The sequence below is a fragment of the Aquirufa sp. Wall-65K1 genome (assembly GCF_054558475.1).
Window position 1 is genome coordinate 57,672 of sequence record NZ_JBPXKD010000003.1, and the last position, 115,343, is coordinate 173,014.

At 38.2% G+C, this 115,343-nt stretch carries 105 protein-coding genes (2 of these 105 cut by a window edge); 63 read left to right on the forward strand and 42 right to left on the reverse strand.

All coding sequences use genetic code 11. The features are described 5' to 3' along the window. From ACST15_RS05545 to ACST15_RS05560, 4 genes are all read left to right on the forward strand, one after another. A protein-coding gene (locus ACST15_RS05545; RefSeq protein ID WP_459453697.1) for an aldo/keto reductase crosses the window boundary here: on the forward strand, nucleotides 1-477 show its 3' portion. The gene continues 372 nt to the left of window position 1, outside the view; only the last 477 of its 849 coding nucleotides appear in the window; the start codon falls outside the window, past its left edge; its stop codon occupies nucleotides 475-477. Nucleotides 478-555: 78 nt separating this feature from the next. Then, nucleotides 556-1,017: a (2Fe-2S)-binding protein gene (locus ACST15_RS05550; RefSeq protein WP_459453999.1), complete on the forward strand. Its 462-nt coding sequence runs from the start codon at nucleotides 556-558 to the stop codon at nucleotides 1,015-1,017. Nucleotide 1,018: 1 nt separating this feature from the next. Then, nucleotides 1,019-3,253, forward strand: a complete 2,235-nt coding sequence (locus tag ACST15_RS05555) for a xanthine dehydrogenase family protein molybdopterin-binding subunit (protein ID WP_459453698.1) — start codon at nucleotides 1,019-1,021, stop codon at nucleotides 3,251-3,253. 116 nt (nucleotides 3,254-3,369) lie between these two features. After that, entirely contained in the window at nucleotides 3,370-4,290 is a 921-nt protein-coding gene (locus ACST15_RS05560; protein WP_459453699.1) for an alpha/beta hydrolase fold domain-containing protein, read from the forward strand. Here ACST15_RS05560 and ACST15_RS05565 read toward each other — a convergent pair. Further along, nucleotides 4,287-5,048 carry a hypothetical protein gene (locus ACST15_RS05565; RefSeq protein ID WP_459453700.1) on the reverse strand — a complete coding sequence of 254 codons (762 nt, stop codon included), beginning with the start codon at nucleotides 5,046-5,048 and terminating at the stop codon, nucleotides 4,287-4,289. The two genes, ACST15_RS05560 and ACST15_RS05565, sit on opposite strands and share 4 nt — an antisense overlap. A 61-nt stretch (nucleotides 5,049-5,109) precedes the next feature. Continuing rightward, on the reverse strand, nucleotides 5,110-5,868 hold the full coding sequence (locus ACST15_RS05570) for a hypothetical protein (protein ID WP_459453701.1): 759 nt from the start codon (nucleotides 5,866-5,868) through the stop codon (nucleotides 5,110-5,112). 89 nt (nucleotides 5,869-5,957) lie between these two features. Between ACST15_RS05570 and ACST15_RS05575 the strand changes: the two genes are divergently transcribed. Continuing rightward, a complete protein-coding gene (locus tag ACST15_RS05575; RefSeq protein WP_459453702.1) occupies nucleotides 5,958-6,893 on the forward strand; it encodes a helix-turn-helix domain-containing protein in 936 nt (311 codons plus the stop codon). A gap of 12 nt (nucleotides 6,894-6,905) precedes the next feature. On the opposite strand, the gene ACST15_RS05580 is transcribed toward ACST15_RS05575, so the two are convergent. Continuing rightward, nucleotides 6,906-7,544: a YdeI/OmpD-associated family protein gene (locus ACST15_RS05580; RefSeq protein WP_459453703.1), complete on the reverse strand. Its 639-nt coding sequence runs from the start codon at nucleotides 7,542-7,544 to the stop codon at nucleotides 6,906-6,908. Between the two features lie 92 nt (nucleotides 7,545-7,636). After that, nucleotides 7,637-9,700, reverse strand: coding sequence for a glycoside hydrolase family 3 protein (locus ACST15_RS05585; RefSeq protein WP_459453704.1), 2,064 nt, complete (start codon nucleotides 9,698-9,700; stop codon nucleotides 7,637-7,639). Between the two features lie 179 nt (nucleotides 9,701-9,879). On the opposite strand from ACST15_RS05585, the gene ACST15_RS05590 reads away from it, so the two are divergent. Next, nucleotides 9,880-10,872: an amidohydrolase family protein gene (locus ACST15_RS05590; RefSeq protein WP_459453705.1), complete on the forward strand. Its 993-nt coding sequence runs from the start codon at nucleotides 9,880-9,882 to the stop codon at nucleotides 10,870-10,872. A 63-nt stretch (nucleotides 10,873-10,935) separates the two neighbouring features. On the opposite strand, the gene ACST15_RS05595 is transcribed toward ACST15_RS05590, so the two are convergent. Together ACST15_RS05595 and ACST15_RS05600 are read right to left on the reverse strand one after the other, a co-directional pair. Then, nucleotides 10,936-12,180 carry a hypothetical protein gene (locus ACST15_RS05595; protein ID WP_459453706.1) on the reverse strand — a complete coding sequence of 415 codons (1,245 nt, stop codon included), beginning with the start codon at nucleotides 12,178-12,180 and terminating at the stop codon, nucleotides 10,936-10,938. 185 nt (nucleotides 12,181-12,365) lie between these two features. Continuing rightward, nucleotides 12,366-13,478, reverse strand: a complete 1,113-nt coding sequence (locus ACST15_RS05600) for an MBL fold metallo-hydrolase (RefSeq protein ID WP_459453707.1) — start codon at nucleotides 13,476-13,478, stop codon at nucleotides 12,366-12,368. A gap of 120 nt (nucleotides 13,479-13,598) precedes the next feature. On the opposite strand from ACST15_RS05600, the gene ACST15_RS05605 reads away from it, so the two are divergent. Next, a complete protein-coding gene (locus ACST15_RS05605; protein ID WP_459453708.1) occupies nucleotides 13,599-14,234 on the forward strand; it encodes a peptidoglycan DD-metalloendopeptidase family protein in 636 nt (211 codons plus the stop codon). On the opposite strand, the gene ACST15_RS05610 is transcribed toward ACST15_RS05605, so the two are convergent. Then, on the reverse strand, nucleotides 14,221-14,628 hold the full coding sequence (locus tag ACST15_RS05610; RefSeq protein ID WP_459453709.1) for a DUF1801 domain-containing protein: 408 nt from the start codon (nucleotides 14,626-14,628) through the stop codon (nucleotides 14,221-14,223). The genes ACST15_RS05605 and ACST15_RS05610 overlap by 14 nt on opposite strands. Before the next feature lie 116 nt (nucleotides 14,629-14,744). Between ACST15_RS05610 and ACST15_RS05615 the strand changes: the two genes are divergently transcribed. The 6 genes from ACST15_RS05615 (at nucleotide 14,745) to ACST15_RS05640 (ending at nucleotide 19,731) form a co-directional block, all read left to right on the forward strand. Next, nucleotides 14,745-16,166 carry an adenosine deaminase gene (locus ACST15_RS05615; protein WP_459453710.1) on the forward strand — a complete coding sequence of 474 codons (1,422 nt, stop codon included), beginning with the start codon at nucleotides 14,745-14,747 and terminating at the stop codon, nucleotides 16,164-16,166. 47 nt (nucleotides 16,167-16,213) lie between these two features. Next, nucleotides 16,214-17,221 (forward strand): outer membrane beta-barrel protein, encoded by a 1,008-nt coding sequence (locus tag ACST15_RS05620; protein WP_459453711.1) that lies wholly within the window; start codon nucleotides 16,214-16,216, stop codon nucleotides 17,219-17,221. A 257-nt stretch (nucleotides 17,222-17,478) separates the two neighbouring features. Further along, nucleotides 17,479-18,597: a DUF1624 domain-containing protein gene (locus ACST15_RS05625; protein WP_459453712.1), complete on the forward strand. Its 1,119-nt coding sequence runs from the start codon at nucleotides 17,479-17,481 to the stop codon at nucleotides 18,595-18,597. An 84-nt stretch (nucleotides 18,598-18,681) separates the two neighbouring features. Beyond that, nucleotides 18,682-18,891 carry a toxin-antitoxin system YwqK family antitoxin gene (locus ACST15_RS05630; RefSeq protein ID WP_459453713.1) on the forward strand — a complete coding sequence of 70 codons (210 nt, stop codon included), beginning with the start codon at nucleotides 18,682-18,684 and terminating at the stop codon, nucleotides 18,889-18,891. 118 nt (nucleotides 18,892-19,009) lie between these two features. After that, nucleotides 19,010-19,522 (forward strand): DUF2975 domain-containing protein, encoded by a 513-nt coding sequence (locus ACST15_RS05635; RefSeq protein ID WP_459453714.1) that lies wholly within the window; start codon nucleotides 19,010-19,012, stop codon nucleotides 19,520-19,522. 2 nt (nucleotides 19,523-19,524) lie between these two features. Then, nucleotides 19,525-19,731 (forward strand): helix-turn-helix domain-containing protein, encoded by a 207-nt coding sequence (locus tag ACST15_RS05640; RefSeq protein ID WP_459453715.1) that lies wholly within the window; start codon nucleotides 19,525-19,527, stop codon nucleotides 19,729-19,731. Nucleotides 19,732-19,776: 45 nt separating this feature from the next. On the opposite strand, the gene ACST15_RS05645 is transcribed toward ACST15_RS05640, so the two are convergent. The 3 genes from ACST15_RS05645 to ACST15_RS05655 are packed head-to-tail and all read right to left on the reverse strand — an operon-like array spanning nucleotide 19,777 to nucleotide 24,095. Next, the gene (locus tag ACST15_RS05645; protein WP_459453716.1) at nucleotides 19,777-21,162 is read right to left on the reverse strand and encodes a TolC family protein; all 1,386 of its coding nucleotides are present in this window, start codon (nucleotides 21,160-21,162) and stop codon (nucleotides 19,777-19,779) included. Continuing rightward, the gene (locus tag ACST15_RS05650) at nucleotides 21,152-22,465 is read right to left on the reverse strand and encodes an HlyD family secretion protein (RefSeq protein WP_459453717.1); all 1,314 of its coding nucleotides are present in this window, start codon (nucleotides 22,463-22,465) and stop codon (nucleotides 21,152-21,154) included. Before ACST15_RS05650 ends, ACST15_RS05645 begins: the two co-directional genes overlap by 11 nt. 1 nt (nucleotide 22,466) lies before the next feature. Next, entirely contained in the window at nucleotides 22,467-24,095 is a 1,629-nt protein-coding gene (locus ACST15_RS05655) for a peptidase domain-containing ABC transporter (protein ID WP_459453718.1), read from the reverse strand. A 127-nt stretch (nucleotides 24,096-24,222) separates the two neighbouring features. On the opposite strand from ACST15_RS05655, the gene ACST15_RS05660 reads away from it, so the two are divergent. Beyond that, nucleotides 24,223-24,903 (forward strand): TetR/AcrR family transcriptional regulator, encoded by a 681-nt coding sequence (locus ACST15_RS05660; RefSeq protein ID WP_459453719.1) that lies wholly within the window; start codon nucleotides 24,223-24,225, stop codon nucleotides 24,901-24,903. A gap of 13 nt (nucleotides 24,904-24,916) precedes the next feature. Here ACST15_RS05660 and ACST15_RS05665 read toward each other — a convergent pair whose 3' ends face one another. Further along, the gene (locus tag ACST15_RS05665; RefSeq protein WP_459453720.1) at nucleotides 24,917-26,119 is read right to left on the reverse strand and encodes a multidrug effflux MFS transporter; all 1,203 of its coding nucleotides are present in this window, start codon (nucleotides 26,117-26,119) and stop codon (nucleotides 24,917-24,919) included. A gap of 182 nt (nucleotides 26,120-26,301) precedes the next feature. Between ACST15_RS05665 and ACST15_RS05670 the strand changes: the two genes are divergently transcribed. The 5 genes from ACST15_RS05670 (at nucleotide 26,302) to ACST15_RS05690 (ending at nucleotide 30,370) form a co-directional block, all read left to right on the forward strand. After that, a complete protein-coding gene (locus ACST15_RS05670) occupies nucleotides 26,302-27,177 on the forward strand; it encodes a DMT family transporter (RefSeq protein WP_459453721.1) in 876 nt (291 codons plus the stop codon). 37 nt (nucleotides 27,178-27,214) lie between these two features. Beyond that, nucleotides 27,215-27,802: a TMEM175 family protein gene (locus ACST15_RS05675; RefSeq protein ID WP_459453722.1), complete on the forward strand. Its 588-nt coding sequence runs from the start codon at nucleotides 27,215-27,217 to the stop codon at nucleotides 27,800-27,802. A 108-nt stretch (nucleotides 27,803-27,910) separates the two neighbouring features. After that, nucleotides 27,911-28,837, forward strand: coding sequence for an MBL fold metallo-hydrolase (locus tag ACST15_RS05680; RefSeq protein WP_459453723.1), 927 nt, complete (start codon nucleotides 27,911-27,913; stop codon nucleotides 28,835-28,837). A 14-nt stretch (nucleotides 28,838-28,851) separates the two neighbouring features. Next, the gene (locus tag ACST15_RS05685; protein ID WP_459453724.1) at nucleotides 28,852-29,388 is read left to right on the forward strand and encodes a DUF2911 domain-containing protein; all 537 of its coding nucleotides are present in this window, start codon (nucleotides 28,852-28,854) and stop codon (nucleotides 29,386-29,388) included. 118 nt (nucleotides 29,389-29,506) lie between these two features. Beyond that, entirely contained in the window at nucleotides 29,507-30,370 is an 864-nt protein-coding gene (locus ACST15_RS05690; RefSeq protein WP_459453725.1) for a ChaN family lipoprotein, read from the forward strand. Between the two features lie 6 nt (nucleotides 30,371-30,376). On the opposite strand, the gene ACST15_RS05695 is transcribed toward ACST15_RS05690, so the two are convergent. Together ACST15_RS05695 and ACST15_RS05700 are read right to left on the reverse strand one after the other, a co-directional pair. Further along, the gene (locus ACST15_RS05695) at nucleotides 30,377-31,162 is read right to left on the reverse strand and encodes a PhzF family phenazine biosynthesis protein (RefSeq protein WP_459453726.1); all 786 of its coding nucleotides are present in this window, start codon (nucleotides 31,160-31,162) and stop codon (nucleotides 30,377-30,379) included. A gap of 121 nt (nucleotides 31,163-31,283) precedes the next feature. Continuing rightward, the gene (locus ACST15_RS05700) at nucleotides 31,284-32,894 is read right to left on the reverse strand and encodes a carboxylesterase/lipase family protein (protein ID WP_459453727.1); all 1,611 of its coding nucleotides are present in this window, start codon (nucleotides 32,892-32,894) and stop codon (nucleotides 31,284-31,286) included. A 196-nt stretch (nucleotides 32,895-33,090) separates the two neighbouring features. Between ACST15_RS05700 and ACST15_RS05705 the strand changes: the two genes are divergently transcribed. From ACST15_RS05705 to ACST15_RS05760, 12 genes are all read left to right on the forward strand, one after another. Beyond that, nucleotides 33,091-33,810, forward strand: a complete 720-nt coding sequence (locus ACST15_RS05705; protein WP_459453728.1) for an NUDIX hydrolase — start codon at nucleotides 33,091-33,093, stop codon at nucleotides 33,808-33,810. Nucleotides 33,811-33,888: 78 nt separating this feature from the next. After that, nucleotides 33,889-34,440 (forward strand): pyridoxamine 5'-phosphate oxidase family protein, encoded by a 552-nt coding sequence (locus ACST15_RS05710; RefSeq protein ID WP_459453729.1) that lies wholly within the window; start codon nucleotides 33,889-33,891, stop codon nucleotides 34,438-34,440. Nucleotides 34,441-34,442: 2 nt separating this feature from the next. Further along, a complete protein-coding gene (locus tag ACST15_RS05715; RefSeq protein WP_459453730.1) occupies nucleotides 34,443-34,901 on the forward strand; it encodes a hypothetical protein in 459 nt (152 codons plus the stop codon). Nucleotides 34,902-34,956: 55 nt separating this feature from the next. Then, the gene (locus ACST15_RS05720; RefSeq protein WP_459453731.1) at nucleotides 34,957-36,624 is read left to right on the forward strand and encodes a PQQ-dependent sugar dehydrogenase; all 1,668 of its coding nucleotides are present in this window, start codon (nucleotides 34,957-34,959) and stop codon (nucleotides 36,622-36,624) included. Between the two features lie 55 nt (nucleotides 36,625-36,679). Further along, entirely contained in the window at nucleotides 36,680-36,979 is a 300-nt protein-coding gene (locus ACST15_RS05725) for a rhodanese-like domain-containing protein (RefSeq protein ID WP_459453732.1), read from the forward strand. Between the two features lie 143 nt (nucleotides 36,980-37,122). Further along, nucleotides 37,123-37,536, forward strand: coding sequence for an OsmC family protein (locus ACST15_RS05730; protein ID WP_459453733.1), 414 nt, complete (start codon nucleotides 37,123-37,125; stop codon nucleotides 37,534-37,536). 137 nt (nucleotides 37,537-37,673) lie between these two features. Further along, nucleotides 37,674-38,831: a Gfo/Idh/MocA family protein gene (locus tag ACST15_RS05735; protein ID WP_459453734.1), complete on the forward strand. Its 1,158-nt coding sequence runs from the start codon at nucleotides 37,674-37,676 to the stop codon at nucleotides 38,829-38,831. Then, on the forward strand, nucleotides 38,831-40,207 hold the full coding sequence (locus ACST15_RS05740; protein WP_459454000.1) for a Gfo/Idh/MocA family protein: 1,377 nt from the start codon (nucleotides 38,831-38,833) through the stop codon (nucleotides 40,205-40,207). The genes ACST15_RS05735 and ACST15_RS05740 overlap by 1 nt, the downstream gene beginning before the upstream one ends. A 165-nt stretch (nucleotides 40,208-40,372) precedes the next feature. Further along, nucleotides 40,373-40,744 carry a BlaI/MecI/CopY family transcriptional regulator gene (locus ACST15_RS05745; protein ID WP_459453735.1) on the forward strand — a complete coding sequence of 124 codons (372 nt, stop codon included), beginning with the start codon at nucleotides 40,373-40,375 and terminating at the stop codon, nucleotides 40,742-40,744. Then, complete coding sequence (locus ACST15_RS05750) at nucleotides 40,734-42,323, forward strand: TonB family protein (RefSeq protein ID WP_459453736.1); 1,590 nt, start codon at nucleotides 40,734-40,736, stop codon at nucleotides 42,321-42,323. Before ACST15_RS05745 ends, ACST15_RS05750 begins: the two co-directional genes overlap by 11 nt. Nucleotides 42,324-42,976: 653 nt before the next feature. Continuing rightward, nucleotides 42,977-44,161 carry a pyridoxal phosphate-dependent aminotransferase gene (locus ACST15_RS05755; RefSeq protein ID WP_459453737.1) on the forward strand — a complete coding sequence of 395 codons (1,185 nt, stop codon included), beginning with the start codon at nucleotides 42,977-42,979 and terminating at the stop codon, nucleotides 44,159-44,161. 10 nt (nucleotides 44,162-44,171) lie between these two features. Then, nucleotides 44,172-45,287: an AEC family transporter gene (locus ACST15_RS05760; protein WP_459453738.1), complete on the forward strand. Its 1,116-nt coding sequence runs from the start codon at nucleotides 44,172-44,174 to the stop codon at nucleotides 45,285-45,287. Between the two features lie 9 nt (nucleotides 45,288-45,296). On the opposite strand, the gene yiaK is transcribed toward ACST15_RS05760, so the two are convergent. Next, entirely contained in the window at nucleotides 45,297-46,325 is a 1,029-nt protein-coding gene (yiaK, locus tag ACST15_RS05765) for a 3-dehydro-L-gulonate 2-dehydrogenase (RefSeq protein ID WP_459453739.1), read from the reverse strand. A gap of 712 nt (nucleotides 46,326-47,037) precedes the next feature. Between yiaK and ACST15_RS05770 the strand changes: the two genes are divergently transcribed. Together ACST15_RS05770 and ACST15_RS05775 are read left to right on the forward strand one after the other, a co-directional pair. Continuing rightward, on the forward strand, nucleotides 47,038-50,655 hold the full coding sequence (locus ACST15_RS05770; protein ID WP_459453740.1) for a family 78 glycoside hydrolase catalytic domain: 3,618 nt from the start codon (nucleotides 47,038-47,040) through the stop codon (nucleotides 50,653-50,655). Between the two features lie 123 nt (nucleotides 50,656-50,778). Then, a complete protein-coding gene (locus ACST15_RS05775; RefSeq protein ID WP_459453741.1) occupies nucleotides 50,779-51,195 on the forward strand; it encodes an SRPBCC domain-containing protein in 417 nt (138 codons plus the stop codon). Between the two features lie 55 nt (nucleotides 51,196-51,250). Here the strand turns inward: ACST15_RS05775 and ACST15_RS05780 are convergent, their stop codons facing one another. From ACST15_RS05780 to ACST15_RS05795, 4 genes are all read right to left on the reverse strand, one after another. Beyond that, nucleotides 51,251-51,781 carry a DinB family protein gene (locus ACST15_RS05780; protein ID WP_459453742.1) on the reverse strand — a complete coding sequence of 177 codons (531 nt, stop codon included), beginning with the start codon at nucleotides 51,779-51,781 and terminating at the stop codon, nucleotides 51,251-51,253. 142 nt (nucleotides 51,782-51,923) lie between these two features. After that, nucleotides 51,924-52,847 (reverse strand): Abi family protein, encoded by a 924-nt coding sequence (locus ACST15_RS05785; protein WP_459453743.1) that lies wholly within the window; start codon nucleotides 52,845-52,847, stop codon nucleotides 51,924-51,926. Nucleotides 52,848-53,156: 309 nt separating this feature from the next. Further along, nucleotides 53,157-55,343, reverse strand: a complete 2,187-nt coding sequence (locus tag ACST15_RS05790; protein WP_459453744.1) for a DNA/RNA helicase domain-containing protein — start codon at nucleotides 55,341-55,343, stop codon at nucleotides 53,157-53,159. Beyond that, nucleotides 55,340-55,669 carry a nucleotide pyrophosphohydrolase gene (locus tag ACST15_RS05795; protein WP_459453745.1) on the reverse strand — a complete coding sequence of 110 codons (330 nt, stop codon included), beginning with the start codon at nucleotides 55,667-55,669 and terminating at the stop codon, nucleotides 55,340-55,342. Before ACST15_RS05795 ends, ACST15_RS05790 begins: the two co-directional genes overlap by 4 nt. A gap of 298 nt (nucleotides 55,670-55,967) precedes the next feature. Between ACST15_RS05795 and ACST15_RS05800 the strand changes: the two genes are divergently transcribed. Both ACST15_RS05800 and ACST15_RS05805 read left to right on the forward strand, forming a co-directional pair. Continuing rightward, on the forward strand, nucleotides 55,968-58,061 hold the full coding sequence (locus ACST15_RS05800) for an outer membrane protein assembly factor BamB family protein (protein WP_459453746.1): 2,094 nt from the start codon (nucleotides 55,968-55,970) through the stop codon (nucleotides 58,059-58,061). Nucleotides 58,062-58,065: 4 nt separating this feature from the next. Then, nucleotides 58,066-58,500 carry a GNAT family N-acetyltransferase gene (locus ACST15_RS05805; RefSeq protein WP_459453747.1) on the forward strand — a complete coding sequence of 145 codons (435 nt, stop codon included), beginning with the start codon at nucleotides 58,066-58,068 and terminating at the stop codon, nucleotides 58,498-58,500. A 1-nt stretch (nucleotide 58,501) separates the two neighbouring features. On the opposite strand, the gene ACST15_RS05810 is transcribed toward ACST15_RS05805, so the two are convergent. The 4 genes from ACST15_RS05810 to ACST15_RS05825 all read right to left on the reverse strand — a co-directional run bounded on the left by ACST15_RS05810 (nucleotide 58,502) and on the right by ACST15_RS05825 (nucleotide 64,842). Then, nucleotides 58,502-61,360: a PVC-type heme-binding CxxCH protein gene (locus tag ACST15_RS05810; protein ID WP_459453748.1), complete on the reverse strand. Its 2,859-nt coding sequence runs from the start codon at nucleotides 61,358-61,360 to the stop codon at nucleotides 58,502-58,504. Nucleotides 61,361-61,378: 18 nt separating this feature from the next. After that, on the reverse strand, nucleotides 61,379-62,014 hold the full coding sequence (locus ACST15_RS05815) for a 3-keto-disaccharide hydrolase (RefSeq protein ID WP_459453749.1): 636 nt from the start codon (nucleotides 62,012-62,014) through the stop codon (nucleotides 61,379-61,381). Nucleotides 62,015-62,180: 166 nt separating this feature from the next. Continuing rightward, nucleotides 62,181-63,671, reverse strand: a complete 1,491-nt coding sequence (locus ACST15_RS05820) for a DUF1593 domain-containing protein (protein ID WP_459453750.1) — start codon at nucleotides 63,669-63,671, stop codon at nucleotides 62,181-62,183. Between the two features lie 106 nt (nucleotides 63,672-63,777). Continuing rightward, nucleotides 63,778-64,842: a DUF3500 domain-containing protein gene (locus ACST15_RS05825; protein WP_459453751.1), complete on the reverse strand. Its 1,065-nt coding sequence runs from the start codon at nucleotides 64,840-64,842 to the stop codon at nucleotides 63,778-63,780. Between the two features lie 109 nt (nucleotides 64,843-64,951). Here ACST15_RS05825 and ACST15_RS05830 point away from each other — a divergent pair, with 109 nt between their 5' ends. The 4 genes from ACST15_RS05830 to ACST15_RS05845 all read left to right on the forward strand — a co-directional run bounded on the left by ACST15_RS05830 (nucleotide 64,952) and on the right by ACST15_RS05845 (nucleotide 66,627). Further along, a complete protein-coding gene (locus ACST15_RS05830; RefSeq protein WP_459453752.1) occupies nucleotides 64,952-65,404 on the forward strand; it encodes a DinB family protein in 453 nt (150 codons plus the stop codon). Next, the gene (locus ACST15_RS05835; protein ID WP_459453753.1) at nucleotides 65,404-65,868 is read left to right on the forward strand and encodes a GNAT family N-acetyltransferase; all 465 of its coding nucleotides are present in this window, start codon (nucleotides 65,404-65,406) and stop codon (nucleotides 65,866-65,868) included. The genes ACST15_RS05830 and ACST15_RS05835 overlap by 1 nt, the downstream gene beginning before the upstream one ends. 95 nt (nucleotides 65,869-65,963) lie before the next feature. Then, nucleotides 65,964-66,164 (forward strand): hypothetical protein, encoded by a 201-nt coding sequence (locus ACST15_RS05840; protein WP_459453754.1) that lies wholly within the window; start codon nucleotides 65,964-65,966, stop codon nucleotides 66,162-66,164. A gap of 226 nt (nucleotides 66,165-66,390) precedes the next feature. Further along, nucleotides 66,391-66,627 (forward strand): hypothetical protein, encoded by a 237-nt coding sequence (locus ACST15_RS05845; protein ID WP_459453755.1) that lies wholly within the window; start codon nucleotides 66,391-66,393, stop codon nucleotides 66,625-66,627. An 18-nt stretch (nucleotides 66,628-66,645) separates the two neighbouring features. On the opposite strand, the gene ACST15_RS05850 is transcribed toward ACST15_RS05845, so the two are convergent. Then, on the reverse strand, nucleotides 66,646-67,041 hold the full coding sequence (locus ACST15_RS05850) for a hypothetical protein (protein WP_459453756.1): 396 nt from the start codon (nucleotides 67,039-67,041) through the stop codon (nucleotides 66,646-66,648). A gap of 16 nt (nucleotides 67,042-67,057) precedes the next feature. After that, nucleotides 67,058-68,026: a glycoside hydrolase family 43 protein gene (locus tag ACST15_RS05855; protein ID WP_459453757.1), complete on the reverse strand. Its 969-nt coding sequence runs from the start codon at nucleotides 68,024-68,026 to the stop codon at nucleotides 67,058-67,060. A gap of 70 nt (nucleotides 68,027-68,096) precedes the next feature. Between ACST15_RS05855 and ACST15_RS05860 the strand changes: the two genes are divergently transcribed. From ACST15_RS05860 to ACST15_RS05875, 4 genes are all read left to right on the forward strand, one after another. Beyond that, entirely contained in the window at nucleotides 68,097-69,356 is a 1,260-nt protein-coding gene (locus ACST15_RS05860; protein ID WP_459453758.1) for a YeiH family protein, read from the forward strand. 30 nt (nucleotides 69,357-69,386) lie between these two features. Next, nucleotides 69,387-69,839, forward strand: coding sequence for a nuclear transport factor 2 family protein (locus ACST15_RS05865; protein WP_459453759.1), 453 nt, complete (start codon nucleotides 69,387-69,389; stop codon nucleotides 69,837-69,839). 133 nt (nucleotides 69,840-69,972) lie between these two features. Next, nucleotides 69,973-70,971, forward strand: a complete 999-nt coding sequence (locus ACST15_RS05870; RefSeq protein ID WP_459453760.1) for a ThuA domain-containing protein — start codon at nucleotides 69,973-69,975, stop codon at nucleotides 70,969-70,971. A gap of 7 nt (nucleotides 70,972-70,978) precedes the next feature. Continuing rightward, nucleotides 70,979-71,857 carry an alpha/beta hydrolase gene (locus ACST15_RS05875; RefSeq protein ID WP_459453761.1) on the forward strand — a complete coding sequence of 293 codons (879 nt, stop codon included), beginning with the start codon at nucleotides 70,979-70,981 and terminating at the stop codon, nucleotides 71,855-71,857. Here ACST15_RS05875 and ACST15_RS05880 read toward each other — a convergent pair. Continuing rightward, nucleotides 71,854-72,882, reverse strand: coding sequence for a LacI family DNA-binding transcriptional regulator (locus ACST15_RS05880; protein WP_459454001.1), 1,029 nt, complete (start codon nucleotides 72,880-72,882; stop codon nucleotides 71,854-71,856). The two genes, ACST15_RS05875 and ACST15_RS05880, sit on opposite strands and share 4 nt — an antisense overlap. Before the next feature lie 344 nt (nucleotides 72,883-73,226). Here ACST15_RS05880 and uxuA point away from each other — a divergent pair, with 344 nt between their 5' ends. From uxuA to ACST15_RS05895, 3 genes are read left to right on the forward strand one after another with little or no spacing between them, the layout of a single operon-like run. After that, nucleotides 73,227-74,408 (forward strand): mannonate dehydratase, encoded by a 1,182-nt coding sequence (uxuA, locus tag ACST15_RS05885; RefSeq protein WP_459453762.1) that lies wholly within the window; start codon nucleotides 73,227-73,229, stop codon nucleotides 74,406-74,408. Nucleotides 74,409-74,422: 14 nt separating this feature from the next. After that, a complete protein-coding gene (locus tag ACST15_RS05890) occupies nucleotides 74,423-75,181 on the forward strand; it encodes an SDR family NAD(P)-dependent oxidoreductase (protein WP_459453763.1) in 759 nt (252 codons plus the stop codon). Then, nucleotides 75,181-76,464: an MFS transporter gene (locus tag ACST15_RS05895; RefSeq protein ID WP_459453764.1), complete on the forward strand. Its 1,284-nt coding sequence runs from the start codon at nucleotides 75,181-75,183 to the stop codon at nucleotides 76,462-76,464. The genes ACST15_RS05890 and ACST15_RS05895 overlap by 1 nt, the downstream gene beginning before the upstream one ends. Nucleotides 76,465-76,618: 154 nt before the next feature. Here ACST15_RS05895 and ACST15_RS05900 read toward each other — a convergent pair whose 3' ends face one another. The 3 genes from ACST15_RS05900 to ACST15_RS05910 all read right to left on the reverse strand — a co-directional run bounded on the left by ACST15_RS05900 (nucleotide 76,619) and on the right by ACST15_RS05910 (nucleotide 79,650). Further along, complete coding sequence (locus tag ACST15_RS05900; RefSeq protein WP_459453765.1) at nucleotides 76,619-78,154, reverse strand: vanadium-dependent haloperoxidase; 1,536 nt, start codon at nucleotides 78,152-78,154, stop codon at nucleotides 76,619-76,621. A 13-nt stretch (nucleotides 78,155-78,167) separates the two neighbouring features. Beyond that, nucleotides 78,168-79,055, reverse strand: a complete 888-nt coding sequence (locus ACST15_RS05905; RefSeq protein ID WP_459453766.1) for a hypothetical protein — start codon at nucleotides 79,053-79,055, stop codon at nucleotides 78,168-78,170. Nucleotides 79,056-79,128: 73 nt separating this feature from the next. After that, on the reverse strand, nucleotides 79,129-79,650 hold the full coding sequence (locus tag ACST15_RS05910; protein WP_459453767.1) for a hypothetical protein: 522 nt from the start codon (nucleotides 79,648-79,650) through the stop codon (nucleotides 79,129-79,131). A 154-nt stretch (nucleotides 79,651-79,804) separates the two neighbouring features. Here ACST15_RS05910 and ACST15_RS05915 point away from each other — a divergent pair, with 154 nt between their 5' ends. The 4 genes from ACST15_RS05915 to ACST15_RS05930 are packed head-to-tail and all read left to right on the forward strand — an operon-like array spanning nucleotide 79,805 to nucleotide 82,817. Continuing rightward, nucleotides 79,805-80,137, forward strand: a complete 333-nt coding sequence (locus tag ACST15_RS05915; protein ID WP_459453768.1) for an ArsR/SmtB family transcription factor — start codon at nucleotides 79,805-79,807, stop codon at nucleotides 80,135-80,137. Nucleotides 80,138-80,190: 53 nt separating this feature from the next. Continuing rightward, nucleotides 80,191-81,036, forward strand: a complete 846-nt coding sequence (locus ACST15_RS05920) for an arsenite methyltransferase (protein ID WP_459453769.1) — start codon at nucleotides 80,191-80,193, stop codon at nucleotides 81,034-81,036. A gap of 12 nt (nucleotides 81,037-81,048) precedes the next feature. Continuing rightward, nucleotides 81,049-81,507, forward strand: a complete 459-nt coding sequence (locus ACST15_RS05925; protein WP_459453770.1) for a DinB family protein — start codon at nucleotides 81,049-81,051, stop codon at nucleotides 81,505-81,507. A gap of 5 nt (nucleotides 81,508-81,512) precedes the next feature. Next, nucleotides 81,513-82,817, forward strand: coding sequence for an MFS transporter (locus tag ACST15_RS05930; RefSeq protein ID WP_459453771.1), 1,305 nt, complete (start codon nucleotides 81,513-81,515; stop codon nucleotides 82,815-82,817). An 11-nt stretch (nucleotides 82,818-82,828) separates the two neighbouring features. On the opposite strand, the gene ACST15_RS05935 is transcribed toward ACST15_RS05930, so the two are convergent. The 4 genes from ACST15_RS05935 to ACST15_RS05950 all read right to left on the reverse strand — a co-directional run bounded on the left by ACST15_RS05935 (nucleotide 82,829) and on the right by ACST15_RS05950 (nucleotide 91,101). Continuing rightward, entirely contained in the window at nucleotides 82,829-84,445 is a 1,617-nt protein-coding gene (locus tag ACST15_RS05935; protein ID WP_459453772.1) for a hypothetical protein, read from the reverse strand. 361 nt (nucleotides 84,446-84,806) lie between these two features. Continuing rightward, on the reverse strand, nucleotides 84,807-85,703 hold the full coding sequence (locus ACST15_RS05940; RefSeq protein ID WP_459453773.1) for a glycoside hydrolase family protein: 897 nt from the start codon (nucleotides 85,701-85,703) through the stop codon (nucleotides 84,807-84,809). A 305-nt stretch (nucleotides 85,704-86,008) separates the two neighbouring features. Continuing rightward, nucleotides 86,009-87,778 carry a RagB/SusD family nutrient uptake outer membrane protein gene (locus ACST15_RS05945; protein WP_459453774.1) on the reverse strand — a complete coding sequence of 590 codons (1,770 nt, stop codon included), beginning with the start codon at nucleotides 87,776-87,778 and terminating at the stop codon, nucleotides 86,009-86,011. 62 nt (nucleotides 87,779-87,840) lie between these two features. After that, nucleotides 87,841-91,101 carry a SusC/RagA family TonB-linked outer membrane protein gene (locus ACST15_RS05950; RefSeq protein WP_459453775.1) on the reverse strand — a complete coding sequence of 1,087 codons (3,261 nt, stop codon included), beginning with the start codon at nucleotides 91,099-91,101 and terminating at the stop codon, nucleotides 87,841-87,843. 327 nt (nucleotides 91,102-91,428) lie between these two features. Here ACST15_RS05950 and ACST15_RS05955 point away from each other — a divergent pair, with 327 nt between their 5' ends. Both ACST15_RS05955 and ACST15_RS05960 read left to right on the forward strand, forming a co-directional pair. Then, entirely contained in the window at nucleotides 91,429-92,313 is an 885-nt protein-coding gene (locus tag ACST15_RS05955) for a pirin family protein (RefSeq protein WP_459453776.1), read from the forward strand. A 3-nt stretch (nucleotides 92,314-92,316) separates the two neighbouring features. Continuing rightward, a complete protein-coding gene (locus ACST15_RS05960; RefSeq protein ID WP_459453777.1) occupies nucleotides 92,317-92,712 on the forward strand; it encodes an OsmC family protein in 396 nt (131 codons plus the stop codon). Here ACST15_RS05960 and ACST15_RS05965 read toward each other — a convergent pair. After that, nucleotides 92,709-93,740 (reverse strand): exo-alpha-sialidase, encoded by a 1,032-nt coding sequence (locus ACST15_RS05965; RefSeq protein WP_459453778.1) that lies wholly within the window; start codon nucleotides 93,738-93,740, stop codon nucleotides 92,709-92,711. The genes ACST15_RS05960 and ACST15_RS05965 overlap by 4 nt on opposite strands. A 124-nt stretch (nucleotides 93,741-93,864) precedes the next feature. On the opposite strand from ACST15_RS05965, the gene ACST15_RS05970 reads away from it, so the two are divergent. The 3 genes from ACST15_RS05970 to ACST15_RS05980 are packed head-to-tail and all read left to right on the forward strand — an operon-like array spanning nucleotide 93,865 to nucleotide 96,920. Further along, a complete protein-coding gene (locus ACST15_RS05970; protein WP_459453779.1) occupies nucleotides 93,865-95,151 on the forward strand; it encodes a M20/M25/M40 family metallo-hydrolase in 1,287 nt (428 codons plus the stop codon). Nucleotides 95,152-95,175: 24 nt separating this feature from the next. Next, nucleotides 95,176-95,886, forward strand: coding sequence for a 6-phosphogluconolactonase (locus ACST15_RS05975; protein ID WP_459453780.1), 711 nt, complete (start codon nucleotides 95,176-95,178; stop codon nucleotides 95,884-95,886). A 53-nt stretch (nucleotides 95,887-95,939) separates the two neighbouring features. Beyond that, complete coding sequence (locus ACST15_RS05980) at nucleotides 95,940-96,920, forward strand: sterol desaturase family protein (RefSeq protein WP_459453781.1); 981 nt, start codon at nucleotides 95,940-95,942, stop codon at nucleotides 96,918-96,920. A gap of 12 nt (nucleotides 96,921-96,932) precedes the next feature. Here the strand turns inward: ACST15_RS05980 and ACST15_RS05985 are convergent, their stop codons facing one another. From ACST15_RS05985 to ACST15_RS06000, 4 genes are all read right to left on the reverse strand, one after another. Then, entirely contained in the window at nucleotides 96,933-97,439 is a 507-nt protein-coding gene (locus ACST15_RS05985) for a hypothetical protein (RefSeq protein WP_459453782.1), read from the reverse strand. 57 nt (nucleotides 97,440-97,496) lie between these two features. After that, nucleotides 97,497-99,308 (reverse strand): glycoside hydrolase family 2 protein, encoded by a 1,812-nt coding sequence (locus tag ACST15_RS05990; RefSeq protein ID WP_459453783.1) that lies wholly within the window; start codon nucleotides 99,306-99,308, stop codon nucleotides 97,497-97,499. 78 nt (nucleotides 99,309-99,386) lie between these two features. Next, nucleotides 99,387-100,616: an AraC family transcriptional regulator gene (locus tag ACST15_RS05995; protein WP_459453784.1), complete on the reverse strand. Its 1,230-nt coding sequence runs from the start codon at nucleotides 100,614-100,616 to the stop codon at nucleotides 99,387-99,389. Nucleotides 100,617-101,258: 642 nt separating this feature from the next. After that, nucleotides 101,259-102,782 carry a sulfatase family protein gene (locus ACST15_RS06000; protein ID WP_459453785.1) on the reverse strand — a complete coding sequence of 508 codons (1,524 nt, stop codon included), beginning with the start codon at nucleotides 102,780-102,782 and terminating at the stop codon, nucleotides 101,259-101,261. A 164-nt stretch (nucleotides 102,783-102,946) separates the two neighbouring features. Between ACST15_RS06000 and ACST15_RS06005 the strand changes: the two genes are divergently transcribed. The 4 genes from ACST15_RS06005 to ACST15_RS06020 all read left to right on the forward strand — a co-directional run bounded on the left by ACST15_RS06005 (nucleotide 102,947) and on the right by ACST15_RS06020 (nucleotide 107,001). Further along, the gene (locus ACST15_RS06005; protein WP_459453786.1) at nucleotides 102,947-103,828 is read left to right on the forward strand and encodes a sugar phosphate isomerase/epimerase family protein; all 882 of its coding nucleotides are present in this window, start codon (nucleotides 102,947-102,949) and stop codon (nucleotides 103,826-103,828) included. 98 nt (nucleotides 103,829-103,926) lie between these two features. Further along, complete coding sequence (locus tag ACST15_RS06010) at nucleotides 103,927-104,433, forward strand: gluconate 2-dehydrogenase subunit 3 family protein (protein ID WP_459453787.1); 507 nt, start codon at nucleotides 103,927-103,929, stop codon at nucleotides 104,431-104,433. A gap of 3 nt (nucleotides 104,434-104,436) precedes the next feature. Beyond that, nucleotides 104,437-106,140: a GMC oxidoreductase gene (locus ACST15_RS06015; RefSeq protein ID WP_459453788.1), complete on the forward strand. Its 1,704-nt coding sequence runs from the start codon at nucleotides 104,437-104,439 to the stop codon at nucleotides 106,138-106,140. Nucleotides 106,141-106,152: 12 nt separating this feature from the next. Then, complete coding sequence (locus ACST15_RS06020; RefSeq protein ID WP_459453789.1) at nucleotides 106,153-107,001, forward strand: sugar phosphate isomerase/epimerase family protein; 849 nt, start codon at nucleotides 106,153-106,155, stop codon at nucleotides 106,999-107,001. A 29-nt stretch (nucleotides 107,002-107,030) separates the two neighbouring features. Here the strand turns inward: ACST15_RS06020 and ACST15_RS06025 are convergent, their stop codons facing one another. Further along, nucleotides 107,031-109,460: a TonB-dependent receptor gene (locus ACST15_RS06025; protein ID WP_459453790.1), complete on the reverse strand. Its 2,430-nt coding sequence runs from the start codon at nucleotides 109,458-109,460 to the stop codon at nucleotides 107,031-107,033. Nucleotides 109,461-109,635: 175 nt separating this feature from the next. Here ACST15_RS06025 and ACST15_RS06030 point away from each other — a divergent pair, with 175 nt between their 5' ends. After that, nucleotides 109,636-110,370: an LOG family protein gene (locus ACST15_RS06030; protein ID WP_459453791.1), complete on the forward strand. Its 735-nt coding sequence runs from the start codon at nucleotides 109,636-109,638 to the stop codon at nucleotides 110,368-110,370. A gap of 130 nt (nucleotides 110,371-110,500) precedes the next feature. Continuing rightward, nucleotides 110,501-112,288: a hypothetical protein gene (locus ACST15_RS06035; RefSeq protein WP_459453792.1), complete on the forward strand. Its 1,788-nt coding sequence runs from the start codon at nucleotides 110,501-110,503 to the stop codon at nucleotides 112,286-112,288. On the opposite strand, the gene ACST15_RS06040 is transcribed toward ACST15_RS06035, so the two are convergent. Further along, a complete protein-coding gene (locus ACST15_RS06040; RefSeq protein WP_459453793.1) occupies nucleotides 112,285-112,653 on the reverse strand; it encodes a hypothetical protein in 369 nt (122 codons plus the stop codon). The two genes, ACST15_RS06035 and ACST15_RS06040, sit on opposite strands and share 4 nt — an antisense overlap. A 131-nt stretch (nucleotides 112,654-112,784) precedes the next feature. Between ACST15_RS06040 and ACST15_RS06045 the strand changes: the two genes are divergently transcribed. Together ACST15_RS06045 and ACST15_RS06050 are read left to right on the forward strand one after the other, a co-directional pair. After that, nucleotides 112,785-113,669 carry a patatin-like phospholipase family protein gene (locus ACST15_RS06045; protein WP_459453794.1) on the forward strand — a complete coding sequence of 295 codons (885 nt, stop codon included), beginning with the start codon at nucleotides 112,785-112,787 and terminating at the stop codon, nucleotides 113,667-113,669. Nucleotides 113,670-113,679: 10 nt separating this feature from the next. After that, nucleotides 113,680-114,060, forward strand: a complete 381-nt coding sequence (locus ACST15_RS06050; protein WP_459453795.1) for a hypothetical protein — start codon at nucleotides 113,680-113,682, stop codon at nucleotides 114,058-114,060. A 12-nt stretch (nucleotides 114,061-114,072) separates the two neighbouring features. On the opposite strand, the gene ACST15_RS06055 is transcribed toward ACST15_RS06050, so the two are convergent. The 3 genes in view from ACST15_RS06055 to ACST15_RS06065 are tightly spaced (at most 28 nt apart) and all read right to left on the reverse strand, a layout consistent with a single transcriptional unit that may run on beyond the window. Further along, nucleotides 114,073-114,396 carry a hypothetical protein gene (locus ACST15_RS06055; protein ID WP_459453796.1) on the reverse strand — a complete coding sequence of 108 codons (324 nt, stop codon included), beginning with the start codon at nucleotides 114,394-114,396 and terminating at the stop codon, nucleotides 114,073-114,075. A 23-nt stretch (nucleotides 114,397-114,419) separates the two neighbouring features. Then, nucleotides 114,420-114,950, reverse strand: a complete 531-nt coding sequence (locus ACST15_RS06060; protein WP_459453797.1) for a YceI family protein — start codon at nucleotides 114,948-114,950, stop codon at nucleotides 114,420-114,422. A 28-nt stretch (nucleotides 114,951-114,978) separates the two neighbouring features. Further along, nucleotides 114,979-115,343, reverse strand: the 3' portion of a protein-coding gene (locus tag ACST15_RS06065; RefSeq protein ID WP_459453798.1) for a pirin family protein. Its footprint extends 355 nt past the window's final position; the window shows 365 of its 720 coding nt (coding positions 356-720); its start codon lies beyond the right edge, outside the window — the gene reads right to left on this strand; its stop codon occupies nucleotides 114,979-114,981.

A 115,343-nucleotide genomic window follows, 5' to 3' on the forward strand; every position in this document is an offset into this window, starting at 1 on the left:
CAAGAGGGTCGTATTCGTGCCATAGGAGTTAGTAATTTCCAGCCTGATCGAATCGTGGATTTGATGAATCATACCGACATTCTTCCCGCGGTAAATCAAGTAGAAACCCATCCGTTTCAGCAACAAATAGCTAACCAGCAGTTTTTAAAAGAGCAAGAAATACAGATAGAATCATGGGGCCCTTTTGCGGAAGGCAAAAATGGAATGTTTGAAAATCCATTGTTAATGTCCATAGCTCAAGCCCACAATAAATCCATAGCTCAAATTATTCTTCGTTGGTTGATTCAACGCGGCATTGTAGCTATACCTAAAACCATTCAAAAAAGTCGAATGCAAGAGAATTTCCAAGTCTTTGATTTCCATTTGACGGATGGGGAGATGGAAATGGTGCAGACATTGGATACGCAAAAGAGCAGCTTTTTTAACCACCGAGATCCTGCCATGGTTAAGTGGCTAGGAACCAGAAGTATAGATTAATTTAATTGTTTGATTATTATAATTTATTCGAAGACCAATTGAATACATTTGTAAACTTGATAAAAATACCAAGCTATGATAAAGAAATTCACCGTACGAATTAACAAAAAATCTCATACCGTTGAGGTAGATGAAAACATGCCTCTATTGTGGGTATTAAGAGATATTTTGGACATGAAAGGTACCAAGTATGGATGCGGGGTAGGATCCTGCGGAGCTTGCACCGTTCATTTAAATGGGATTGCAGTTCGTTCCTGCCAATTGCCGATTTCTTCTTTAGCAAACCAACAAATCACTACGATTGAGGGCTTAGCTGAAAAGGGAGATCATCCTGTTCAAAAAGCCTGGTTAGACCTGGATGTGGCACAATGTGGCTATTGCCAGTCTGGACAAATCATGAGTGCTGCCGCCTTATTGAAAAATACACCTCGTCCTACAGAAGAAGATATCGATAATTTTATGTCGGGAAATATTTGTCGCTGTGGAACCTATACCCGTATTAAAAAAGCCATTCAATTAGCCGCTTCGAACACGAAATAACATGAAAAAGACAGATTCAAATTACAGCAGACGCTCGTTTTTAAAGGTCTCTTCTCTTTCAGGAGGGGGATTTATGTTGGGGATTTCCTGGTTTGCTAGCGCTAAACCCGTAGAAACATTAGCCGAATTAGGCGCAGAACCTATTTGGCAAGAGCTGACCAGTTATATCAAAATCACACCTGATAATGTGATTAAAATTTTCTCTCCCAATCCGGAGTTTGGTCAGAATGTCATGACCTCCTTACCCATGTTGGTTGCGGAGGAATTGGATGTTGATTTTAAAGCTATTGTGGTAGAACAAGCTAGCTATAATCCTGCACTTTTCAACCGTCAATTTACTGGTGGAAGTCAGTCGATCCGTTCTGCCTGGAAGTTATTGCGAACAGCCGGTGCATCGGCTAGACAAATGTTATTAACGGCAGCGAGTCAAGCATGGAATGTTCCAGTTGCCGAATTGACGACTTCTAAAGGACAAGTAAAGCATGCCGCTAGTGGGAAATCTGCTACTTATGGTTCATTCGCTAGCGCAGCTTCTAAATTACCTGTGCCAAAAGATATTGTTTTAAAAGCCAATAAAGGATTTAGGTTATTAGGTACTCCACAGAAAAATGTTGAGGGAAGTAAGATTGTCCATGGTAAGCCCTTGTTTGGCATGGATTACAAGGAGGAAGGTATGCTAATTGCCATGACGGAACGTCCTCCAGCATTTGGTATGCGTTTGAAATCGTTTGATGCAACAGCTGCCAAGAAAATGCCAGGCATTGTGGATGTATTTACCATTCAAGTGTACGAGCCAACACAAAAATTGGCCATGTTTGACACGCGTTCATTTAATGAGGTAATCGCTGTTGTTGGTAAGAGCACTTGGGATGTTATGAATGCCCGAAAAAGGTTAAATGTTGTTTGGGAAAATGCTCCAGATACCAAGGAAATAATGAATAATCGGGAGACGGTTGTTCCTGGTGGATTGGAAAGTACGAGCAAACACTATGCGGATATGTTGGCTATGGATAAAAAGCCAGGTCGTGTGGAGCGAAAAGATGGAGAGCCTGAAAAAGCATTTGAAGCAGCTAAACATATCATTGAAAGAACCTATACTGCTCCGTTTTTGGCCCATAATATCATGGAGCCCACCAATACCTTTGCGCATTTCCAAGGAAATAAAGTGAGATTTGTAGCACCGATACAAGGTCCAGATTTTATTGCTAATACCATTGCTACGCGTTTGGGTATTCCCAAGGAAAATATTGAGATTCAATTAGCCCGTATGGGAGGAGGCTTTGGTCGCCGGGCCTATGGTCACTATATGGTGGAGGCGGCCTTAATTTCCAAGCAAGCTAATGCACCTGTAAAATTGGTCTATAGCCGCGAGGATGATGTGAGTGGAGGTATTTATCGTCCAACTTACCAATTAACCTATCGGGCTGCTTTTGATGAAAACAAGCGATTAACCGCGATGCATATTAAAGGTGGAGGTATTCCAGAGTCACCCTTACATGCCAACCGTTTTCCTGCAGGAGCTATCGACAATTATGTGGCTGAAAGCTGGTCTATTCCATCGAACATTACGGTGGGAGCATTCCGTGCTCCCCGCTCCAATTTCAATGCCGCAGCTGAGCAATCTTTTTTAGATGAAATAGCAGAATACATGGGTAAGGACCCTATTGCTTTCCGATTGGAATTATTGAAAAGGGCTAAGGAATCGCCAGTAGGTAAAAACAATGATTATGATGCGTCTAGATATATGGGCGTATTGGAATTAGTTAGGGATAAATCGGGATGGGGTAAGCCTGAGAATGCCAACAAAAAGCGAGGCGTTTCGGCATATTTCTGTCATAATTCCTATGCAGCACAGGTGATTGATTTGCATGTGAAGGATGGCCAGGTAATCGTAGATCAAGTTACTTCTGCGGTGGATTGTGGGGTGGTAGTGAATCCAGAAGGAGCAAAGAATATGGCAGAGGGAGCGGCGATAGACGGGATTGGAAATGCCTTATTTGGCAATTTGACCTTTACAGAAGGAAGCACAAATCAAAAGAACTTTGATACGTATCGTATGATTCGTCATAATGAAGCACCGAAGAAAATCGATGTGCATTTTGTGGCGAATGAAATAGATCCGACCGGTTTAGGAGAGCCGCCATTCCCACCGATTTTTGGTGCGATGGCCAATGCAATATATCAGGCTACGGGGAAGCGTTTATACAAGCAACCTTTTGGAAATCAAATAGCTTAGTTTCTTTAAATAGAAAGCCCATCCTTGTAAATGGATGGACTTTTTTTTGATATTCTGGTTTTAAAAATGCTTATTGGTAGTTCAATGCACGTTGATTAATTATTTTGTAATACATCATGATGAAATTAATTCCTAAGAAATTGACCAATTGGGGCTTTTGCCTCCTTCTTCTTTTGCAGGCGAATTCGCTATTGTCCCAAGCAAGCAATCCTGTTCTCAAGCTTTTTCCTGCAGGAACTGTCCTTCATGCGAACATTCCCTTTGCTCAGGATACCTTGAAAAAGCATTTATTGGATATTTATTTGCCTGCTAATACGACTGGAAAACTTCCTTTGGTAGTTTTCATACATGGTGGAGGCTGGTTAGTTAATGATAAATATGCCGATATGGGCTATATGGGAAATACGCTAACTGCCATGATCAATCAGGGCTTTGCAGTGGCATCCATTGATTATCGCTGGGCGAGTCAAGCTATTTTTCCCGCTCAAATACAAGATTGTAACCAAGCATTAATTTACCTAGTTGAGCAGGCGGATAAATACCACATAGATAAAAACAAAATCGCCATCATGGGATTTTCTGCCGGGGGGCATCTTGCTTCCTTGCTTGGACTTGCAAATAATAACCAGGTAGGGGCTTTTTTTATGAACGGGAAAGCCCAAAAATTCAATATTAAGGCAGTCGTAGACTTTTATGGCCCTTCTGATTTAACAAGTCTTGAAAGTAGTGATGATCCAAAAGCACCCGAAGCTATTTTATTAGGGGCCGTTCCGGTGGACCGACCCGACCTAGCCAAGAAGGCCAGTCCGGTTAGCTATGTAGATCGACAGGATCCTCCTTTTTTAATTATCCATGGAGAAAAAGACAAGAGTGTAAATAACAAACAATCTAAGCTATTAAGCGGATGGTTGAGTACCGTTGGCGTAAAAAACGAACTGATTATTGTTAAAGATGCGCCTCATTTTGGGCGCATGTATGATACAGAAGATTTAAAAACCAAAGTGCTTCAATTCTTGGTAGGAACCTTAAAGCCTTAGTTGATTCTTCTGAATTTGTGGTTGAAGTTATAATTTAACCCGACACTCCAAAGCAAGTCATCTCCAGGCAGTGCAGAACGCAGTTTTTTGCTAAACATGGTCGTCAAAGTCATCGGACTTTTTTTCTTGGAAATAACCAATGCCCCGCTGACATAGGTGCCATCTAGGTCATCCATTTTTAAGTAAAAAAACTGAGGGATAATGGTTGCTTCCCAATCTTTGTACCACGTAAGATGGGAGAAAATACTTTTTAAGGATAGAAAGGTGGTGCTTTGTGTCACATCTTTGGTAAGTCCCACAGAGCCTAAATAATTAAAGCCTAAGGAAATATTTTTATGAACCGATAATAAGGGAGTGGCTTCCCAAGCAAAGAAGCGTTGAGCTTTTAAATAGGAGGTATTTACTCCATTAACATTGGCTTCTTCACTTCGAAAAACAAAGGCAGGGTGAGCCCCTACGCTCATGTTGAATTTTTTTTGCTGGATAGCTTTATATCTCCACCATAATACAAAAGCCCATGGTTTCCCGTCCATGGCAAAGCGCAACATAGGATCAAAACTTAATCTTCCTTTGCCTAGTGATAAGTCGAATAATAAGGCAGGTTTTCCTAATGAAAACGAAGGAATCAATGAAACACCATTATTGGTAGCGGTGATTTGTCCTGCAAAAAAAGAGGGTGTTTGTGTACTGTCTTTTTGAGCGTATAAGTGGTTAGCACTTGCTAGTATACATAGCAAAAGTGTGGTTTTAAATTTCATGAGGATTGATTAACAGAGCTGCAAAGGTCTGAAATTTTTTATTGAAATGAAATTTATGGGCCTATTTTAGCCCTTTTAATGGATAAACGAGCTTAATATTCCATAAGAATGGCTTGGATCCTTCTATCTTGGATTCAAAAGTTTTATTCATAGTGGATTTAAATATGATAGGAAAATCGTGAATGGATAAGCTAATTTCAGAGGTTAAATAGTAACCAGAATTGCCATCAATATTTAAATAATAGATTTGGGGTGTTATACTTAAATGGGTTTTATTACTGAGTTTTATCTGGTTAATTTCAGTATACAAGGTGAGAAAATCTAAGGCATTTAGTGTTCCTGGATCAAGGCTATGAGACCTTAGATAATAAACTCCCATGGTAAGATGTTGGGACACTTGATACCTAGGAAACATTTCTAATACCAAGTATCGATCCGTTTTTTGAATGTTTATCGAATCATTTAGGTTTGGAATTCGGGAGTTTACAAAATTTAGGCCTAAATGAGTACCTACATTCATTTTAAATTTTGATTGTTTAGGGCTTAAATTATATCGAAACCAAAATAAAGAATACCAAGGTTTGGCTTCCCAAGAAAAAGCTAATTCTGGATCAAAACTGAATCGTCCTTTGGAAATGGACATATTAAAAATAGAAGCAGGTTTTTCTAAGGAAAATGAAGGAACTATGGATATTCCATTATTTGTAATACTTATAGAACCATTGATTTGAGTCGGGTATTTGGGGCTTATTTCTTGCGACAAGGAATTTATAGCAAGTAATAAGCTGGGAATAAAAACGTAAATACTGAGGCGTTTCATGTAATTTTAATAATTAAAATGTAAAGTTAGGCAGTTATAGATAGCCTTTTTGTATACATTTTACCGAAGTACTTACCATTTTTTAGGACATGTTACATAATCAACAAAAGAAAGATAATGTGATCAAGAACATGGATTCTGTTGATTCATTTAATGCTTACAATGAGCATGCAACAGTGAATCCTTGGATCAGCATCATTGATTTTTCTAAATCTGTTCCAAAGTGTCGAGAATGGATACGCATGGGTTTTTATTGTATCATGCTCAAGGACATTCATTGCGGAGATTTAAAATATGGTATTAGTCAATATGACTATGAAGCAGGGACATTGTTGTTTTTCGCCCCTCATCAAATTTATAAAGTGGATAAAGTAGGAAGCTTAGCCACTCCTCAAGGCTTATGCTTAGCATTCGATGAAGAATTGATTAAAGGAACCTCGCTCCAGAAACAAATACATACCTATTCATTCTTTTCTTATGAGCATAATGAAGCATTACATTTGGAAGAAGAAGAGCGAAAAAATATTCAAGAGATACTTAAAAAAATTAATGGTGAAATTAGCCCAGAATTGGATGCGTTAAATAAGAAATTAATAGTTACCCATATCGAATTGCTATTGGATTATTGTAGTAGATATTACCAGCGGCAATTTATTAATAGGGAACCCATGCATCAGCTTATTTCATCCAGGTATGTTGAATTAATTCGTGAATATATAAATCAAACTAAATCAGGCGATTATGGACTTCCTAGTGTAAGTTATTTTGCGGATAAATTACATTTATCTACTAATTATTTGGGAGATATTATAAAGAAAGAAACGCAACAAACGCCAATTGAAATTCTGCATCAATTATTGATGGATCAAGCAAAGGAATTATTACATGATTTCGAAAAAAATATAAGTGAAATTTCACACCAATTAGGGTTCACTTATTCGCAGCATTTTACTCGCTTTTTTAAGAAAAAAATGGGTCAAACTCCGAATGAGTATAGGATGAAGTTGAATCAAAAGATTATTTGATTGAGCAAATGCTTACTTCAATTGTTTATGTGATCCATCACATGAGGGCATTCTTTGAGAAAGTCCACATATGCAATCATTGAGTCCTTTTCCACTTAAAATACGTTTCATGTTTTTTTCGATTCTCGTCAAGCGAGTGGCCGATTGTTTGGCTTCCGAAAAATGAAGGAGGTAGGCTCTTTGCCTGCCGGGCGTTAAACTTTTAAAAGCAATTTTGAAAGCTTCATTTTCCTCCATGACGGCCTCCAGTTCCTCGGGCACCGCATATTCATCCAAGGTTTTTAACATGACTTTAGCTCCAGTTTTTTCTACCTCGATGGCCTCTAAAATATAGGCTTTTAGGAGGTCCTCCTGGCTTAGGATTTCATCCAGATGCCGAAATCGAATCTGTCGACTCGACTGCGTATGTTCTCCCGGTTTACTAAATACCTTGGCGGGATCTTGTAAAAGAGCCCCTTTAAAAAACATGATGGCAAAGTAGTCTTTGAATCCTTGAAGTATAACAATATTGGATTTTTCAAAAGTATAACAAGGCGAACCCCATTTCAAATCCTCTTCCAAACCCATATCCAATATGAGGCTTCTGAGCACACTCAATTCACTTTGCCATTGGGCTAATTTTACCAGAAAGGCATCTACTTTGGGATTCATGGAATCACATTTTTTTAAAATTAAAAGAAATTGATAAAATGTCCCCTTTTTGCCTTTTTAAATTGATAAGTTATTCAGCCAAAATCAACGGTTTATTTATAGGTTAAGCCATGTCCAAATGGGAATAAACCATAATTTGGACCTTCCATATAACCGGGAACATCAGACTTATTTTCCTCCACCGCTTTCATGTTGATCGGCGTCGTGAATGGCATTTTTCCGCTTGGCTTGAATTTACCTGTTACGATATCCAATAATGCTTCTTGAGTAGTTCCAAAGGTGGCAATAATGGACTTTGTTTTCCCTTTATCAATTTCCTCAATCACCCAAGGATTGGTATAATTGATCGCTACGATGGTAGGTTTGCTTTGGATTAACTCAATGACATGATTCACATCAATGCGATTAGCAGATAATCTCAAATCAATTTTAGTGCCTTGAGAACTGAACAATCCTCCGCCATTTGGAATGAGCCAAACTAAGATGACATCTGCCTCTTCTTTGCTTGAAACAAATTCTACATCAGGGTAATTGGGTTTAGCTACTTTGATGAAATCCGTATTTCGTCCTGTGTTGAAATATGTTTCAAAAAACACCTTAGTCTTCTTTTTAATGGGTAGAACTTGCTCGTCATTGCGAAGTAGGACGATGGACTTACGAAGGGCAATGTTGGCTAAATCCGTGGAGGCTTTATTTCCTATAATTTTGCTCGCTTCTTCCACGGAAACGTAAGGATTTTCAAACAAACCTAATTCAAATTTTTCCTTTAATAATTTAGCTACTGACTGATTAATTCGATCCTCGGAAATCATTCCTTTTTTAACGGTTTCCAATAAAGTACCAGGGTCAGCAGCACCAGAAAATATATCCACTCCTGCTTGAAGGGCTTTTTGATAACGCTCTGGAATAGTCAAGTTTTCTACTCCCCAAGGCATCATTTCAATGGGACCGGTGTCTGAGTTGATGATACCAGTAAAGCCTAATTTCTTTTGAAGTAAATCATTAATCATGGCCTTATTGAAGGAAAAGCCCACTTCTTCAAATTCCTTTCCCTTAGGAGCGGAATAATAGGGCATAATCGCCGAGGTACCTGCTGCTATGGCTGCCTTAAATGGTTTTAAATGAAAATCAAACATGCCTCCTGGATAATGGGCAAACTTTCCCCAATCAAAATGGGAATCTTGTCCATCCACTTGTGGCCCACCTCCTGGGAAGTGTTTCGTTGTCATGGCCACGGAATTGGCGCCTATTTTTTTCCCTTGAAAACCAAGGATGATTTCTTGAATCATCCGTGAAGTCAAATCCGCATCTTCACCAAAGGTTCCTTCTACGCGTTGCCACCTAGGCTCAGTCGCTAAGTCAGCCATGTACATATAGCCTTTTCTTAATCCAACGGCTCTCCATTCTTGTGAGGCAATTTCAGCAAATTGGCGTGTTAGGCTAAAATCCCGCATGGCTGCTAGTCCCAATTCTCCTGGCCATTTAGAAAAGGCCGTAACCCCCACGCTTAATCCTACGGAAGCATCGGTTGTTACATGATTTCTAGGATTGGATGCAACGATGGCTGGGATCCCCAGTCGCGTGTCTTCACACAATGCCTGAAGATTATTAGACCATTTTGCCATAATCTCCGGTGATGCATTAGCTCTTAATATGAAATGGCGTAAATGAAATTGGCGCACTCCTTTCGTAGTTCCTGCTGAGGCCATGTTAGGTGCACTTAGAGGTTTTCTAGTAAACATGTTCGTATTTTGAACTAGGTCTTCCTCATTGAAACCATCATTTATCGGCGTTGCCTTGCCTGAGGCAGGAGCTGCTCCAAAAACGTTGTCGCCTCCCATGCGCGTGGTGGATATCAACATGAAACCTACTTTTTCTTCCAAGGTCATTTGGGATACCAAATCCTTAATTCTTTCCGAAATAGGCAAACGCCAGTCTTCATAACGATCTAGCTTTTTGTTTTTATTCAGGTCTTTAAACTTTAAGTTTTGGACCTGAAGTATTTCGACCTTTCGGCTACCGAGATTTGCTTGAGTAGAATTTTGCTGAGCCAGTATGTTGGAAAAAGACAAAATAGCTAATAAGCCAAAAAGAATAGGTTTTTTATGGGAAAGTGGGGTCATATGATTGGGGCTATATTCTTTAAAAGCATTCATGGATGCTTTTCTAATGTTCTTTCTAAAAAATATAGGTTTATTGAGTGGTAAAAGCTACAAATAAAGCCAGAAAGGCTTACGAAATTTCTATAGGATGCTTATATTGTAGCATAAAGATACAATAAAAGGCTTTTGTAAATTTTATTAGAAGAAAAATACAATATTTATCTCCAGAACGCATGAAAAAAACACTATTATTCGCAGGTTTTCTGTTTTTGTTAATGGCTCAACTGAGTTTGGGACAAAGTAAGGCTGAGAAGCATTTACCGATCATTGACGTACATGTACATGCCATGAAAGTCAATCCCAATTTTGCTTCTGACATGTCGCCTTGGTTTTTAAGTAATATGCCAGGCACAGATCCTAATGAACCAACTCCCAAGTTCTTGAATGCAGAAGGTGCCATCATGTTAAAAGCAGCAAAATCCGATCAAGAATTTCAAGAGGAGTTAATGAAGACCATGAAACGGTTAAACATGACCATTGTGGCATCAGGAGACCCTCAAGTGATTCGCAATTGGAAAAAGGCTGCTGCTCCGGATCGAGTAATTCCTTCCATTGGCTTTAATTCTGCCAATGGGATCTCCGTGCAGGCATTTGAGGATTCTTTGAAAACCGGATTTTATAAAGTTGTGGGTGAAGTGGGTTTGCAATACCAAGGATTATCGCCTAGTGATCCGTCGGTCGATAAATATTTTGAAGTTGCGGAGCGATTAAATGTTCCAGTAGCTATTCACATGGGCACTGGTGGAAATGGCATGGCTAATTTAACATCACCCAAATACCGGGCATCTTTGGGGAACCCTTTGTTGTTGGAGGATTTATTAGCTCGCCATCCAAAATTAAAAGTTTGGGTAATGCATGCCGGCTATCCGATGATCGACGAAATGGTAGCTTTGATGGGAGCTAATTCCCATGTGTATGTCGATTTAGCCGGGTTAATTTGGAGTTATCCTTTGGAAGAAATTCACCTGTATTTGAGAAGATTGGTACAAGCGGGTTTTGGAAAGAGAATCATGTATGGCACAGATTTGATGGTGTGGCCAAAATTGTTGGAGACGTCCATTGGAGTAATTGAAAATGCCAATTACCTTTCATTTGATCAAAAAAGAGACATCTTATTCAATAATGCGGTTCGTTTTTTCCGTTTAGATCCAGCTAAATATCAATAAGCACCAGAATCATGTTGATAAAAAAAGGCCTTCATTTATAGAATTGAAGGCCTTTTTTATGTTTTATTTAAACTGAAATAGTAAGGGGAAAACAAAGCAAACGATTGCTGCCCAGATCACATAAATTGGCAAATATTCCGCGATACTTTTGGCTACTTGATTAAGGTCAGATTTTCCTTGGCTAGCTTTAAATAGGGATTTGGCCACTAAAAGTAGATGAATAAATATCAATAAATTACTCCCTAAGACCGCAATTCGGTTGGGTGTAATTCCCCATTCTATGATGCGGAAACTAATAGCAGAAAGCGCAATTCCATTTACGATAATGGTTAAAGCTGAAAGACCCAATAAAAGCAACGTGGTTTTTGGGCCAGTTTCATGCTTTTCTGCCTCTGCTACTGAAAAAAGAATCAATGCCATGACGCCAATTAAAAGACCATTGAATATTAATAAAAACTCCCGATTTGTGTATGGGTCTTTGCCCGTGTATAGCATGGCAATCAAATAAATGAAAAGGAACACAAATACCACAGGGGTAAAGATTTTGGCAATAACGGGAGAAACATTTTTGACTAAAGTGGGGTTCTTTTGAATTAAAAAATTACCTAAAATAGGAGTACATGAAAGGCCACTAACAATCACATATTTTCCATAAATTTCTTTAATATCCAAGCCAATAATTTCAAATAAACCCAAGGAGATTGCTGTAAATAATCCTCCAGATAAAAGAATGATGGCACACATTACCAGTAAATCACCATGCATCCGTAAAAATTCGATTCTTTTGGAGTAATTAGATAAGTCTCCGCCTAAATAAGCATATGCCCAGATAGACCAGCCGATCAAAGGTAAATGAAGGCAGGCCAACAAAATGGAATCAGAGTGAGTGCTTGTGGGAAGTAGGTTGATGTAAATTACGGCCAAACAGCCAATACCTAATGGCAGAAGGAATTTAGAAAAAGCTAATTGCTCTTTCCAAATGAAATAAAAGCTTAAAACAGGAAAAACGACAAAAGATATATTTCTTTGGAAAAAGACATCCTGATTGAAGCCAAAGAATTGTGGTATTTGTGAGATAAGGGAAGCCAAAACAAATAAAGCTCCTATAAAAAGCAATTCGTTTCTGTCGCCTAAACCAATGCCTTCTTGTTTAAAATTTAAGCGCTGATTCCAAAATTGAACACTGGGTTCTTTGGAATATTCAGGAAAAACCAGGTTAAATTCTCTTTTAAAAGCAGCAGTATTTTCTCGGTAGAGGCTTTCTAGTTTTTCCGGATTGTTTAGATTTTGGATGATTTCGCTTTTCATGGTTTTAGAAGAAATGGGCTAAAAATTGCTTACAAAACGATTTTACTCGTGTATTTATTTCTTATAGAACACTTGGCGGTTTTATATCCACCTAAAGACTTACAAGCAATAACCGAATTCTTTGACCTATAATGAATGATTTTTTGCTCAATGGCTCATTTTTGGGAGTAAGCGGTTTCATAGGCTTATACAATCCCTTCCCACCAATTGTAAAATGTCGATTGATTATCCTTTAGGTCTACCAGTTCGCCAATTTTAGGAGTAATTACAGGAATATCTTGTTTTTTACTGTTTTCCCATAAGCGTTTTAAGGGTTCATCCCAAGGATGCACACTTAATTTAAATTTGGAATTATGTCCTGCAAAAATCTTTTTGGCATTTAATTCCTTGGCTGCGATGAAAATTTCTTCGGGCATTAAATGAATGTATTTCCAAGCTAAATTGTATTGGCCCTGTTCTATCAAGGCTAGGTCAAATGGTCCATATTTTTCGCCTATGTTTTTAAAGTGATGGTCATAACCACTATCTCCACCCAAGAATAGGTTGTGATGAGGGGTTTTTAAAACAAAAGACAGCCAAAGTGTTTTGTTTCTTTGTATCCCTCTACCTGAAAAATGTCTTGCTGGAGTGGCCGTTAATTTCCAATCTTTTTCTAATTCAATGGACTCATTCCAATCCAATTCCTCTATGATATCGGGAGAATAGCCCCAATGCTCTAGATGAGCTCCCACTCCCAAACCACAGATCACTCGCTTAACTTTTCCTTTTAATTTCAGAATCGTTTCATAGTCGAGATGGTCATAATGATCATGTGAAATAAGTAAATAATCTATATCGGGTAAGCTTTCTGCAGTATAGGGATCGGTTCCTTTAAATGAGGCATTTAACCAGGAAAAGGGAGCAGCATAACCACTTAAAACAGGGTCAATCAACAAGGTTTTGCCTTCTATTTGAAATAAATAAGAAGAGTGTCCGAACCAAATCATATAGTCGGTGCTAGGACTAATTTTGGTGAAATCAGTTTTTACCGTAGGCAATGCCACGCTAGGTTTAGTGCGGATGTTTTTACTGGTCATCACGCGCCACATGGAGCCTATTTTATTATTCTCCTCTGCAAATGTGGGCGTGTAAGATAGATTTTGAAATTCTCCATTTTTAAAATGAGGAGAGTTTTTAATCCGCTCCAGTCTTTTCCCTTTGGGGTTTGCACCCAAAACAGCTTTATTGAAGGCAATCCAAGAACCCAGCGAGATACTTGTTAATATTCCTAGAAAGCCTAGCATACGTCTTCTTTTCATAATTTAGTGGGCAATTTAATGTTTTTGTCTAATCTTTAAGCAAATTTCATTTTCCATGGGATGGATCATCAATTTTGTTTAAGGCTGTGGTTAAGCCATTCCATACTTATTTAGTGAACTATGATTTCTACCTTATTTGTTCCCCCGCTTTCGAATGCTAACACCCAAATCTTAGATTTAAGTGCACAAAATCCTATTTTTAATGCCGATGTATATCAAAATATTGGCCGATTTTGTCAGTTCATTCGGGAATCATTGGGAACGAACAAATATGGTTTAGGGGGTTATTTAGAGCATCGAAGGATGTATGAATCGCACGATTATTTTGCAACAGACCAACAAGACTTTCGAAATATTCATTTAGGCATTGACATTTGGGCGGAGGCAGGTACAGAAGTCTTTGCTCCCATGGATGGTATAGTACATAGTTTTCAAGTGAATGAAGGCTCAGGAAACTATGGGCCCACCGTGATTGTAGCGCATCAAATCCAGGGAGAACTTATCTACAGTTTGTACGGCCATTTGGCTACTCAAGATTTGGAAGGCTTGGTTTTGGGCCAAACTATTCAGCAAGGTCAATTGATTGGGCATTTGGGAAATTCATCTGAAAATGGTGGATGGCCCCCTCATTTACATTTTCAATTGATTCGAGATTTGCAAGGATTTGTTGGGGATTACCCAGGGGTTTGTTCACGTAGAGATATGGATTTTTATGCTCAAAATTGTCCTAATCCAGAACTTTTTAGGTTGGATTAATTTTCGTTTGTATTCTTTCTAACAAACCTCTTCTTTTGACGATATTCTTATAATCCCATTGTATGGTTTTGGCTTTTTGAAGCCATCTCCGTAAGTCTTCTTGGGGAATTTCTTCGAGGGTATTGAAATAAATTCCAGCGGCTTTAAACTTGCCTATCCCCTCTAAAGAATTTTCTTCAAAAGACTGCCCACTCCAGAATAGCAATTGAATCCCCCTTTTGAGTGAGCTATAGCCCACCACCGGATTATCCTGGATAAACCAGACGGGTATCGCATGCCAAATTTTACAAGTGGCCTCGGGCAATTCTTCCGAAATATATTGAGCCAAAAAGTTCCCAATTTTTGCTTCTTGGGGCGAAAGGGACTGATTAAATGCTTGTATGGCAGGGTTCATGGATTTAAATTATGTTTTAGGAATTATTCTTTTAGAGGTGTTTCTAGTTCAAATGTATTCAATTACCCGTAATTTTAAAGAGCCCTTTGAATCAACAAGTACCTTTATACTAATTCATGAAATACATTTTAGCCCTCATCTTTAACATACTTATTCCTGTTAGTCTTTTGGGGCAGGAGCAAAAAGCTGCACAATATTTGCAGAAAATTAGAAATAATGAGGCTCAGTTGACGGCTTTTATGGCCCAAATGCCCAAAGGAGGAGATTTGCATCATCATTTTAGTGGCTCTATTTACGCGGAACCCCTTTTGGAAAAAGCCATTAAATTGGATTACTACCTTCATACTGAAACGATGGCTGTGGCTAAGGATCAAGCGGGCCAAAAGAATTGGAAACGATTTTCTGAACTTGCCTCGGAGGGTCGATTGGAAGGGATTAAAAATGAGATTTTAAGGCGCTGGTCCGTAAAGGATTTTTATACAGGGTTTTATCCTTCTGATCAATTGTTTTTTGAGTCTTTTGATAAATTTTTACCGGCTCTACATGAAGAATATGCGCCTGGCATGGTGGAGTTAAAGAATCGGGCTATAGCCGAAAATGTGAGCTACCTTGAAACCATGTTTACTCCCGTTTATTCCAAGGTAAATATTCAAGATTTAACAGCTTATGATGCTGAATTACGTCAATTGATGCATCAGTCAGACCAACAAGCCGTTTTGAATTTACTGGAAAATATTTATTCGAAGTTGATGCAAAAGGAGTCGATGAATCAGGCGGTAATTTGGAATAATTCTTTCATTCAACATCTTCATGATAGCTTGAAAATTGACGATGAAAGATTTAGCATGCGGTATCAAAAGTATGTATTGAGATTCAAAAATCCCGTTGATTTATTTAAGGACATCGTCATTAGCTTTATGTCGGCTAACCAAAGTGATTTAGTGGTGGGGGTGAATATGGTGGCTCCTGAACATGGTGAAAATTCCATGAAGGATTATCGTTTACACATGTTGATGTTTCAGTTTTGTCACCAGAAATTTCCTCGAGTGAAATATTCTTTACACGCCGGGGAATTAGCCATGGGCCAAGTGGCCCCAGAAAATTTGACTTGGCATATTGATGAGGCTATTCATACAGCAAAAGCTAATCGAATTGGTCATGGCGTGGATATGCCTTATGAAAAGCATAGTTATGAGCTTTTGAGGTACATGAGTCACCAGAAAATTCCGGTTGAAGTGAACCTTGTTTCTAACCGATTTATTTTACAAATCAAGGGCGATAAGCATCCCATTAAATTGTACCACGATTTTAAGGTTCCGATGGTAATTAGTACGGACGATGCCGGTGTCCTTCGGACTAGTTTAACTGAGCAGTTTGTATTATTGGCTAAGTCCTATCCATTTTTTACCTATGCCAATATAAAGCAATTGGTATATAATAGTTTGGACTATAGTTTTATTAAAGAAGCGGCCATCAAACAGAAATTACGTCAAGATTTAGATCGAAGATTTAAGGAGTTTGAGGCAAAAATCCCTTGAAAACGGGCGTTTAAAAAATTGATTTTTCCTGCACCTGAATAAGAATTATGGGAAGCCTAGAAAATCTAGTGAATAAAATTTTACTTTTTATCTTCTTTACCTTTCCGCTTTTGGGTCAGCAAGATTCAACTACTAAATCTATTCTTGGATTTTACGCTTATGCAGAAGGATATTATTTGGTAGATCCAATTCAAAAAACAGCTCATGAAAAAGAGCCCATTTTTTTTAATCATGCCCATGCTAATCAGTGGGATTTAAATCTAGGAATCCTAGGAATTTCCCTAAAAAAGGGACCATTTAATGCCCAGATTTCAGGTATGTTAGGTTCATATGCCAGACGAAATTTAGCGAATGAACCTACGTTTTGGAGGAATGTTTTTGAAATGAATATTTCCTATCAATTAGCTAAAAATTGGTCCATCATGGCGGGTGTATTTCCGTCGCATTTAGGTTATGAATCTGTAAAAAATTCGGATAATTGGACTCTTTCTCGAAGTTTTATTGCAGAAAACTCTCCCTACTATGAGTCTGGAATAAGTATTAATTTTAAACCCAATGCTTCATGGTCTTACACGCTTCTTGGCTTAAGAGGATGGCAGCGTATTCATGAGTTAAGACCAGCCATTGGCACTCAAATTATATATACTTCAGCTAATTCTTGGATCTGGAATTCAAGTGGATTTATAGGAAATGAAGGTAATGGAACCCGCTTATTTCATGATTTTTATGTGGTTGTGCCCTTATCAAAAAAAATCAAGGCTGTCCTTATATCAGACTTAGGTTATCAACATGCATTTTGGCACGGAGAAGCTTTGATGGTGCAAGCCAAGCTAAGTGAAACATGGAAATTAGCAGGTAGACTGGAGCAATTTTCAGACCCCAATGCGATTATTTTAGCGCCAGAATCCAAATTTCAATCGGCTTCTATCAATACCGACTTTAGGCTTTTTCCTAAAATGATGCTTCGGGCGGAATGGAGGATTTATCAATCCTCAAACAATTCATTAAACATCAATTCTCCCGAATATATTTTCAGTGTCGTATTAGGCAAATAAATACCCTAAAATTATTTTAGATAAATGAAATGTTGGGGAGTAGGCATTGGCCTATTCCCTCAAAAAACAATATTTAGTGGAATTGTATATTCAAATACTGGAGCTATTTTATGTATTTTATTTTTAATTTAGGGAATATTGAGGATCTTGAAATGGCAAAGAATGAGTTCCCTTAATTAAGCATTTAAAGACTAAGAATTATTTACTGCCTTAAATGGATTATCTGGGTTGGACTATGATTAAAAAGTACATGTAACATGGTAAAAAGAGTAGAATCCATCGATTTTTTAAGGGGTATGGTAGTGATTCTCATGTTACTAGATCATGTGAGGGATTTGTTTCATATCCATGCTATTGATCAATCTCCCACGGATTTGGCTGTAACCAGTCCTTCTATTTTTTATACTCGTATCATCACCCATTTATGCGCCCCAATTTTTGTATTTCTAGCCGGAAGTTCAGCTTATTTGGTCTATCAAAGAACGGAAGATAAAGGGCAATTTCGGCTACGTATGATCCGCCGTGGGCTAGGTTTAATTTTGTTGGATTTAACGGTTGTTAATTTTGGATTGTTTGTTGATATTCATTTTGGACTAATACTCATTGACGTGTTAAGTGCCATAGGGTTTTCCATGGTGATCATCGGACTGGTTCATGGTTTTTCAACCAGGCAAATTTTAGGTTTGGCTATTGGTATTATCTTAATTCAGCAAGCCCTTTTGTTACTTCAACCTTCGTGGCTTCAGGCGCTTTCATTTTTAATTAGTCCCAATGCCTTTCCATTGCCTAATGGAACCCTTCTAGTTGTAGGTTATCCGCCGCTAGCTTGGTTAGGTATATGTTTATTGGGTTTTTCACTAGGGTATTATTTTAAGGAGAAATCGGATAAGGATTTTTGGCAAATGGGGCTAGTCTTTTTAACCGTATTTTTGGCGGTTCGATTCCTAAATTTAGGAGGAGATTCTCCGGCTTTAACTGATGGGACATGGGTCAAACAAGGGATGTCATTTTTCAATGTTTCCAAATATCCACCAAGCTTGAGCTTTACCGCCTTAACCTTAGGCATCATGTGTTTGTTGGTAAATTTACGTTCGGTTTTAGGGAAGAAATTAGTTGAAATTATTTCAAGTTTTGGACGAGTACCGCTATTCTTTTTTGTTAGCCACTGGTTTGTCCTCCACCTCCTTTTGTTTATTTTCATTTTTAATCAAGGCTTTCAGTGGGCTGATTTGGCATTCGGCTTTCAATTAAGTAGACCTAAAGCTTTTGTTGGATTGAGTCTTTCAGAAGTCTATATCATTTGGCTTTTAGTGGCATTATTCTATTATCCCATTTGTCGGTATTACTACCAATGGCAAGTGAAGAATAGAAATTAATGAGGTTATTTTTTAGGTCAATATTCTCCTTCATGAGGGAAGACCTATGGGCATGCTTTAACTAAGATTTAAACCGTACTAATTATGGAGGAAAAATATGAGCTTTTTCATCGAGATGGATCACTTTGGGCAAAGGGCCAGCATATCCAAGGTATTTATACGGGGTATTGGGAATGGTATCGAAAAGACGGTACCATTTTGCGCTCGGGTTTTTTCAATCAAGGTAAACAAACGGGCGAGTGGACTACCTATGATAAGGAAGGAAAGGTATATAAAGTGACGCATAAAAAATAAGGTTCTTGTTTAATAGCCATCCTTATCATCAATAAAAATTTATTGAAAATTATTATAAATTTATTGTTTATCAATAAATATTGTTTAAAATTTGCAAAACAATTTAAACAACAAATTAATGAAAACGAAAACACAGAGTATTTTAACCGTCATGAATGTGCTTTCTTGGGTCGCATTCATAGGCCTAATGATTAAATGTGGGGCTATACTTTTCACTTTTGCCCTGAGTCTATTCAATGAAATAGTCGCCAAAGATCTTTACGAAGGATGGAATTTGTATGAGCTTAAAAAATCGAGTTTAGTGGATTATAGCTTGGTGATTGCCTTGACAGCTGGCCTTTTGGCCATAAAGGCCTATGTAGCTCATTTGGTCATTAAAACCTTATCAAAAATTAATTTGTCCAATCCATTTCAATGGGAAGTCGCAAATTTGATGGAAAAAATAAGCATTATGATTTTGACTCTTTGGCTTTTATCTCTTGGCTCTTATGCTTATCAAGAGTATTTAGAGCTACCCAATTTAGAATGGAATGGAGGGGAAACACTTTTTTTGGCGGGGGTGATCTTTATTTTTGCCCAAATCTTTAAAAAAGGAATTGAGATACAATCAGAAAACGATTTAACTGTATAGATATGCCTATTGTTGTAAATCTAGATGTCATGATGGCAAAAAGAAAAATGTCTTTAAATGAACTATCCGAAAAGGTCGATTTAACCTTATCCAATTTATCCATATTAAAGACAGGGAAGGCTAAAGCCATTCGATTTAGCACTTTGGAGGCCTTATGTGAGGCTTTAGAGTGTCAACCGGCTGACATCCTAGCTTATCAAGCATCTTAGGGGAAAGAAGAGACAAAAGGCAAGTCGGTTTCTTGCCTTTTTTATTTAAATCAAAAGGCCGGCACTTGCTTGTAAGGCATAGACGGTTTTAAATAAATAGGCCTTTAGGTCCAATAATTTCTCAGCAGCCTCTAAGGCCTTTATCTCTCGGCTGTTGATTAAAAACAAGGATGATTCCCCTTGAGAAAATTTAGATTCTTCTGCCTTGGTTAAAGCTTGGTAACTGGTAACAGCTTTTTCCTGGGTTTGTATCTGTTTCTTAAGATTCTGAAATTGATTGAAATAGCTGTTTATTTTGATTTGGATCTGCTGTTTTTTCTGTGATAGTTGGATGGTCGTTTCCTCCACCTTCAACTTGGCGGTTTGGTATTCTCCTCTTCCAGATGAAAGCCGCAAAGGAAGTTCAAACTTGATTCCATATTGGTAATTATTAGCAAATAATGCACCAGCATTGGAGGAATATTTATCCTTCATGAGGTGATTGTATTGAAGGTCAATTTTGGGTAATAAACTTTGAAACTTTAATTTTTTCTCCACGTTAAGCCCTTCAATTTTGAAAAGATAGGCTTGTATTTCAGGATGAAAGGAATCAACTTTTTGTAAAATAGAATTCAGGTCTAAATCAAAATTAGAAAATAGACTAAAATCTCCCCATACTTCGGCTGGGCTTACGTCTTTTGTTAAGATGTTAGGCGTATTATTTTCTTGCCAGAGAAAGGCTGAAAGCTGAAGCGTCGAATTTTCATATTCTACCATTTTGGCTAGGTTTTGATTGTCCATGTACATGAACTGTGTGCTGGCCTCCAAGGTATCCACAGCGGGTCTATCACCTAATTCTACACTTCTTCTGACAAAATCTACTCGTTTTCTAGCCGCCTCTAAGTTTTGGTTCGTAATTCGTAGGGCTTGATAACATTTTAACCAATGCCAATAGGCTTCCATGGCTTCTAAAAACAATTGATTCAAAACGACCCTTTGTTCGGCAAAGGCCATTTTATTCATCAATTTGGCTTGTTGCAAGGCGGCTCTTCTTTTATCCATCAAGAGGTTTTTAGCCACAGGAATTTGAATTCCAATGTAGCTAGTTTGCCCCATGGTTTGGCTAATATCTAAACGATTTCCTTGTAAGTTTTCTACTCCCGCATTAAGCTCAATTCCATACCAAGTAGGAATACTAAGTTCCGGGGCATTGTATTGGTAATAACTGGCACCATCCAAGGTTTTACTCGCAATATAATGCCTTAAAATAGGATCAAACGCACCTCTTGACGCTAGAATTTGAGCATCAGATTTACGGATATCAATCTGGGCTTGACGTGCCACTGGATGATATTTTTCTACAATTTTTAAAAAGGCTTCTGGATGCAAGGTTTTGTTTTGCGCCCAAGACAAATTGGCCAGTAATAAAAACCAAATTATATTACTTTTCATAGGCAGTATTTTTATCTTGTTTAGCATGGTAGAAATCAGGAGGGAAGCCATTGATATTTCTCCATAATTCATACCAAAGAGGTACATCGTTTAACAAAATAATACCCTTAACTCCTGCACCAATTTTTATCTGCTTGGGCCATTTTTTAAAACGGGCGTCCTCTTGAACTATGACCCTAAAAAGGCCGTTTTCATTGATGGCATTTTCTACTACCAAAATCTTACCAGCGAAGGTACCAAAACTTTGCTCAGGCCATCCTCCAGAGAAAATAATGGCCGGGAAGCCATCGAATATGAATCTGATGGATTGCCCAGGAGAAATGAGGGGCAAATCCACAGGCCTAACAAATACTTCTACGGCATAATTTTCATTTTGAGGAACAATACTCAAAAGTTCTTCACCCTCTTTGATGATTTCCCCAATACCCGTTTTTTTACCCTGTACTATTTGGCCACTTTGAGGGGCTAAAATGTAGTACATGCCATTTCTAATGGAATAATTGGTGACTTGGTTAGCCAGCTTAGCTACTTCCCCTTTATTGGTTTCTATTTGTCCTAAACTTTGTAACCTTTCACTGTCTGCTTTATTGATTTTTTCATCGTATTCTTGATCCACACTTTTCAGTTCTATTTGTGTGTTATTGATTTCTTGAATAGTCTGATTTACCTTATTTTCAGACATGATTTTTTTGGCTAAAGCATTTTGTGCTGAAACGTTTCTTTGTTGGTATTGAGTCTGTGAAATCAAACCTTCTTTATACATCTGCTGATAACGGTCCAATTGATCTTTCGCCAAGTTTTGCTCATTGGTACTCGCTACTAATTCAGCTCTTTCGGCATTGATTTTTTGCTGAAGTTGAATCAACTTATTCGCTAGCTGACTTTTCTTTAATGTTTTTGATTGTTTTAAATTAGCTATTTGTGCTTCCGTGGCTTTTACTTTTTGGATGTAGTATTCCAATGACCCTTTTTTCGCGTTTAATTGGTCTTGGGTTCGACCAATTAAATTAGGATCTAAGTAATCATCCTTGATCTCACTTATTCTAACTAGGGTGTCTCCTGGTTGAACGATGTCTCCTTCTTTTACCCACCAATTCGTTATTTTACCGGCTATCGGGCTATAAATTTTTTGAGGCTTTTGTTCTTGGTATAGGCTGGTAATGTTTCCTTTGGTTTGAATATTTTGAGTCCATGGAAGAAAGATAATACCCAGGCTAATTAATAAAAGCCCGATAATCCAAAAGCGTATTTCGGTACTTTTGCCTTGCTGATAGATTAATTTGAATGACTTAAAATTTTCCATGTTATAAGTTGATTTGTTGATCAGTGGCACTTACATAATCTGGGTCATTCGACACGATGATGGTTGTGGCTTGATTCGCCGGGTTGATCAAATAGCTTTTCAAGCGTTCGGCACTAGGAAGATCTAGCCCACTCCATGGTTCTTCCAAAAGAAGTAAATTTTTGGAACCACAAATAGCCCGAAGTAATAATATTTTTCTGATGATGGTTTGGGGCGTTTTTTTGCCTATTGGCTCTATTTGATGGTCAAATCCTTTCGGGAAATGGGAGATAAAATTCTCAAAACCTAACTTTTGAGCAGTTTCCATTATGACTTTGGGACTTATCTCTTCTTGTCCTAGGCTGATATTTTCCCAAACGGTTCCTCCAAAAATTTCTTGGCCATGTAATAAAACACCTGTATGTTTTCTTAAACTGGCTAAACTATAATTTTGAAGAGGGATGTGGTTGATTAAAATAGACCCTTTAAAACTCTGGTAATTTCCTGTCAGTAATCTTAAAAACATGGATTTACCAGCGCCTTCTTCTCCCAACACAGCCACTTTTTCGCCTGCTTTAATGTGCAAAGAAAGGTTTTCAAAAATAGGACTACCTGATGGGAATTGGAAAGACAATTGGTTAATTTCTATTTGTATCCCTTGCGCAACATTTAGCTCAAGTTCACCAGAAGATTCCATGGGGCTTTCTACCACGCTAGCCAATTTCTCTAAGCCTGTAATCACATCATAAGCACTGTCTAGACTAGTGATCAATTTTTCAACGGCACCTATTACCATCAAAATCACAATTTCTGCAGCAATGAATTCACCTAAGTTGATTTGTTGATTAATTAATAAATAGGCACCTAAGGAAAGGGTTAAAATGGTCAAAACGACTTTAAATGTGACTAAGGTTTTATACTGAAATAATAATACATGAAAGTGCTTAGTTCTTGCTAACAGATATTGACTCACATTATTATCTGTTCTATCGATATTTAAGTTAGAGCCCTGGCTGAATTTAAAAGACTTGACAGTTCGAGCGATTTCACTAAAGAAATTAGCTACGCCATATTTATAATTAGATTCCTCTATGCTGGTTGCAATACCCACTTGACTAGTTCCGTACAATATAAAAACTAACGTGAGTAATAAGGCTATACTAAATACGATGAAAAATGGATGGTATAAAGACAATAAAATCGTTCCAAAAAGAATCTGTACACTCGCCATAGGAATGTCTAGCAAAATCTTTGCGAATCCTTTTTGAATATTGACAATGTCAAAGAACCTAGATACTTTTTCTGGGATGAAGTATTGGTCATTTTTCATCAAATCCATTTTGGGGATTTTAACTGCAAAGTCATACGAATATTGAGTGAATATTTTTTGTTGCAATGCCTCAATAATCTTCATTTGATTGATTTGGAGCAGACCTACTAAAAATACACCCAATACGATTAAAAAGATTAAAATGTAGATGGAGGTAACCATGGTGGCACCCATTACCAGACCTATGATGGACTGTACACCCAAGGGAAGACTTAAATTCACTAAACCACTTACTATTGAAAACAAATAAATGGATGTGATCTCTTTTTTATGATCACCGACCAGTTTGCTTATTCGATCAATGGGTTGTTTTTTCATCATACATGCTTATTTCTCAGACAAAATTAAAACACTTTTTTAAATAATAGTAATACTATTACGAATAAAATTAAAAAATGTTTTGAGATAGTATTTCTATCATTTATGTTTGTAAAATATTTCTAAGGGCATGGACTATTCATTAAGCTTTAAGGTCAATGATAAAATCTACTTGCGAGATCCAGAAAGTACTGAACTGGGGAAGCAAATAGTGAAACATTCCATAGATTTAATTTTTCAATTGGGTTTTGAACATTTTACGTTTAAAAAACTCGCGGTTGAAATGAATACGACCGAGGCGACCATCTATCGTTACTTTGAAAATAAGCATCGCCTCCTTCTTTATATTCTAAATTGGTATTGGTCTTACATGGAATATTTGGTGGTAATCCAGCTAGAACCTATACAAAATTCAAAATCTAAGTTAGAAAAATTAGTTGAGCTTCTAACGCGTGCTTTGCCCGAGAGTATTGGTCAGACGGATTATAACAAGAATTATTTACATCAAATAGTGGTCTCAGAGAGCAGCAAGGTGTATTTGGTTAAAGAAGTTAAGGAAATCAATCAACATGAGGTTTTTAAACCTTACAAGGATTTATGTGAGCGTATTTCTAGTTTGATACAAACCTATGACTCAAATTATTTATATCCTCACTCTTTGAGTAGTACCTTGATAGAGACCTCTCATTCTCAATTATTCTTTAGTATGTATTTGCCAAAATTGACGGATTGTCAAAACGAGAATAAGCAAATATTTGTAGAAAAATACCTCAAGGATTTACTTTTTACTTTGCTTAAGAGTACTCATTAATACCGTCAATAGCTTAGGCTTGAACAGGCTGAAAGTATTTTTTCCCCAGTACAAATAAAATAAAATTGGCAGATAAGGCGCAAAAGACCATGATGATAGCCATGGTAAAAGGAGTACCATCAAAAAGTAACCCTAGTAAGGTTGCGCAGATAGATCCCCAGGCCATTTGCATAGCCCCCATCATGGCAGAGGCCGCACCAGCCCCTTCATGGAAAGGTTGTAAAGCCAGACTGATGATATTCGGAAATACTAAACCCTGACAAGCCAAAATCAAGAAAAGAAGTAGGATATTGATTTGAATATTAATCAATCCAAATTTAGATAATAGGGCAAGGGTAATCCCCAATATTAACTGAAGGGGTAAAACAAAAGAAAGAACTTGTTGGCTACTGAAACGTTTTAATATCCAGTGGTTAAACTGACTAGCACCAATAATCCCAGATGCCACCATGGCAAATATCCAACCAAATTGCTTTTCATCAGCATGGTAAAAATTCAAAAAAGTAAGGGGGGCACCTGAAACAAAGGTAAAGATACAACCGGAGCCTATGGCCCCTGAAATAGCGAAAGTTAAAAACTGTTTTTCAGGTAAAAGTGCCACGTAGGAGGTTAAAATACTTCCCAATTTAAATGGCCCTTTCGGGTGTTTATTGATTTTTTCTGGTAACCAACTTTTGATCAAGAAAATGATGAAAAGCGTAATAATTCCCAACAATACAAAGATGATGTTCCAGTTAGTAATTGTTAAAAGCAAACTACCTAAGGAAGGAGCTAAGATGGGAGAAACCCCCAGAATTAGCATCATCAAGGAAAGAATTTTAGGTCTTTCGGCTTCTTTAAATGTTTCTCGAATGATGGCGTTAGGGGCAACCATTCCAATACTTCCACCAATGGCCTGAAAAAAGCGCCAAATGATGAGTTGTTCCACGGTGAAGGAGAATGCTGAGCCGAATGAACTGATGACGTAAATACTTAGTCCAATGTATAGGACATTTTTTCTGCCATAATGGTCTAGAAGGGGCCCATTGACTAATTGCCCTAGACAAATACCAAAAAAGAAGCTAGATAAGGTATAGCCCATTTGTTCTTGAGAACAATGCAAGGCTGCCGCCATATTTTTAAAGGCAGGCAAATACATATCAATGGATAAGGGCCCTATCGCAGATAGTATTCCGAGAATTAATATAATTTTGGTCCGATTTGACTTTTTTGACATGTAGTGTAGGTATTTTTTATCTAGAAAAGGGACGCAAAATTAATCCCAAAATATGGTTTTCAATAGTTTATTTTAAAAGAAGATTTCTTTTCTTTGTTAGCAAGGCAAGAAATGCCATTTTTTTAATCAATTTTATCTAATGCGATTATGGCATTTCCCTACCAGCCCCTCAGCTAGATTCCATGAAAAATGTCGCTTTTGGCCTTTTATTTGCTATGTTGTGGTCATCTGCGGCAGTGGCCACAAAAATGGGAATTCTTTCGGTTCATCCCTTTATTTTAGCCAATGTTCGCTTAGTTTTTGCAGGTATTTTTATTTTGTTTATCTCTTATTTCTTTCGGCCCCAACATCGGATAAAACCGAGCTGGAAAGAGCTGAGGCAATTATCCTTTTTTGGCTTATTTAATTCCACCATTTACCTAGGAGCCTTTGTCATGGCTATTAAATTCCTAAGTCCGGGGATTGGTAGTTTGGCCACCGCTACAAATCCTATATTCATTACTATTCTTTCGGCTCTTTTGTTACAAAGAAAACCTCAAGTAAAAGAAATGGGAAGTTTAGTACTAGGCTTAGCCGGAATTTTGATTGCATCTTATCCCCAATTACAAGTAGAGCCGGCCGTATGGAAGGGTTTGGTGATTTTAATTGGTGGTATTATCACCGTTTCTGCGGCTACGGTTTATTATGTTCGAACAGATTGGAAGTTAAATTCATTGGTTATTAATGGTTGGCAGGTTTTATTGGGGGGAATTTTCATGTTGCCATTTACTACCAGTTTTGCTTCATTTCAGGAGGCAAATTTTGATCTACGCTTTTTGTTTGCAGTAAGTTGGTTAATCATTCCAGTGTCTATTATAGCCTTATGGTTATGGTTTTATTTGATTGATCAAGACCCCATTTCAGCCTCATTATGGATTTTTCTTTGTCCCCTATTTGGCTACTTTTATGCCTATCTATTTAGTGGCGAAACTATTACCATTTACACGCTTATAGGAACGGTTATTGTAATTGTGGCTTTGTATGTAGGTAAAAAACAAATGCCCAGTTCGTCAGATTAGTTCAAATTTTTTATACCTTTCCAAAAATTGTATTCCTGTGACTACCAATCGTTTAGAAGCCTTTAGTGATGGGGTATTAGCCATCATCATTACCATCATGGTTTTGGAATTAAAAGTTCCTCATGGAGCAAGTTTTGAGGCATTGGAGCCCTTAATGCCTAAATTTCTTTCCTACCTGTTTAGTTTTATTTATGTGGGGATTTATTGGAATAATCACCATCATATGTTTCAAGCCATAGAACGGGTTAATGGGAAAGTTTTATTAGCCAATTTGGCATTATTATTTTGGTTATCTCTATTGCCATTTGTTACGGGATGGATGGGAGAAAACGACTTTGCGAAAAATACAGTAGCCTTATATGGTTTTGTTTTATTGATGTGTGCTTTAGCCTTTTTAGTATTGGAAAAACTAGCCATTAAACATGAAGGACATGAGTCGACCATCGGTCAAGCACTAACTGACCGATGGAAGGAGAGAATTTCTACGGGTGGATATTTTTCCGGTATAATAATTGCCTTTTTTTATCCCATGGTAAGCTTATTGATATTTTATGGGATTGCCATTTTATGGATTATTCCTGATTCAAGAATTGAACAGGCATTAAATAAAACTCCCGAAAATTGATTAATTCCCATAAAATAGGGGGATTTCGTGAGATTACTTTATGTTTTGGTCTCAAAAATTAAAGCCATTGGTATTACTCAATTACATTTGAATTTAAACGTAATAGAAATGATAAAACGTCGACAGTTTATTCAAGGCTCTGCCAATACCTTGTTGCTTTCATGTCTTCTAGGGTCAAAATCATCCCTATTTGCACAGTCATCTTTATATCAAGGTCCAGCTTTTACCTGGAAAGATTTACGTGGGGGTATTTCTCTTTTTAGTGAAAGAGGGGGTACCATAGCGGTATTGAAAACTAAGGATGGATATGCAGTAGTCGACACACAGTTTCCTGACCAATCCCAACATGTTATCGATGAGTTGAAAAAACAATCCGATCAGAAAATTCAGCTATTGATGAATACCCATCATCATGGGGATCATACCAGTGGGAATATTGCTTTTAAAGGAATAGTTAATCGAGTGGTGGCTCATGAGAACTCATTGAAAAACCAAATAGCCGCCGCCGCACGCGCGAAAACAGAGGACAAACAATATTATCCTACCGAAACCTTTCAAGATACCTGGACAGCTAAAATCGGTAAAGAAAGAATTAGGGCTCATTATTTTGGGCCGGCACATACTAACGGAGATGTGGCCATTCATTTTGAGCATGCCAATGTTGTCCATTTAGGTGATTTATTCGGCAATAAGCGGTATCCTATCATCGATCGCAGTGCTGGAGCTAGTGTGGCTAATTGGATTCATGTGAATGATAAAATTCAAAAGCAGTTTGATAAGGACACCATTTTTACTTACGGTCATGCCTTTAACCCAACGGAAATTACCTGCAAAAAAGAGGATTTACTGACTTTAACCGATTATTTAGAAAAATTAATTATTCATGTATCTGCCGAAATTAAAAGCGGTAAAACAAAAGAGGAAGTCATGAAGTTAAGCGCGGTAAATGGAGTTCAAGGAATGAACGGAGATTTCTTAAAGAATAATTTCCAAATGGCTTATGAAGAATTAACAGAAAAAAATACTAAACAATAAACACCCATAATCGTATGAAAATCAACACATTTTTAAAGCCTATTTTAGCTGTATGCTGTCTTTTGATGGTGACAAGTAGTTCATTTGGACAAGATGCACCACGTCCACCACAAAGCCCTAAAGTAACGGTAACTGGAACTATTGGAAAAGCCAATGTTTCGGTTGTCTATAGCAGCCCATCTGTAAAAGGAAGAAAAATTTGGGGAGAATTAGTGCCATTTGGTAAAGTTTGGAGAGCAGGGGCTAATTCAGCCACAATCATTGAAACCGATGCAGATTTGAACATTGCTGGAAATACCTTAGCAAAGGGTAAATACAGTATTTATATGTTGCCAAGTGAAGGTGATTGGCAAGTGATTTTCAGTACAGAAGTAGGTCAGTGGGGCATCAAAAGAGGAGGCGAAACAACCAGAAATCCAGAAAAAGATGCCTTTACGATTACTGTCAAAACAAGTAAATCTGATTTTAAAGAAGCCTTGGAATATAAGCTAGTTCCTGCTGGACTTACTTTTGGATGGGAAAATGTAAGCCTATTAATTCCAATAAAATAAATTTACACCGTAGTTCTACCCAGAAGCGGCCATTTTTGGCCGCTTTTTATTTTTATAGTAGTCTCGTATTTTGATGTGCAAATTTTTTCTAATTTGAAGAAAATCAACAGCTAAAGAAATGATGAATTTGACAAGGCGAATCTGCTTATTGCTAATACTACTTTTTCCTGCCGGCCTTTTCGCACAAGATAAACCTGCTTACCGCTTATTTAATGCCCAAGGAAAGGAAGTTTCCTATCAGAAAATGATCAAGCATTTACAAAAACAAAACGTAGTGCTCATTGGGGAATTACATAATAATCCCATCAGTCATTGGTTAGAACTAGAGATTGTTCAATCCTGTTTTTTACAGAGAAAAATCATATTAGGAGCTGAGATGTTTGAACAAGATAATCAAGGGGCATTGTCGGCCTATCTAGCTGGAAAAATTTCAGCCAAGGGTTTAGATTCTAGCGCCAGACTTTGGAAAAATTATAAGACAGATTATGCTCCCTTAGTAAATTTTGCTAAAGAAAATCAAGTCCAATTTATTGCGACAAATGTGCCCAGAAAGCATGCTAGTATGGTCTCTAAGGGCGGTTTCGAATCTTTAAATGCCTTAAGTGAAGAGGAAAAATCTTGGATAGCTCCTTTGCCCATTCCCTACGATAGCCAATTACCAGGCTATCAAAAAATGATGACAATGATGGCAGGACATGCCACCCCCAATATGCCTAAAGCTCAAGCCTTGAAAGACGCCACGATGGCTCATTTTATTTTGAAAAACTGGTCAGAACCTCAGCTATTTATTCATGTCAATGGCTCCTACCATTCAGAGAATTATGAAGGAATTTCATGGTATTTAAGGTTAGCTAAACCAGAAATTAAGATAGCCACGATAGCCACAGTTAGTCAAAAAGATATTAAAAAACTGAGCCCCGAAAACAGTCAAATTGCGGATTATATTATTTGTGTAGTGGAGGATATGACATCTACCTATTAGTGGCTTTTAGACAAAAATTTCGCCCTGTAAATACAAAACGCAAGTCCCACTTATTTTCACCCGGTCACCTAGGAGTTCACAGGCTAAATCACCTCCTCGAGGGGAAAGTTGCTTGGCTTTCAGTTGGGTTTTATTTTTTTGTTTTGCCCAATATGGCATCAGGGTGGTATGCGCTGAACCAGTAACAGGATCTTCATTGATCCCTGATTGTGGCCCAAAAAATCTAGAAACGAAATCGACTTCATTCCCAGGTGCGGTGATGATAATCCCGCGGGCAGGTAATTTGGCGATTTTAAGAAAATCAGGTTTCATCTTCGCTATTTGATCCTCGTTTTCATAGACAAATAGAAAATCAGTTTTGCCCCTGAAAACTTCCTTGGTGGTGATATCCAATCCTTTAAACTCATTCCAATCAAAATCAATTTGTTGGATGTCATCTGCAGGGAAATTCAAGGTTAGCAAGTCGCCATTTCTTTCAACACTTAAATCCCCACTTCGAGGTGAAAAAAACACGATTTCATCAGAAACGATGCCTAAGTGATGATATAATACAAATGCTGCAGCCAGGGTGGCATGACCACATAAATCCACCTCTACACTGGGAGTAAACCATCGGATGTCAAATTTATCCCCATTCTTAACGATAAAGGCGGTTTCTGCTAAATTATTTTCTGCCGCAATTTTTTGCATTAAGTCCGAATCCAACCATTGATCTAAAGGGCAAATGGCGGCAGGGTTTCCTGCAAACAATTGATTCGTGAATGCATCTACTTGGTATAAGGGTAATTTCATGGATGTACATTTAATCCCGTAAAATTATGGATCTATGGGAGATTAATATACCCACTCATCCCATTTTAGTAAACAAAAAAGCCCCGACTTTTGTCGAGGCTTTTTGCTAGGTAGAAACGGCTTAATTCGTTTTTACTAATTCAAATAATTCTTTGTCCATTTGAGGTTTAACGACACATGAATTATCAAAGTGCATGGTTGAGGTATTTGATGTATTGTAGGTAGGCCATGTAGGCAATCCTTTGTGATTTGGATTTCCTAAACGAGCGAAATTAATCCAAGCTTGACTCATTTTATCGGCTAATGCGTAGGCTTCTTTAGTACCTCCTGTCATCTCTTCACAACGAGCGATGTTATTAAAACAGAAAGGAAGTTCAACGCAGTGAATGGCCTTGTATTTTCCATCAAAAACGGGAGATTGCCAGGTGAATAAATACATATACACGGGAGCTCCACCAGCCACTGCAGATTTAATGTTGGCTTGGTCTACTGCACCAGGTCTGAACCTAGTGTCTACGTCCATTAAATCAGTTGGTTTGGTATCAGCAGGATAAGCTTTCTTCACAGCAGCTTTATATGCTTCTGCCTTTGCACCATAGGTTTTTTGAAGGTATGCTTCTACTTCCGCCATGGAAGCATCATGACTTATACCTGAAAAAAGGGTTGGCATAAATTCATTTTTCACTGTTCCAATCAGCAAAGGGACTTGTTTGGATAATTCCATAGCTTCTGCTGACATGGGCTGATAAGGTAATAAATTGGCATCGATACTCGGACCCCAGCTCAAGCCAAATCCACCCACAACTTTTCCTGCTGCTTTTAATTTAGCAGAAACCGCTTGCAAGGCTTTTTGACCTGCTGCAGCTAAGGCAGGGAAAGGAACTTTTTGTAAACTATCTACCTTAGACTCATCGATATGTAAGGCATTTAATACTTCCTTGGTGATGGCTTGGGTTACCGACTTATCCTGCATATTGGTGGTAAAGGCACCACTTTGATTGATGGCTTTATGGAATAAACCTTTGGCAGATGGCATGGCCATTAGGGTATTTACTTTTGCCCCGCCACCAGATTGTCCAAATATGGTCACATTTGATGGATCGCCACCAAATTGACTGATATTTGCTTTTACCCATTCCAGAGCAACTTTCATGTCCAAAACAGAATTATTGGCGGAGGTTTTATATTTATCCCCGTAAGCGGATAAATCTAAATACCCCAAAATGTTTAATCGGTGATTGATTGACACCACAACTACATCGCCTTTTTTCGCTAAATTTTCCCCATCATATGAAGGTAATTCTTGTGAAGATCCTGAAGTAAATCCACCTCCATGTATCCAGAATAATACCGGTCTTTTCTTACCGTCATTGATACCCGGAGTCCAAACATTAACACGCATGCAGTCTTCATTGGGGTAACCCCAAGAGTGATTGTAAACAAATTCGGATTCATCAGCTACTTGGGTCGTTGGCGTCAATAAATAAGCAACAGGGCCATAGCTGGTGGAACTGCGTACCCCATTCCATGGCTTGGGTTTATGAGCTGTCTCAAATCTACCCGCCTCCGCATAAGGAATTCCTTTGTAGGTATAAATACCCCCATGCACATAACCGCGTACTTTACCGGCATCTGTTGATACTACGGCTACATTTTGCCCCGTAGTTACCTGAGCTTGTAGTGACATGCCCGCTAATAGGAATAGGCCTACTAATAAACTAGCTTTTTTCATTTTTGTATATTTTAAATTTTAGAGAATTTCAACTTTAAATCATCTTGACACGCTATTTTCTCTTTGTATCAATTTGATAATTTAGCCAAATGTAATAAAATATTTTGATTTTCTATTTTTTAGAAAATCACTTTGATAAAAACATTTTCTTCTTAAAATTTGTCAATAAATTAGTGTTGAAATAAATCAAAATTCTTTGAAATCCACCAAACATATTGCTCAACTGACCTTGGATTGTGTCATTTTTGGCTTTCATCACAAGAAACTCAAGCTTATTTTAAGCAAACTCAAGTTAGCGGAGGAAATATATGCCCTGCCAGGAGGTTTTATTTTACAAGAAGAAGACATAGAAGATGCGGCAAAAAGAATATTATTTGAAAGAACAAGCATCCAAGATGTGTATTTGGAGGAATTTGGAACTTTTGGTCGGGTTAATCGTATGTCTGATGAAGAATTCCAACTCTTTTCTGGTTTAGCCAAAGAGCTATATCCTGATGTAGAACCTCCGGTTAACGAGGAAAATAAAAAAATGCGCATCATTAGTATTGGGTATTATGCCTTGGTTGATTTTGAAAAAGTGATACCCAAAAAAATTGATTTAGATGAAAGTGTTGGCTGGTATGATATCAATGAATTGCCAAAATTGATTTTTGATCATCAAGAAATGGTTCAAAAAGGATTGAAAGTGCTTCAAGAAAACTTAGATAAAAAATTACTTTTCAATAACCTATTACCCGAGACCTTCACCTTGAAGAACATTCAAGAATTATATGAAACGGTGTATGGAAAGGCATTTCCTGCCAATAACTTTCAGAAAAAAATGTTGGATTTACAGATATTGGAGCGGCTTGACAAAAAATTTACGGGAGCTAAGAGTAAAGCACCATATTTATATCGTTTGAAATCCAATAAGTAAGCTTGGTGGAAACAGTGATAAACGCTTAGTTTGAGCACCGGATTTAATCTTATATTTGTTTCAAATAATACCAATCACATGGGCAAATTTTATGATTCCATTTCAGAAGCTCATCGCGAGTTTATCGAAAAACAACATCTTTTTTTTGTAGGCACTGCACCGCTTCAAGGAGACGGTCGGGTAAATGTTTCACCTAAAGGATTAGAAGCATTTCGGGTGATTGATGAGCATACCGTTGCTTATATGGACATCATTAGTTCGGGTAACGAAACCTCTGCGCATACCCTAGAAAATGGGCGAATAACCTTCATGTTTTGTTCCTTCGATAAAACCCCCAACATTTTACGTTTATATGGAAAGGGCTTTACCGTTTTGCCAAATTCGGCCCTTTGGGAGCAGTATGCGCCCTATTTTACTATTTTTCCAAGTACCCGACAAATTATTGTAGGGAAGATTGATTTGGTTCAGACCTCTTGTGGGTATGGAGTACCCCTGTACGAATACCAAGGAGAAAGAGATATACACTTTACCTGGGCGAATCAAATGGGTCCGGAAAAACTAAAAGAATATATGTTGGAGAAAAACCTGAAAAGCCTAGATGGTTTACCTACTGATTTAAGTCGTCATTAGCCATGTTAGATCCTTTATTTAAAAAACTTGCCTATAAAAACCAGGCTGAACTTTTAGTTTTGAGCGCGCCAGAGGCTTTTCATAAAGTGTTAAAAAATGTACCTGAAGAGACCGTTTTACTCCATTCCTTGGATCAGGTAAAACAAGTGAATTATGCCTTGGTTTTTGTAAGTTCCAGGGCGGAAATCCAATCCTTTGTCAAGGCTTGTCAAGGCAAAATTTCTGGAGATGTGGTTTTATGGATGTGTTATCCCAAAGGAAGCTCTAAAAAATACAGCTGCGATTTTAATCGAGATCAAGGTTGGGAACCCATGGGAGAGATTGGATTTGAGCCAGTTAGTCAAGTGTCTATAGACGAAGATTGGAGTGCCTTACGATTTAGGAATGTGCATTTCATCAAAAGCTTAAAAAGAAACCCTGACCACATTCTCTCGAAAGAAGGAAAGACAAGGATACAGTAATTTAGGGGATTTCTTTTCTTTGCATGGAAAAGCCTCCTTTGGCCATATTTGACCTATGAAAATTTTTACATTACCCTTAGCTATTTTTCTATTCGTTTTTTCCATCTCCATTACGGTTCATTCTCAAAATCTTAGTCGAGGAGCCCAAGTATTCGATCAAAATTGTGCCAATTGCCACAACTTTAAAGAAGATGGTATTGGCCCACAGTTGGGAGGCTTAAAAGGAATTGTAGACAAAAAATATTTATTGGAATTTATTAAAAACCCGAAAGCATTGATCGACGCGAACGTCGCAAGGGCTCAAGACAAGTACAAGAAATTCAAATCCTATATGCCGGGATTTAGCCACTTGGATCCCCAAGATCTTCAAGATGTGATAGCCTATATTTTGGAGAAACCAAGGCCCAAGAATTTGGGCCATAAAGCTAGTTTAGGATTAGAAAATCCGATACCAGAAGGCATTCCATTTTCAGGCGAAAAGCTAACGATTAAAAAGATTTTAAAGTTTCCTTATATCCATACGCCCCAGTTGAATACACGGATTAATAAAATGAGTTTTCATCCCATCACTCAAGAACGTGTTATTTCTGATTTACAGGGGAAGATTTATTTATTGGATTCCCAAAACCAGTTGACAGAATTTTTGGACATGGTCAAACATTTTCCTCATTTTACCAATAAACCAGGCATGGCAACGGGTTTAGGGAGTTTTGCATTTCACCCCTTATTCGCTCAGAATAAGCTTTTTTATACGACCCATTCTGAGCCTGAAGTTAAGGGTATTTCTGATTTCACTTATGGAGATAGTCTTCGGGTTAAATTACAATGGATTATTACGGAATGGACTTTAGATGATCCAAATGCAAAGGTGTTAAGTGGTAAATCCAGGGAAGTGATGCGCGTTAATGTGATTGACCAGATCCATGGTATGCAAGAAATATGCTTTAATCCTTATGCCAAAATGGGGGACCCTGATTTTGGATTACTTTACATAGGATTAGGCGATGGTGGGGCTTTGGAGCAAAGGAGAGGTTTTATTCCTAATAATAGTGAACATGCTTGGGGTAAAGTCTTGCGCATTGACCCATTGGGAAGAAATAGTCAAAATGGCAAATACGGGATACCCGCATCCAATCCCTGCGTAGGAAAAAAAGGATTGGACGAGGTTTTTGCTCAGGGTTTCCGAAACCCGAATCGAATTTCTTGGTTAAAAGATGGACGAGTGATAGTGTCCAATATAGGCCAAAGAAACATTGAATCTTTGTATTTGTTGAAAGCGGGCAAAAACTATGGATGGCCATTAAGGGAAGGTACCTTTGCCATTGATTCTACGCTCAGCACAAATACGGTATTTCCACTCCCAAAAAATGATGCTAAGATGGGATATACCTATCCGATAGCTCAGTTTGACCACGATGAAGGTAACGCCATCATGGGTGGATTTGAGTATACCGGAAAAGCAGTACCTAGTCTTCAAGGCAAATATATTTTTGGTGAAATTGTTCGGGGAAGAATATTTTATATACCTATTTCAGAAATCAAAGTAGGAAGCCAAGCTCGGATTCGAGAATTTCACCTTCAAATGGATGGCAAGCCAGTTACCTGGAAAGACTTGATTCAAGGTAATAAAGTTGATTTGAGACTGGGTCAAGACGCTCAAGGAGAAATTTATATCATAACCAAAACGGATGGTATGTTATACCAAATTGTCTCTTCCAAGTGATAAACATCACGGCAGTTTATTCTTGAAATTCATTCCTTTGCGGAAAAATTAATACATGATACCATCAATCTCAATTGATCAATTCAAAGAAAAATTGAAACATCAAGAATCGCTATTGCTTTTGGATATTCGAAGCAAAGCAGAATTTGATGCTCGACATATTCCTAATGCCATGCATGTGCCAGGGGAAGACCTTCCTCAAGGCTTACCTCCAAATGCGAATCAATCACTTTTGGTGACTATTTGCGGTAAAGGAGGAGGCAGGTCTGAACAGGCTGCTGAAAAATTAATTTCATTGGGATTTCAGGCTAAATTTCTAGAAGGAGGAACCAAGGAATGGTTTGAAAAAAGCTGATTAGATTAAAATCATTCATCTGAACTTCCTGCCAATTTAACTTTCGTTGATTTCCTTAAATTAGCTGAGTTAACATGGATTATTGTAAGAGAAATAGAGTAATATTGGAAAATATTGATTGTCTCAAAACTAAATAAAAAGTCATGATAAGAAAAGCAAATGCCGTTTGGCAAGGAACAGGGAAAGAAGGTAAAGGAGTACTTACTACCCAAAGTGGGGTATTAAACCATACCCAGTATTCTTTCAATACGAGATTTGAAGATGGAATTGGAACTAACCCAGAGGAGTTAGTGGCGGCAGCGCATGCGGGTTGTTTTGCCATGAAATTAAGTTTTAATTTAACGGGAGCAGGATTCCCCCCAAAGGTATTGGATGTACAAGGAGAAATTAACATGGAAGAAGGGTCTATCATAGAATCTCGATTGATACTAAAAGCTACTGTGCCGGGTATTGACCAAGATACTTTTTTAGCACAAGTAAAAGATGCGGAGGCTAATTGCCCCATCTCTAAATTATTAAAAACCAGGATTGTGGTGGACTCAACATTGACTGTTTAATCCAAGGTCATCTAGATATTAAGGCTTACTTAGGTAAGCCTTTTTCTTTTTCCATTGATTAAAAAAAGGGTTGTTTTCAGTAAGAAAACAAATATTATTACTTTTAGAATTAGTATCACAAAACTGGAATATACCCCATGAAAGAAAATGCTTCTAACCGTAGGAAATTTTTGCAAGATGCCAGCCTGTTATCAGGTCTAGCTTTTATGCCATCGATGCATGGCCCCATCAAAGATGGCACGTCCTTGTTTGTTCCTAAAGTTCAAGAAAAGATTATTGCACCACGTTTAAAATTTGGTGTTATTGGAATCAATCACGGGCATATATATACCATGGCTAATTCCATTATTCGTGGAGGAGGGGAATTTGTATCTTATTATGCCAAGGAACCTGAGTTAATCAAAGATTTTGCCAAGAAATACCCGACTGCTAAACTGGTAAAAAGTGAAGCTGCCATCTTGGAAGATCCATCTATACAGTTGGTTTTAAGTTCTATTACACCAGTAGAAAGAGCACCATTGGGCATTCGCGTAATGAAAGCGGGTAAGGATTATATGGTGGATAAGCCGGGTATCACCACCTTAGAACAATTAGCAGAAGTGCGTAAAGTTCAAAAGGAAACGAAGAGAATTTACTCCATTTCTTATTCTGAGCGTTTTGAAAACAAAGCGACCGAAAAGGCTAGTCAATTAGCACAAACAGGAATTATCGGAAAGGTTGTTCAGACCTTAGGAACAGGGCCTCACCGTATGAGTATTCCATCTAGGCCTTCCTGGTTTTTTGATAAGAAATACTATGGAGGCATCATTACAGACATTGGCTCGCATCAAGTAGATCAATTTTTACATTTCACAAAATCTACCCAAGGGCAGGTTGTGGCTTCTCAGGTTGCCAATCACAAATACCCTCAATATCCAAATTTTGAAGATTTTGGAGATTTGATGTTGCGTGGAAATGGAGGTTCGGGATACATTCGGGTGGATTGGTTTACCCCAGATGGGTTAAATACTTGGGGAGATGGTCGATTGACGATTTTGGGAACTGATGGATATATGGAGGTTCGTAAAAATACGGATATAGCTTCTCCACATGGAACAGGAAGTCATTTATATTTAGTGACCAACAAAGAAACTTTGTACATTGATTGTAAAAATGTGGAACTTCCACATGGAGAACTTTTGGTTAATGACGTGTTAAATAGAACCGAAACAGCTATGACACAAGACCATTGTTTCTTAGCAACGGAATTGGCACTTATAGCACAAAAACAAGCTACTAAAATATCGGCTAAATGATGAAAAGGAGAAAATTTATCAATAACATTGCCCTAGGGGCTGTTGGCACTTTAGGGTTCCCAAGCATTGTACCTGCTCATGTATTGGGCGGAAAAGATGCTCCAAGTAACAAAATAAACATTGGTCAAATAGGTTGCGGACGTATTGCTCGTACCCATGATTTACCTAGTACATGGAGGTATGAGAAAGCCAGAATCATGGCTGTTTGCGATGTAGATCGGAATCGTACGGTAGACACTAAAAAATTGGTGGAAGAATACTATACGAAGAAGACCGGGCAAAGCAATTATATCGACGTGAAGATGTATGACGATTACCGTGAAATGTTATTGAATAAAGACATTGATGCGGTGATGATTAGTACGCCTGACTTTTGGCATGCACAACCTGCCATGGAAGCAGCTTTAGCAGGCAAAGATATTTATTTACAAAAACCCACTTCTTTGACCATAAAAGAAGGACGTCAATTAGCAGATGTCATTAAAAAAACGGGTAGAATTTTGCAGGTGGGTACTCAGCAACGTTCCACTAGTCAGTTTAGACGCGCTGCTGAATTGGTAAGAAACGGTCGAATTGGAAAGTTACATACCGTTAAAGTGGGTCTACCGGGTGACCCAAGTGGTCCTGTGGTTCAAGCCATGCCAGTGCCGAAAGGCTTTAATTATGACATGTGGTTAGGCTCGACACCTTATATCCCTTATACCGAATTAAGTGTTCATCCACAAGTGGGGTATGACAGACCTGGCTGGTTACGTATGGAACAGTTTGGCGCAGGTATGATTACGGGTTGGGGACAGCACCATTATGATTCTGCGGCTTGGGGTATGGATACGGAATTAACAGGCCCCGTGTCTGTTCAAGCCGTAGCCGAGTTTCCTAAATCAGGAGTTTGGGACGTTCACGGAGACTTTATGGCAAAGGCAGAATATGCTAATGGCGTGACCATGTATACGAGTGGAGGATTTCCAAATGGTATCCGATACGAAGGTACCGAAGGCTGGATTTTTGTTTCCAGAGGAGATTATTCCGCCACACCAACTGACCCAACCTCAAAAGTTAGGGCAAAGGCCATTGATGCTTCCAATCCTGCCATTTTAGAATCTGTCATTGGAGAGAAAGAAATACATTTATATCACTCAGATGAGCAGCATGGCAACTGGCTTGATTGTATTGAAAGTAGAAAAGAGCCTATCTCTCCAATCGAAATAGGTCACAGGGCTTGTACGGTTTGTTTAATTACTCACGTAGCCATGAAATTACCTCGTAAATTGAATTGGGATCCTAAAAAAGAACAGTTTATCAATGACGCGGAGGCTAATCGTTTCTTGAGTCGTGCACAAAGAGCACCGTATGGAACGGATCGTATCAAGTTTTAATAAATTAGGTTTATAAGTTTATTGATTAAATAAAAACGCCCCTGAAATTCAGGGGCGTTTTTTATTTAGCTTCATTTCGACAACAAATTTTAACTAAAAAAATAGTTATAAATATTTTGTAACTAAAAAATTAGTTATACTTTTGGTCCAACAAAAGGAAGCACTATGAAAAAATTAACTCAAGCAGAAGAGCAAATCATGCAGGTAATATGGACCTTACCAGAAGGAGGGTTTCTCAAGGATATTATTGAGAATTTACCAGAGCCAAAGCCGCATTCCAATACGATTGCCACACTTTTAAAAATTTTGGTAGAAAAGGATTTTGTGGGTATTAGTAATCCTAATCGGAACAACCTCTATTTTGCCAAGGTCAGTAAGCAAGAATATTCTGGTCAGCGCATAGCTGGTTTGGCAGAATCCTTTTTCGAAGGTTCTTATACCAATGTGGTGTCATTTCTTGTCGACAAAAAACAGATGTCCATTGAAGATTTGGAATTGTTACTTAGCCAATTAAAATCTAAAAGCAATGATGAATAATGCCTTATTAATCTATTTGTTAAAAAGTAGCCTACTATCGGGGATTTTCTATGGCTATTATGTTTTGGTTTTGCGAAATAATCGATTCCATACATACAATCGATTTTATCTATTGGCTAGCCTATTTTTGAGCTTATTAATTCCATGCTTTCAATTCCCTCTTTTTTCGGTTGATGAGTCGGAAGTGGCAGGAGCAGGACAAGCCATATATTTACTTTCTGCCACTGCTTCAGCCACTCCTGAGCGGTTTTCTTGGTTGAATTTACCTTGGCTGGATTATGGAATAGGCTTTATTTATTTGGTTTCAATATCACTATTTAGTTTTTTTATTTACCAAGTTTATCGAATATTTCAAATGAAGCGAAGGAATTCCAGTATGCTCATGGATGGATTTCACTTCATTGAGACTGAAGAAGACGATGCTCCTTTTTCATTTTTACATTGGCTCTTTTGGAAGAAATCCATTTCAATTTCTGATCCCAATGGTCAGGCCATATTTAAACATGAGCTTAGCCATATTCAGCAAAAGCATACCCTAGATCGGGTTATTTGTCAAATCATCACATCGCTTTTTTGGGTCAATCCTTTTTATTGGCTCATACATAAAGAATTGCAAAACATACATGAATTCATTGCTGACCAAGAGGCCGTTGGCAGTGATAATGTGGATGCCTTTGCCCAAATGATTTTACAATCACATTACGGAAATCACTTTTTAAACCCTGGACATTCATTTTATTATTCATCCATTAAAAGAAGAATTATCATGTTAACAACATCCAAAAATACGCCATATGAATACCTGAGAAAGGTATTGGCATTACCCTTAGCTTTACTAGCAATTTTAATATTCTCCATTCAGGTAACTGCGCAAGAGAAGGCAGAAAACAAAAAAGTGGTAAAAATTATCACTTCAGCCGATGGGAATGCTCCTATCAAAATCAATAAAAACAAAAATGTCACTAAAAGGGATTTACCTCCTCCTCCACAACCGCCTTTGGGCATAAAATTTGTTCCAGCAGCTCCGCCTTCTCCACCGATGAATGCCAAAGGAACCCCTGCTGTTCCTCCAGCACCTCCTGTTCAAGCATTGTATGTGGTAGATGGTAAAATAGAAAGGGCCTTAGTATTGAATCAAATCAATCCGAATGATATCCAATCCATTAATGTTTTGAAAGGAAATTCAGCCTTGGAAAAATATGGATCAGATGGCAATCATGGGATAATTGAAATTACGACTAAGAAAAATGGTAATTCATTGAATATTCATGCTATTATTGAGGAGCCGGCATCATTTCCAGGTGGGGCAGAAGCATTTCAATCATATCTCCAAGCTAATCTTAAATACCCTGAGGAAGCAAAAAAAGCAAATATTTCCGGTAAGGCTTATGTACAATTTGCGGTATCAGCCGATGGACTTATCTCAGAAATTAAGGTATTAAGATCTCCAGGATATGGTCTAGCGGAAGAAGCTGCTCGGATAATACAGCAGTCAGGCAAGTGGATTCCAGCGAAAACCAATGATGCCAATATAGCCTCCAAAATAGTTCAACCTATTACTTTTTCACTAGGGAAATAATAGACAAAGTGATTTCCAGCATTTGTAATAGCCGGTGATTTTCATCAGGCTATTACCTGTTTATGCTCATTCATTAACCTATAATTTTAGCAGATTCGACTACTAGTAACTACCCTAGATGTAGTGCCATTGAATGGGAATAATACCATAAATGGTAATTTTTTAAAAATCTTATTTTTACTTATTTTTCAAGTATTTTAGTAAAATAGCTAATTTATAAAACCTATTTTTTCGATAAATTCAATTTTATAGTAAAAAACTATTGATTTTGTTATCTAATATTTAAATCATCAACCTGATTAATTTTTATATTTTTTAGGCCATTTTTTACATTTATTGCCCAAAAATTGAAATTTTTTAATGTTTTTTCAGGTATTTTTTTAAAAATTGAGTGAAAGTTGTGGTATATTTCAATAATCCTGCTACATTTCAACATGTTTCATCAATAAATACAATTTATGCGCCCTTTACTGGTCATATTGGGCGTATTTATATTCATCTCAGAATCGATATTTTCGAGGGTCGTTTCAAAGAGTTTATGAATATAGTCTTAAAAGCTGCTTTGCTGACATAGGATTAAATTGTTATGTAAGATGAATCGCTCTGAATTGAGCTTATACTGGTAATCTTGCATTTATATAAAATCATTCATTATGAAAACGTTCTTAAGCAGAAGAAATGCCTTGAAGTCTGGACTAGTAGCCATGGGTGGAATGGCTATTGCCCCTCATCTAAGTTTGGGAGCATTTGCGACTAAATCATTTCCATTAGATTCCGAGAATCGATTGTATTACAGCCCATTATTGCGGGAGCATTTTATGGATGAAAGACCTAATGTGCCTGCCATGATAGCCCGATTGAATGCAAACGAAAATCCCTACGGGCCACCTGAAAGCGCAAGAAAAGCAGTAGCAAATTCTGTATCTGGAGGAAACCGTTATTCGTGGAAAGAATTGGCCACTTTGGTGGACATGCTAGCAGCTAAAGAAGGTCTGACCAAAGAACACATCATGATGGGACCAGGCTCCTCCGATTTATTGGAAAAGGTGGCCATTGTTTTATTTGCTAAAGGGGGAAATATCGTTTCAGCGGATCCGACCTACATGTCGCTAATCCGAGTTGCCGAAGCTGTCGGCGCTACTTGGAAAGCAATTCCATGTAAAGCTGATTGGACCCATGATTTAAAAGCTATGGAAGCCGCTATCGATTCCAATACTAAAATGGTGTATATCTGTAATCCCAATAATCCCGTTGGTTCGGTTATGGACGCCAAGGAATTAATGGACTTTTGTTCTAGGGTATCTGCCAAAGTTCCTGTCTTCATTGATGAAGCTTATTTAGAACTGGCAGAGGGAAAGACCGAGAGTATGGTTTCCTTGTTGGGCCAAAAGAAAAATGTCATCATAGCCAGAACATTTTCAAAAATCATGGGAATGGCAGGTTTACGCGTAGGCTATGCTGTTGCGCAACCTGAATTTCTAAGTAAAATAGAAAAAATAACCCGTGGAGGGATGGGCATTTGTCATACTTCGGTATTGGGAGCCATCGCTAGTTTACAGGATAAGGAGTTTCAAGCCATGACGAAGCGTCTCAATACGCAATGCAAAAATTATTTATATCAAGAGCTTAGTACCTTGGGCTATAATTATATTCCTTCCTTTACCAATTTTGTGATCTTCCCTATTAAAATGGATGGTAAGACTTTCTTGACCAAAATGGCGAGTAAAGGAGTGATGGTTCGGTCATTTGATATCTTGAATAAACCATATTGTCGCGTCAGTATAGGAACCATGGCCGAAATGGAGTATTTCGTCACATCTTTGAAAGAACTCGCTTAAATTTTTTGGTATGGTTGATGCTATTGAAAAGACCTTGACGCTGATTTTCCTCATCGGATTAGGTATAGCCTTGCGTCGGAGAATCAAAAACAAATCAGAAATTCAGGGCTTAAAAGAAGTCATACTTTCTGTGGCACTACCTGCTACGGTATTTATTGCTTTGATGGGCATCAAGATGAGTGCCAGCTTGCTGATCTATCCTATAATCTTGGTTTGTTTTAATTTTTTCATCTTTTTCACAGCGCCCTATTTTTTAGTTTTTTTCGGTATCGCCAAAAGTACACCAGCGAGTCGTACCTTAACCATGTTGCTTCCTTCTTTAGCACCAGGACTTTCCAGCTTTCCCTTTATTTCGGAATTTTTAGGCGGAGAACCTTTGGCCTTGGCGGCTATGGCGGATGTAGGAAATAAGTTCTTTGCGCTCAACTTTTTGTACTATATTTCATTGAAAATGCACATGGCAATTAAGCAAGAGGGGACCATAGGGAATAAAAAAGGTATGAAGGATTTTTTATGGAGCCTAATTAAAGAGCCCATCAATGTGGTTATGTTAATGGCGATTGTGTTTTTGTCGATGGGCTTCCATATGAGCACATTACCTGTTATTGTTCAAGAGATTTTTTCACGTGCCAGTACTTTGATGGGCCCCTTGGTCTTGATTTATATCGGAATGGCAGTGGAATTGAAAGAGGGGAAAGAGATTAAAATGATACTCTCCATCTTATTTTTCCGAGCGGGAATTAGTTTACTTTTCAGTTTATTGATCATTTTGGTTTGGGGAATCAATGACCCCAACATGATTTTATTATCGGTGGTGGTGCCCTTGAGCGCCTGTAGCTTTTGGCCTTTTGCCCATATTTCGGCGATTTATCATAAGGAGGAATCTAGTGAAATACCGGATTACAGAAAAACTTTTGATGCTAATTTAGCCTTATTGACCCTAGCCATCTCGCTACCATTGTCCACTATTTTGGTGATTGGAATTTTAGCTTCTGGTCAAACTTTTGCTCAAACGAGTAATCTAGGACTGCTTTCATTAACCTTGCTGGGGGTCAGCATTATTCCTAACCTGAAAGCATTCAAAAAAGTAAGGTCAAGCTGGCGCAACTTTAAACAAGCCCACTAAATTTAGGCCTTAGGGAGTTTTCCCTTGACTAAATCCTAGCACTTTATTCCAAACCCCTTCATCCACTGGAATTCCTAATTCCATATTTTCAAGTCTCGTTTTTAGGGATCTTTCTCCTGGGTAATTCACTTCGCCTCCCTCTGAAACGGGAGTGGAATTTCGTAATTGAGCAATAGTATGTTCTAAGGCCTGATCCAAAAAGGCTTGATCATTTATTTTAAGTGGATCAATGGCAATAAATACTTGAGAGCAACCCCCACAGGCTCCCTTACCAACCAAGTCGATGTCTGCAGTAGTCCTACCTTTGGAAAGAATAGCTGAAAATAAATCGAGCATTACCGCTAAACCAGAACCTTTCCAATAACCTGTAGGTAAAATTCGGCGAGTAGCTTCAATGGGGGCTGGATCATCTGTCAGATTTCCATCGTGGTCAAAGCCACCCGGGAATGGGAGTTTTTCGTTTTTTAAGCGGGTGGTTTCTAATTTTCCATAGGAATATTGGGACATCGCCATGTCAAATACAACATGCCCTTCTTTTCTTGGAATGGCCATAATGAAGGGATTGTTACCTATACCTCCAGAAGTGGCGCCCCAAGCTGGCATGCATGATTCAGTATTGGTCCAACAAATGGCCATAAAACCTTTCTCGGCTGCTTGCCAGCCATAAGATCCCCCTCGCATCCAATGGGTGGTATTGTTTAAGGCCACCAGTCCTAATCCATATTGTTTGGCTATGTCCATCGCACGATCCATGGCGAATATGGAGTTGGTAATGCCTATACCCATATTTCCATTGTATATTTCAATGGAGCCTAAGTTTACCTCCAAGCTAGGTTCTGCATGAACATCTACCCAGCCTTTTGAGACAAAATCTAAAAATCGTTCTACTCGGTTTAAACCATGAGAATATACGCCATCTCGACTCGTTTCGGTATGCGTTTTGGCACAAATTATCGCCTTTTCTTCAGGTAAACCAGCTATAACAAATGCTCTTTTAATGGTAGAGAACATGTCATTAAATGAAATTCTTTTCATCATACATAGTTTGAGAAATAAAGATATGGAAAGAATTTGGCTTAAGCACTTGACGGTGGCTTCGAGAGCCTCAGCCACCTCTTTGTTCCAACTAGAATCTTCATTTATCTACAACATTCATATGTATTTTGAGTCGTCTTACATGCAGTTTATAACAAAAAAATGGTGGCTTCGAGAACCTCAGCCACCATCAGAGCCAACCTTAAATCTCATTATCGTTAAAATTAGAACGATCGAACAAACAAACAATCTCGGTGGCTGAGGTACTCGAAGCCACCTCTTTGTTCCAACTAGAATCTTCATTTATCTTCAACATTCATATGTATTTTGAGTCGTCTTACATGTAGTTTATAACAAAAAAATGGTGGCTTCGAGAACCTCAGCCACCATCTGAGCCAACCTAAAATCTCATTATCGTTAAAATTAGAACGATCGAACAAACAAACAATCTCGGTGGCTGGGCTCTCAAATACCAACTCAAGCAATCTCGGTGGCTGAGGCACTCGAAGCCACCTTCTAAAGAGGCTCTAGTATTTGTAATTATAGTTGGCAGAGTTTTTCAAAGCTAGGTGGCTGAGCCACTCGAAGCCACCGTGATTCTGGAACTATCCTTATAACTCTAAGGATAATTTTATCGCTTAAATTAAGTCTTTCATCGAATTAAGTATTACAACTCATGTAAAGACATCATATTTATGTAAAATATCCCAAAGTGATGAAAAAACATTTATTCTACGTACTGTTCAGTGTAATAAGTATTTGTAACCTTCAGGCTCAACATTCCATTCAACAACTGAAGGTGGAATATCAAACACAGCCAATTGGTTTGGATGAACAACATCCTCGGTTTTCTTGGCAAATGCAAAGCCAAGATAAATCTCGTGGAAACCAACAAACCGCCTACCGTATTACGGTTCAAGATTCCAAAAAACAAGTTGTTTGGGATAGTAAAAAAGTAAATTCATCTATATCCCTTGGGATTAATTATGAAGGCTTAGCCTTACAAGCAAGTCAAAAATATCAATGGACTGTTCAGGTTTGGAACCAACAAAATAAAGTAAGCTCCGCTTCTTCCTGGTTTGAAACGGGCCTATTAAACCCCAAGGCCTCCGCATGGAGCGGGGCTGAGTGGATAGGAGAAAACGACCTCCCGCTGTATTCCCATTATTTATCCATGTACAAAATCCAATTTGGTATCCAATTGGATGAAGCTTCCAAATCGACCAAAGCTTCCTTTGTTTTTGGAGCCAATGATCCACGCCTCCAAAATAGAAACTTGAACATTATGGATGTGGCTAATGTTCCAAATGCTTCTTACATCCAACTAGAATTGGATATCAACCGTGTTTCTGAATCAGATTCTGGGCTGGCCCAATTAAATGTTTATCGGGTAGGTTATGACAAAAAGGACAATCCCAGTAAGGTTTTTGCCAGTTTTAAAATTGCTAAAACCCTCATTTCTCCTACGAATAAATACCAGAAACATACCATTTTTGCTCAATGTAATTTCGGCGTTTTCGACTTTTACCTTGATCAAGTGGATCCTGCTCATAAAATTAATGGAGCTCCAGCTGGAGCCGCTGCTGCCCCCAGAGGAGGACAATCTGGGCTTAATCTAAACCCTGTGGGAAGAGGAAACAATTTCATCAGTTTCCCGATGTTATCCGATATTGGATTTCAAGTACCCGCTAATCAAAAAGCCATGTTTTCAGGCGTCTTGATTAAAAACTTCCGTTTCCCAAGTAATACCTTATTTGATGCTGCTGAAAATCCTAGTCTTTTCAGCCATACGTCTATTCAATGGGATGGGAAACAATTTCAAATAGCAGCAGCTGCTGAGAATGTACTCGTTTGTGCTAATCCGAGTAGATTTGCCGCTCCTATGCTAAGGACTCAATTCGCCAGTTTACCCAATAAAACCATCAAACAAGCGCGTGTTTATTCTACCGCTCGGGGGATTTATGAATTGTATTTGAATGGGGAGCGTGTCGGAAAAGACTTTTTTAACCCAGGTTTGACCCAATACAATAAAACCCATTTGTATCAGACCTATGATGTAACCAAACTACTTAAATCAGGAGAAAATGCATGGGGTGCCTGGTTAAGTGAAGGCTGGTGGAGTGGAAATATTACCTTTAGCGGAGATAGTTGGAATTTCTTCGGTGATCGTCAATCCCTGCTGGCCAAATTGGTGATTCAGTATACCGATGGTACTGAACAAATCATTACGACTAATCCTGATACATGGACTTATACCAACGATGGGCCCATTCGTTATGGTAGTTTCTTCCAAGGAGAAGTGTATGATGCTAGAAAAGAAGCAGCCATTTCCGGTTGGTCTACTCCTGCATTCCAAGCCAAGAACTGGAAACCTGCCGTCAAAATTCCCTTAGAAGGTACTGCTTATGTGGGTGATGTACCCAATGCCTTGAATTACAGTGGTATGAAGTTGGTAGGTCAGTTAGACGATGCCGTTCAAGTGAGAAAAGTGATGCAAGCCAAGGCGATGCATGAGCCAAGAAAAGGGGTATATGTCTATGATATGGGTCAAAATATGGTGGGATTCCCCAAAATATTTATTCCAAATGGCAAAGCGGGACAAACGGTTACCTTACGTTTTGCCGAAGTCCTTTACCCTGATTTAGCTGAGTATGCTTCGCAAAAAGGAATGATCATGTTGGAAAATATCCGTGCTGCTTTAGCCCAAGATATTTATATATTGAAAGGTGGCGATGAATACATTCAACCACGTTTTACCTTTCATGGATATCGTTACCTTGAAATTACGGGTTTAGATTCAGCCCCTGCCTTAAGTCAAGTGGCAGGCTTAGTTCTTTCTTCGATTCAAGATATAGGATCCTACTATGAAAGCTCAGATCCACTGGTAAATAAATTATGGCAAAACATTACCTGGTCTATGCGTGGAAACTTCCTTTCTATTCCGACCGATACCCCTGCTAGAAACGAGCGAATGGGTTGGAGTGGAGACATCAATGTTTTCTCAAAAACGGCAAGCTACATGGCTCCAGTGAATAATTTCATGCGCCGTCACTTATTGGCGATGAGGGATGTTCAACGGGCAGATGGTCGATTTACCGACGTGGCTCCTATGGGAGGAGGCTTTGGTGGAACGCTTTGGGGAAGTGCCGGAATCATCATTCCTTGGGAGACTTATCAGCAATATGGGGACAAAAATATGCTGCTAGAGCATTATGATGCCATGAAGCGCTATGTGGCATTTCTAGAAACAAAAGTAGATCCCGCCAACGGAATTTTAAATGAAGGTCCCTTGGGCGATTGGCTAAGTCCGGAAAACAACAAAAATGACAATACGCTTTTCTGGATGACGTATCAGGCATATAACTTGAAAATTATGTCGCAGGTGGCCAACATTTTGGGCAATAAAACGGATGAAAGTGCTTACCTAAGTCAGTACGAAAACAAAAAGAAATTAATCAATTCCATTTACATTGATCCCAATACACATAGAACAGTAAAATCAGGAGTAAGAGCAGCGCGCATGGGCCCTCCGGGAGCAGCACCTGCAGCGCCTGCTACACCGCCAGTTTCGGATAAAGGACAATTGATGGATACGCAGGCTTCTTATGCCATTCCTTTGGCATTGGGAGTTATTGATGAAATTAATAAACCTTTCATCGTAAAACACCTGGTTGAAACAGTTCAGAGATCCAATAAAGATGATGAAGGCGTAGCGCGCCCGCCATACTCATTGATGACTGGATTTATTGGAACAGCCTCCATTGCCGATGCGCTTTCGAATAACCAGAAACATGAGGAGGCTTATGGCTTATTAACCCAAAAGACCTATCCATCTTGGTTGTATTCAGTAGCGAATGGCGCTACCACGATTTGGGAGAGATTAAACTCCTATACCATTGAAAATGGATTTGGAGGAAATAATAGTATGAACTCATTTAACCATTACTCCTTTGGGGCGGTTGCCGCATGGATGTACCAGACATCTTTAGGAATTCAACGCGATGTAGCTTCACCAGGATTTAAGCACTTCATGTTACAGCCTAGCCCAGATGTATCAGGTAAAATCAATTTTGCCAAAGGCTATGTAGAAACCATGTATGGCAAAGTCACGAGCGAATGGAAAAAGGAAGGAAAAATCATCACCTATAAATTTACCGTACCAGCCAATACCACGGCTCACTTAAAGCTTCTAGCTAGTTCAGCCAAGGTCACAGAAAGCGGTCAAGATATAACCAAATCCAAAGGAATTTCCGATATTCAACAGCAAGGAGATTACATGGAGATGGAATTAAATTCAGGTTCATACGAATTCAAGGTTTTTCCGCTTAAGTAAAAATACCCCGCCATTAATGATACAAAGGCGGTTCGAAAGAATCGCCTTTATTTTTTTAATTTTATGAGAGCTCATGTAAGAATCCAATTGATTAATATATTCACGAAACAGTAATTCAAAATAATGACACAAATACACGTCTCTGCCCGAATAAAAGCATCTATCCAACAAGTATGGGATTGTTGGACCCAAGCGGAACATATACAACATTGGAATTTTGCTAGCGATGATTGGCATTGTCCGCAAGCCTCCATTACACTTGAAGTTGGAAAAGAATTTCACTATACCATGGCAGCTAAAGATGGCTCATTCAGCTTTGATTTTTGGGGGACATTTTCTCGGATAGAGCCCTTAAAATACCTTGAAATGACTTTAGGCGATGCTCGTCAAGTGAGTGTCCACTTTATTGTTGAGGGAGATAGCGTAATCGTTAATGAATCTTTTGATCCTGAAAATCAAAATCCGGAAGATATGCAAAAAATGGGTTGGCAAATGATTTTGGATAATTTCAAAAAATATGTGGAGCAGCTACCTGCATAAAATAAGAAAGGCAACCAATGAGGTTGCCTTTTCTATGAGTAGCCAAATGGTTTGACTAGAATAATTTCTCTTGTGGAGGTTTAGCTCCGGCCAAACGGATATACACGGTAGTTTGACCTCTGTGATGGGCCTGATGCTCCAAGCATTTAGCGATAGCTTCTTCTTTGGTCATATCGAATCTTCCGAACATTTTAACGGATTCAGCCATTTGAGCAGCGGTCATTTTTTTAACCGAATTAATGACAAAATCATAGCCATCCATCACCAATTTGGTCACATTAGCCTTTGATTTGTCGGTCGCTTTTTCCGAAGCACCCATAGCAATCGGACTTTTTTCCCCAGATGCAGCCGAAGCAAAACTGTAATTGGCATCAGTTAAGTGTAGCATTTGTTCCGCAAAAGAACGCATTTCAGGAGTGGGTTTTAGGGCATAACCAGATTCTGGCATAGCATCTAAATATTCTTTGGTATAGGCTTTAGATCTTTCCCAATCTTTGACCATAGCATCGACAGATGATTGTGCAAAGGACATTTGAAAAAGTCCAAGTGCAAATAGGAGTGACAAGAATAAACGAGAACGTTTCATGATATTTTAGGTTGGTTGAATCATCAATATTCCAATAAAGAAGTCAAATTTCAAAGGAATTGGGGGGAATATTATGGGGGGGGATTTGGGGATATAGTTTATACCGTTATTCTATAGAGCCAAATGATTTTATAGCTAGTGGTTATTTCCATAGCCCTTGATTTTGCCAATTGTTTAAAAAACCTAATTTGTAGATTGGAATACTGGGATTATTTACAAATAGAGCTAAGATTTTATTTTTAATTTGATGATTTGGGGTTATTTCATTGCATAAATAAACCATTGTACTAATGATTAAAAATGGTTTCTTTGTCTGAATGGAGGAAATTGGTTTGTCAAGCCAAATAGAAAGTGGGTTATTTAAATTTGCGATTGGTACTTTTACCATATTTCTACTCCAGAGTCTAGAATGATGGGCTATGATATTTCTAATATATGTAATGGCCTCTAACCAACTTGATAATTCGTTATGTAGGTTCAGCCCCATTTCGTTAGCTATTTTTGCTTTTTCTGGCAACTGATGTTTTAAATTCTTATATAGCTTCGATAAAACTCCCATAGAGGCTACTTCCATTATTTTCCAAGCATCTGCATCTTGGTTAGGAAATCTTAGCTTGTGGTCCTTTATAAAAATTTCTTGACTTCTAAACAATTCTTTTTTGAGCTCTAGGATAGTATTTTGATAAATACTTATGCTTTTATTAGTGGGTAAAGGTGTAGATTCAAATAAATTTGAATCCAAATACCATAAACCACCATGTGCCATGGATAAGTGGTAAATCATTTTGGTGCGTAATGCAATTTCAATTCGCTCAATGGCATCAAAAAGAATCAATCGTAAGTGTCTATCAAATGTATATCTATCTAGAATGTCTTCAAAAAATGTATTGGGTTTAAAGGTGTGCAGATTAAAGTCGGTCTGCATATCCCACCAATAACCCTTGAGGCGATAATAGCTAATATTTTCTAAAAAATGGTGTGCAGATGGTTCGTCTTTGAATAGCATTCCTCGCTGTTTGAGCGAGGCAATTTGGTCTGCTATGGAGTATGGAGCTTTATTTGCCATAGCTATAAAAAAAGAATGACCCGCTAGCAGATCTTACGGTATGCTGAACGGGTACTGTTGATACAAAAGTACGTCTATTTTTGAAATTCCTACACTTTTTCAAAATGATTTTTCTAATTGATTTTAATTAAGAAGCAAATCAATTCAAATTAAGCTTTTTTATTGGGTTTAGTTTTTACTCATGTATATTAATCAACTAATTGATATTTTTTCACAATATCTTGTATCATCTGAAAAAGGGTCCGAATTTAAACGAAAATCCGAACCCCCTATTTTCTAGTTATACAGTTAATGGGATCGTGTCTTTTTCTATAAAACACATTCAAATATTCCAATAACTTTTAATTGACTCAACTCATCAGGTTCAATGACAATATCATTGTAATTTGAATCATATGATAGGGGTTTCAAAATAATAGCCTCATGACTCCATTGGGCACCATTTATTTTCTTTTTACTTCTATATTCTTTAATGGTATAGCGAGAACCAAAATCAGGGTCCTGAATATCTGTAATTTCAACTAAAACGATTTGTCCATTTCGAGAGCCACCTGAATACTTTCTAAACAAGCAAATTGAACCATTTGGAATAACCTTATTCATCGATTCTCCGATAACTGTGCATGCAAATAAATCAGTAGATGGTTTATATCTAGTTGGAATTTCCACCCATTCGCAATCCGATACTGTTTGCAATTCACTAAAATTTCCAGCCGCTACTTTTAAATCATATATTGGAACTGAATTTTGATAAGGTATTACCTTAGATTTTGGAAGTATTAAAGTAGGTTTTTCAGGCTTAAACTTTGTAATATGTTTTGAGAGATACTCTCTCAAATTTTTATCACAAACATATACATAGGTGCCTTTAATGCCTCTTAGCATAACTGTTTTGTAAATATTTATAATAAAGGATTTTAAGTCTTGAACATTAGTAATACCAATACTACCATTTCTATCAAAATAATTTTCCTTTAAAATGACAATCTCATTTTTTCCCTTGTCATATGTAATTTCATTTCCGAAAATTATTCCTGCATAATTTAGATCATAGGCTTGTGTTGTATGAATACACCCTACCTCATTAATTGCATTCGGGGAATTTATCCAATCATCTGCAACACTATTCCATTGTAATTCTTCCCCTTCAATTTTTATGTCATATAACGACTTGTCATTTTTAGAAATCCATGGCCATGAAAACCCTGCTATCAATCGAGATAACCCATTCTCCGATTCTCTTAGTTTTATTTGTGATACTAAATCTGAAATAGAGTCGAATAGAACAAATTCATATTCTTTGGAATTGAAAATTTCAGATTGAGTAGGCATAGAGCAATTCAGAATGTTATCAATGTATTTTACATAATCATTACCTCCTTTTACTCGAAATTGGGATTTTAAGGATTCTACTTTTGTATCCTTTTTAAGCTTCATTAAATCAAAATCTCTCTTTTTGACATCTGAAGGTTTTATGGATTGATTTTCATCATAGAATAAAATGGATTTATTAGACTGTAATTGAATCCAATCAAGCTCACTACAGGTGTACCTGTCGAGATTCAACTTTTCACATACCACATCAAATGCTCCGAAATAGGCTCCCAAATTAACGCGTCTTCTAAGGCGATGAGATTCATCAACAACTACTATGTCATATTTTTCCTTTACAATTTCTGCAGGTCCGATAACCATATTTGGGTTTAAACCTTTGATATTTTTAAATACTTTTTTCAGCGTATTTCTGAAAGAAGACATTGGCACGACTAATGCCATTTTAGGGTTGGAATATTTGTTTTTTAAATTTTTGATTAGTTCTACAAATTCGGTCTCATCTTCGCCGAATTCTTTGAAATTAAAATCTTCATTATTGGTATTTAGTAATTTGAATAAAAATATCGCTAGTATGGTTTTACCTGTCCCAGCTCCGCCTTCAACAATAAAATTCTTATACTCATCATTCAGCAAGTTATTTAATATGAATAACAAGCCACTTCTTTGCTCAGAAGTTAAAGTTTTGTAAGGAGAGTATTTGAATAAGTCTGAGTTGTCTATGTAATCAATGGAATGTTTTGAAACCCCTTCGGCCCTTAATTTGTCCCAAATCGATTTGAAAATATCCCAATAAACTTCTTTCTTTTGATAATAATTATGATTTGCTAAGCCACCATTTCCATTAATTAATTTATACTGACCATCTCCAGAAATATATTTAATAAGATTAGATTCAATATCAAGAGTTGCAGATTTATTGAATTTTTCACTAGTGATTAAATGAACTGAGGAAAGTTTATTTTTGGCATTACTTTTCAAGTGGCTAGTCATTCGAGCATATGTATCAGTTGTTTCGCCAACATATGCTTCTTTTATTGCCCCATCACTGAGAATATAAACAATTGGCCAAAAATCTTTAGCATAATGAAGATTTTGAAACTCATTAAATAAGTTTGAATTGAAATCATATCGCTTTACTTCAAAAACGTTATTCAAACTCATAACTCTGTATATTTTTTAGCTGTACCTTTTGCTTTATTTACGGGATATTTTTCTCCATTTGTTTTGATTTTTTCTAAAACAATATCCTTAACGTCAAAGCCATATTTTTCAGCTAGTAAAAAGGCAAATGAAAAAATATCAGCAAGTTCTTCTTTTACTTTATCAGAATTTGCATCCTCTGCTTTCTTCCAAAGAAATAATTCTAAAAGTTCAGACGATTCAATGCTTATTGCTAAAGCTAAATCCTTTGGATTATGAAATTGCTCCCAATCTCTTTCATTTCTGAACTTTAAAAGTGCTTGTATAATTTCTTCGCTTTCTTTCATAAAATAGTTAGTATATGCATTGTCAAGGTAATTTTATATTTGCTATTTCAGCAATAAAGGTTTCACAAATTTTACAATGATAAATAATGGCTGTTGAAATAGATTTAATGTGTAGTATTTTTTGAAGATAGAAAATTGAAAGGATAAATAGAAGTTCCTTGTTTAGTTTAAATGCAAGATGAGTCTATGTAAAAAGGAATACTTCAATTTCTCCATTAGCACAAAAGGCAATATAAATCCTCAACCCATCCTATTCATTTTCCCCCCGAAACCCTTACATTTGACAAATTCAATTCCAATGAAAACCTGGCTGTTTATTTTGGGGATTTGTTTGCTAGGCTTGATGCTAGGATTTACTGCTTGGCAAAACAAGGTCAATATAGATTGGCCCTCTTACCATGGAGCGAATGATCGCAACCACTTTTCCCCTTTAAAACAGATAAATCCATCCAATGTACATCGATTAAGTCTGGCTTGGGAATACGATGCAGGTGGAGCAGATACCTCCACAAATAGCACGCAAATGCAGTGCAACCCCATCATCATCAAAGGCATTATGTACGGCGTTTCTGCCAACACCCAAGCTTTTGCGCTTGATGCTAAATCAGGCGTGGAACTTTGGAAAACCCATATTCAAGTTAAAACCAATAGCACCACCAGTCGAGGTGTCAGCTATTGGAGCCAAGGCAAAAAATCACGGATCTTTTTTGGATATGGCCAGTATTTATTTGCCTTGGATGCTAAATCGGGTAAGCCAATTCCTAGTTTTGGTGAAGGGGGTAAAGTGAATTTATTATCAGGAATTCAACGCGAGGGCTCTGATGAATATGTATCTCTCAATACCCCTGTGACTATTTTTAAAAATTTAGTCATCGTAGGGACGCGGGTTTCAGAATCTGCTACGGCACTTTTGGGGGATATCAGAGCTTATGATGTCATTTCTGGAAAATTAGTTTGGACCTTTCATACCATTCCAAGACCCGGTCAATATGGATATACCACTTGGGAGAAATATAATTATCAAAATCTAGGGGGAGCCAACAGCTGGATGGGCATGGCATTGGATGAAAAAAGGGGAATCGTTTACGCCCCCACCGGTTCGGCGGCCTTTGATTTTTACGGAGGAAATAGAAAAGGAGACAATTTATTTGCCAATTGCTTGATTGCCCTCGATGCCACAACAGGCAAAAGGTTATGGCATTATCAGACGGTTCACCATGATATTTGGGATCGAGATATACCTGCGCCTCCCAATTTATTTTCCTTGACCATTCAAGGGCAAAAGAAGGATGTCGTTTCCGTTTTAAGTAAGCAGGGTTTTATGTTTGTCTTTGACCGTGTGACAGGCAAGCCCATTTATCCCATAGTAGAAACTCCTTTTCCTGCCTCCGATATTCCCGGGGAAGTAGCCGCTAAAACGCAACCGATCCCCACTTGGCCAGAGCCATTTACGCGTCAAAGCTTTTTTGAAAAAGATATTAATCCTTGGGCATCCAATTCAGATGAAATCAAAAAGGAATTGGCTTTAGCCAAATCTGGACATGCTTATATTCCCGTGGGTAAAGAAAAAACGATCTTTTTCCCAGGAACCGATGGCGGCGCTCAATGGGGTGGGGCGGCAGTTGACGAGCAGTACGTGATGTACATTCCTGCCAAAGAAAATCCAGTTTACAGTGCTTTAATTCCTAACCCTAAAAGCCTCAAATTAACTAAGGCTGGAAGTATTTATCAACAACAGTGCATGAGCTGTCATGGAGAAAATAGACAAGGAAATGAAGATGGTTCCATTCCTGCTTTGCTCGATCTAGATAAAAAATACACCCTTAAAACCTACCTTCAATTATTGAATCAAGGTAGAGGTAGAATGCCCTCTTTTCAACATATAAGTCTCGAACAAAAGGAGGCAATTTGGGCCTATTTACATGGGGATAATGTGGAAGTAAAAGCCTCTAACCTTTTATCTGTTTCAGATTATTTGATGACGGGCTATAACCGCTGGTTTGATTCCAAAGGTTATCCGGTCAGTCGACCACCTTGGGGCACCTTGACTGCCATGAATATGCATACAGGTAAGAAAATTTGGCAAGTTCCTTTGGGGGAATATCCCGAATTAATGGCTCAAGGAATTCCTAGAACGGGTACTGATAATTATGGGGGTCCGGCGGTAACAGCAGGGGGTTTGGTGTTTATCGCTGCCACTAAAGATGAATATTTCAGGGCTTTCAATCGTAAAACGGGCGAGGAATTATGGAGATATAAATTGCCTGCGGCTGGATATGCTTCTCCTTCGGTTTATTCTGTAGATGGCAAGCAATATGTGGTCATCGCTTGTGGAGGAGGCAAGTTGAAAACCAAGTCGGGCGACCACTACCTCGCTTTTTCACTAAATTAGTTTCATGCAAATTCAAGAAATTCCGATCCAACAAGTTTTAGTGATTCGCCAGGAAGTCATGTGGCCAGATAAAGACCTGGATTTTGTTAAGCTAGCAGGTGATGAAACGGCTATGCACTTGGGCTTAATTGATGAAGGTCAATTGAAATCCGTTATTTCCCTTTTCCAGGAGAATCAATCCCTCCAATTCCGGAAATTTGCCACGCTTGTTTCAGAACAAGGCAAAGGCTATGGGTCCCTTTTATTGAAGCATGTGTTTGAACAATTTAGTCAAGCAGATGTAAAAAAAATTTGGTGCAACGCCCGAGTTTCCAAGGTCCAGTTTTATGAAAAATTTGGCATGAAAATAGTGGGCGAAGCATTCCTGAAAAATGGGATTGAATACGTGAAAATGGAGAGAAGGATGTCCCACATTTCTTCCGAATCCAGTCCCATGTAGGCTATTTTTGACTCAATACTTTGTCCAATAACATAGTGATTTCATGGTTCTCATGGGAATGCCCTAATTTGGATTGTAATTCCTTCAATGAGTTCATCGCTTCATCCGATTTCAAGGCAGCCACTCGTTGAATGGTATATTGTAAAAATTTAGGCATTTTCGCTTTGACACCTAATTGAATAGCACGTTTGACATCCAAAGTTGCCAATGGTTCGGCAGCATACCAAAGCATTAAAGGTAAATTATGATCTGTTTTATCTTCGCTTTTTTGTACCAAGGCATCCAATACATTCCAACGCTGAGCGGGTTCCAAACGTAACAAGGCAGAAACTAAATACAATCTAACCTGTGCCGATTTATCTGTACGTGCCAAGGCCTCAAATTGGCCTAAAATACTAGCTGAGACTTGTTTCTTTTCCGCAACCAATTGAATAGCCCAACTTCGTACATTTTCATCCGGATTCGTTAATAATTGAGCAACATCTTTTTCGGTCAGACCCTGAGTAACATGTAGTGTCCAGAGTGCTCTCAATTTTCTAGTCACATCTGGGTTTTTATCGATGATGTTTTTGAGGGCCTCATGAACTTTCGGATTTGCGCCCCTTTCTTGCAAGATGGTTCTAGCCTGTCTAACATACCATTCATTGGCATGAAGCTGGTAATTCACCAAATCCATGTCAGAGGCTTTATGTAAATCCACTTGTACCCATTTGTCGTTTTCATGCGTGATTTTAAAAATTCTACCCATCGTTTTATCGTGTACATCTGGGTTAGAACTGTGGCATTGGTTTTTATCGTACCAGTCAATGGCAAATACTGAACCGCTTGGATCATATTTAAAATTGAGCCATTGTGACCATGAGTCGTTCATGACAATAAAGTCTTTTTTGTGAGAAGCTGAATAGCCTGAACCTTGCCGGTTTAACTGATCTACATTCAATCTCGAACCATTGATATTGTTCATGAAGATGTTATTTCGGTATTCTTTAGGCCAAGAATTTCCTCCCAAATAAATCATAGCCCCTGCATGAGCATGGCCACCTCCTGCGGAAGCTGATCTAAAATTGCCTGCATGCGGCCCACGATCTCCTACATAGTGGCGGTGATCAGCGATGGTTTTAATATCCTCATAGGTGTAAGGATTAAAATGTTTTCCCGCTTGTCGTTCGTAGCGTGCCCCTTGGATGATGTGGAACATGTGCGGAATCACACAAACCGTTATAAAAGGATGCCCAAACTCATTGAAGTCGATTCCCCAAGGATTACTCGTTCCTTCAGCAAAGACTTCAAACTGATGACTGATGGGATGGTATCTCCAAACACCTGCATTGATTTTGGTTCTTTCTCGATCGCTTGCTCCTGGTTTACCAACATTGGAATGGGTAAAGACCCCATGATTGCCATAGAGCCATCCATCGGGTCCCCAGCGCAAGCTATTTAATACTTCGTGGGTATCTTGTACTCCCCAGCCATCCAATAGTTTTTGGATAGGCCCCGTCGGTTTATCCGTTTGTAAGTCGGTAGGTATAAATAATAAATAGGGAGCTGCACCTAGCCAAACCCCACCCATGCCCACTTCAATGCCACTCACTAAATTCAAGCCTTCCATAAAGACTTTTCGTTTGTCTAAAGTCCCATTGCCATCCGTATCTTCAAAAATCAGGATGCGATCTTTTCCTTGTCCTTCTGGAGCAGGAACGGGATAGGTATGACCTTCCACCACCCACAAACGCCCTCTAGCATCTATGGTGAAACTGATTGGACGAACAATATCAGGCTCGGCGGCGGCTAAGTTAATTTTGAAACCTTTGGGTAAAGTCATTACTTCTGCGGCCTTTAAACCGGAAAGTCCGGCGTTGAGTACAGGATCCAATGGGGGAAGAATGATGATGTCCTTTTGATGTAATTCATTGGGGAAATTTGGCCGATTCGCATGGAATTGAAAGTTGTCAAAATTGATGTGCGCGAATTTGTCATGGGCTACGTAGGGGATAGGAGTGATTCCCGTTTCGTTGTCAATGATGCGGATAAAGATTTCTTGTTGTAAATAGGGTTTTAAGTTCGCCACCACGGGTTGTAAAGTGGCACGACCTTGACCCGTAGAGCGGAAAATGACCTTTTTGCTTTTGGCCAAAACCAATTCTACCCGTGTATCTTGTAATGCGCCCCCTGAAACCAAAAAGCTAGCAAAAGGCTGTGTTACCTTAAATGGTACAGAGCTTAAACTACCTGTCAAAGCATAGTTTTTAGTTCCGCCACTGCTGATGAAATGTGTTCCTTCAGGACTGATTTTCATGCTTTTATCATGAACAGGAGAGGGATCTTGGTTGAAGATAGGATTTGCAAAGGCCTCTCCTTCTGCTTTCCAATCTTCCAAATTTCCTGATTCAAAATGGAAGTTTAAGGGTTTTCCATTTTTGCTAGGCCTTATTCCTTTTACAAGCTCAGCAGTGATAGCTCCTTCCACCACCTCAAATTTTCCCACCATTCCAGCCGCCCGATGACCAGGGATGGAGCAAAAATAGGTGTCATTTGACTGAGCAATAAATACGATGCTCGTACTCGATCCCTTATCTAAAATGGTGGAACTCTTGATCCCTATTTTTTCCATGGAGATGTCGTGAGTCATTTGCTCTCCGTTGACAATAGTAATCCGTACTTTTTTGCCTTTATTGGCTTTTAGGGTAGGGTTTCTTGTTCCATCTTTCGAAAAATACCCTAGCATGGTTGCTTCTAAGGTATAGTCAAAATCGACTTTACTACTATCTTGTTGGATGGCGTTGGAACTTATTGCCCAAATGGGATTTGCCAAAAAAAGACATAAGGTAATACCCCAAAAATAGTTAACAGATTTGTTCATAGGTTTTAAGAGATTGTTTTAAGGTAATTCCTGAATGACGATATCTTTGACAGCAACTAGGGCCTTTCCGCCACCATGGATTTGTATTCCGATTAATCCAGATTGGGGAATAGTCGCATCCATTTCTTGATAATCCACACTCATTTTACCATTGATATATAGTCGAATATGATGATCAATAGCCTTGATCTCATATTCATTCCAATCGTTGAATTTAATCCACGTTAAAACCTCTTGATCATCTGGTTTAACTAAGGTTTTATTTCGCCTTGATTCATCATAAAGACTAGCCCAATAACCTGTGCCAAAATCAGCTTGGTAACCTATCATTTCATAGGCAGGATTGCTCAATCGTTTGCTACGAAATTGAATGCCGGAATTAACAAATCCTTCGTTACCCGTCAGCTTGATTTTCAGTTTAAGAATAAAATTGGAATAAGTGTTTTGCGTGCAAAGAAAGTCATTGTGTGGAACGGTATTGTTTAATGAACCACCGAGAATCATGCCATTTTCAATGCGCCAAGTATGTAGGGTATCTCCTTCCCAGCCACGAAATGTTTTACCATCAAACAAAGAGATGGTTTTGGGGCTTTGAGCAAAACCAATAGGTATGCTAAAGCAAGCTAGTAAGCTTATCCAAATCAATGATTTCATACAGCTGATTGAATCATCAGGCTCCCTGTACTTTTGAAAGGGAGTGCTAGATTCGTTTATTAGGTTTAGGTGAATTTGCCTCTCAATATAAGAGAAAATCAAATAGATAAACCCAATTCAGCACAATATTGTACAATTTTTTATTGAATCTATTTTATTTAGTGGTTTAAAGGATATGGACTACCACTCTACGATATCCTGTTAATGCGGGTGTACCATTGTCTTTTCCTTCGATAATTACATGATACGTTTGACCTTTGACAGCCGTTTGTGGGATATTAACTACAGCTTTATTTCCTGCAACCTGGATATCTGCTGCCCCGCTTCCAGCTTCTTTGTAGGGCCAAGCACTTAAGTTCACCTCATTTTTATCTGGATCTAAAGCAAACAGATTTAATGTTAAACGTTGACCCGCTTTGGCATAAACCTTCATGCCTTCTCTGACGGTAATTTGAGGGGCATGGTTCGCCTTTTGGAAGCTTTTTACACACCAATCTGCTCGCGCAGCAAAGTCTTGTTGGAGTGCAATGAGCCAGCGAGTTTGCGAATAATTAATATCTAATTTGCCTAGTTCAGGATTGAAATCAGCAGCATCATCATTGTCTTCGTATCGATACGGATTATCTTTGGCCGGAGCAAATCGACCGCCCCATCCTCCATAAGATGGATTATTTAAATTGTTTAGACCTACATCCACTAAATGTAAAAATGCGGGAGAGTCTCCCTCTGAAATGAAATCATAAGGGACAAAGCTTCCCCATTGAGCATTTTTCAATTTGTTAGGATCACCATGTATGTGTTCATCATCTCCGACTTGTTTTTGTCCATCTCCGTATGCATAATACATTTTCAAAAGTGGGCCATGGTTCAGTATAATGTTCTTTGACATATATGGACCTTCAAAATAAGGCTGAGCTGCTTTGGGCATGATTCTTTTCCAAGGATAGGCAAAGCTTCCAAATTGATGGGCATTGTAAAATACCCGAATGTTGGGCCAATGTAGACCGATGTACTTTTTATAGGTAGCATCTTGGTCCATGACGGTATAGATGATGGCTTTTTTCGAAATTTTTTCCTGTATGCTTGGCCAATCTTTTTGTTTGGAATAGGCCTCTTCAATGGATTTTAAAGCTCGAGCAATGGTGTTGGTTCCTCCCCAAGCTTGTAAAAAAATGGGTTCAGGGTTATTGTCCACAAGTTTTGCTTTTATCCATTCAGAACCCGGCGTGATTTTTTCCATTTCTCCCTCAAAGTCAATATTGCCTACTTTCACTAGGCTGTTGAGGTAAGCTGGACTTGGGTAGTTTTTGGCATGCTGAGATAGGTTGGGATAAACCTCAGCATAGGCTTTTAATAAATCTTGTATCCATTGTACCCCAGGCCAGCGCAAATCTGTTTTAGCTCCGTACATTTTCTTGGTCATCTCCATTTCAGAAGTAAACAAGGTTCCCTTTCCATCACCCTTATAATGCCACATGGAGCTAGAATATACCAAACCTTCTAGGTGAAATTCATTGGAATATAAAAGCATACGGATGAATGTATCCACATCATCAATTTCACCATCGGTGGTGACAATGGTTCTAGGTAAATGTTCTTTAGCTAACAGGGGTGTGAATAATCCCAAGCAGAGAAGGAAAAAGAAAATTTTTCTCATGGGTAGAAATGAATTAATTCAAATGGTTTTGTGGGCCTAATTTGGCTTCAATATTGGGGTATTATAACAAATTTGATAGACAAATTAGGGTTAATTTTCCGATTAATCAATGTTTTGATTCAAGGTAGTGCATTTTTAATAAGTCAGCACCAAAGTCATTTCCTTTTTCCCTCAAGATGGCATGGATGTGATTTCCATCATTTTGAAAGCCTACATTGTCATATTCAATGAGAAAATCGGGTCCATTGATGATGTAATAATGTGACTTATTATTTTCTAAACTTCCGACCCAAGCAAAATAGATTTTATCCATGCCCGTAGCCGCAATTTTATCCATCATTTGATGCGATTTTTCATGTTCAAAATTATGGATGTATTCTTGAATCAAGATTTTTAACATGGCCTTTTGAGCATCTGTAAATTCTTTCACTGCAATCCCATAATAGGAGTCGATTCGCTGTTGACTATTGGGAGAAGTGATGATATCTTTTGGAACAGCCTGCTGTAAAATGGCTTTTGATTTTTGAGCATCTGAAAGCATATTGACCAACATAAATCCATAGTCTTCTTCTTTACTTAAAACCCTTAGCCCAGCATATTTAGAAGATTTAACTTCAGAAGGATCTGTTCCAATGAAATAAGGCGACATGCTTATTTTTTTGCCATCAGAGGTTAAACTTAGGGCCATGTGATGCCCTCCAAAATTCATTCCCCAAGGAGCATCACCAGGTTTACCAAAAATGGAGATATAATAATTACCATGTGCCCAATTCAGCTTTTGCATTTGGGTCAAAAATTCCTTTTTGATTTCCCCTTTGTCGTAGGCCTCTTGATATAAAGTATTCAGAATATCATCCAGCTGCATGATGCTAGTGGTTTTTAAGTAGCCTTGAGAGCTTAATAATGAACTTAAAACCCGATGAAAGGCTAGTCTACTTTTGTCTGACAGAGAACCATATTGTATGCCGGGTCTTGGAACTAAACCTACGGGAAGATTAGTCCATTTTTTTCGAACACTATCTTGAAAGGAATAGCTTACCTTTTTCAGTTCATCTTGATTTAGGCTTGCTAAAAACGAGTTAACGGCCTGGTGAATGCGCATGCTATTTTGCGAAAATAGGCTCATAGGTAAAATCAGCGCAATAAATAGGTAAATGGATCTAGTTTTCATGGTAAGGAATTTTGTTAAAAGTATTCATTTTAATGAATATACAAATGCTCGGGTACTCATTTTAGCATGCTATTTTATTCTATATTTGAGATGCACGTGTACTAATTCTATGGAAATGTTGACCGAAGATTTATTAAAACTATTTGTTCGAGATTTAAATCGCTTAAAAAGGGAAATTTCGCAGTACCAAGATGAAGCTAATTTATGGAAAGTAGATGGGTCTATATCTAATTCCGCCGGTAATTTATGTTTGCACCTAATCGGAAATTTGCAAACCTATTTTGGGTCGGTTTATGGCAATACAGGTTATGTTAGAAATCGAGACAAGGAATTTTCGGATAAGGCTGTGCCGCGAGTGCAATTGATGGACATGATTGCACAAACCGAGTTGATGATGCAACAGGTTTTACCCAAGATAAGTCAAGAACAACTGGAGGAAGATTATCCCATGGAAGTCTTTGACCATTCGATGAAATCAGCGTATTATTTTGTTCATCTGGCGGTTCATTTGGGTTACCATCTAGGTCAGATAAATTATCACCGTCGACTGTTGGATAACTAATGAGTCAAATTCGCATTACACATTTTGAACCTGAGCATAGAGATGCTATTCGGAATTTAAATTTTGAATGGCTGGAAAAGTATTTCCATGTAGAGGAGATTGATCAGCAGGTTTTATCCAATCCCGAGGAGGTAATTTTAGCTCCAGGTGGACAAATTTTCTATGCTTGGTATGGTGACCAAATTGTAGGAACAGTTTCCTTGATGAAGATTCAAGACCAGGTATTTGAGTTGACCAAAATGGCAGTCAATGAAGCATTTCAAGGATTAGGAATAGGTAAATTGCTAATGGAACATTGCTTGGATTATGCTAAAGAACAAGGGATAAAACAGATCATTATTTATTCCAATCGTCGATTAGAAAGAGCTGTGGAAATGTACCGTCGATTTGGATTTGTTGAAATAGACTTAGGCCCTGTGTTGTACACCCGAGCGGACATAAAAATGAGCTTGGATATAAGTTAGTTGGTATTTTTCAATTTGAGATATTAAAAATAAGAGGATGAATTTTTTGGTAGGATATTTATATTATTTTCGAAAAACTAATTAAATCCGAATAAATGAGCATTTTAAAAGTAACAACCGAGTCAATTAGAAGGGCGAATAGTAAAGGTATGGATTTTAATAAAATGCATCATTACAAGGGCATTATCGTAGTAAAAACGAATTTAAATGGAATTATAAGAGTTCGTGAAATATCTAGAGAAATGATCAATGAAGCTTACGAAAAATCTTTAAGGCATTATGCAGAGGAACTATAATTTCATTTACTCTAAACTGGTAGAAAAAGACTCTGACTTAATTGGACACGTTGCCTATTCATTATACAAAAAAAGTAAAATTTAATATATCGAAAAACAAGTTTTACTTGGGAAAACTCCAACCGATTCTGAGCTTATCCCTTTTAATGAAATCTCGTCTTCTGAAAGTTCTATAGAAAGGTATAAACTAAAAGCTACATTTATAATTCAAGGCTTTATTGAAAATATGCTAGATGAGGAATTGGAGAGTTATAAAGAACAGGTAGTCAATAATCAGGTTGATATTCTCCATAAGGTTATTAAGCCATTGGTTACCCCTACTTGGAAGAATGTATTAATGGGAGTAGTTGGTTCATTTGTATTCGCATTAATCTCTGTTTCATTCTACTTTATCATTTCTTATGGAAATTATTCTATCAAAATCAAGGTCGAACAGCCAACAGAAACTGTTAGAAAATCTTAGAACTAGTAGCGTATTATATTAAGTTTTCTCCAAAGCTATTCGCAAACTAATCAGAGTCAATAAAAAGGTGATGGGCGTGAAAATAATTCGTTCAGTCACATTCAGTGCTTGCGTATTTCCTAAGGTATTCAAGAAGAATAGAAGCGGTATCAGCCATACCAAATAATCCGCGATCTTGTAGAATTTGGGAAGTATCCATCGAGCCTTCATGGAAACAATGACAGCCATGAAGGCTAATAATAACAAGGAAATGCTTTCCATTTGGATGAGTTCAATTCGACTTTGTAAGCGGCCACCCCAAACAATATCAGCAGGCACAATTCCCAGTAGGACCAGTAGATGGAACAGCATGGCTAGAGTAGCGAATCCTAAGAAAATGCTCAAGGCAAGCTTAAAGGGAATCCATTTTTTCATGCTTTAGGCTGTTCGACTATTTGATTTTTTGCGCATTCACCCCCTTAAAACTTAGTTTTACCGGAAGTATATCCCCTTTATCATCAAAATACATGGGTTCGATACAAGTAACCCGATGGTTTCTATCCGTCTCGTCTAATGGTCTTCGGTGGTAGACAATGTACCATTGGTCAGTATTTGGGATTTGTATCACAGAATGGTGTCCAGCTCCAGTGGCCACTTGGGGATCCTGTTTGAGAATTTTATCTTTTCTTTCGAATGGACCAAATGGACTATCTGCCACGGCATAGGCAACGGAATAGTTAGGGCCAGTCCAGCCCCCTTCGCTCCACATAAAATAGTATTTATTGTTTCGTATGAACATGAAAGGGCCTTCCACATAGCCATTGGGGGTGATTTCCTTAAACATTTTTCCATCTTCAAAAGGGACGATGGATTTGAAATCCGGACTTAATCGGGCTATGTTACAATGCTTCCAACCTCCATAAATGATGTAGTATTGACCATCTTTATCCTTAAATACAAATTGATCGATGGGCTGTGCGCCGTTTTGAAATTGACCTATTAATGGCTTCCCAATTAAATCCTTGAAAGGTCCTTGGGGTTTTTCAGAAACCGCTACGCCGATACCTCCCATTTCCTGATTACTCTGAATGTCATTGGCACCAAAGAACAAATAATATTTTTTGTCTTTTTGAACTATCGCAGGTGCCCACATGGCTTTTTTGGCCCATTTGATGGCAGAGGTATCCACTATGCTAGCATGTTTTTTCCAATGAACGAGGTCCTTGGAAGAAAAGGCATCGAAGAAGACTTGCTTTTGATACACATCCGAATAAGTCGGGTAAATCCAGTATTGCTTATCAAAAATGATGGCTTCCGGGTCGGCATACCATCCTGGGAATAGGGGATTTCCCGAGGTTTTTTGTTGAGCACTTAGTGAGTGAGCGAGAATTAAAAAAAAGGAATAGTATATTAATTTCATAGAGTTTTTAATAACTTGTCTTATCAAAGTTAAAATACTCTTTTAATTTACCTAAACTTATTCCATTTCTATGTCAAACAACAAAACCACATTTAGCTTAACAGAAGACTGGACTGTCGTGGTCTTTGGATTCTTAATTATTGCCCTAGCCCTCTTTGGAATTAAAATACCAAGCCCCGTTTTTGCATGGGAAAACGCAGCCGAATTAGGAGAAAAAGTAATAAACGGTACGAATTTATTCAATCTAGGAAAATTGTTTTTATGGGTATATGCCATTGCAATTTTAGCCACCAAAACTTTGGGTAAAGATGTAGCGGCCACCATCAAAGGATTTCCAATTGTTTTTATTTTAACCACCTTGGCTCTTATATTGGCAGGTAATTCCTTCCTTAAAAATTGGAATTTAGAAGCAGTTATTTTCAGCTTATCCATTGGCTTAATCATCAGTAATTTTTCCAATATTCCAGATTGGTTAAGGGAATCATTATCCACCGAATTATTTGTGAAAATAGGATTGGTATTATTAGGTACCAGTATCATTTTTGGGGATATTTTAAAAGCCGGATCTTTAGGTCTTGTTCAAGCGCTACTAGTGGTTGTTTCCGTCTGGTATTTTGCTTTCTGGGTTTCCAAAAAATTGGGAATCGACGAGGAAATGGCTATCATGATTTCAAGTGCCGTTTCCATTTGTGGCGTTTCGGCAGCCATAGCTACGGCAGGGGCCATCAAAGGGGACTCAAAAAAACTTTCTTATGTCATTTCCATAGTATTGATTACAGCTATTCCGATGATCATTTTTATGCCCATCATTGCTAAAGCTTTGGGTTTATCAGAAGCAGTAACCGGAGCTTGGTTAGGTGGTACCATCGATACCACTGGGGCCGTAATTGCCTCGGGTTCTTTGATTGGAGAGGAAGCATTAAAAATTAGTACCATTGTCAAATTTTCTCAAAATGTCTTATTAGGTTTAGCGGCTTTTGGGATTTCGATTTATTGGACATATACCAACAATCAGTCGGATGTGGCCAAAGAATCAAAACCTACCTTGGGTATCATTTGGGAGCGTTTCCCCAAATTTGTTATTGGTTTTGTGGCGGCTTCCCTCTTATTTTCATTTGTCATTTCTGGAGATGTTATTTCTGAAGTGAAAGGTGGTTTAAAATCCCTTCAAGGTCTTTGGTTTGCATTAGCTTTTACCAGCATTGGATTGGAAACTAAGTTCGCCGATTTATTTAGCAGCGAAGGCAAAAAACCTTTGTATGCCTTCCTTATAGCTCAAGGTTTTAATGTGCTAGTTACCCTGGTAATCGCTTATTTCTTGTTTAAATAAAAAGGGCCATTTTCTTATGGATGATATCGAATGAAAACTTTTGTTTATATCTGTACTTTTTGGGCTATTTGTTTGTCTGCTTCAGCGCAGTCAAGTAAATCTGCTGATTTACATCGGCAAATAGCCCATTTAGATAGTGTGATGTTTCAAGCCTATAATGAGCGAAATATGCCCGCTTTTAAACAATTCTTTACATCAGATTTAGAATGGTTTCAAGATAATGGTGGCTTACTTCATTATGATACAGTTATTGCTAATTTTCAACAGATATTTAATCGCGAATATGTATTAACTCGGAAATTAGTACCCGGAACTTTGGAGGTTCACCCGATTAAAGACTACGGAGCTATTCATATAGGTCGACATACTTTTTCCCATGTGGAAAATGGGAAATTGGAAGTAGGCGAATTTAAGTTTTTGATGATATGGAGAATGGACAATGGAAATTGGAAAATATCACGAGTAGTTAGTTACGATCATTAATGGAATCAATTTAAATATTACACTTGAAGCTCAATCTTTGGCTATTTTGAAAATGCTAAGATTACTTGTATCTATGTAGTAATTCCGAATGGAAATGCATTCATTTTTATCATTGTACAGAAACATTTTTGCTATGAAACAATTCTCCACCCGACTTCTATTCTCGACCATTTTATTAAGTATATTCTTACTACATGGGGGAGAAACAAAAGCTATAAAGCCTGCTGCCAAGACTAAAGTCATTCGAACCTTGATAGTTGACGGTCAAAATAACCATGATCAATGGCCGAAAATTACCTTTATGATGAAGGATTTTTTAGAGCAATCAGGAAAATTCAAAGTGGATGTGCAACGATCTCATTTCACTTGGAATGCGGCAGATTTGATTCCTAAATACATGTTGCCAGGCCTTGAGAATACAGTATCTCTGCCAAAGCCTAAGGCTGATTCAAGTTTCCATCCTAAATTCTCTGACTATGATTTAGTGATTTGTAATTTTGGATGGAATGCTGCTCCTTGGCCTGCTGAAACCCAATTGGACTTTGAAAAATTCATGAAAAAAGGAGGAGGTTTAGTGGTTATTCATGCTGCCGATAATTCCTTTCCACAATGGCCAGCCTATAATGAAATGATTGGTCTTGGGGGTTGGGGAGACCGTACCGAAAAAGATGGTCCCTATGTTTATTATGACATGGATGGAAAATTAGTCAAAGATACCCAGGCCGGTCGCGCTGGTTCGCATGGACCTCAAAAGGAATATCAAATTACGATTCGTAACTCAAATCATCCCATCACCAAGGGCATGCCGCTCACTTGGATGCATAGCCAAGATGAAATGTATGACCGTTTACGTGGACCAGCTGTCAATATGGAAATCTTAGGAACTGCTTTTTCAGCTAAAGAAAATAAGGGAAGCGGTCGACATGAACCTATGCTCATAGTCACCCAATATGGAAAAGGAAGAGTATTTCACACACCCATGGGCCATGCAGATTATTCTGTTTCCTGTGTAGGTTTTATTACCACTTTGTTACGAGGTGCGCAATGGGCAGCAACAGGAAAAGTTGATATCCCAATTCCTTCGGATTTTCCCAAGGCTGACGTTTCTTCAAAGAGGGAATATACGAAATAGCTAGCGTATGAAAAGAGGCTTATTCTTGGCTGTATTTTTGTGTTTATTACATCAACTGGCCCTTTCTCAAGAGCGGATACCCTTATATCAAGGGAAAGCACCTGGTTCTGAATCATGGACTTGGACAGAAGCAGAAAGCAGCTCGAATGGCTTTAAAACGAGGTTAGTCTACAATGTGGTAGAACCTAGCATTACGGCTTTTTTTCCAGAGAAATCGAAAGCAAATGGGACATCGATTATCGTAGCACCCGGTGGAGCTTTTCATATATTATCCATCGATAGCGAAGGTATCGAAGTGGCCAAATGGTTGAATCAAAGGGGGATTACTGCTTTTGTATTAAAATATCGACTAGTTCATACGCTTACGAATGACCCAGTGAAAGAATTAAGTGCGAAGATGCAGGATTTTAATCAATTGGATAAAATTAATGCTCCAGTCGTGGAATTGGCCACAAAGGATGGAATAAAAGCGATGGAGTATGTTCGCCAGCATGCTCAGACCATGGGTTTGAATCCCCAGAAAATAGGCTTTATGGGTTTTTCTGCAGGTGGAACTTTAACCATGTCTGTTTTACAAACAGCTTCAGATGCCAATCGCCCAAATTTTATTGCGCCAATATACCTGTACAAAAAAGCCGTTTTGGGAAGTCAAATACCCAAGAATCGTACGCCTATTTTTATAGCAGCAGCCAGCGATGATAATTTGGGCTTAGCTGCTCATTCAGTGCAATTATATACGGAATGGTTGAATGCCAAACAACCAGCAGAATTGCATATGTATACCCAGGGTGGGCATGGTTTTGGCATGCGACAAATGAATACGCCCTCTGATCATTGGACAGAAGATTTTGAGCATTGGTTGCGCTTTCACCAATACCTCCCTTAGGCCTTTTTTAAGGAAGATTTTCGAATGATTAATTGGCCCTGTACTAAGACATCCGCTTGTCGAGTGGAATCCTTTCGAGAAATGACATCAAACAATAAACCAGCGGCGATTTCCCCTACTTTTTGAGGAAATAAATGGAAAACTGTCAGGGGAGGGTCCACTATTTCCGCTAAATATTCATCTCCAAACCCAACGATGCCCAATTGTTTGGGGATAGCTATTCCCAGCTCTTTGGCATATTGAATAATTTCTACTGCATTTAAATAATGTATGGCAAAAATCGCATCGGGTGGTTCAGGTAATTGTAGCCACTTATCCAAACTAGCTAGTGCAAATTCTTTGCTGAAATCACCATGCACCATGTAGTCCTTTTGTATGACTAAACCATATTTCTCTAGTGCATGTAAATAGCCCTCTTTCCTTTTTTGACTAATCAGTAATTCAGGTGGTCCAGCTAAAATGGCGATGCGTTGATAGCCTTGTTGAATTAAATGCTCTACTAACTGAAATGCTCCTTCAAAATCTTCTTGCCGGATTTTGGGAGTATCTACCTCCGTACAAATTCGGTCAAAGTGGACCATGGGTAATCCTTTTTCAAATAGATTTTTAATTTGGTTGAAACGCGTTGTTTCTTTTGAATGAGAAATTAAAAGACCATCCACATGGCTAGCTAATAGCCCCTGAATATTGCTTATTTCGGCTTCATATGATTCATTCGATTGACAGATCATGACCCGATAGCCTCGTTCATTGGCGACCTCTTGAATACCTGATAATACCCCTGCAAAAAATGGTCTTTTTATATTTGGGATTACCACGCCTATGGTTTTAGTTTCCCCTCTTTGGAAGCCTTTGGCGAACAAATTGGGATTATAATCTAGTTCCAAGGCTAATTTTTGAATTGCTTCTCGGGTTTTAGGACTAATATCTGGTTTGTTATTTAATGCCCTTGATACCGTTGCAATCGAGACACCCATGATGTTGGCAATGTCTTTAATGGTGGTATGAATCTGTTTTTGGGGAATAGGCTTTGCCGATTGCTCTTGGGTAAAATGTACCTGTCATGATTTACATTGGTAACGAACTTTTCCGCGGATCATTCCAGCTCGAATGACAAAATGATTGGTGGAGCATTTAGGACAGATTTCCAATATTTGTTCTTTGTTTTAATTAAGTATTCAATTTACCTGAAATTACAAACCTATCGGTATCGTTTACGGAGACGCATTTCCATATAAAAAGCCTATATTAGGCTTAAATTAGGACATTTTGCTGATAAAAGCATATGTGTATTTGAAAAAATATATGCCATTACCATCAGTATAAAGTTGCTATTTTTGGCTTTTCACAGCAAAAACCTCTTTACCTCATGCAACATACCATGCGATGGTTTGGGCCTCATGACCCAGTCTCTTTAATGGATATTAGACAAGCTGGCTGCACCGGTGTGGTTACTGCTTTACATCAAATCCCAGTAGGAGAGGTTTGGTCAAAAGAAGCTATTCAGGAGAGAATAGATATCATAGAAAATGGTAATGAACAGTGGACGCCCTTGCATTGGTCCGTGGTGGAAAGTTTACCTGTACATGAGGCGATAAAAAAGGCCCTTCCTGAACGAGAGCAGTACATTAAAAACTATCAAGTATCATTGTCGAACCTAGCCGCCAAGGGCATTAAAACGGTTTGTTATAATTTTATGCCGGTCTTGGATTGGTCTAGAACCAAGCTTGATTTTGAGATGCCAGATGGGGCAAGGGCGCTTCGGTTTGTTTTGACGGATTTTGCTATTTTTGATTTGTTTATTCTAAAAAGACCTGCAGCTAAATCAGACTATACTTTGGCAGTTCAAGAGGCCGCAAAATCGAAGTTTGAAAGCATGACTCTTGCCGAAAAGGAAGAGCTGCAAAATACCGTTTTATTGGGTTTACCAGGTTCCGAGGAGGCTTTTCATTTAGAGAATTTTCAAAGTTTATTAGATGCATACCAGGCCATTGGTCCAGATGAATTGCGTAAAAACTTGCATTATTTTATTCAACAAGTAGCGCCTTACGCACAAGAATTAGGAGTTAATTTGTGCATTCATCCAGACGACCCTCCTTTCCCCTTATTGGGATTACCTCGGGTAGTTAGTACGGAGGCTGACTTAGCCGCATTGATGGATGCATCTCCCGTGCGCGCCAATGGAATTACTTTTTGTACGGGTTCATTAGGCGTTAGGCCTGATAATAATTTGCCAGCTATGATTCGTCGATTTGCGAATCGAATACATTTTTTACATCTCAGAACGACGAAAAGAGAACAAGAAGAGCCTTTGATTTTTCATGAAGCGCCACATTTGGCAGGAGATGTTCCTATGTTCGAAGTGATTCGTGCGATACACGAGGAGGAAGTTAAACGAGGAGGTGAGCAAATTCCTATGCGTCCGGACCATGGGCACCAAATGTTAGATGATTTACAAAAAAAGACTTATCCTGGATATTCGGCCATAGGTCGATTACGGGGTTTGGCAGAAATAAGGGGAATGGAATTGGCCATATCCCGCATGAAATAAAGCATAAATACAATATGGAAAACAAATTTTCATTGGCGGGTAAAGTAGCCTTAATTACAGGCGGAGGAACAGGTATCGGATTTGATATCGCTAAGTGTATGCTGGCTAGTGGGGCCAATGTTATCATTACAGGAAGAAGAGAAGCCGTACTTCAAGAGGCAGTCAATGATTTAGGTGCTGGTGCCTTCTATTTTGTTCATGATATGGCGGATGTCAATGCCACACCCTCTTTGGTTGCTGATATCATACAATCGTATGGAAAAATTGATATTCTTGTCAACAATGCAGGTATCAATATGAAGCGTCCGGCAGTGGAGGTATCTAATGATGATTTTACCCAAATTATTCAAGTTAATTTGAATGCTGTTTTTGTATTAAGTAGAGAAGTAGGAAAGCATATGTTGGAAAGAAAATCAGGATCCATCATCATGATTTCATCCATGGCAGCATATTATGGAATCGATCGAGTAGCGGCTTATGCTTCATCCAAATCTGGTGTATATGGTTTGGTTCGTGTGTTGGCTTCTGAGTGGTCAGGGAACGGGGTACGTGTAAATGCCATTGCACCTGGCTTTATCGAAACGGCTATGAGTAAAACAGCCATGAATTCAGATCCAGATCGTAAACATAAAGCCATGGATAGAACACCCATGGGCTATTTTGGTAAGCCAGAAGATGTGGCTTGGACAGCCGTATTTTTAGCCTCAGATGCAGCTGGATATATTACAGGCGTTTCAATTCCCGTAGATGGGGGTAACTCAATAGGATTCTGATGAAAGAAAAAGTAGGAAATTTTCGCTGGGTTGTTGTGGCTTTATTGTTTTTCGCTACGACCATCAATTACTTGGATCGACAAGTAATAGGATTATTAAAGCCAACCTTAGAAAAGGAGCTGAATTGGTCGGAAACGGATTACAGCTTCATTGTGATGTGTTTTACGGCCTCTTATGCTATCGGTTTATTGATTTTTGGAAAAATCATTGACCAGATTGGCTCTAAATTAGGCTATACCATTTCCATCATCATCTGGTCCATAGCTGCCATGTTTCATGCTTTAGCAAAAACTTCATTTGGTTTTGGGGCTGCCAGAGCCGTATTAGGATTGGGTGAAGCAGGGAATTTTCCAGCTGCGATTAAATCGGTTGCTGAATGGTTTCCCAAAAAAGAGCGGGCTTTTGCCACCGGTATATTTAATTCGGGAGCCAATATTGGTGCCATGGTAGCACCCATTATGGTACCTTGGCTTTTGGGAGCTTATGGCTGGCAAGAGGCATTTTTAATCACTGGTGCTATCGGGTTTATTTGGCTTATTTTTTGGTGGATTTTTTATGAAATACCGAGTAAGAAACAGGGACTTAGTCAGGCAGATTTAGACTATATTCAAGAAGATGATCATTTGGATAATACGCCCATTGCTTGGAAAAAATTGTTTACCATTCCTCAAACTTGGGTGTTTATAGTAGGTAAATTTTTTACGGATCCCATTTGGTGGTTTTTCCTTTTCTGGTTGCCATCGTATTTTTCATCTACCTTTTCTTTAGATCTTAAGAAACCTAGTATTCATTTAGCCGTACTTTTTACTTGTACCTCTATTGGTAGTATTGGTGGAGGTTATATTCCTGGCTGGTTAATGCGCAAAGGATGGCCAGTCTATAAAGCAAGAAAAACAGCCATGTTGTTTTTTGCCTTATTGGCATTGCCTATCATTTCGGCACGCTGGGCAACGGATATTTGGCAAGCGGTCATACTAATCAGTATAGCTGCCTCTGCGCATCAGGCTTGGTCGGCCAATATTTTTACTTCCGTTTCAGATATGTTTCCTAAAAATGCCATTAGTTCTGTGGTCGGAATCGGCGGCTTGGCAGGATCTCTAGGAGGGGTGATATTTCCTTACTTCATTGGTATCATATTAGATTCATATAAATCAAGTAATAACTTGTCAGGAGGATATAATTTAATTTTCCTTATCTGCGGTTCAGCTTATTTGTTTGCTTGGCTACTGATACATTTGATTTCACCCAAAATGAAAGCCGTGAATCCTGGAGGAACTAGGTAAAGACAATCATATGTTTTTTTAGATTTTATGTAAGTTTAGTTTTTTAAAATCTATCTTTTTGGGTGCTTGGTTTACAAAAATAGCCGACTGAATATCAGTCGACTATTAAAAATTACCCCTTAATTATTTCTAAATTGGCGGATTGAATAAATCTTTATAGCGCGCCATCTTGGCTGGCTCTTTTGACGGCGTATTGCCCAATGATTTTTCCATGTTTTAAGCCCATCGTACAATCAACTCTCCAATGGATTAATCCATAAACTCTCGAATCAGAAGCTTGCTGGGCATAGGAATTAAATGTGCTGGCTTTTTGCGGGAAAAAGGCGGATAATACCTCTGCTCCAGCAGCTGAAAATGTAGAGTGCCCCGAGGTGTAACTGGGGAAATTGGGTAAACCAACGGAAGTTTTAACTCCGTATTGCTGGGGTCTTGGTGTATAATAATAAAATTTTGTGTCCCAACAACCTATTCCAGCATCCATCTCTGCTGTTCCCAAATAGGCTAGCATTCTAGCCATCCGAACCTCACTATATTTGGCGTCAAAACCAGCGTTGGCCCCATAGCGATGCCAATGTCCCGGAGGGGTATAGGTACCTGGCCCATCTGCCCAGAAGTTCGCAATAGCGGCCTGTTCACGAGTTTGATTTTTTTCAATAGCCAGTAATTCATCCCAATCTTTTTTAAATTCGGCTGAGCCCTCTACGTAAGGCATGCTAGGACGGATAGCTTCTAAAGTCGCTCGATCAAAATTCCATGTTTTTACATTTCCAAAGGTAGGAAGCATAGGGGGCCTAGCAGGGCTTTCTTGGCTAGTCCATACCTTCGAGATACCCATTGACTTGGCTCCTGCCATCATATCGGCTGTTGCCGCTTGATTGTTTGCTGCTCCCATACCATCAGCCTTTGCTCTTTGCATAACTTTAGCTGCAACAGCCCCACCTAAGCTTACTCCCGCCTGAATGTCTGAGCCTACGTTCATTCCCGCCCAAAGTCTCGCATTTTTACATTCCTCTAACTTGGATTTCAAAAATGGTCCTTCACCTGGAAACATAGCTAATAATATGACATAGCTAGCTTGTCCTACTACGGCATCCTCTGAGGGATAGCTTGGTAAATTACTTACAGGCAATAATGCCTTAATGCCCTTATCCACGACACTTGGTGCGGGACGATTATACTGGTATTTATATTTCCAAGTACTAACTAAAGCATCAAATTGGGCAACGCTCAAATATGCTAAAGCTCTAGATGCATAAGGAGGATTAGCAAATGGAAATTTGGGGTCTGCCAATGGATTATTTGGATCTGGCACAGGATATTTGCCTTCCGAATTGGCAGCCGGAGCATTATTGTAACGAGCAGCTAATTCACGCGCAATTTCATTCCACCGGTAAACAGCCCCTGCACCCCAATAAGAAATAATTTGTCTTTGTTCATTCGTTAAATTAGGTGCGACCGTATTTTTAAGCGAGTCAATTTCTTTTAGGTAAGAGGGGTCATTGATTGCCGCCGGTGCCGACAAGCTTACTTCTGTGGGGGAACTTAATACAAAGGTCTTCCAATTACCAGCATTTTCGTCCATGTTACTGGGTATATAGGGACTAAGCGTAGCCTCTGATACTGAATTTTCACAGGAAAGAAGCATGCCAAAACACAGTAGGTAGATAAAATAGTATATCGTTTTTTTCATGATTTTTAAAAGATTATTTAACCTTAAATAGGTAGAGTAAACCTATGGTTACTTGGGTACTTTGTCCTGCATTTTGTCCATCTATGACATAGGAAACTCGGGCACTTAGTCCTAAAGATTTGGGTTGATATTTGGCATAGGCTCCTACAGCCGTCATCGTCATGTCGTTGGTTAGAAATGGCATAGAATTCCGACGAATATCATCACCACCAGCACAAGAAAAATGCTCTGCAAATACTTCCAATTGGTTTTCCTTCTTTAGATAGCCCATTCTAAAAGCAGCATCAAAGGCATCCGGAACAGGCACCCTGTTCGTATAGTATAGTCTTTCTCCATTCAAATACGAATCCCGATCCACTTGAACTTGACTTCTAAAAATGTAGGAAGCCGTGGTACTTAGGTATAAGTTGGAGGGTAAATTATAGTTGAGAATGCCCCGAGCACTAAGTGTTTTTGCCCCAAGTCCTATCGACATTGGCATGAATTCTGTGACGTAATTACTCATGGGGGTACTTACTCCCAGCGTAGCATGTCCATGCAATTGCTTGTAGTTAAATACTTTGGCCTTGAGCCATAGACTTACATCTTGAAAGCCTTGCTGGCCCATTAAATTGCCTTGACTTGCCTGTGTTTTGACATATGGTACCATCACCAAAGCATTAATTTTCTTCGTGATACCATAAGCAATCATGGCTCCAAGTGACTCTGTACTTAGTTTCCCTATATTGGGATTATCCCTTTTTAAGGAGTTTTCCCAATAGTTTGTCCACGAAGAATTTCCGTACATGAGCGCTCCACAGGCAATATTTTTATTCATGTAAATTTGATCATGCGGCAATTGTGCCGTGATCGTATTCATACTCCAAATAGAGATGAATACACACAGTAAAGTATGTTTCATTTTGCTTAATTAAATTGAAATAGAACAAACAGAGAAGAAGGGATTTCTTCCATGCTAATTTTTCCAGAAATAATTAAGCTGGCTGGGGAGGAGAAAATAAGGCATCCTGGAAAGTGGATGTCTTTAATGTAGTATGATGATAAGGAGTACGATGAACTGGCCATTCTAAAATATAAAATACCCAAGCACTTTGGGATTGGCAGTACTCCTTAACAAGGGTTTGAATTAATTTACTTTTTGTTGGGGCTTTTTCAGGTTGGTCGCTTAAATGCTCACTGACCAAATCAGCCAATTCAGTAAATTGATCTCGCGCATTTTTATCGTTCGCTATGCGGGTGTATAAGGTGTCATTTTCTATCTTTTGATCCAACATCTGATAGAAATCATCACCTTGCTGAAGGGAACCACTTACCTCCTGAGGAATTTCTCGATTGCTAGGATAGGGTAAAGAAATGGGGATTTTAACCACATATGAATCGCTTTCTTCTTCACTTAGGGCAAATTCACTGTCGGAATTGGCTATATACCGCAACGCAAATCCTCCAGCTTGATAGAGAAGGATAAACATGAGCAATATGGAGGCCAGTCTTTTCATCAATGCGCAAAACTAAGATAAACTAGAATAATTCCAATTAATAATAAGGTTTTTGTGCTAAATGGTAGGAATTGTGCCTATTATTCATGTAAATCAATAAAAATGTCCCCCAATTTTTTTTATTTCAAAGTTTAATCGTAATATTACGATTGATATGGGAGCAAGTAAGATTATAAATTATACCGAAGAGCAGATTTTAGTAGCAAAATATGCCAAAGCACTGTCGCATCCGGCCCGTATGGCGATCATGCAGCTTTTATTAAGCAAGCAGTCCTGTATTTGTGGAGATATTGTGGACGAGTTACCTATTTCGCAGTCGACCGTTTCCCAACATTTAAAAGAATTGAAAGAAGCAGGTTTAGTGAGGGGGCAAATTGATGGTGTTTCTATTTGCTATTGCATTAATGAAACAGAGTGGAATAAACTAAGGGATTTACTGGGTCATTTTTTTGAAAAAAGGCATGTAAAGACGAGTACTTGTTGCTAAATTTTTTTGTTTAAATCCATCGTAAAATTGCGATAAATAAAAATGAATATATCATGAAAACAGAGCAAGAATTAAAAGAAATTGTGAAGCAAAAATATGGTGAAATAGCCATGCAGGGGAAAGAAGAAAATATGGCTTCCTGCTGTGGAGCGGGGGGCTGTTCTACTGAGGTGTATAATATCATGTCAGAAGATTACTCCACCTTAGAAGGATATAATGCCGATGCCGATTTAGGATTAGGCTGTGGTTTACCGACACAATTTGCCCAAATAAAAGCTGGGGATGTGGTTGTGGATTTAGGTAGTGGAGCAGGAAATGATTGTTTCATAGCCCGTCATGAGGTAGGAGAAACTGGAAAAGTTATCGGGATTGATTTCACACCCCAAATGATTGAAAGGGCGCGATTGAATGCCGAGATTCGTGGGTTTAATAATGTGGAATTTCGCCAAGGAGATATTGAGCATATGCCTATTTCTGCTAATGTAGCGGATGTTATTGTGAGTAATTGTGTCTTAAATTTGGTACCAAATAAAGCAGGCGTATTTCAAGATATCTACCGGGTATTAAAACCTGGTGGTCACTTTAGTATTTCTGACGTGGTGCTTGTAGGGGAATTGCCTTCAGGTTTACAAAAGGATGCGGAAATGTATGCAGGCTGTGTTGCCGGAGCTATCCAAAAAGATGAATATATGCAGTTAATTCAGCATACTGGCTTTACAAATGTGCAAATTCAAAAAGAAAAGCCTATCATTATTCCCAATGATATCCTAAGTCATTATTTAAGTGCTCAGGAGATTGAGGAATTTAATTCTGGAAAAACAGGGATTTTTTCTATTTCCGTATTTGCACAAAAACCGATGGAAGAAAAGACTTGTCAGCCAGGCTCAGGATGTTGCTAAATTCGATTTAAGATGAAAACTACGACAAATCTAATGCTTGAGATGTGGATCGAGTCTAGGACACGATTTACCAAATTATTGGCAAACATGACCGAGTATGATTTAGCTAAGAAACTAGGGGATTCACCCAATTCTGCTGGATTTTTAATTCGTCATATCGGCGATGTGGAATTATTATTTGCCAAAAATGTTTTTGGAGATTCATCGGTAAGGGTAGTGGCTAAAACGGTTATTGACCAAAAAGATACAGGGGAGTGGATACATTTGGAGGAATTAAAAGCCTACCTAGAGGAGTCTTTTGAGAAATTGCATACCATTGTTTCCCAGCAAGGCGAGGAGGATTGGGAGCAAAGTATTTCTACTAAGGAATTTGGGACAAAAACTAAGGCCGAGGCATTTGGTCGGATTGTTTCACATACAGCTTATCATGCAGGACAATTAGCTATTGTCTTAAAATATGGTCAGGCATAAATTTTATGGAAAAGGTTCAATTAGGTCTAAAGGAAAATTGGAAGCAGTTTAGCTTACTTGTGCTTATCAATGCTTTTGTGGGTGGAATGGTGGGTTTGGAGCGCTCTATTTTACCTCAAATAGCAGAGAAAGAATTCGCATTAGCAGCAAAAACGGCGATCTTATCATTCATCATTGTATTTGGTGTAGTTAAAGCCCTGACTAATTATTTTGCCGGTGCTTTAGCTAATCGAATGGGGCGAAAAAATTTATTAGTTTTTGGATGGATGATGGCCATTCCTATTCCTTTTATTTTAATGTTTGCTCCACATTGGAATTGGGTAATATTGGCCAATGTCTTTTTAGGCATTAATCAGGGTTTAGCTTGGAGTTCCACAGTGGTGATGAAAATTGATTTAGTGGGAGAAAAGCAGCGGGGATTGGCCATGGGAATTAATGAATCAGCAGGTTATATAGCGGTTGCCCTTTTTGCTTTTTTCTCCGCCTATATTGCCAATCATTATGGTCTACGACCTTATCCTTTTTACCTTGGAATTGCGCTGGTTATTTTGGGTTTATTCGGTAGTTATTTCTTCATACAAGATACCCGACAACATGTTATTCAAGAAGAACAGCAAAGTCGTGTCCCACGTTTGACCAATATTTTCATAGAGACCACTTGGGCAAATAGAAATTTAGGATCAGTTACGCAAGCAGGTTTGATCAATAACCTGAATGATGGTATGGTTTGGGGCATATTTCCTATCCTCTTGGCATCCAAAAACTTTCAATTGCAGGAGATTGGTTTGATAACCGCTATATACCCGGCCGTTTGGGGTCTAGGTCAATTGTTGACGGGTAAAATGTCGGATAAGTTTTGTAAAAAAGATATGTTATTTGTCGGTATGCTCTTACAAGGAATTGCTTTAATTCTGTTGATTTGGGCAAATAGCCTCTTCCAATTTGTACTTATTTCTGTCCTACTGGGTTGGGGTACTGCCATGGTTTACCCAACTTTCTTGTCCACAATAGCGGAAAATACTCACCCCATGGATCGGGCTAAAAGCATGGGGATATTCAGGTTATGGCGCGACCTTGGATATGCGATCGGCGCATTAACGACCGGAGTCATAGCAGACTATTTCGGGATACTCACCGCTATCGTTTTTATTGGACTTTTGACTTGTATGTCTGCGGGAATTATCCAATTTAGAATGCGTTGTGGGGAAGGAGATTCCATTAAAATATGGGATTGGATTACAGGTCAGAAATCGAATAGTTCCTGTACCAATTCTCATACATTTACGGGTACAAATATCTGTGTAAACTAAAAATAAAGAGCCTATTTCTTAAGGAAATGTTGCTTGATGTATTTGGTGGTATAGCCAACCCGTTGGCTTATTTTTTCAATGGGTACCTGTTTACTTTTTAGATCTAATACAATCTCCTTTTTGATTTCTTTAATTAAGTCTAAGGTGTTTTTATCGTGTTTTTTCAATAATCGATTCAGGTGAACCCTAGAAATTTGGTAATGTTCAGCGATACTTTCTACGCTAATTAAATGCTCATTTTTTATCATGTCTTCCCTTATTCTTTCGGGAGTAATATCAGTTTTTGGCGCCTTATAATTTTCAGGTATTCCTTGATTTCTATATCGAATGAAAAGTATACTACCTAAGATAACTAGGATGGTAAATCCTAATGCAATTATCATAGAGTAATCTTCTTGGCCGTCGTCAATGATGGCAGGCTCTAAACTTGGTAAAACTTCATTGATTAGCTGTGGAAGATTTATTACATAAAGACCCTCAGTAGATCCAGCAAATATTCTTTCATTCCAGACGCTTAATGCTCTTTTATTGAATTCTACGTTTTCTATGATTTGAAATACCTCTTTGTTCTGATTATATAAGAAAAGCCCTTCAAAGCTGGTAAATAGGATATTATTGCCAATAAAGATGGATTGAATGATATGTTTATGGCGAAAAAGTAGAACACTTTTTTTTGTTTTTAAATTGAATTCATATAGCCCGTCATTGCACGACAAAATGATTTGCTCGCCTTTGATGGTGATATCATAAATGGCGGAACCCATTTGTATGGACTCCAATTTTTTCTTGTTCAGATCATAGATATATAACTTTCCATTTGCATTTCCTAACAAAAGAAGATTGCCCATATTTTCCATATCATGGAAGGCAGATGTATGGGTAATGACCTTTTTAAAGGCATTGTTGTTGAGATTAATAATTCCAATGGCATGGCTTGATTGGAAATAAGTTTGCTGGCCAATCTTTAGTAATTTTTTGAAATGTTGAATATCGGTATCAATGGGTAATCGAACCCACTGATTATCCATCAAACGATAAATGGGGTCAGAATTTAAATAATATTGCCCATTAATTTTATTGCATTCTCCACTGGAGAAATAGGTGCCAGCAATAGGTTTATTAGTAAAAACTTCACCGACGGTATCAATAAAAATACCCGAATAGGTGGCCACTACCCGCATCTTATCATCATTGTATATGTGGCGTATCGACTTCCCGCGATGTTGAATTCGATAGAACTTATGAATACGGTACTCCAGCAGGAGACCATTGTAGGCCAAATAATATAAGTTTCCGATGGTCGCTTGCGTCATATTATACTGGTCATAGCCAGGTAAAATATTAAGAAGGGATTTATGGTCGACTTGATGACTCTCTGGAAATTGTAAGGTGCTAAAAGTGCCAAAAATCTCCTGATTATCCGTCTTGCTGATCCAAGTAAATCGATCATTGTCTTTGGGCGTAAACTTTAACTCATCAAAACGACCTGAGTTGAATTTATATAGGTGATTATCTGTACGGACAATTAAATTCCGTCCATCTCCATCAATATTGGCGATTTTTTCAGGTAAAGAGTATGATTTGACAAATACTGTGTCTTGTGCCAAGCTTTGTAAGCAAAGCATCATCCCTAAAAGGCTCAAAAACAGATTTGTGTAAATTGTTTTCAGGAAAAAGTGCGATGTAAGGCTCATTTATGCAAAAGAATCAATATTTTCTCTAAAAGTAACATAAATTTACTTTTTAGTAACAAAATGAACTTATTTAGTACCTTAAAATAAAAAATAATTTACTCTTTATTTTTTAAATTTGTAGTTCGTAAATCACAAAAATGATTTCAAAAAAATTAGTTTGATTGTAGGAATAGATGTGAATCATTCTTTCATGATAATTTGATTAATTATTAGAGAAATAAGTAGAACACGGGTTACGTAAAGCTTAGACTTGCTTCAAGTCTAGGCTTTCTTGTTTTTAGCCATGTAAAGAAAATTATTTGGATTGATACACATGGACCTGAGCGTGCATGGTATACATCCGGAATCCTTTACCTTCTGGGAGAATGATATTACTGGATTCGTTATTCCCTATGATAGGGTTGTTTGGGTATTTAGTCCAATGAATGAGGTCTTTTGAAACAGCTACATTGCTAGACCATTCTCGCCAGTCTTGAAAAGCTGTGGCGTGGTAATAGCCGTAATAATATCCTTTATGATAAATCACTTGGTTCATAGCTACCCCGTATCTGTCATAGGCTTCTGGTCCTTTCTGTAAAACGGGTTCATCTTGTACATTAGTCCAATCGATTAGGTTTTTTGATTTGGCTAACCATATACCCTTGTCGTCTCTTTCATAAAATAGATAATAAGTGTCCTTAACGGCGATAACACAGGGAGTTCCAAAGGCCCCTTTCTCGATGGCTTTTCCATTGCTTTTACGAATTCTTAGGTTTCCCAACTCTTTCCAATGGGTTTTATTTTTCGACACAAGCAGGTGAGTTGTGTCTCCTCTACCCTCAGCAAACATAAAATAGTTTTGACCTTTTTTAATGACAAAGACATCTTCAATCCATTGTTTAGGATTAATGGGATTAGCCTCATGCCTCTTCCACCGTATGCCATCTTGGGAGGTGGCATATCCTAATTTCTTGATCGGGTTATTTTTGGAGTAACCTGTATACCATAAATGATAGCCGTCTTTTTCTTTAAGAATGAAGCCTCTTTCTCGGATTTGTTCGTCCCAAGTAGCAGTGCCTGTTCCTGATAAAATGGACTCTTTAAGCAAGGGGCTAAATTTTACCAAGGCATCTGGGAAGAGCTTTTGGCAGTAGGCTGGAAAATGAAAGATGAAGAGAGTCAGATGTAGAAGAATGAGTGTATATCGTTTCATCTTGGTTTTGAGTATATGGTTTTGCTATTTGAAACTGGCCATTTTATGCTATGGGAAAATAAAAAAAGTCACATGAACATCAGGTGACTTTTTTGCATTACACTTCATCAACAAACTAAATTCTTATAATGCACTTAAATTATATAGATTCTTTTTAATTCACAATAGCTGATTGGGGTTCATCACCAAAGCAAACGTGATTTTTTTATAAAAATTGTTAAAAAGGCTCATAGATTAATACAAGTATCAATATGTTCATAAAAATTTAAGGAAAAAGGCCTACTAAAATAGAGTAGGCCTTTTTCTTACCATCCTGGATTTTGACCGAGTTTAGGATTTGTAATGATATCTCCTGCAGGAATAGGGTACAAGTAATGTTTGTTTTCCCATTTTCTGACGATGTTATTGAACCAAGTTAATTCTCCAGAAGTGCCTTTTGAAAGCAATTGCGGATTTGCTTTTCCACTGATGAGTGGGGAAACTTCTACATAGGTTACCCCAGATACTCTAGCAGGTAGTTTTTGGTAAAAGGCTACATCCAATTTTCCATCCTCATTTAAATCCAAAGGAGTATCCAAGCTTGGCACATACATACCATTCCATTCCATTTGCATAAGTTCACCTCTTCTCCATCTGACAATATCATCAAATCGGAAACCTTCAAGGCATAATTCAATGCCTCTTTCTCTTCTAACCTCTAAAATGATTGGGTCAGAAATATTAGGGAAGTAGGTTGATTGAAGGTAAGTATCTATCACTTTTGGTAAGCTAGTAATACCGCCAGTAATACCTGCCCTTTTTCTTAATAGACCAATGGAGGCTGCCCAATCCCCATCTGTTAAAGTACCTAATTCGGCTTTTGCTTCCGCATAATTAAGTAAGACTTCTGCATAACGTATGATGGAAACAGAATTAATATTTAAATCTCTAGTATCATAATACATATCATCCAATGCCCATTTTATAGGTTGATACCCCGTAAAGGTATAAGAGAATAAAGGTGGAGCAGCTTCCAATACGCCATTATTTAAACGTTTGTAATCCCCAGAGCGGATGGTTTGTTGGAGACGTTTATCTCGGCCTTTTACTTCGTCTTTAAATAACATCGTTTTATATGCCGGATTATTAGTAAATGGTGTACCATCAATATTCAAATAGGTATTTATGAATGAACGAATAAAGTTGGCCTTGTCTCCATATGTTCCAGAAGTCCAATACCAGTTAGCATCATTGAGATTGTTTAATGCCAAATCACATACGGCGGAAAGTATCACTTCAGTAGCTACGGGCGCTGGATTTATAAAGACCTGGCGGTAAGATTTATCTACACCCGCTCCATCATAAAGTTTATATCCTGCCTCATCCATGACCACTTTGGCTGCTGCAGCAGCCTGAGTTAATAAACCAGCGGAGCTAGAAGCCAAATTTAGGTTAGTATGGTATTTTCTGAGTGTCCCTTCATATAGACAAACACGTGATTTGAAAGCAAAAGCAGCATATTTAGTTACCAAACTGCGCGTTCCCTCCGTTTTCGCCGTGATATTGGCACAAGCAAAATTCAAATCAGCAATAACAGAATCCATCACCATGACACGGGAATCTCTACCCTTAGTCAATAGTTCGGTATCAGAAACATCCAAAGGTTTATTGATCCAAGGTACATCACCAAAGCGTTTCACTTTTTCATAATAAAACCAAGCGCGAAAGAATCTAGCAATACCAATGTAATTGTTTCGAACTGCCAAAGGAATCTTGGGGTCGTTGCAGTTTTTAATGAAATAATTAATATTTCTTAGGTCAGACCAAGACCACCCTGAACTTACCTCTGCACTAAAGTTACCTGGCGTGATAAAAGCAGGGGTGTCTTTTCTGGCTAAATAGTCTGACATCGCATCGGCGCGATGCAAGTTTTTACCATTCATCATATTGTAGAATGAATTGGTATACAAAATTAGGCCGCTTTCACTACTGAAAATGGGGCCTTTGGTGGTCGTTGCCTCTGGAATTTCTTCCAAACTACACCCAAAAAATAAAATGGATGTGAAAAGTAGGCAGAAGATATAGTTAAGTTTCATGATCTTAAATTAAAATTTTAGGTTGCTTTACGGGCAGAGAATATTTTTTAAATCCTTGCTCATTAAAATGTAATAGATAAACCAAGTGTTACACTTTTCATCAATGGATAGTTATACCCATCACCTGAGTTTCCTCCAGGAGAGAATACTTGATCAGATGCTACGGCATTTTCAACATCTATATCACGAGTAATATTAAATAGCGGTGAAGCTGTCCAAATGTTTTCAGCTGAAACATATACTCGGGCAGCGGAAGAACCAATTTTGGACGCAATCTGATTGGGTAAATTATAGCCAATTTGGATATTTTTTAAACGGATATAACGCACATCCTGCATGTATTTGGTTTGAGGAGCGGATAAAGTTCCATTGGCATTACTAGCGATACGAGAAACATATCTTGGGAAGTAACCATTGACATTATCTTCTTTCCAAATATTACCTAATTGGCTTTTTGGAATATCTCCATAGGGTCTATTGTATTGCCCCCAGAATAAATTGGCCTCTCTACTTGGGTACCAATCTTGCTGTCCTACACCTTGGAAAAAGGCTGAGAAAAAGAAGTTTTTCCAATCAGCACCTAACATGATTCCATAGGTATAACGTGGTGTAGAATTTCCGATGATGGATCTGTCTCCTGGGTTACTTACCCGACTGGTACCAGGGGTAATTCTACCATCACCATTGGAATCAACAAATTTGATATCTCCTGGAAACCACAATCCACTGTTGGCACTTCGGAATAAATCTTGTTTAGCGCTTTTAGCAACATCATCTGCCGAAGTAAAATATCCAGCAGTGGTATAGCCCCAAATTTCGCCCAGTACTTGTCCTTCATAATAATCACTTAATAACTTTTGAGGATTATTGTACTTTTTTATAGTAGCTGTATAATCAGAAAGGGTTAAGCGAACATTGAACTTTAGAGGACTTGATCCCACATTGACTTGGTCATTATAGGATAGCAACATTTCCCAGCCTTTGGTTTCTAAGTCAGCATAGTTTCCTTTCGGGGCCGTTGCTCCAAATACCGCAGGCAAAGTTAAACCTACAGTAAACATATCGGTTGTCGTTCTAATATACGCGTCCGCATTAAAATGCAAGCGGTTATTTAACATAGATAAGTCTATTCCAACGTTTTTTGTCGTAGCTGTTTCCCAAGTTAAGCCTTCTGGAATCACGGTGGGATTCGTGGTAAACTGAGGTCTTTGGCCGTTTAAAACTAAACCAGATTGGGCGATATTAAATTGTTCCAAATAGGCATAGGAATTGATATTTCCATTTCCCAATGAACCATAGGAAGCTCTTAATTTTAAGTCTGTTATTAGTTTCTCAGGTACATTCCAAAATGCTTCTTTAGATAATCTCCATCCTAAGGAATAGGAAGGGAAGAAGGCGAATCGTTGATTACTAGGAAATTTAGAAGAGCCATCATATCGAGCATTCACTTCCAATAAATAACGGTCTTTAAATGAGTAATTTAAGCGGGAGAATCCCCCCATGATTTTCCATACTTCCCAGCCTCCACTTGTTACGATGGATTGACCTAAGGCCAAATTTATATCATTCGCTCCTTCAAAAATCAAACCATTTCGTTGGGCAGATAATCGCTTAAATCTAGATTCTTCGTAGTTATAACCTGCCATCACTTTTACATAGTGATCTTCATGAAAGGTATTTTCATATTCTGTATACAGGTTAGTTGTCATGTAATTCGTTTCCCTGTAGACGTCATTGATGAAATTGGTGGTCGTTCCCACATAGGAAATAACGCCTGGTTTTACGCTATATGGAACGGGTACTGCTTTGGTTCTATCGTTATTGTCAGTCGTTTGAATCGTAACATCACCTTTCACACGTAATTTGTTTTTGAAGAAATCAGCGGCAAAACCCGTCGTGTTTCTGAAAACACGCTTGTCGTTGTCAATTCCATTTTTTCCATAATAGAAATCCCCAATACTATAAGCTGCGGAAAACGATATAGTTCCATCTGGATTCAACATGGGTGACATGGGGTGACCCTCATCGGCTATATTTCTCCAAATACCGCCTCCTTCTCCCACATTGAGTGGGTTATGGTATTTCATGTTAGAGAATTGTGTAAAGTTGGTCACTTTTAACCAAGGATACAGTTGTACACTCCCTTTACCAGAAAAATTCAACATTTGATAGTCGTCTGAATTATATCTGAATAAACCATCCTGACCAAAATAGCGACCAGTTAATAAGTAACTCGCTTTATCGCTACTTCCTGAGATACTTAGGTTATGTTCTTTAGACGCAGTAGATTTTTTATATAAATGACCATAGTAATCTGTACTACCATAATAGACATATTCCCCTGTTACCGGATCAATCTCATAATCAGGTAAGCCGCCAACCTCTTTTCTTCGTTTAAATTCATTCAAGTAAGCCTGCGAGAATTTCATGGTTTTATTCACATTTTGAGGAAAACTACCTTGAAAGTTGACAAAGGACTCGGCAAACATGGAGGCAAAAGTGTAACCATCAGTTACCAAATCAGGTACAGCAATAGGGTTCTTTAAGGAATAATTTGAAGAATAAGTAACCGATGTTTTACCTTTAGTCGGATTTTTGGTAGTAATTAATACAACCCCAAATACGCCTCTAGCACCATAAATTGAAGCAGATGCTGCATCTTTTAATAAGGTAATGGTGGCAATATCGTTCGGATTTAAAAGGCTAGGGTCCCCTTCTACGTTATCTATTAACACTAAAGCATTGCCTCCCTGACCAATGGATGTGGTACCACGTATATTAAAACTAGGGGCTTGATTAGGTTTACCATCTCCCATTTTGATATTTAAATTGGGCATAACACCTTGAAGACCCTGATTTAAATTGGTTAATGGCCTATTATCAAATACCTCACTACTAACTTGATCTACTGCTCCAGTTAAATTGGCCTTTTTCTGGCTACCATATCCCACCACCACGACTTCAGTCAATAATTTGGTATCAACTTTTAATTTGATGGTGATATTAGTTTGACTTCCTACTTCTAATTCCTGAGGAATATAACCAACAAAAGAAAATGCAAGTATCGATTTGTCACTATCGACATTGATTTTGAAATTTCCATTGATGTCAGTGGTCGTTCCACGTGTGCTACCTTTTTGGGTAACGGAAACTCCCGGAATAGGAGCGCCGTTTTCTTCAGTAACTTTTCCAGAAACTGATTTTTCAAACAGGGGTGCTGCCACTGCCCAAGACGAGTGGACGGCTCCACAAATTAGGGCAAAAGAGAGAATACACATTCTCAGGTATGAGACAGCGGGTCTCATGGTCTGATTTTTTTTCATAAAGTTTAATTATTAGGTTGATTAGTTTTCCCTACCTCTGAAGATAAAAGAGGGGGGCTTAGAAATTTTGGTTAATTTTTTGGTGTAATTACTAGACCCAAATTACATAATAATAGTAAAAAAAAAAGAATTAGTTGGATAAATTTATTTTTGTGCATCATCTTGGTTAAGGTTTTCACAAAAGTGCCTTCGGAATTTAACTTGATGTTTTGGCATCTATTAAATTTCTATAAAATTAGCTCTAGGCTTGCGTCTAATTTTCTTCATCTAGATTAAGTTTTATTCCTCAAGAAAGCCTGTAAATTCGTTCTATAAATATTGGATTCTATGTCAAATATTCAATTAATTATCGAGGAGAGAGCTGCCAGTATTGGTCAATTTATGGTGGGTCGTTTATTGCCATTTAGGCAAAAAAGGATGATAGGTCCATTTTCTTTCATTGACCACATGGGTCCAACCAAGTTGAGTGAACGAGAGAATTTAGATGTGTTAGCTCATCCACACATTGGTTTATCTACTTTGACCTATCTATTTGAAGGAAGCATCATGCACCGAGATTCCCTAGGTTCAGCTTTAGAAATAAAACCGGGAGAGGTAAATTGGATGACGGCAGGAAGGGGGATTGTTCATTCGGAAAAAACGCCCGAGTATTTGAGGCATTCCGACAAAATATTGCATGGATTACAAATTTGGGTGGCTTTGCCTAAAGAATTGGAGCAGATGGAACCCTCATTTGTTCATGTAGCTAAGGAGCATTTACCTACTTGGCAAGAAGGGAATACCCGATTTACCTTGATTGCAGGAAAAGCGTTTGGGAGAGAATCTGCGGTTCCTGTGTATAGCCCGCTTTATATGATAGAGGTTAAAAGTCAAGAAAAAACAGTGCTTTCTCTGGAGGATCAGCTTTATGGTGAATCTGGCATTTATATTTTAGAGGGTGCCCTGACTGATGATGAAAATACCTTTGGTCCCAAGCAATTGCTGGTAGCTAAAGACCAAAGCTTATGTACATTTACCATGGAGGCTCATACAACCATTTATATTTTTGGTGGAGAGCCATTTCCAGAAGAGCGATATATCAATTGGAATTTTGTTTCCAGCGATAAAGCCTTGATAGAAAAAGCCAAGGAAGATTGGAAAAATCAGCGCTTTGATAAAATTAAAGGAGAGGAAAATGAGTTTGTTCCATATCCTAGTTTAACGAATAAATAAGTTATGGGGAAAATCAGATCAAATAGTGGACCAGCTCCATTTCAAGTAGAAATTCATAGTGATTCTGGGAATCAAATACTAGCCGATGAGCCTCTGGAACTGGGTGGAGGCAATTTGGGTTTTTCACCCGATGAGTTAGTTAGAGCGGCCTTAGCAGCCTGTACTACGGCTACTTTGCAGATGTATGCCAACCGTAAAGGCTGGGATTTAAAAGAAGTGAATTTAGAAATAGATATGGTTTGGGATAAGGAGCTCAGCAAAACCACCATTCATCGAAATATTCAGTTGTCAGGGAATTTGGATGAAGCACAAAGGGAAAGATTGTTGAGCATAGCTAATATGTGTCCAATTCATAAAGTATACAGTCACCCCATTGAAATCATTTCTAATCTCAGTTAATCCTCTAGTAATTGTCCCAAAATCTGACCTTTGTTTTCCCAAACGAGGAAGGCCTGATGGGCATTGAGGGCTTTCATTATTGGAAAACGACCAGGGCCTAAGGGCTTACTTATTCCAGTAGCATTCGACTGCAAAACAATTTGTCCCAAATGGCTCCAAATCATCCATTGACCTGAGGATAAAATGGCCGTGGAGGCATTTTTACCGGGACCCAGTAATTTTTCCTCTCCTTTGGTGCCTGAAATGTAGAGGTTTTCTGCTCTTCGCCAAACAGTGGCTATTTCACCTTGGGCTGTCCAGCTAAGACTGCCGCCATCCATCGGGCAAGCCTCCAAAACCCAAGTGCCCTGCCCTAATTTCTTTGCTGGACCATAGCTTTTCCCTCCGTTTTTTGATTCAATCACATACATATCCCTAGAACCTTTTAACCAATTCCGAAACATAATAGCAATATGTTGGTCTTTCATGATGATATTAGGTTGACAGCATTCGCAAATACTGTTTTCTGGAGAGTTATAAACGAGTTGGTTTTTTTGCCATGATTTGCCCCCATCTTGGGAGCTGCTCGACATCAATTTGTTTTTATTGTTCCCCCGTAAATCCAACCAAATGACCGTAAACTGATTCTGGTTGGCAGCGATGGCATTAAAACCTTCCTTGGCAACTTCGGGAACATCATTAACTTGATTTTTTAACCAAGTCCCATTTTCGGTTTTTCTAAAAGCATAGACATTTCCTGCCCTATCGATGGCCGTAATGATGGTTTGTGATATTGAACTGGCAATTCTAGGTCCTCGAGAGGCTCCTAAGTGTAATCCTACTAAAGAATCAACCAAACTAGGCTCTGAAAAATGCTGCCCTTGATCCGAAGAAAAGGAATAATAAATCTTATTTTTTTGACCAAAAACCAATTCTATTTTTCCTGATGACCCTAGGCAAAAATCGGCTTGTTGGCCAGGTGTGTTAAACAAAGAAGCTTGTGCTACCAGAAGTGGGCTTATTAATAAACAAAGGAAGATTTTAAGCATGATATTACAGGGGGGAATTTGACAAAGAAAATTCAATTACAGTAAAATCGCTAATTTGGACAGAATGATTGATATTATTTTAATACTTTTAAAGCTTGAAATTTAGTGTAAATCAACCATCTATATGAGAAAAACCTATTTAATACTCGTCGGACTAATCTGTTCTTTTTCCGTTTTGGGGCAATCGATTGACAAAATCATCAACGTGAAAGAAGTGGAGCGTATCGAGCGCTATTTAGCTTCAGATGAATTGGCCGGAAGAAAACCATTTACACCAGGAATAGAATTGGCTGCAACTTTTATTTCAAAGGAATTTGCCCAAACGAAATTAAAGCCTTGGGGTAAGTCCGCTTCTTATTTGCAAACTTTTCAGGTCTATAAGCCTAGCTTGAAGTCATTAAAAGCGACAGTCAATGGAGAGAATTTTGATGCCAAAAAAGTCGTGGTGATTGGTAAAGAGACAAAGACTCAAATTCGAGAAAGTTCAGCTTATGCTCAGGCAACAATAGCCAAAGGGGAAAATTTCTTTCAGTCGGCTTATCGATTTATATCGGGTAAAACTCCTACGGTGGTATGGGTAGATGAGGAATTTGCAGCCATGTTTGCCCGTTTGAGTAACCGTAATCTGCTAAGAGTGAGCCAAGTAAATGTAGCCTTTATTTTATCAAATAAAGCAGCAAGTACCTTCCATATTGAAGTTGAAAATGAAGTTACGCCCATGCCTTTAAGTAATGTAGTCGGTATCATTCCAGGTAAATCTTTGGCGCATGAATATGTTATCTTTTCAGGTCATTATGATCATTTGGGAGTGATGTCAAACCGTGCGGTAAAAGGAGATTCTATTTACAATGGGGCAAACGATGATGCTGCTGGCACCACGGGTATGATGATGCTAGCCAAGTATTTTAAGAAATGGAATAAAAATGAGAGAACCTTAGTGTTTGCAGCTTTTACTGCGGAAGAAAGTGGTGGATATGGGGCGTCCTATTTTTCTGAGCAGTTTGATCCAGCTTCCGTAAAAGCCATGTTTAATTTGGAAATGATTGGTACGGAAAGTAAATGGGGTAAAAATAGTGCTTACATAACAGGTTTTGAGAAGACGGATATGGGGGCTATTTTGCAGAAAAATTTGGAAGGAACGGGTTTTACATTTCATCCAGATCCTTATACCGATCAAAATTTATTTTACCGATCAGACAATGCCACCTTGGCTAGGTTAGGTGTTCCTGCTCATACGATTTCCACTTCTAAAATGGACAGTGAGCCTAATTACCATAAGCCAAGTGATCAAATTGAAACCTTGGATTTGGAGAACATGACGGCCATCATTAAATCGATCGCTTTAAGTGCCCAAACCATTATTTCTGGGAAAGATACGCCCAGTCGTGTGGATACTTCCCAATTGAAATAGAACCTTGAAACAGCTCATAAGTTTATGAAAATTACCTACGTAAAGAACTATGCCGAATTGAGTGAACTAGCTAGTCAAAGCATCATTCATTCAGTCAAAGAGAAACCTGATTTGTTATTTTGTGCTGCCACCGGTGGATCTCCCACTGGAATGTATGCGCGTATGCATCAGGCCCATGTGGCTAATCCAAGCTTGTTTTCTTCCATGAGAACCATTAAAATGGATGAATGGGGTATAATTCCCTCAGAGCATCCAGATTCGTGTGAAAGTTATTTAAAAAAGCATTTATTAGGACCGCTGAATATTTCAGATGACCGATATATTAGTTTTGATACAAACCTTCCAAATTATCAAGCTGAATGTGATCGGGTTCAAGCCATCATTGAGCAAGAAGGACCCATGGACATTTGTATCTTGGGATTAGGGAAAAATGGCCATATCGCATTTAATGAACCAGGAGAATATTTGCAAGCGCCTTTTCATAAGGCTAAGCTAGCTGAGTCAACCATCCAGCATGATCCTGCATTATCAAAGGGTGCAGAACCAGCTTTTGGTCTTTGTGTGGGGATGGAGGGTATTTTGCAATCAAAGAAAATCATTTTCTTGATTACGGGGAAAGGGAAGCAGGATGCTTTTAATTCAATCATGGAGAAAAAAATTACGACGAGCTGTCCGGCTACATTCCTATGGATGCACCCTCATGTAGAGTGTTATGTGGACCAAGAAGCTATTTAAAAATTTAATACTAATTCACTTGCTGGTGAATCAACCTGTTTAATAAAATACATATGGAAATATTACAAGCCATTGGAGATTGGATCGTAGGATTTTTTGGATTTGATGATTTATGGGAATTTCTACAAGAGAAAACCTTCGCTGATTTTTTAAGCTATGAGGGAATAAAAGTTTTAATAAGACCTTTATTTCCAATCGCCCTAGTACTAGAATTAGTGCGGGGTTTAATTTTCAAAAGCTTTGGTTTGTCAAACTACAAGATTCCCTTTTTTAGTTACCTGCTGAATGCTTTCATTGGAAAATATTTATCCTTGGGGATGACGGTTATATGCATTGGTTTTTTTGAACCCAAGGCATTATTTCAAGTATCATTTACTTGGTATTGGTTTGTTTATGGTTACATCATCTGGGAATTTGCCCATTTTATTTATCATTATTTAGCGCATAAGGTTCGGTTATTTTGGTGTTTACATTCAACGCACCATGCACCAGAAAATATGAATTTGGCGGTTTCTTATGCTCATTTTTTCTTGGAGGGGCCTTATGCTGATATCATTCGAGCTAGTATATGTATTTTGGCAGGACTTCCCCCAGCCATGCTTTTTGCCATCATGTTCATTGATGGAACTTGGGGTGCTTTTATACATATTGGAGATCATTGGATTAAAGATGCTCGCCTAGGCAAATTGGGTAATTATATGCTCAGTCCTTCGCATCACCGGGTACATCATGCTCGAAATGTACAGTACATGGATACTAATTTTTGTAATTTATTAAACATTTGGGATCGAGTTTTTAAGACCTATCAACCCGAATTAGATGATGTCAAGGTAGAGTATGGGATTACCCGAGAGATGAAGCCCAATCATTTTTTAGATGCCTATTTTGGAGAAATTGTCGCCTTGGCTAGGGATGTCTATCATGCGCCAGGACTATGGAATAAGTTGTTATACATTTTTATGCCCCCAGGTTGGAGCCATACGGGGCAGCATAAAACAGCATCAGCTATGAAGAAAGCAGCTGGAATAAGTTAATCCAGAGAGAGACTAAGCCTCTTTGTTCCGTAAAAATAAAGTAGGTAAAGAGACTAAAATATATATCATATTGATGCCAATAATGGCGAATTTAACTCCTACAAGCTTATTGGTTAAGGAGTAAATCCAAGTGGATGTTAAGCCTCCCAGGGAAATGATCATCCCTATATTCTCTAGGATATCACATAAGAAGGCAAGCAATGCCGCATTTCTTAAAAGTAATCCTATTTGCTGGACAAGTTTACTCCTATGTCTATGAGCTAATAGCGCTAAAGTAAGCCGAAAAAAATAGGTGTAAACAGGTATGTAGAGAAAGTCAAGCGCTAAATTCCATCGAAGAGTTTGGAGGTCCCACTGACTAAGTATCTTTTGAAATACCTCAGCCGAAGGAGCAAACTCCAAGTGGATAATCCCCATGGGTGTAAAGCTATTTTTTAGGGCAGCTCCTTGCCATTGCATGAGGTAACTAAAGCCAAGCAAAAGGGCAAAGCTGAATACCCATTTTTGATTTAGTTTCATGGTATGATGAGTTTAAAGAACCCATGGAAATACTCCATGGGTTCTTAGATATCCAGGTTATTTCAATGTTTCTCGAATCTCGATATTGGCCTGGCGGATTTTATCTTCAAGTAGCTTGATGACCTTTCTATCATAGGTCATTAAACCATTTACTTCAATTTCTACATCGGTGGTTTGCGTATAAACCGCGGCTGAATAACCGAAAGGGATTAATTTTTTCAATTTTTCTGCCAGGTCAACATACGCTTTCGTGGCCTCTTCGCTTGTTTTATATTGTACATATCCCCAATTCCGATTTGATTCCCACAGGTGTTGGTCTAGGGCTAAACCTATACCACCATATTCTCCTAAGACATTCACCCGCTTGGAATCAAATAAGCCCATTTTAGGATCAGGATAATTATGCATGTCCAGCATGTCACCTACATCATAATGATTTCCTCCACTTGCAGGATTGACTAATCGAGATGGATCGTAGTTTTTTGTCCATTCTACCACCTCTGGTGTTTTAAATTGTCCCCATGCTTCATTAAATGGTACCCAAACCACTATACTTGGATTAGAATAGCTTAGGTCCATAATTTCTTTCCACTCCTTCATGAAGTTTTCTTCAGAGGCTTTTGAACGAATGAATTCCTTATCGTTGAAATAATTTCTGGTTACCCATTTCGGATCCTTATCGCCACTTGGCATATCTTGCCATACTAAAATTCCCTCACGATCACAGTGCGTATACCATCTGGCAGGTTCCACTTTGACGTGCTTGCGAATCATGTTGTAACCTAAATCCTTGGTCTTTTTAATGTCATACAAGAGCGCTTCATCCGTTGGTGCAGTATATAATCCATCTGGCCACCAACCCTGATCCAAGGGACCTAATTGAAATACATTTTTATTATTTAACTGAAGTCGGTGTATCCCATTAGCATCAATTTTCGTGGATATTTTACGCATCCCTACATAACTTTTCAATTTATCCTTAACTAAACCATTGCGTAAAACGGAAACTTCTAAATCATAAAGAAAGGGAGACTCTGGGCTCCATAATTTGGCATCCGGAATGGCCACCAAAACTTCTTGTCCGAGGGCAGCCTTTCCTGAAGAAACTAGTTTACCTTGATCTAAGACTTTTACTTCGATGATATCCGTGGGATTAGCTCCTTCTATTTTGGATTGAACGCTGATATTTCCTCCGTCTATGTTAGGCACCGTTTTTAATTGACTGATAAATGTTGATTCTACAGGCTCTAACCAAACCGTTTGCCATATTCCAGTTACGGGAGTATACCAAATTCCCCTAGGGTTGTTCACTTGTTTACCCCTAGGTTGAAAACCTAAATCACTCGGGTCCCAAACCTTGACCACCACTTTTTGTTCTTTATCTTTTTGCAAAAAGGCGGTAATGTCAAAACTAAATGGGGTATAACCTCCTTGATGGGTCCCTACCTTGATGTCATTGACCCACACATCTGCTTTCCAATCTACTGCACCAAAATGTAGGATGATATTTTTATTTTTCCAGGTGCTTGGAACCATAAAGGTGCGATGGTACCAAAGTTCTTTTTGATCTCCCACCGTTTTTTGAACCCCGGATAAACTAGACTCTGCAGCAAATGGGACTAAAATTTTGCCCTCAAATTGACTTGGGATATTACTCCCTTTGTTGAGAATGGCATAATCCCATAAGCCATTTAGGTTTTGCCATTGATCACGGACCATTTGTGGTCTTGGATATTCAGGAAGAGTATTATTGGGATCTACTTTATCTGCCCAGGGGCTTTTGATTTTATTTCCTGCAGGTTTCCATGCTTGCGCATTTACGGAGAAGACTTGCATAGCCATCAGGGCTAGAACGAATAGGTTTTTCATGTTAAGGTATAGATTTGAAAAACCTAAGTTATTAAAAAGCTCGTGTACTCGGCTTTTTATAAAAACATATTGATGGAATTAAGCAATTTTTTGTTGTTCTGACCATACTTTAGGTGTACAACCTTCAATTTCTTTAAACGCTTGGAAAAAGCTGTTTTTGGATGTGAAACCGGCTTCTTTCATTAATCCCTCCAAAGAATAGCGCTTTTCCTTATCCTTTAATATAAGTTCTTTTACGTATTCAATGCGGTATTTGTTTTTTATGGTTGGGAATGGAGTATTCAAAATTTTGTTAAAACAAAAGGAGACATGATGCTGGGGAATATTTAGGGTGACCACAATATCTCGGATAGAAAAGCGAGGATTCAAATAGGGTTTCTCATTTTCAATGTACTTCATGATGATATCCGATAATTCAAAAAATGAATCGTCTACCTCTTGTTCCATTTTATCGGAAGTATTTTTTTTCTTTTTAGATTGGATAAGTTCTAGTTCTTCTAAAGTTAATTTTGGTATACCATATAATACCCTTGGAAATAGCAAGATTAGCAAAGGCATGACAAAGGCGAACATGATTAGGATACGGTAATAGGGTAGATATTCATTTAAGTTACTGAAGTCTCTTTCTGGACTAAAAAGAACGATGAAATTAGATGAAAGTAAAATGCTGGCAATAAAAGTATTGAAAGCCACAAAAATGATGAGCCATTGAAAGGTAATGCGTCTTTGAATTTCATAGGAATCGTTGGATTTTGGGTTATGAGTCCATGCTGCATTAATTAATAACATGATCATCATCCAAGCATACAAGACATACAAGAAATTACGAATAAAATCATTGACTAGATTGGAGGTAAGCAAATGAATTTGATTGAGATAAAGCTCTCCTGGTTGGTTGAGAATTTTAATAACCAATGCCATTTTTTCTTGGTACGGTTTTAAAAAATAAGGAATCAGCCCAATCAGCATATAAATACTGGGAAGTAGGTGCCAAACATCTTTTTTGGATAGACCTTCTTGGTCAGTTACGGTGTTACGGACATATATATATGCTGCTGGTCCAATCAAAAAAAACAATGGGGAGAAGTGCCCATATAATATGGCTAAAAGCCAGGGTAATTGTTCATCGTAAGTGAACAAATAGTATAATAGACTGATTATACCAATCAAAAAGTAAAATATGGAAAGGAAAATAATGCCTCTATTCTTCTTATAGTTAAAATAAGCGATGATAATCGAAAATAGAAGTGATAGAAATGGTAAGGTTAAGAACATGGTTGCTAGAACTAAACTAACAAAGTAATTCATGGAAAGCCCCTAGTAAGGATTTACAACTTCTTAACCGATTAACTTTAAAATTGTTAATCTGATGGATGCTTTCAACGCCAATTGAATTACTTGATTAGTAATTATTTATAAATTTAGAACGGAATTATCATGTTAAAGTTTTAAGTTAGGTAAGCTTCATCGGAGCTGAATTTGAAAGGCAAATTCCTTTGTCCTAAAATTCAAATTCTATACCTAAATAGATAGTGGCTACTTAAAAAAGAAAAAATTATTTTTCTAAAATTAAACATTATTTTGATAAAAAAACTAACTAATTACAGTTTAATCTTCGAAATAATAAGAAAATGCCTAACCATTAACTCCATTTTTACGCCCCTGGGTAGGGCGAGCAATAGTGAATAAATTAGTACTGAATTATTAAATTGTACTAATAACTAAGATTTTATTGAAATTTTTACAAGATTTCTCCTAGTTTTGAAAAATCGATTTAATAATAGAAATCTTTTGATTCTAATATTTTAAAAAGATGACTCGTTTACATGATTCTAATTAGAGTTATTTAAATGAATAGTGAGATTAAAGACAGTATACAATTATAGAACACAGGAATGCAAAAAGCCTATCGTTATTAGCGATAGGCTTTTTTATCCTGTTGTTGTTTTTTTATATGCCTTTACGGTATATTTCTAGTGCCTCTTTGTCATCATACTGAATCATCTTCTTTTCTAATTCTCTTTTCAAATCGGCAATAATTTGCGCATTTTCTTTTTTGCTGTAGATATTGTGCAAATTTTTTGGGTCTTTCTTGATGTCATATAATTCCCAAAAGTCTTTGGGTCCATAAAAACGAACTAAGGTATACTGGGCTGTTCTTAAACCAAAGTGTGGGTAAACATGATGAGGTTGTGGGTATTCGTAATAATGGTAATAGGATTCATTCTTCCAATTTTTCCCTTGACCTTTTAAAACAGGTAAAAAAGATTTTCCTTGAATTTCTGCTGGGACTTTAGTCTGAGCAATATCCAGCAGAGTTGGTGCCCAATCTACATTAGAAACTACTTGGCTCACTTTAGTGCCCGGTTTGATGGCTCCTGGGTAACGAATAACAAATGGGGTCTTTAACGATTCTTCATATATGAAGCGTTTATCAAACCAGCCATGTTCTCCTAAATAAAAGCCTTGGTCCGAAGTATATACCACTACGGTATTTTTAGCCAAACCTGTTTTATCTAGATATTCCAATAATTCACCAATATTTCTATCTAAGGAATTGGCAGTTGAAAGATAGTCTTTCATGTATCGTTGGTATTTCCATTCTGCCAAGGCTTTACCGCTTAGCTTTTTCTCCTCAAACTCTTTACTAATTTTATTTTCATAATAATCATAGAAAGCCGGTCTTTGCTGAGGAGTAAAACGGTTGAAATTGCCACCATCGCCCACTCCTTCATATTTACCATGGATTTTTAGGTCCTGGCTTAGAATCATGGTTTTATCAATGGTCATGTCTTGATCTGCGGCAGCTAATCTTCCCTCATATTGATCATAAAATGTGTCAGGAATAGGGAATGTTACATGGTCGTATGCCCCTAAATCGGGAATATCAGGTAACCATGAACGGTGAGTAGCTTTGTGTCCAACGACCATGAAAAAGGGTTTGTCGGGATTTCTTTTGTCTAGCCATTCTTTGGAGAGTTGCGTAATGACATTCGTGACATAGCCTTCATGGCGCGTGGTTTTATTTTGACTATCTACAAAATCAGAATTATAGTAACTTCCATGCCCAGGAAGTATATTTAGGTAATCAAAACCATGTGGTAAGGTACCCAAGTGCATTTTTCCCACCCAGGCCGTTTGATATCCATTTTTTTGTAATTCTTCTGGAAAGACGGCTTGCTCAATATCAAATTTCTTTTCATTGAACTTATAGCCATTTTTATGACTGAATTTTCCAGTTAACAAAGTGGCCCTGCTTGGACCACAAATGGAATTGGTAACTACATTATTATATAATATAGCTCCTTCTCTAGCAATTCGATCAATGTTGGGTGTCTTCGCCAATTTACTTCCATATGCACTGATGGCCTGAGAAGTATGATCATCTGAAATAATAAAAATGATGTTTGGCTTTTGTTTAGCTTGTCCCCAACCATAAAAGCTAATAAGTAATAGAATAAGCGTTTTTTTCATAGTAGTTGTTTGGTTCAATGTTTAATGGTATGTTTTTAGGAATAAATTTGAGTTGTTTGCCTTGTTATTTTGCAGCTTTATATAAGGATAATACTGATTTTTTTCATTTAATTTGATTTAGATCCTCCTGGTTGTGTGTATCCATAGAAAATAAAAACCTCAATATGAAAAAAATACTTGTCTTCTGCACCATAAGCTTTTGTTTGGGTATAACCATTGACAATTTAGCTAAACAGCCCAATAAATATGTGAATAAAAAATCAAATATGGCAAAATTCGCTCCTAAAGATTGGCATTTGGGTGTGGCCCTATATACATTTAACGGATTTTCATTTCCAGAACAATTAGCCAAAGCGGATAGCGCAGGCTTGAAATTTATTGAGGGTTATACTTTTGGAAAAGCGGGGGCCGTCTTGAAAGATTCTGCCGTGATGAATTTATCAAAATCTGGAATCAGACAACTGAAACAGATGATTAAAGCCAAGGGGCTCAAGATGGAATCCATCTATTTAGTTGGAGGCAAAACGATTGACCGCTGGAAGAAGGAATTTGATATAGCCAAAGAGTTGGAAGTTAATTATGTAACGGCCGAACCTCCCGTGCATTTATGGGATGGGGTAGATAGTTTGGCCAATTTATATAAGATTAAGGTCGCCATTCATAATCACTGGAAAGGTACAAGTGTCTATTGGACACCAGACTCTTTATTAATAGCCATGAAAAATCATCCAAATTTTTATGCTTGCCCAGACCTAGGACATTACCCTAAAAGTGGTATAAATCCGGTAGATGCATTAAAAAAATTACAAGGGCGCATTATTGCTATCCATTTAAAGGATATAGCCGAATACAATAATCCAAAATTGAGGGATGTACCTATAGGAACGGGAGTAGTAAATTTTCCTGAAGTCTTTGCTGAGTTAAAGCGCCAAGGTTTTCAAGGGAATATCAATATTGAAAGAGATACCCAAGAGAAGCCAAGTAATCTGCCATCTGTCATTCGATCGGTTCAGTATTACCGAGAACAAATAGGTCAATTGAAATAAGCACTACATTTTCACATACGAATTTCTTGAATGAAATCAGGGCAGCTAATGGTAATTTTCCAACTGATTTCATTCAAATTTCAGCCATAAAATTTAAAATGAAAAGAAGAAAGCTTTTACAATCATTAGCCCTTTCAGCTGGGGCTTTGGTCGCTTTACCAAGCTGGGCGGAAGCTTGGAATAAAGAAAGTATTGCACCCATTTCAGTTTTTAAAAACGAAGAAAAGGAAATGCTTCGACTGATAGTAGGGACATTCATTCCGGAGGGTAAGTCAAAAGGGGGAAATGGAGTAGGTGTAGAGCTTTTTCTCGAAAAACTATTTAGCGATTGTTATACAGTGGAGGATCAAAATAAAATAAAATCAGCGATGAAGGCTTTGTCGCTTCAAGCAGATTTAAACCATCACCTGACTTTTGGAGCATGTAATACCTCTCAGCGAGAATCCTTGCTCATGGACTTAGAGAAATCAGCTGAGCATCTTTGGGCTTATACCACGTTGAGGGCTGAAACGATTCGTGGATATACTAGCTCTGAGTATGTATTAACAGCGCATTATCATTATGTCATGGCACCTGGCTTTTACCATGGGTGCGTAAATGTATAGTATATGGCCAATTTGAATATAAATAGTGCCAAGAAAAACACCTATGATGTTATTGTCATTGGCTCTGGAGCTAGTGGAGGCTGGGCTGCCAAGGAATTTTGTGAACGGGGCTTAAAGACTTTGGTTTTGGATCGGGGCAGGCAAGTAAAACATGTAGAAGATTATCCTACCGCCTCTAAAGCCCCCTGGGAGTTTGAACATCGTGGGACAGTTACTTTGGCGGACAAACAAGGTTTTTCAGCCAGTGGCTTTATGCGGGAAGAAACCAAACATTGGGCTTTGCCAGATGATGAACAACCTGTGGTGTATGAAAAACCATTTCGATGGACGCGTGGATATCATGTTGGGGGGAAGTCATTATTATGGGCAAGACAAACGCAGCGTTGGTCTGATTTTGATTTTGAAGGTCCTATCCGTGATGGTTTTGCGACGGATTGGCCCATACGATACAAAGATATAGCTGCTTGGTATGACCATGTCGAGACTTTTGCGGGTATAGCGGGTTTTAATGATAATTTGGCGGAGCTACCTAATAGTATAGTTCAGCCTGGATTTGAATTAAATTGTTTAGAACAGCATCTTAAAGAGACATTAAAAAAAGCCTATGGTAATCGCTGGGTGATAGCCGGTCGATGTGCTCACTTGACGGATCCTCAGGAAATTCATTTTAAACAAGGTCGGGGTAGGTGTTTAAGTCAGCGTCAATGTAATAGAGGATGTAATTATGGGGCATATTTTAGTAGTAATTCTTCCACCTTACCTTGGGCTGCCAAAACAGGAAATTTGACTTTAAGACCTCATTCGGTGGTACATTCTGTTATTTACGATGAGAAAAAGCAAAAGGCCATTGGTGTTCAGGTCATTGATGCCATCAGTCATGAAATGATTCCTTTTTATGCCAAGGTGATTTTTGTGAATGGGTCTACCATCAATACCAATGCCATACTTTTGAATTCAATATCTAGTCGGTTTCCCCAGGGTTTGGGAAATGACTCAGGACTTTTGGGGAAATACATAGCTTGGCATAATTACCGCGGATCGGCAAATGCCAGTTATGATGGGTTTAAAGATAAAAAGACAGCGGGAGGAAACCCAAGCAATGCCTATATCCCGCGATTTAGAAATGTATTAAGGCAAGAGACCGATTTTTTACGGGGCTATGCCGTGGGAGTAGGAGGAGGACGAGGTGAATATTCGAAACAAGATGGAATTGGAGATACGCTGCGAGAAAACTTATTGAATCGTCAATTGGGCCAATGGAATATCTCCGCTTGGATGATGGGAGAAACAGTGCCTACGGAACAAAATCACATTAGGTTACATGCCGATTTGAAAGATAAATATGGCATACCGCAAATTGTGTTCTCTTGTGACTGGACAGAAAATGATGTCAAAATGGTCAAAGATTTTAGAGAGCAAATGCAGGAAATGTTTGAAAAAGCAGGATTTCAGCAAATTAGAACAGCTGATTCAAAATCTGCTCCAGGTGCTGATATCCATGAAATGGGCGGTGTTCGAATGGGGAAAAATCCTAAGGATTCCCTGTTAAATGAATGGAATCAATTACATGCTTGTAAAAATGTATTTGTCACCGATGGAGCCTGTATGACATCCACAGGGACACAAAATCCTACCTTAACTTTCATGGCTTTAACCGCACGCGCGGCTAATCATGCAGTGAACGAATTGAAAAAAAAGAACTTATAAAACAAAATACACATGAAAAAGAATCGATTAATGATTGCCCTATTGGGAATTTGTCTTAGCTGGGGTGCTTATGCCCAAAAAGTGTACACCTATCCATTAGGGGTACAAGCTTATACTTTTAGAAAACAATTTCCTCAAGATCCACTCAAAACCTTGGATATTATCAAAGGAATGGGTTTTACGGAGTTGGAAGGTGGAGGCGCTAAAGGTATGACTTTACAGGAATTTAAACAGCAATGTGATGCTAGGGGTATTTCTATTCCCTCTACTGGAGCAGATTTTGGAGAGTTAGAAAAAGACCCCATGGCTGTAGTTCAAAAGGCAAAAGTCTTGGGAGCTAAATTTGTCATGTGTGCATGGATTCCTCATAAAGGAAACGATTTTACTTTAGAAGACGCTCAGAAAGCAGTAAACGTATTTAATAAAGCGGGTAAGGTTTTGAAAGAAAATGGGATTACGCTTTGCTACCATGACCATGGATACGAGTTTCATGCATTTGAAAAAGGCACCTTATTAGACTACATTATTCAAAAGACTGATCCAGCTTATGTTTCTTTTGAAATGGATGTATTATGGACATTGCATGGAGGGGGCGAAAAAATGCCAGTGAAGCTTTTGAAAAAATACCCAGGTCGTTGGAAATTAATGCACGTGAAAGATTTACGCAAGGGGGTAGTTGGTGATTTAACGGGTCATACTCCAGCCATCAATGACGTTCCCGTAGGAACGGGCCAGGGAAATTGGAAAAAGATTATCCAATTAGGTAAAAAAGCGGGTGTGGAACATTGCTTTATTGAAGATGAGAGCGATAATGAAATGGTCAATGTACCTTTAAGTATAAGTTATCTTAAATCATTGTAGGAAAAAGCCCCGAATTCGGGGCTTTTTTATTAAAAATCTTTTTCTCCGTAATCTGTTTTGGTCGATTTCGTTTTTTGTCCTCGATCATTGATTCGGAAACCAAAACTCAACTGAATCACTCGGTCCCATTTGCGATAATCTGTACTAGAGAAAAAATCAGGTGTTTGAGTGACAATGGTTTGAATGTTGGTATTAAAAACATTGAGGCATTGTAAATTCAAATTTGCCCGATTTTCCCAAAGCGCATATTTTATGCTAACATTGGAAAGCAATAAATCAGAGTCGTAACCTTGTGTAGTCACGGATCTAGATAAATAGTTGAAATCCCAAACAAAACGTAATTTAGGACTGATGTCTAGGCTAGTATTACCGTTTAAATTGTAATTAAAGCTGCTTTGCTGGGTTTCTATTCCTCTAAAATTTCCTTGAACATCAAACTGATATAGATTTCCTGATAAGTATACTCTCCAAATTTTACTAGGTCTTATTTCCGTTAAAAATTCCACTCCTGTGGATTGAGAACTTCCCGCATTGGTATAGGTTCTTCCTAATATTGTCCGACTGTAAATTTCATTCACTCGAAAGACTTTATCTTGAAGAAAATTGACATAGGCAGTTGCGGTAAAGGAGATATTTTGGAAGCCTTTACTTATGCCTAATTCGAAAACATTGGCTATTTCTGGTAATAAATTAGGGTCTCCTGTTTCAATCGTTTCAGCATGGCGATGGTTTTTAAAAGGCGACATTAATTTGCTCGAAGGGCGTTCAATTCTTCTACTATATGCCATGCGAAGGGTTTTTTCTCCTTCTAATTTCCAGATTCCTTGTAAAGAGGGGAATAGGTATATTTGATTTAGGGTGTAGGTTTTACCTGGTTCTCCGGCATGAGTAAGATTACGGTCCATCCATTCTGACCTTAATCCCAAGGCATATGAAAACTTCTGACGACTTCCGTTTAATTGAACATATGGTGCATGTATACTTTGCGCCAATTCCATCTTATCTGTGTAATTAGGATCAGAGTACCAGCTATTGGTTCCTGCAGCAAAACGTTCAAATAGAAAATCTCCTTGATGATTAACATATCTAAAGTGATAACCAAATTCAAGTTTATTCTTGGCTGGCAGCGGTAGGCTATAATCTAATTGGAACCTCCATGCACTCAAAGGACTAGTTTCGGTAGACCTTTCCCATAATAAGAGCTTGTTGCTGCCCTCATAGGTATCATAATTATTTAGAGGTCCACCTAATTTTGAATATTCATATAAACCCAGTAGGCTTAACTTAGCTTGATTAGCATAGGTGTGAGAATAATCGACGTTATAAGTTTGAAATTTACCCGATCTAATAAATAAATTTTGGTTGAAAAATTGCCTATATGGGTTTATAGTAGACTGGAAAGAGGAAAAAAGGTCACCCCTTGATTGTGTTTGAATAAAGTCCTGGTAGTGAAGGTTCGCGGTTCGGTCGGTTTGTTTTTCTCCTACATAGGCAGACCAATTCCAAAGGTCATTGGTACTTGCCTGCCAGGTACCACCTGCTCGGATGGAATATTGAAAATCCATATAATTTCTGACGCCTTCGGAAGGCATGTAGCTAAGCGTATCCAGGAATTTTGTACGAATTTCTCCCACTCGAAAGCCATCAATATCGTACCTTCTATAATCTGCTGCAGCAAATACACTCCATTTTTTGTCGGTAAAACTCCATTGCAGATCACTACTAAATCGTAAAGGTAGCGTACCCCCATTCATGATGTTTCCAGACCATGCGCTTCCAATTCTCGTATTTTTTTTGGTAATGATGTTTATCATCCCCGCTTTACCGTCGGCATCGTATTTAGCCGAAGGGCTTGTGATTAGTTCAATACTTTCAATCAAATTAGCGGGTATTTGGGCTAAAATATCAGCGGGAGTCCGAGTAGACGGTTTTCCGTCAATTAATAATATAAAACCTGTACTCCCTCTCAAGGAAATTTCTCCCTCCGTATTGACTGTTACTGCGGGGAGTCTTTGCATTAAATCTAAACCTGTCCCGTTGGCAGCATTTTGAAATTGCTTGGTCTGAAAGGTCTGTTTATCTATTTGAAGAGCAGAAACCGCTTTTTCTCCCTTGACAATAATTTCACTAAGTGTTTGATTTTCTGCTTCAAGAGTAATCTCATTTGACTTAATAGAAAAGAATTCAGCTAAACTAATGATTCGAGTTTTATAGGAAAGAGCTTGAAATTTTATGAAAGCTAGATTGGAGGGGAGTTCTTTAAAAGTAAAATTTCCTAATGTATCACTTAATGTTCCTTTCCAAACTGTGGAGTCTTTTTTCCAAAGGCTGACGTTGGCGAATTCAATATTTCGTCGACTTTGTTTGTCGACCAATTTACCTGATAACACCTTACCTTGACCAAAAGCTAAAGAGAGGGTGGTAATCGTTAATAGAATAACTAAAAAATGTTTTTTCATGAACAGGTAAGAGGAAATGAAATTAAATTACTTACAAGGTAGCATTTCTTACTTCTTATAGTATCCTTACTTGGATGTTTTGAGTATGAGGTAGCCCATATCTTTTATTTTAATATGCTTGCCACATCTGATTTATCGTGTAAATTCGTTTGGTATAGCATAAAACAGAAAACAGATGAAATGGACAAATGAGTTTGATTTTTTAAAAGGACCACGAGCACGTTGGAAAGAGTTAATTTTCTCCATTGAAGTACTTTTTCAATACATCAAAGGATTTAGAAATCTCCACTTTATAGGACCCTGTATTACCATTTTTGGCTCAGCTCGATTTGACGCCAATCATTCTTATTATCAAACTACCGAAAAGTTGGCTGAAGAACTATCCAAACTTGGTTTTGCCATCATGACAGGCGGAGGGCCAGGTATTATGGAAGCGGCAAATAAAGGGGCTATGCAAGCTGGAGGAGTATCACTTGGCTGTAATATTGAATTACCCTTTGAGCAAATGGCTAATCCCTATTTAGATAAATTTGTTACCATTCGATATTTCTCAGTAAGAAAGGAATTGTTAAGGAAATATTCTTCGGGTTTTGTGGTTATGCCTGGAGGATTAGGCACCTTGGATGAATTTTTCGAAGTAATAACCCTTATTCAGACCGGAAAAATCAATCACTTTCCTGTTGTGGTCATGGGATTAGAATACCATGAAAAATTGATGGCCTATTTCGAATCCTTGATTCATGAGCAAACCGTAAGTCCCAATGACTTTGATTATATCTTATTTACGGATGATATTTCCTTGGCCATCAATCATATTCAAACCAAATCGGAGAAACGTATCCCTCCTCGGAAAAATCCAAATCAACCTTTATGGATTTTGGGGGAAAAGAGAATTTACAAAAAGCGATAATAGGTTTTGCTCAAGGGTATTTTTGTGAGGTATTGTCTATTTAAGGGCCATTAATATAAAGTCATACCTGACGAAGGTCATAGTTATTTGGTTTCTTAGGCTTGAACTTTGCGACAAATCAAATTAGATTATGTCTAAAAAGCTCGCACATTCATTTCATATCCCTGTTATGGGATTAGGCTTTACCATTGATACTCCAGTAAAAGTGGCTCATTTAGGAATTTCCTCGGTTATATCCATTATGGATGACCACCTGGTGGAGGAAATGAGGGAAGTTCATGCTAAAGCGAATAATCGACCTTTTCAAACTATTTTAAAAACAGAAAACGATTACCGAGCTAAGCGCATACAAGCGTATTTGAATTTGGTCAATGAATTAGTGAATGAAAAGATGGAGGCTATGCGTCATCAATCATTCGAGGAAGGAACAGACTTACATCGGTATTTTGAGTTATTACCAGAGTCCTCAGCCTTAAAACAGGTATATCAAAGCTGGTTAATCTCGAAAGAGGAGGCATTGGAAAATTATTTGAGAGAAAGCATCATTCCAGGTTCCATTGACGTGAACATCATGTCTAAGGTAAATAAAACCAATTATTCCAAAGATGGTGAAGCTCTTGAAAAAGAATTTTCAGATGCCTTATCTGCCTTACGAGGATATGCCTTGAGTGACTTGAAATCTTCCGTCATATTTTCAGCAGGATATAATCCATTGTTATACAGCTACATCGACCAGTTTGCAGATTTTTTCCCAAATGAAAAAGGGGGACTAAAGAAGCAAATTATTTTAAAAGTGAGTGATTTTAGGAGTGCCTTGACTCAGGGTAAATTATTAGCCAAAAAGGGACTTTGGATTTCTGAGTTCCGTATTGAATCAGGCTTGAATTGTGGAGGCCATGCTTTTGCGACGGATGGATTATTATTAGGGCCCATTTTAGAAGAATTTAAGCAAAGTCGTGCGGACATGAAAAAGGAGCTTTTTGATATGTGCCAAAAAGTCTTGGTGGAAAAAGGACTCACGCATTTTTCGGATATACCCGAGATGCGTATCACCGTGCAAGGGGGAATAGGTACAAGCGAAGAAAATGAATTTTTACTTGATCATTATGAAACCCAGGGGACAGGTTGGGGAAGTCCTTTTTTGTTGGTACCTGAAGCAACGAATGTAGATGAAGCTACTTTACAAGCCTTGGCTACAGCTGAAGAGTCCGATTATTACATGAGCCACGCCTCTCCTCTAGGTGTTCCTTTTAACAATTTTAGAAAGAGTAGTTCTGAAAAACAGCGGTTAGAAAGAATAGAAAAGGGTAGGCCGGGTAGTCCATGTAATTTGGAGTATTTGTCTACGAATACCGAATTCACGGAAAAGCCCATTTGTACTGCTTCAAGGCAGTACCAGCATGCCAAAATTAAGGAGTTGGAAGCTCAAAATTTACCAAGTCAAGAATTGAAAAAACAAGTGGATAAGATTACCGAAAAAGCTTGTCTATGTACCGGTTTGGGGACTTCTGCATTAAAAAACTATGGCATCAAACCAAAGCATCATTTACATGCTATCGCAATTTGTCCTGGGCCCAATTTGGCCTATTTTTCAGGAGTATATTCCTTGAAAGAAATGGTAGATCATATCTATGGTCGAATCAATATCCTGAATACCCAGGAACGGCCTAACTTATTTGTGAAGGAATTAGGACTTTATGTTGACTACCTTAAAAACGAACTCGCTGAAAGTATGGAAAATATGAATGTAAAGCAGGAGCGCTATTTGAAAACATTCAAGCAAAATTTACTCGCTGGGGTAGAATATTATAAGTCCTTGCAGATTCCTAACTGGAAGGATATGTTGCCAGATCTAAAGAAAATGGAGGAACATATTGAAGGCCTGATTATCCCAAGTTTAGAAAGGAATTTAGTTTAAGGACAAATTTCAATATAGAGTTTTTTGTTGGGCGTTGGGCTGTAAGCTAAGCATTGAGCGCAGGTGGCTTCTTTTGGGGGACTCATTATTTTAAAGGTGAAAATTTCTCCCTCTTTGATGCGCGCTGTAACGCTACAGGGGTTTGCCAAAGCAAAAACATGTTGATATGATTTACCCGTTTCGGGGTTTTTCCAATTGACCTCTACCTTTGAGGTATCAATGTCCTTATTTATGGCCTCAATCACATAATTCATGCAGATGCCCTGTAAAACAAATTTGCCTTGGTAGCAGGTTGGACTAATTTTCTCAGCACTTTTGCACTGTACAAGAAGTGGCAATAAGAGTAATATTCCGTACTTTTTCATCGTTTTTTAGACTACAATCCATACGTTGGAAGAAATAATTTATTGTCCTTTGATAGAAAAATTGTTTTCCAATGGGGGTATTGTTGAGTTCGGAGTTTGATCTATAAAAAACTAATTAAACCAAAATTGGGATGGATAGGAATAGAAAAGTACACCTGGTTTTAGGAAGTGGAGGAGCCAGAGGCTTTGCCCACATGGGGGTTATTGATGTTTTAGAGGAGCAGGGATATGAAATTATCAGTGTGACAGGCTGTTCCATGGGAGCAGTAGTTGGTGGAATATATGCAGCGGGTTTCCATGAAGCCTATAAAAGCTGGGCACTGGAACTGACCAAAGCAAAGGTGTTTAGTCTCTTGGACTTTACTTTGGGTAAACACGGATTTGTGAAAGGTGAGCGTATTTTTGAAGTATTGTCTCAATTCATTAATGTACCCCAAATTGAAGATTTTAAGATTCCATTTACGGCAGTAGCGGCTGATATGAATACCAAGAAAGAAGTATGGTTTCAATCGGGGGATTTATACCGGGCATTAAGGGCCTCGATTGCAATACCTGGCATTTTTACTCCTGTGATCGATGGAGAGCATGTTTTAGTAGATGGAGGAGTACTCAATCCTTTGCCCTTAAACGTTGTAAAAAAGCAAGAGGGAGAACTGCTTATCGCCGTGGATTTAAATGGAGATTCGCCGTTTTTTGTATTACCTGAAAAAAATGATTCAGAGGATTCAGAACTTTTAAAAGGCATAAAAGATTGGTTAGGAAAATATTGGGTGAATGCAGCTCCCCAAGATTTATCTGCCCTGGCAAGTACTAAATCCCTGAGTGATATTTTGTTTTATTCTTATGAAATGACCCAAGATAAAGTGACGGAAATGATGTTGGATAAATATCCCCCAGATATCTTAATTGAAATTCCTAAATCAACTTCTTCTATATTTGATTTTGATCGAGCTAAAGATTTAATTGCCTATGGGCGAAAGGCCTGCGAGGAAGCTTTGATAAAGAAAACGATTTAAAGAAGTAAATATGAAAAATAGCGGCTTATTTCTACTTTTTGGCCTGTTTTTAACCATGAGTTCTTCCTGTAAACGAGAAGAGCTCCCCAAGGCCACTTGCTTAAAAGGCAGATTAGCGTTGAAAGGAGTTTGTATGAACTATGTCATTGAAGTGATAGAAGGCCAGGTAGATAGTAGTAAAGTGGAATTGGCTTGGCAGAATCCCATGACAAATAAAGTGTATACCAAGGCTTTTGCCCTTAAAAGTATCTGTTCTTTTCCAGAAAATCTGAAGGAAGGAGATGAGTTTTATTTTAGTATTTCGGCTTTACCGGAGGATAAGATGTGTGCCCAATGTAAGGCTTATAGCCCTGTTCCTAAAAAAGGACTATCGATTGAAATTTGTGATTAATGGAGGGCATCATTATTCAGGGCAGGCTACAAGGTAACCCAAGGCTTGAATAATTTCTGTGCGCAATAGACCACTACCTCCTCCAAAATGCTCCAAGCATTTTACTTTTGGATGAATTTTTGAGACGATATTTTTAATATCCATCTCTTGTGTTGTCGACAAACCACTACTCAATATTATTAGCTCCATAGTGGATGACGATAGGCATAAGCTTTCTATTTCCTCTAGATTACAAGTACCCTGAGCGGAAAGCTCAGGATACTTATTCACTAGTCTGATAAGCAATTCTACGATTGCTTCGTTTTTACCAACAACTAAAACATTTACTTTTTTCATGTTTTGGTTTTGGGGTTTTGTGATTAGGCTTTTACTAATTGGATTTCTCCAGCAATCTTGATTTCTTCACTTACCAAAACACCACCTGTTTCTAAAGCGGCATTCCAGTTTAATCCGAAATCCGTACGGTTGATTTTTGTATTAATGGTAAATCCTGCTTTTAAATGTCCCCATGGATCTTTAGCTACGCCACCAAATTCTACATGAATTTTGACCGGTTTAGTTACATCCTTAATGGTTAAATTACCCAATAGGTTAAATTCGTCACTGCTTGACTTTTCTATTCCTGTGGAGCTAAAGCTAATGTTTTCAAATTTATCAGCTTCAAAGAAATCTGCACTTGCCAAGTGGGCGTCACGCTGTTCGTTTCCTGTTGAAATACTAGCGGCCTTTGCGGTAAAGCTAATTTTTGCATCAGAAAAAGTCTCATCAGCGCTTTCTGCAATTACATTAAAATCGGTAAAACCACCGGTCACGTTAGTGATCATTAAGTGCTTTACTTTAAATTGAATTTCGGAGTGTGTCGGGTCTAATGCCCAAGTTAAATTTGCCATGTTGTTTGTTAGTTTGATTAATGTTAGGTTAAATATTCATGGGAACTTCCATGAGTAGAATTTTTGAGTTATCACTTTGAGCTTTTAAATCAAAGCTATCTAGATCCCATAAGCCTAGACCATCTCGACGGTTTACATCATATCCTTCGATTTGAAAATTACCTTCTAAGACAAAAGCGTAAACGCCATTTCCCGGTTTTTTTATCCGATAATGACTTATTTTTCCTGCTTCAAAATGCCCCAAATGAAACCAAGCATCTTGATGTATCCAAACTCCTTCGTCCTCTGGGTTGGGTGATAGAATTTGCTGAAGTTGATTCAGGCTATACTTATTTTGAAGGGTAATTTGGTCATATCGTGGTGTTACATTTTTCTTATTCGGAAAGACCCAAA

What these genes read in the sequence shown, in the direction of transcription:
- ACST15_RS05730 (WP_459453733.1), top strand. Translation starts at nt 37,123, where the DNA reads ATGATAAGAAAAGCAAATGCCGTTTGGCAAGGAACAGGGAAAGAAGGT.
- ACST15_RS05815 (WP_459453749.1), bottom strand. Translation starts at nt 62,014, where the DNA reads ATGAAATCATTGATTTGGATAAGCTTACTAGCTTGCTTTAGCATACCT.
- ACST15_RS05755 (WP_459453737.1), top strand. Translation starts at nt 42,977, where the DNA reads ATGAAAACGTTCTTAAGCAGAAGAAATGCCTTGAAGTCTGGACTAGTA.
- ACST15_RS05970 (WP_459453779.1), top strand. Translation starts at nt 93,865, where the DNA reads ATGAGAAAAACCTATTTAATACTCGTCGGACTAATCTGTTCTTTTTCC.
- ACST15_RS06025 (WP_459453790.1), bottom strand. Translation starts at nt 109,460, where the DNA reads ATGAAAAAACATTTTTTAGTTATTCTATTAACGATTACCACCCTCTCT.
- ACST15_RS05995 (WP_459453784.1), bottom strand. Translation starts at nt 100,616, where the DNA reads ATGAATTACTTTGTTAGTTTAGTTCTAGCAACCATGTTCTTAACCTTA.
- ACST15_RS06055 (WP_459453796.1), bottom strand. Translation starts at nt 114,396, where the DNA reads ATGAAAAAAGTAAATGTTTTAGTTGTTGGTAAAAACGAAGCAATCGTA.
- ACST15_RS05930 (WP_459453771.1), top strand. Translation starts at nt 81,513, where the DNA reads ATGGAAAAGGTTCAATTAGGTCTAAAGGAAAATTGGAAGCAGTTTAGC.
- ACST15_RS05565 (WP_459453700.1), bottom strand. Translation starts at nt 5,048, where the DNA reads ATGAAATTTAAAACCACACTTTTGCTATGTATACTAGCAAGTGCTAAC.
- ACST15_RS05980 (WP_459453781.1), top strand. Translation starts at nt 95,940, where the DNA reads ATGGAAATATTACAAGCCATTGGAGATTGGATCGTAGGATTTTTTGGA.
- ACST15_RS06040 (WP_459453793.1), bottom strand. Translation starts at nt 112,653, where the DNA reads ATGAAAAAGTACGGAATATTACTCTTATTGCCACTTCTTGTACAGTGC.
- ACST15_RS05725 (WP_459453732.1), top strand. Translation starts at nt 36,680, where the DNA reads ATGATACCATCAATCTCAATTGATCAATTCAAAGAAAAATTGAAACAT.
- ACST15_RS05620 (WP_459453711.1), top strand. Translation starts at nt 16,214, where the DNA reads ATGGGAAGCCTAGAAAATCTAGTGAATAAAATTTTACTTTTTATCTTC.
- ACST15_RS05555 (WP_459453698.1), top strand. Translation starts at nt 1,019, where the DNA reads ATGAAAAAGACAGATTCAAATTACAGCAGACGCTCGTTTTTAAAGGTC.
- ACST15_RS05900 (WP_459453765.1), bottom strand. Translation starts at nt 78,154, where the DNA reads ATGAAAAAAACGATATACTATTTTATCTACCTACTGTGTTTTGGCATG.
- ACST15_RS05800 (WP_459453746.1), top strand. Translation starts at nt 55,968, where the DNA reads ATGAAAACCTGGCTGTTTATTTTGGGGATTTGTTTGCTAGGCTTGATG.
- ACST15_RS05935 (WP_459453772.1), bottom strand. Translation starts at nt 84,445, where the DNA reads ATGATGCTTTGCTTACAAAGCTTGGCACAAGACACAGTATTTGTCAAA.
- ACST15_RS05975 (WP_459453780.1), top strand. Translation starts at nt 95,176, where the DNA reads ATGAAAATTACCTACGTAAAGAACTATGCCGAATTGAGTGAACTAGCT.
- ACST15_RS06050 (WP_459453795.1), top strand. Translation starts at nt 113,680, where the DNA reads ATGAAAAATAGCGGCTTATTTCTACTTTTTGGCCTGTTTTTAACCATG.
- ACST15_RS05810 (WP_459453748.1), bottom strand. Translation starts at nt 61,360, where the DNA reads ATGAACAAATCTGTTAACTATTTTTGGGGTATTACCTTATGTCTTTTT.
- ACST15_RS05700 (WP_459453727.1), bottom strand. Translation starts at nt 32,894, where the DNA reads ATGAAAAAAGCTAGTTTATTAGTAGGCCTATTCCTATTAGCGGGCATG.
- ACST15_RS05585 (WP_459453704.1), bottom strand. Translation starts at nt 9,700, where the DNA reads ATGAATGCTTTTAAAGAATATAGCCCCAATCATATGACCCCACTTTCC.
- ACST15_RS05915 (WP_459453768.1), top strand. Translation starts at nt 79,805, where the DNA reads ATGGGAGCAAGTAAGATTATAAATTATACCGAAGAGCAGATTTTAGTA.
- ACST15_RS05630 (WP_459453713.1), top strand. Translation starts at nt 18,682, where the DNA reads ATGGAGGAAAAATATGAGCTTTTTCATCGAGATGGATCACTTTGGGCA.
- ACST15_RS05560 (WP_459453699.1), top strand. Translation starts at nt 3,370, where the DNA reads ATGATGAAATTAATTCCTAAGAAATTGACCAATTGGGGCTTTTGCCTC.
- ACST15_RS05720 (WP_459453731.1), top strand. Translation starts at nt 34,957, where the DNA reads ATGAAAATTTTTACATTACCCTTAGCTATTTTTCTATTCGTTTTTTCC.
- ACST15_RS06010 (WP_459453787.1), top strand. Translation starts at nt 103,927, where the DNA reads ATGAAAAGAAGAAAGCTTTTACAATCATTAGCCCTTTCAGCTGGGGCT.
- ACST15_RS05635 (WP_459453714.1), top strand. Translation starts at nt 19,010, where the DNA reads ATGAAAACGAAAACACAGAGTATTTTAACCGTCATGAATGTGCTTTCT.
- ACST15_RS05740 (WP_459454000.1), top strand. Translation starts at nt 38,831, where the DNA reads ATGAAAAGGAGAAAATTTATCAATAACATTGCCCTAGGGGCTGTTGGC.
- ACST15_RS05830 (WP_459453752.1), top strand. Translation starts at nt 64,952, where the DNA reads ATGGAAATGTTGACCGAAGATTTATTAAAACTATTTGTTCGAGATTTA.
- ACST15_RS06015 (WP_459453788.1), top strand. Translation starts at nt 104,437, where the DNA reads ATGGCCAATTTGAATATAAATAGTGCCAAGAAAAACACCTATGATGTT.
- ACST15_RS06005 (WP_459453786.1), top strand. Translation starts at nt 102,947, where the DNA reads ATGAAAAAAATACTTGTCTTCTGCACCATAAGCTTTTGTTTGGGTATA.
- ACST15_RS05895 (WP_459453764.1), top strand. Translation starts at nt 75,181, where the DNA reads ATGAAAGAAAAAGTAGGAAATTTTCGCTGGGTTGTTGTGGCTTTATTG.
- ACST15_RS05615 (WP_459453710.1), top strand. Translation starts at nt 14,745, where the DNA reads ATGAAATACATTTTAGCCCTCATCTTTAACATACTTATTCCTGTTAGT.
- ACST15_RS05575 (WP_459453702.1), top strand. Translation starts at nt 5,958, where the DNA reads ATGTTACATAATCAACAAAAGAAAGATAATGTGATCAAGAACATGGAT.
- ACST15_RS05605 (WP_459453708.1), top strand. Translation starts at nt 13,599, where the DNA reads ATGATTTCTACCTTATTTGTTCCCCCGCTTTCGAATGCTAACACCCAA.
- ACST15_RS05665 (WP_459453720.1), bottom strand. Translation starts at nt 26,119, where the DNA reads ATGTCAAAAAAGTCAAATCGGACCAAAATTATATTAATTCTCGGAATA.
- ACST15_RS05925 (WP_459453770.1), top strand. Translation starts at nt 81,049, where the DNA reads ATGAAAACTACGACAAATCTAATGCTTGAGATGTGGATCGAGTCTAGG.
- ACST15_RS05795 (WP_459453745.1), bottom strand. Translation starts at nt 55,669, where the DNA reads ATGAAAGAAAGCGAAGAAATTATACAAGCACTTTTAAAGTTCAGAAAT.
- ACST15_RS05850 (WP_459453756.1), bottom strand. Translation starts at nt 67,041, where the DNA reads ATGAAAAAATGGATTCCCTTTAAGCTTGCCTTGAGCATTTTCTTAGGA.
- ACST15_RS05875 (WP_459453761.1), top strand. Translation starts at nt 70,979, where the DNA reads ATGAAAAGAGGCTTATTCTTGGCTGTATTTTTGTGTTTATTACATCAA.
- ACST15_RS05690 (WP_459453725.1), top strand. Translation starts at nt 29,507, where the DNA reads ATGATGAATTTGACAAGGCGAATCTGCTTATTGCTAATACTACTTTTT.
- ACST15_RS05845 (WP_459453755.1), top strand. Translation starts at nt 66,391, where the DNA reads ATGCTAGATGAGGAATTGGAGAGTTATAAAGAACAGGTAGTCAATAAT.
- ACST15_RS05945 (WP_459453774.1), bottom strand. Translation starts at nt 87,778, where the DNA reads ATGAAACTTAACTATATCTTCTGCCTACTTTTCACATCCATTTTATTT.
- yiaK (WP_459453739.1), bottom strand. Translation starts at nt 46,325, where the DNA reads ATGATGAAAAGAATTTCATTTAATGACATGTTCTCTACCATTAAAAGA.
- ACST15_RS05695 (WP_459453726.1), bottom strand. Translation starts at nt 31,162, where the DNA reads ATGAAATTACCCTTATACCAAGTAGATGCATTCACGAATCAATTGTTT.
- ACST15_RS05905 (WP_459453766.1), bottom strand. Translation starts at nt 79,055, where the DNA reads ATGAAACATACTTTACTGTGTGTATTCATCTCTATTTGGAGTATGAAT.
- ACST15_RS05590 (WP_459453705.1), top strand. Translation starts at nt 9,880, where the DNA reads ATGAAAAAAACACTATTATTCGCAGGTTTTCTGTTTTTGTTAATGGCT.
- ACST15_RS05595 (WP_459453706.1), bottom strand. Translation starts at nt 12,180, where the DNA reads ATGAAAAGCGAAATCATCCAAAATCTAAACAATCCGGAAAAACTAGAA.
- ACST15_RS05655 (WP_459453718.1), bottom strand. Translation starts at nt 24,095, where the DNA reads ATGATGAAAAAACAACCCATTGATCGAATAAGCAAACTGGTCGGTGAT.
- ACST15_RS05940 (WP_459453773.1), bottom strand. Translation starts at nt 85,703, where the DNA reads ATGAAACGATATACACTCATTCTTCTACATCTGACTCTCTTCATCTTT.
- ACST15_RS06000 (WP_459453785.1), bottom strand. Translation starts at nt 102,782, where the DNA reads ATGAAAAAAACGCTTATTCTATTACTTATTAGCTTTTATGGTTGGGGA.
- ACST15_RS05990 (WP_459453783.1), bottom strand. Translation starts at nt 99,308, where the DNA reads ATGAAAAACCTATTCGTTCTAGCCCTGATGGCTATGCAAGTCTTCTCC.
- ACST15_RS05790 (WP_459453744.1), bottom strand. Translation starts at nt 55,343, where the DNA reads ATGAGTTTGAATAACGTTTTTGAAGTAAAGCGATATGATTTCAATTCA.
- ACST15_RS05570 (WP_459453701.1), bottom strand. Translation starts at nt 5,868, where the DNA reads ATGAAACGCCTCAGTATTTACGTTTTTATTCCCAGCTTATTACTTGCT.
- ACST15_RS05825 (WP_459453751.1), bottom strand. Translation starts at nt 64,842, where the DNA reads ATGAAAACTAGATCCATTTACCTATTTATTGCGCTGATTTTACCTATG.
- ACST15_RS05670 (WP_459453721.1), top strand. Translation starts at nt 26,302, where the DNA reads ATGAAAAATGTCGCTTTTGGCCTTTTATTTGCTATGTTGTGGTCATCT.
- ACST15_RS05775 (WP_459453741.1), top strand. Translation starts at nt 50,779, where the DNA reads ATGACACAAATACACGTCTCTGCCCGAATAAAAGCATCTATCCAACAA.
- ACST15_RS05960 (WP_459453777.1), top strand. Translation starts at nt 92,317, where the DNA reads ATGGGGAAAATCAGATCAAATAGTGGACCAGCTCCATTTCAAGTAGAA.
- ACST15_RS05780 (WP_459453742.1), bottom strand. Translation starts at nt 51,781, where the DNA reads ATGAAACGTTCTCGTTTATTCTTGTCACTCCTATTTGCACTTGGACTT.
- ACST15_RS05685 (WP_459453724.1), top strand. Translation starts at nt 28,852, where the DNA reads ATGAAAATCAACACATTTTTAAAGCCTATTTTAGCTGTATGCTGTCTT.
- ACST15_RS05820 (WP_459453750.1), bottom strand. Translation starts at nt 63,671, where the DNA reads ATGAGAAAAATTTTCTTTTTCCTTCTCTGCTTGGGATTATTCACACCC.
- uxuA (WP_459453762.1), top strand. Translation starts at nt 73,227, where the DNA reads ATGCAACATACCATGCGATGGTTTGGGCCTCATGACCCAGTCTCTTTA.
- ACST15_RS06030 (WP_459453791.1), top strand. Translation starts at nt 109,636, where the DNA reads ATGAAATGGACAAATGAGTTTGATTTTTTAAAAGGACCACGAGCACGT.
- ACST15_RS05760 (WP_459453738.1), top strand. Translation starts at nt 44,172, where the DNA reads ATGGTTGATGCTATTGAAAAGACCTTGACGCTGATTTTCCTCATCGGA.
- ACST15_RS05580 (WP_459453703.1), bottom strand. Translation starts at nt 7,544, where the DNA reads ATGAATCCCAAAGTAGATGCCTTTCTGGTAAAATTAGCCCAATGGCAA.
- ACST15_RS05710 (WP_459453729.1), top strand. Translation starts at nt 33,889, where the DNA reads ATGGGCAAATTTTATGATTCCATTTCAGAAGCTCATCGCGAGTTTATC.
- ACST15_RS05735 (WP_459453734.1), top strand. Translation starts at nt 37,674, where the DNA reads ATGAAAGAAAATGCTTCTAACCGTAGGAAATTTTTGCAAGATGCCAGC.
- ACST15_RS05785 (WP_459453743.1), bottom strand. Translation starts at nt 52,847, where the DNA reads ATGGCAAATAAAGCTCCATACTCCATAGCAGACCAAATTGCCTCGCTC.
- ACST15_RS06035 (WP_459453792.1), top strand. Translation starts at nt 110,501, where the DNA reads ATGTCTAAAAAGCTCGCACATTCATTTCATATCCCTGTTATGGGATTA.
- ACST15_RS05715 (WP_459453730.1), top strand. Translation starts at nt 34,443, where the DNA reads ATGTTAGATCCTTTATTTAAAAAACTTGCCTATAAAAACCAGGCTGAA.
- ACST15_RS05600 (WP_459453707.1), bottom strand. Translation starts at nt 13,478, where the DNA reads ATGAAAAGAAGACGTATGCTAGGCTTTCTAGGAATATTAACAAGTATC.
- ACST15_RS05910 (WP_459453767.1), bottom strand. Translation starts at nt 79,650, where the DNA reads ATGAAAAGACTGGCCTCCATATTGCTCATGTTTATCCTTCTCTATCAA.
- ACST15_RS05920 (WP_459453769.1), top strand. Translation starts at nt 80,191, where the DNA reads ATGAAAACAGAGCAAGAATTAAAAGAAATTGTGAAGCAAAAATATGGT.
- ACST15_RS05955 (WP_459453776.1), top strand. Translation starts at nt 91,429, where the DNA reads ATGTCAAATATTCAATTAATTATCGAGGAGAGAGCTGCCAGTATTGGT.
- ACST15_RS05770 (WP_459453740.1), top strand. Translation starts at nt 47,038, where the DNA reads ATGAAAAAACATTTATTCTACGTACTGTTCAGTGTAATAAGTATTTGT.
- ACST15_RS06045 (WP_459453794.1), top strand. Translation starts at nt 112,785, where the DNA reads ATGGATAGGAATAGAAAAGTACACCTGGTTTTAGGAAGTGGAGGAGCC.
- ACST15_RS05650 (WP_459453717.1), bottom strand. Translation starts at nt 22,465, where the DNA reads ATGGAAAATTTTAAGTCATTCAAATTAATCTATCAGCAAGGCAAAAGT.
- ACST15_RS05835 (WP_459453753.1), top strand. Translation starts at nt 65,404, where the DNA reads ATGAGTCAAATTCGCATTACACATTTTGAACCTGAGCATAGAGATGCT.
- ACST15_RS05805 (WP_459453747.1), top strand. Translation starts at nt 58,066, where the DNA reads ATGCAAATTCAAGAAATTCCGATCCAACAAGTTTTAGTGATTCGCCAG.
- ACST15_RS05855 (WP_459453757.1), bottom strand. Translation starts at nt 68,026, where the DNA reads ATGAAATTAATATACTATTCCTTTTTTTTAATTCTCGCTCACTCACTA.
- ACST15_RS05865 (WP_459453759.1), top strand. Translation starts at nt 69,387, where the DNA reads ATGAAAACTTTTGTTTATATCTGTACTTTTTGGGCTATTTGTTTGTCT.
- ACST15_RS05965 (WP_459453778.1), bottom strand. Translation starts at nt 93,740, where the DNA reads ATGCTTAAAATCTTCCTTTGTTTATTAATAAGCCCACTTCTGGTAGCA.
- ACST15_RS05840 (WP_459453754.1), top strand. Translation starts at nt 65,964, where the DNA reads ATGAGCATTTTAAAAGTAACAACCGAGTCAATTAGAAGGGCGAATAGT.
- ACST15_RS05660 (WP_459453719.1), top strand. Translation starts at nt 24,223, where the DNA reads ATGGACTATTCATTAAGCTTTAAGGTCAATGATAAAATCTACTTGCGA.
- ACST15_RS05645 (WP_459453716.1), bottom strand. Translation starts at nt 21,162, where the DNA reads ATGAAAAGTAATATAATTTGGTTTTTATTACTGGCCAATTTGTCTTGG.
- ACST15_RS05985 (WP_459453782.1), bottom strand. Translation starts at nt 97,439, where the DNA reads ATGAAACTAAATCAAAAATGGGTATTCAGCTTTGCCCTTTTGCTTGGC.
- ACST15_RS05610 (WP_459453709.1), bottom strand. Translation starts at nt 14,628, where the DNA reads ATGAACCCTGCCATACAAGCATTTAATCAGTCCCTTTCGCCCCAAGAA.
- ACST15_RS05745 (WP_459453735.1), top strand. Translation starts at nt 40,373, where the DNA reads ATGAAAAAATTAACTCAAGCAGAAGAGCAAATCATGCAGGTAATATGG.
- ACST15_RS05870 (WP_459453760.1), top strand. Translation starts at nt 69,973, where the DNA reads ATGAAACAATTCTCCACCCGACTTCTATTCTCGACCATTTTATTAAGT.
- ACST15_RS06060 (WP_459453797.1), bottom strand. Translation starts at nt 114,950, where the DNA reads ATGGCAAATTTAACTTGGGCATTAGACCCGACACACTCCGAAATTCAA.
- ACST15_RS05680 (WP_459453723.1), top strand. Translation starts at nt 27,911, where the DNA reads ATGATAAAACGTCGACAGTTTATTCAAGGCTCTGCCAATACCTTGTTG.
- ACST15_RS05640 (WP_459453715.1), top strand. Translation starts at nt 19,525, where the DNA reads ATGCCTATTGTTGTAAATCTAGATGTCATGATGGCAAAAAGAAAAATG.
- ACST15_RS05750 (WP_459453736.1), top strand. Translation starts at nt 40,734, where the DNA reads ATGATGAATAATGCCTTATTAATCTATTTGTTAAAAAGTAGCCTACTA.
- ACST15_RS05625 (WP_459453712.1), top strand. Translation starts at nt 17,479, where the DNA reads ATGGTAAAAAGAGTAGAATCCATCGATTTTTTAAGGGGTATGGTAGTG.
- ACST15_RS05860 (WP_459453758.1), top strand. Translation starts at nt 68,097, where the DNA reads ATGTCAAACAACAAAACCACATTTAGCTTAACAGAAGACTGGACTGTC.
- ACST15_RS05890 (WP_459453763.1), top strand. Translation starts at nt 74,423, where the DNA reads ATGGAAAACAAATTTTCATTGGCGGGTAAAGTAGCCTTAATTACAGGC.
- ACST15_RS05950 (WP_459453775.1), bottom strand. Translation starts at nt 91,101, where the DNA reads ATGAAAAAAAATCAGACCATGAGACCCGCTGTCTCATACCTGAGAATG.
- ACST15_RS06020 (WP_459453789.1), top strand. Translation starts at nt 106,153, where the DNA reads ATGAAAAAGAATCGATTAATGATTGCCCTATTGGGAATTTGTCTTAGC.